This is a genomic window from Rhodoferax sp. GW821-FHT09E07 (assembly GCF_059416145.1).
In genome coordinates, this window is the sequence record NZ_JBWKOP010000004.1 from 168528 (window position 1) to 280510 (window position 111983).

The 111983-nt window shown below is 62.0% G+C and carries 108 protein-coding genes and 7 tRNA genes (2 of these 115 cut by a window edge); 58 read left to right on the forward strand and 57 right to left on the reverse strand.

Annotation, left to right across the window (positions count from 1 at the left end; translation table 11 throughout):
- Together AC07OE_RS09120 and AC07OE_RS09125 are read left to right on the forward strand one after the other, a co-directional pair.
- Positions 1-360, forward strand: partial view of an imelysin family protein gene (locus AC07OE_RS09120; RefSeq protein ID WP_495070254.1) — the 3' end only. Its footprint begins 666 nt before the window's first position; the window shows 360 of its 1026 coding nt (coding positions 667-1026); its start codon lies off the left edge, out of view; it ends in the stop codon at positions 358-360.
- A 4-nt stretch (positions 361-364) separates the two neighbouring features.
- Positions 365-1465 (forward strand): DUF1513 domain-containing protein, encoded by a 1101-nt coding sequence (locus AC07OE_RS09125; protein ID WP_495070255.1) that lies wholly within the window; start codon positions 365-367, stop codon positions 1463-1465.
- Between the two features lie 46 nt (positions 1466-1511).
- Here the strand turns inward: AC07OE_RS09125 and AC07OE_RS09130 are convergent, their stop codons facing one another.
- Positions 1512-2333, reverse strand: a complete 822-nt coding sequence (locus tag AC07OE_RS09130) for a substrate-binding periplasmic protein (protein WP_495070256.1) — start codon at positions 2331-2333, stop codon at positions 1512-1514.
- 188 nt (positions 2334-2521) lie between these two features.
- Between AC07OE_RS09130 and AC07OE_RS09135 the strand changes: the two genes are divergently transcribed.
- The 8 genes from AC07OE_RS09135 (at position 2522) to hemP (ending at position 8398) form a co-directional block, all read left to right on the forward strand.
- Entirely contained in the window at positions 2522-2737 is a 216-nt protein-coding gene (locus AC07OE_RS09135) for a (2Fe-2S)-binding protein (RefSeq protein ID WP_495070257.1), read from the forward strand.
- Between the two features lie 136 nt (positions 2738-2873).
- Positions 2874-5078 (forward strand): TonB-dependent receptor, encoded by a 2205-nt coding sequence (locus AC07OE_RS09140; protein WP_495070258.1) that lies wholly within the window; start codon positions 2874-2876, stop codon positions 5076-5078.
- A gap of 26 nt (positions 5079-5104) precedes the next feature.
- Positions 5105-5788 carry a Fe2+-dependent dioxygenase gene (locus AC07OE_RS09145; RefSeq protein ID WP_495070259.1) on the forward strand — a complete coding sequence of 228 codons (684 nt, stop codon included), beginning with the start codon at positions 5105-5107 and terminating at the stop codon, positions 5786-5788.
- A gap of 50 nt (positions 5789-5838) precedes the next feature.
- Positions 5839-6555, forward strand: a complete 717-nt coding sequence (locus tag AC07OE_RS09150) for an energy transducer TonB (protein WP_495070260.1) — start codon at positions 5839-5841, stop codon at positions 6553-6555.
- A gap of 29 nt (positions 6556-6584) precedes the next feature.
- The gene (locus AC07OE_RS09155; RefSeq protein ID WP_495070261.1) at positions 6585-7301 is read left to right on the forward strand and encodes a MotA/TolQ/ExbB proton channel family protein; all 717 of its coding nucleotides are present in this window, start codon (positions 6585-6587) and stop codon (positions 7299-7301) included.
- Between the two features lie 5 nt (positions 7302-7306).
- Complete coding sequence (locus AC07OE_RS09160; protein WP_495070262.1) at positions 7307-7729, forward strand: ExbD/TolR family protein; 423 nt, start codon at positions 7307-7309, stop codon at positions 7727-7729.
- A gap of 11 nt (positions 7730-7740) precedes the next feature.
- Positions 7741-8211 carry a hypothetical protein gene (locus tag AC07OE_RS09165; protein ID WP_495070263.1) on the forward strand — a complete coding sequence of 157 codons (471 nt, stop codon included), beginning with the start codon at positions 7741-7743 and terminating at the stop codon, positions 8209-8211.
- Positions 8204-8398, forward strand: coding sequence for a hemin uptake protein HemP (gene hemP, locus AC07OE_RS09170; protein ID WP_495070264.1), 195 nt, complete (start codon positions 8204-8206; stop codon positions 8396-8398). The genes AC07OE_RS09165 and hemP overlap by 8 nt, the downstream gene beginning before the upstream one ends.
- A gap of 70 nt (positions 8399-8468) precedes the next feature.
- On the opposite strand, the gene AC07OE_RS09175 is transcribed toward hemP, so the two are convergent.
- The gene (locus tag AC07OE_RS09175; protein WP_495070265.1) at positions 8469-8876 is read right to left on the reverse strand and encodes a GlcG/HbpS family heme-binding protein; all 408 of its coding nucleotides are present in this window, start codon (positions 8874-8876) and stop codon (positions 8469-8471) included.
- A gap of 185 nt (positions 8877-9061) precedes the next feature.
- Here AC07OE_RS09175 and AC07OE_RS09180 point away from each other — a divergent pair, with 185 nt between their 5' ends.
- Entirely contained in the window at positions 9062-9757 is a 696-nt protein-coding gene (locus AC07OE_RS09180) for a Bax inhibitor-1/YccA family protein (protein ID WP_495070266.1), read from the forward strand.
- 118 nt (positions 9758-9875) lie between these two features.
- A complete protein-coding gene (locus AC07OE_RS09185) occupies positions 9876-10265 on the forward strand; it encodes a hypothetical protein (protein ID WP_495070267.1) in 390 nt (129 codons plus the stop codon).
- 4 nt (positions 10266-10269) lie between these two features.
- Here the strand turns inward: AC07OE_RS09185 and rlmD are convergent, their stop codons facing one another.
- The 5 genes from rlmD to surE form a co-directional block, all read right to left on the reverse strand.
- Positions 10270-11793 carry a 23S rRNA (uracil(1939)-C(5))-methyltransferase RlmD gene (rlmD, locus tag AC07OE_RS09190; RefSeq protein WP_495070268.1) on the reverse strand — a complete coding sequence of 508 codons (1524 nt, stop codon included), beginning with the start codon at positions 11791-11793 and terminating at the stop codon, positions 10270-10272.
- Between the two features lie 61 nt (positions 11794-11854).
- Positions 11855-12880: a sigma-70 family RNA polymerase sigma factor gene (locus AC07OE_RS09195; RefSeq protein WP_495070269.1), complete on the reverse strand. Its 1026-nt coding sequence runs from the start codon at positions 12878-12880 to the stop codon at positions 11855-11857.
- A 9-nt stretch (positions 12881-12889) separates the two neighbouring features.
- Positions 12890-13780, reverse strand: a complete 891-nt coding sequence (locus AC07OE_RS09200) for a peptidoglycan DD-metalloendopeptidase family protein (protein WP_495070270.1) — start codon at positions 13778-13780, stop codon at positions 12890-12892.
- Positions 13781-13794: 14 nt separating this feature from the next.
- Positions 13795-14655, reverse strand: coding sequence for a protein-L-isoaspartate(D-aspartate) O-methyltransferase (locus AC07OE_RS09205; RefSeq protein WP_495070271.1), 861 nt, complete (start codon positions 14653-14655; stop codon positions 13795-13797).
- Positions 14652-15425 carry a 5'/3'-nucleotidase SurE gene (gene surE / locus AC07OE_RS09210; RefSeq protein ID WP_495070483.1) on the reverse strand — a complete coding sequence of 258 codons (774 nt, stop codon included), beginning with the start codon at positions 15423-15425 and terminating at the stop codon, positions 14652-14654. The genes AC07OE_RS09205 and surE overlap by 4 nt, the downstream gene beginning before the upstream one ends.
- A 115-nt stretch (positions 15426-15540) precedes the next feature.
- Between surE and AC07OE_RS09215 the strand changes: the two genes are divergently transcribed.
- The gene (locus tag AC07OE_RS09215; protein ID WP_495070272.1) at positions 15541-16515 is read left to right on the forward strand and encodes an NADPH:quinone oxidoreductase family protein; all 975 of its coding nucleotides are present in this window, start codon (positions 15541-15543) and stop codon (positions 16513-16515) included.
- Between the two features lie 20 nt (positions 16516-16535).
- Here the strand turns inward: AC07OE_RS09215 and AC07OE_RS09220 are convergent, their stop codons facing one another.
- From AC07OE_RS09220 to uvrC, 7 genes are all read right to left on the reverse strand, one after another.
- Positions 16536-16784 carry a hypothetical protein gene (locus AC07OE_RS09220; protein WP_495070273.1) on the reverse strand — a complete coding sequence of 83 codons (249 nt, stop codon included), beginning with the start codon at positions 16782-16784 and terminating at the stop codon, positions 16536-16538.
- 205 nt (positions 16785-16989) lie between these two features.
- Positions 16990-17065 (reverse strand) — tRNA-His (locus tag AC07OE_RS09225).
- A 33-nt stretch (positions 17066-17098) separates the two neighbouring features.
- Positions 17099-19027, reverse strand: coding sequence for a SurA N-terminal domain-containing protein (locus tag AC07OE_RS09230; protein ID WP_495070274.1), 1929 nt, complete (start codon positions 19025-19027; stop codon positions 17099-17101).
- 64 nt (positions 19028-19091) lie between these two features.
- Positions 19092-19167, reverse strand: a tRNA-Val gene (locus tag AC07OE_RS09235).
- Positions 19168-19183: 16 nt separating this feature from the next.
- A complete protein-coding gene (locus AC07OE_RS09240; RefSeq protein ID WP_066709320.1) occupies positions 19184-19456 on the reverse strand; it encodes an HU family DNA-binding protein in 273 nt (90 codons plus the stop codon).
- 334 nt (positions 19457-19790) lie between these two features.
- On the reverse strand, positions 19791-20366 hold the full coding sequence (pgsA, locus tag AC07OE_RS09245) for a CDP-diacylglycerol--glycerol-3-phosphate 3-phosphatidyltransferase (protein WP_495070275.1): 576 nt from the start codon (positions 20364-20366) through the stop codon (positions 19791-19793).
- An 18-nt stretch (positions 20367-20384) separates the two neighbouring features.
- On the reverse strand, positions 20385-22370 hold the full coding sequence (uvrC, locus tag AC07OE_RS09250) for an excinuclease ABC subunit UvrC (protein WP_495070276.1): 1986 nt from the start codon (positions 22368-22370) through the stop codon (positions 20385-20387).
- 57 nt (positions 22371-22427) lie between these two features.
- On the opposite strand from uvrC, the gene earP reads away from it, so the two are divergent.
- Both earP and efp read left to right on the forward strand, forming a co-directional pair.
- Positions 22428-23567: an elongation factor P maturation arginine rhamnosyltransferase EarP gene (gene earP / locus AC07OE_RS09255; RefSeq protein ID WP_495070277.1), complete on the forward strand. Its 1140-nt coding sequence runs from the start codon at positions 22428-22430 to the stop codon at positions 23565-23567.
- A 106-nt stretch (positions 23568-23673) separates the two neighbouring features.
- A complete protein-coding gene (efp, locus tag AC07OE_RS09260; protein WP_105260659.1) occupies positions 23674-24228 on the forward strand; it encodes an elongation factor P in 555 nt (184 codons plus the stop codon).
- An 88-nt stretch (positions 24229-24316) separates the two neighbouring features.
- Here efp and AC07OE_RS09265 read toward each other — a convergent pair whose 3' ends face one another.
- Complete coding sequence (locus AC07OE_RS09265) at positions 24317-25504, reverse strand: HPP family protein (protein WP_495070278.1); 1188 nt, start codon at positions 25502-25504, stop codon at positions 24317-24319.
- Between the two features lie 73 nt (positions 25505-25577).
- On the opposite strand from AC07OE_RS09265, the gene AC07OE_RS09270 reads away from it, so the two are divergent.
- Positions 25578-26447: an LOG family protein gene (locus AC07OE_RS09270; protein ID WP_495070279.1), complete on the forward strand. Its 870-nt coding sequence runs from the start codon at positions 25578-25580 to the stop codon at positions 26445-26447.
- Positions 26448-26457: 10 nt separating this feature from the next.
- On the opposite strand, the gene AC07OE_RS09275 is transcribed toward AC07OE_RS09270, so the two are convergent.
- From AC07OE_RS09275 to AC07OE_RS09305, 7 genes are all read right to left on the reverse strand, one after another.
- Entirely contained in the window at positions 26458-27675 is a 1218-nt protein-coding gene (locus tag AC07OE_RS09275) for an MFS transporter (RefSeq protein ID WP_495070280.1), read from the reverse strand.
- Entirely contained in the window at positions 27672-28988 is a 1317-nt protein-coding gene (locus tag AC07OE_RS09280; protein ID WP_495070484.1) for a DNA recombination protein RmuC, read from the reverse strand. Before AC07OE_RS09280 ends, AC07OE_RS09275 begins: the two co-directional genes overlap by 4 nt.
- Positions 28989-29140: 152 nt before the next feature.
- Complete coding sequence (locus tag AC07OE_RS09285) at positions 29141-32062, reverse strand: PAS domain-containing hybrid sensor histidine kinase/response regulator (protein ID WP_495070281.1); 2922 nt, start codon at positions 32060-32062, stop codon at positions 29141-29143.
- Entirely contained in the window at positions 32059-33051 is a 993-nt protein-coding gene (locus AC07OE_RS09290) for a 2-hydroxyacid dehydrogenase (RefSeq protein WP_495070282.1), read from the reverse strand. The genes AC07OE_RS09285 and AC07OE_RS09290 overlap by 4 nt, the downstream gene beginning before the upstream one ends.
- Before the next feature lie 44 nt (positions 33052-33095).
- Positions 33096-34304: a nicotinate phosphoribosyltransferase gene (gene pncB, locus AC07OE_RS09295; RefSeq protein ID WP_495070283.1), complete on the reverse strand. Its 1209-nt coding sequence runs from the start codon at positions 34302-34304 to the stop codon at positions 33096-33098.
- Positions 34305-34412: 108 nt separating this feature from the next.
- Positions 34413-35108 carry a nitroreductase gene (locus AC07OE_RS09300; protein ID WP_495070284.1) on the reverse strand — a complete coding sequence of 232 codons (696 nt, stop codon included), beginning with the start codon at positions 35106-35108 and terminating at the stop codon, positions 34413-34415.
- Positions 35105-35548 (reverse strand): acyl-CoA thioesterase, encoded by a 444-nt coding sequence (locus AC07OE_RS09305; protein ID WP_495070285.1) that lies wholly within the window; start codon positions 35546-35548, stop codon positions 35105-35107. The genes AC07OE_RS09300 and AC07OE_RS09305 overlap by 4 nt, the downstream gene beginning before the upstream one ends.
- 240 nt (positions 35549-35788) lie before the next feature.
- On the opposite strand from AC07OE_RS09305, the gene AC07OE_RS09310 reads away from it, so the two are divergent.
- Positions 35789-36331 carry a phasin family protein gene (locus AC07OE_RS09310; protein ID WP_495070286.1) on the forward strand — a complete coding sequence of 181 codons (543 nt, stop codon included), beginning with the start codon at positions 35789-35791 and terminating at the stop codon, positions 36329-36331.
- A 207-nt stretch (positions 36332-36538) separates the two neighbouring features.
- Here AC07OE_RS09310 and AC07OE_RS09315 read toward each other — a convergent pair whose 3' ends face one another.
- Complete coding sequence (locus tag AC07OE_RS09315) at positions 36539-37429, reverse strand: patatin-like phospholipase family protein (RefSeq protein WP_495070485.1); 891 nt, start codon at positions 37427-37429, stop codon at positions 36539-36541.
- A 237-nt stretch (positions 37430-37666) separates the two neighbouring features.
- Here AC07OE_RS09315 and AC07OE_RS09320 point away from each other — a divergent pair, with 237 nt between their 5' ends.
- A complete protein-coding gene (locus AC07OE_RS09320; RefSeq protein ID WP_495070287.1) occupies positions 37667-38155 on the forward strand; it encodes a DUF1499 domain-containing protein in 489 nt (162 codons plus the stop codon).
- 19 nt (positions 38156-38174) lie between these two features.
- Here AC07OE_RS09320 and clpA read toward each other — a convergent pair whose 3' ends face one another.
- The 3 genes from clpA to icd all read right to left on the reverse strand — a co-directional run bounded on the left by clpA (position 38175) and on the right by icd (position 42350).
- Positions 38175-40496 (reverse strand): ATP-dependent Clp protease ATP-binding subunit ClpA, encoded by a 2322-nt coding sequence (gene clpA / locus AC07OE_RS09325; protein WP_495070288.1) that lies wholly within the window; start codon positions 40494-40496, stop codon positions 38175-38177.
- A gap of 80 nt (positions 40497-40576) precedes the next feature.
- Positions 40577-40933, reverse strand: a complete 357-nt coding sequence (clpS, locus tag AC07OE_RS09330; protein ID WP_495070289.1) for an ATP-dependent Clp protease adapter ClpS — start codon at positions 40931-40933, stop codon at positions 40577-40579.
- A gap of 163 nt (positions 40934-41096) precedes the next feature.
- Positions 41097-42350: an NADP-dependent isocitrate dehydrogenase gene (gene icd, locus AC07OE_RS09335; RefSeq protein WP_495070290.1), complete on the reverse strand. Its 1254-nt coding sequence runs from the start codon at positions 42348-42350 to the stop codon at positions 41097-41099.
- Between the two features lie 154 nt (positions 42351-42504).
- On the opposite strand from icd, the gene AC07OE_RS09340 reads away from it, so the two are divergent.
- On the forward strand, positions 42505-42951 hold the full coding sequence (locus tag AC07OE_RS09340; RefSeq protein WP_495070291.1) for a DUF192 domain-containing protein: 447 nt from the start codon (positions 42505-42507) through the stop codon (positions 42949-42951).
- A 93-nt stretch (positions 42952-43044) separates the two neighbouring features.
- Here AC07OE_RS09340 and AC07OE_RS09345 read toward each other — a convergent pair whose 3' ends face one another.
- The 3 genes from AC07OE_RS09345 to xseA form a co-directional block, all read right to left on the reverse strand.
- Entirely contained in the window at positions 43045-45282 is a 2238-nt protein-coding gene (locus tag AC07OE_RS09345; protein ID WP_495070292.1) for an NADP-dependent isocitrate dehydrogenase, read from the reverse strand.
- Between the two features lie 243 nt (positions 45283-45525).
- A complete protein-coding gene (locus AC07OE_RS09350; protein WP_495070293.1) occupies positions 45526-46107 on the reverse strand; it encodes a superoxide dismutase in 582 nt (193 codons plus the stop codon).
- A gap of 45 nt (positions 46108-46152) precedes the next feature.
- Complete coding sequence (xseA, locus tag AC07OE_RS09355) at positions 46153-47460, reverse strand: exodeoxyribonuclease VII large subunit (protein WP_495070294.1); 1308 nt, start codon at positions 47458-47460, stop codon at positions 46153-46155.
- A gap of 287 nt (positions 47461-47747) precedes the next feature.
- On the opposite strand from xseA, the gene AC07OE_RS09360 reads away from it, so the two are divergent.
- The 6 genes from AC07OE_RS09360 (at position 47748) to adk (ending at position 51608) form a co-directional block, all read left to right on the forward strand.
- On the forward strand, positions 47748-48374 hold the full coding sequence (locus AC07OE_RS09360; RefSeq protein ID WP_495070295.1) for a MotA/TolQ/ExbB proton channel family protein: 627 nt from the start codon (positions 47748-47750) through the stop codon (positions 48372-48374).
- A gap of 25 nt (positions 48375-48399) precedes the next feature.
- The gene (locus AC07OE_RS09365; protein WP_495070296.1) at positions 48400-48828 is read left to right on the forward strand and encodes an ExbD/TolR family protein; all 429 of its coding nucleotides are present in this window, start codon (positions 48400-48402) and stop codon (positions 48826-48828) included.
- Between the two features lie 5 nt (positions 48829-48833).
- Positions 48834-49889, forward strand: a complete 1056-nt coding sequence (lpxK, locus tag AC07OE_RS09370) for a tetraacyldisaccharide 4'-kinase (protein WP_495070297.1) — start codon at positions 48834-48836, stop codon at positions 49887-49889.
- Positions 49870-50052 carry a Trm112 family protein gene (locus AC07OE_RS09375; protein WP_495070298.1) on the forward strand — a complete coding sequence of 61 codons (183 nt, stop codon included), beginning with the start codon at positions 49870-49872 and terminating at the stop codon, positions 50050-50052. Before lpxK ends, AC07OE_RS09375 begins: the two co-directional genes overlap by 20 nt.
- Positions 50053-50061: 9 nt before the next feature.
- Complete coding sequence (gene kdsB / locus AC07OE_RS09380; RefSeq protein WP_495070299.1) at positions 50062-50838, forward strand: 3-deoxy-manno-octulosonate cytidylyltransferase; 777 nt, start codon at positions 50062-50064, stop codon at positions 50836-50838.
- Positions 50839-50951: 113 nt separating this feature from the next.
- On the forward strand, positions 50952-51608 hold the full coding sequence (gene adk / locus AC07OE_RS09385; protein ID WP_495070300.1) for an adenylate kinase: 657 nt from the start codon (positions 50952-50954) through the stop codon (positions 51606-51608).
- A 45-nt stretch (positions 51609-51653) separates the two neighbouring features.
- Here the strand turns inward: adk and AC07OE_RS09390 are convergent, their stop codons facing one another.
- Positions 51654-52625 (reverse strand): asparaginase, encoded by a 972-nt coding sequence (locus AC07OE_RS09390; protein WP_495070301.1) that lies wholly within the window; start codon positions 52623-52625, stop codon positions 51654-51656.
- Between the two features lie 114 nt (positions 52626-52739).
- Here AC07OE_RS09390 and lexA point away from each other — a divergent pair, with 114 nt between their 5' ends.
- The 3 genes from lexA (at position 52740) to AC07OE_RS09405 (ending at position 54839) form a co-directional block, all read left to right on the forward strand.
- Positions 52740-53414 carry a transcriptional repressor LexA gene (lexA, locus tag AC07OE_RS09395; RefSeq protein ID WP_105260609.1) on the forward strand — a complete coding sequence of 225 codons (675 nt, stop codon included), beginning with the start codon at positions 52740-52742 and terminating at the stop codon, positions 53412-53414.
- 21 nt (positions 53415-53435) lie between these two features.
- The gene (locus AC07OE_RS09400) at positions 53436-53762 is read left to right on the forward strand and encodes a hypothetical protein (protein ID WP_495070302.1); all 327 of its coding nucleotides are present in this window, start codon (positions 53436-53438) and stop codon (positions 53760-53762) included.
- 69 nt (positions 53763-53831) lie between these two features.
- Positions 53832-54839, forward strand: coding sequence for a D-2-hydroxyacid dehydrogenase family protein (locus tag AC07OE_RS09405; RefSeq protein WP_495070303.1), 1008 nt, complete (start codon positions 53832-53834; stop codon positions 54837-54839).
- A gap of 31 nt (positions 54840-54870) precedes the next feature.
- Here the strand turns inward: AC07OE_RS09405 and AC07OE_RS09410 are convergent, their stop codons facing one another.
- The gene (locus AC07OE_RS09410) at positions 54871-56820 is read right to left on the reverse strand and encodes a hypothetical protein (protein ID WP_495070304.1); all 1950 of its coding nucleotides are present in this window, start codon (positions 56818-56820) and stop codon (positions 54871-54873) included.
- A gap of 118 nt (positions 56821-56938) precedes the next feature.
- On the opposite strand from AC07OE_RS09410, the gene AC07OE_RS09415 reads away from it, so the two are divergent.
- From AC07OE_RS09415 to AC07OE_RS09430, 4 genes are all read left to right on the forward strand, one after another.
- Entirely contained in the window at positions 56939-58459 is a 1521-nt protein-coding gene (locus AC07OE_RS09415; protein ID WP_495070305.1) for a 3-hydroxyacyl-CoA dehydrogenase, read from the forward strand.
- A gap of 105 nt (positions 58460-58564) precedes the next feature.
- Entirely contained in the window at positions 58565-59284 is a 720-nt protein-coding gene (locus tag AC07OE_RS09420; protein ID WP_495070306.1) for a Crp/Fnr family transcriptional regulator, read from the forward strand.
- 30 nt (positions 59285-59314) lie between these two features.
- Entirely contained in the window at positions 59315-60400 is a 1086-nt protein-coding gene (locus AC07OE_RS09425) for a phosphotransferase (protein ID WP_495070307.1), read from the forward strand.
- Between the two features lie 58 nt (positions 60401-60458).
- Complete coding sequence (locus tag AC07OE_RS09430) at positions 60459-61733, forward strand: acyl-CoA dehydrogenase family protein (protein WP_495070308.1); 1275 nt, start codon at positions 60459-60461, stop codon at positions 61731-61733.
- A 78-nt stretch (positions 61734-61811) separates the two neighbouring features.
- Here AC07OE_RS09430 and AC07OE_RS09435 read toward each other — a convergent pair whose 3' ends face one another.
- From AC07OE_RS09435 to AC07OE_RS09495, 13 genes are all read right to left on the reverse strand, one after another.
- A complete protein-coding gene (locus AC07OE_RS09435) occupies positions 61812-63050 on the reverse strand; it encodes a cyclic di-GMP phosphodiesterase (protein WP_495070309.1) in 1239 nt (412 codons plus the stop codon).
- 106 nt (positions 63051-63156) lie between these two features.
- Positions 63157-63786 (reverse strand): DUF6806 family protein, encoded by a 630-nt coding sequence (locus AC07OE_RS09440; RefSeq protein WP_495070310.1) that lies wholly within the window; start codon positions 63784-63786, stop codon positions 63157-63159.
- Between the two features lie 15 nt (positions 63787-63801).
- Positions 63802-63894, reverse strand: a tRNA-Leu gene (locus AC07OE_RS09445).
- Between the two features lie 69 nt (positions 63895-63963).
- A tRNA-Cys gene (locus AC07OE_RS09450) sits at positions 63964-64037 on the reverse strand.
- A gap of 43 nt (positions 64038-64080) precedes the next feature.
- Positions 64081-64156 (reverse strand) — tRNA-Gly (locus AC07OE_RS09455).
- Positions 64157-64199: 43 nt separating this feature from the next.
- Positions 64200-64275 (reverse strand) — tRNA-Gly (locus AC07OE_RS09460).
- Between the two features lie 68 nt (positions 64276-64343).
- A complete protein-coding gene (gene lon / locus AC07OE_RS09465; protein WP_495070311.1) occupies positions 64344-66785 on the reverse strand; it encodes an endopeptidase La in 2442 nt (813 codons plus the stop codon).
- Between the two features lie 143 nt (positions 66786-66928).
- Positions 66929-68194, reverse strand: coding sequence for an ATP-dependent Clp protease ATP-binding subunit ClpX (gene clpX, locus AC07OE_RS09470; protein WP_495070312.1), 1266 nt, complete (start codon positions 68192-68194; stop codon positions 66929-66931).
- A 101-nt stretch (positions 68195-68295) separates the two neighbouring features.
- Positions 68296-68925, reverse strand: coding sequence for an ATP-dependent Clp endopeptidase proteolytic subunit ClpP (gene clpP / locus AC07OE_RS09475; RefSeq protein ID WP_255413700.1), 630 nt, complete (start codon positions 68923-68925; stop codon positions 68296-68298).
- 137 nt (positions 68926-69062) lie between these two features.
- Positions 69063-70373: a trigger factor gene (gene tig / locus AC07OE_RS09480; protein ID WP_495070313.1), complete on the reverse strand. Its 1311-nt coding sequence runs from the start codon at positions 70371-70373 to the stop codon at positions 69063-69065.
- A gap of 70 nt (positions 70374-70443) precedes the next feature.
- Positions 70444-70530 (reverse strand) — tRNA-Leu (locus AC07OE_RS09485).
- Between the two features lie 113 nt (positions 70531-70643).
- The gene (locus AC07OE_RS09490) at positions 70644-73799 is read right to left on the reverse strand and encodes an efflux RND transporter permease subunit (protein ID WP_495070314.1); all 3156 of its coding nucleotides are present in this window, start codon (positions 73797-73799) and stop codon (positions 70644-70646) included.
- A 7-nt stretch (positions 73800-73806) separates the two neighbouring features.
- A complete protein-coding gene (locus AC07OE_RS09495) occupies positions 73807-74976 on the reverse strand; it encodes an efflux RND transporter periplasmic adaptor subunit (protein ID WP_495070315.1) in 1170 nt (389 codons plus the stop codon).
- A gap of 148 nt (positions 74977-75124) precedes the next feature.
- Here AC07OE_RS09495 and hpnC point away from each other — a divergent pair, with 148 nt between their 5' ends.
- The 9 genes from hpnC to AC07OE_RS09540 all read left to right on the forward strand — a co-directional run bounded on the left by hpnC (position 75125) and on the right by AC07OE_RS09540 (position 84686).
- Positions 75125-75982 (forward strand): squalene synthase HpnC, encoded by an 858-nt coding sequence (gene hpnC / locus AC07OE_RS09500; RefSeq protein ID WP_495070316.1) that lies wholly within the window; start codon positions 75125-75127, stop codon positions 75980-75982.
- 156 nt (positions 75983-76138) lie between these two features.
- Entirely contained in the window at positions 76139-77059 is a 921-nt protein-coding gene (locus tag AC07OE_RS09505) for a hypothetical protein (RefSeq protein WP_495070317.1), read from the forward strand.
- A gap of 30 nt (positions 77060-77089) precedes the next feature.
- On the forward strand, positions 77090-77929 hold the full coding sequence (hpnD, locus tag AC07OE_RS09510) for a presqualene diphosphate synthase HpnD (protein WP_495070318.1): 840 nt from the start codon (positions 77090-77092) through the stop codon (positions 77927-77929).
- On the forward strand, positions 77926-79221 hold the full coding sequence (hpnE, locus tag AC07OE_RS09515) for a hydroxysqualene dehydroxylase HpnE (RefSeq protein WP_495070319.1): 1296 nt from the start codon (positions 77926-77928) through the stop codon (positions 79219-79221). Before hpnD ends, hpnE begins: the two co-directional genes overlap by 4 nt.
- A 63-nt stretch (positions 79222-79284) precedes the next feature.
- Complete coding sequence (locus AC07OE_RS09520) at positions 79285-79659, forward strand: hypothetical protein (protein WP_495070320.1); 375 nt, start codon at positions 79285-79287, stop codon at positions 79657-79659.
- A 12-nt stretch (positions 79660-79671) separates the two neighbouring features.
- On the forward strand, positions 79672-80400 hold the full coding sequence (locus AC07OE_RS09525; RefSeq protein WP_495070321.1) for a TetR/AcrR family transcriptional regulator: 729 nt from the start codon (positions 79672-79674) through the stop codon (positions 80398-80400).
- A 4-nt stretch (positions 80401-80404) separates the two neighbouring features.
- A complete protein-coding gene (locus tag AC07OE_RS09530) occupies positions 80405-80950 on the forward strand; it encodes a DUF2867 domain-containing protein (protein ID WP_495070322.1) in 546 nt (181 codons plus the stop codon).
- Positions 80925-82250: an ABC1 kinase family protein gene (locus AC07OE_RS09535; RefSeq protein WP_495070323.1), complete on the forward strand. Its 1326-nt coding sequence runs from the start codon at positions 80925-80927 to the stop codon at positions 82248-82250. Before AC07OE_RS09530 ends, AC07OE_RS09535 begins: the two co-directional genes overlap by 26 nt.
- Before the next feature lie 36 nt (positions 82251-82286).
- Positions 82287-84686 (forward strand): penicillin acylase family protein, encoded by a 2400-nt coding sequence (locus AC07OE_RS09540; protein WP_495070324.1) that lies wholly within the window; start codon positions 82287-82289, stop codon positions 84684-84686.
- A 41-nt stretch (positions 84687-84727) separates the two neighbouring features.
- Here AC07OE_RS09540 and AC07OE_RS09545 read toward each other — a convergent pair whose 3' ends face one another.
- Positions 84728-85447 carry an HAD family hydrolase gene (locus tag AC07OE_RS09545; RefSeq protein WP_495070325.1) on the reverse strand — a complete coding sequence of 240 codons (720 nt, stop codon included), beginning with the start codon at positions 85445-85447 and terminating at the stop codon, positions 84728-84730.
- On the opposite strand from AC07OE_RS09545, the gene hemH reads away from it, so the two are divergent.
- From hemH to AC07OE_RS09580, 7 genes are all read left to right on the forward strand, one after another.
- Positions 85446-86549: a ferrochelatase gene (gene hemH / locus AC07OE_RS09550; protein WP_495070326.1), complete on the forward strand. Its 1104-nt coding sequence runs from the start codon at positions 85446-85448 to the stop codon at positions 86547-86549. The two genes, AC07OE_RS09545 and hemH, sit on opposite strands and share 2 nt — an antisense overlap.
- Positions 86550-86781: 232 nt before the next feature.
- Complete coding sequence (locus AC07OE_RS09555; RefSeq protein WP_495070327.1) at positions 86782-87156, forward strand: hypothetical protein; 375 nt, start codon at positions 86782-86784, stop codon at positions 87154-87156.
- 143 nt (positions 87157-87299) lie between these two features.
- Positions 87300-87572, forward strand: coding sequence for a chorismate mutase (locus AC07OE_RS09560; protein WP_495070328.1), 273 nt, complete (start codon positions 87300-87302; stop codon positions 87570-87572).
- 144 nt (positions 87573-87716) lie between these two features.
- A complete protein-coding gene (locus AC07OE_RS09565; protein ID WP_495070329.1) occupies positions 87717-87935 on the forward strand; it encodes a hypothetical protein in 219 nt (72 codons plus the stop codon).
- Positions 87936-88024: 89 nt separating this feature from the next.
- Positions 88025-88330 (forward strand): putative quinol monooxygenase, encoded by a 306-nt coding sequence (locus tag AC07OE_RS09570; RefSeq protein WP_495070330.1) that lies wholly within the window; start codon positions 88025-88027, stop codon positions 88328-88330.
- Between the two features lie 14 nt (positions 88331-88344).
- Positions 88345-88557, forward strand: a complete 213-nt coding sequence (locus AC07OE_RS09575) for a SlyX family protein (RefSeq protein WP_495070331.1) — start codon at positions 88345-88347, stop codon at positions 88555-88557.
- A gap of 23 nt (positions 88558-88580) precedes the next feature.
- A complete protein-coding gene (locus AC07OE_RS09580) occupies positions 88581-89216 on the forward strand; it encodes a LysE family translocator (protein ID WP_495070332.1) in 636 nt (211 codons plus the stop codon).
- A gap of 9 nt (positions 89217-89225) precedes the next feature.
- On the opposite strand, the gene AC07OE_RS09585 is transcribed toward AC07OE_RS09580, so the two are convergent.
- The 4 genes from AC07OE_RS09585 to modA all read right to left on the reverse strand — a co-directional run bounded on the left by AC07OE_RS09585 (position 89226) and on the right by modA (position 93521).
- Positions 89226-90854, reverse strand: a complete 1629-nt coding sequence (locus AC07OE_RS09585; RefSeq protein ID WP_495070333.1) for a GGDEF domain-containing protein — start codon at positions 90852-90854, stop codon at positions 89226-89228.
- A 105-nt stretch (positions 90855-90959) separates the two neighbouring features.
- Complete coding sequence (gene modC, locus AC07OE_RS09590) at positions 90960-92060, reverse strand: molybdenum ABC transporter ATP-binding protein (RefSeq protein ID WP_495070334.1); 1101 nt, start codon at positions 92058-92060, stop codon at positions 90960-90962.
- Positions 92057-92740, reverse strand: coding sequence for a molybdate ABC transporter permease subunit (modB, locus tag AC07OE_RS09595; RefSeq protein WP_495070335.1), 684 nt, complete (start codon positions 92738-92740; stop codon positions 92057-92059). Before modB ends, modC begins: the two co-directional genes overlap by 4 nt.
- A 22-nt stretch (positions 92741-92762) precedes the next feature.
- Positions 92763-93521, reverse strand: a complete 759-nt coding sequence (gene modA / locus AC07OE_RS09600; protein ID WP_495070336.1) for a molybdate ABC transporter substrate-binding protein — start codon at positions 93519-93521, stop codon at positions 92763-92765.
- A gap of 44 nt (positions 93522-93565) precedes the next feature.
- Between modA and AC07OE_RS09605 the strand changes: the two genes are divergently transcribed.
- On the forward strand, positions 93566-94351 hold the full coding sequence (locus AC07OE_RS09605; RefSeq protein ID WP_495070337.1) for a TOBE domain-containing protein: 786 nt from the start codon (positions 93566-93568) through the stop codon (positions 94349-94351).
- Between the two features lie 66 nt (positions 94352-94417).
- On the opposite strand, the gene AC07OE_RS09610 is transcribed toward AC07OE_RS09605, so the two are convergent.
- The 7 genes from AC07OE_RS09610 to AC07OE_RS09640 all read right to left on the reverse strand — a co-directional run bounded on the left by AC07OE_RS09610 (position 94418) and on the right by AC07OE_RS09640 (position 101785).
- Positions 94418-95311, reverse strand: a complete 894-nt coding sequence (locus tag AC07OE_RS09610) for an alpha/beta fold hydrolase (RefSeq protein ID WP_495070338.1) — start codon at positions 95309-95311, stop codon at positions 94418-94420.
- Positions 95308-96381: a branched-chain amino acid ABC transporter permease gene (locus tag AC07OE_RS09615; RefSeq protein WP_495070339.1), complete on the reverse strand. Its 1074-nt coding sequence runs from the start codon at positions 96379-96381 to the stop codon at positions 95308-95310. Before AC07OE_RS09615 ends, AC07OE_RS09610 begins: the two co-directional genes overlap by 4 nt.
- A 10-nt stretch (positions 96382-96391) precedes the next feature.
- Positions 96392-97375, reverse strand: coding sequence for a branched-chain amino acid ABC transporter permease (locus AC07OE_RS09620; RefSeq protein WP_495070340.1), 984 nt, complete (start codon positions 97373-97375; stop codon positions 96392-96394).
- The gene (locus tag AC07OE_RS09625) at positions 97372-98109 is read right to left on the reverse strand and encodes an ABC transporter ATP-binding protein (protein WP_495070341.1); all 738 of its coding nucleotides are present in this window, start codon (positions 98107-98109) and stop codon (positions 97372-97374) included. The genes AC07OE_RS09620 and AC07OE_RS09625 overlap by 4 nt, the downstream gene beginning before the upstream one ends.
- Positions 98106-98879: an ABC transporter ATP-binding protein gene (locus AC07OE_RS09630; RefSeq protein ID WP_495070342.1), complete on the reverse strand. Its 774-nt coding sequence runs from the start codon at positions 98877-98879 to the stop codon at positions 98106-98108. The genes AC07OE_RS09625 and AC07OE_RS09630 overlap by 4 nt, the downstream gene beginning before the upstream one ends.
- 57 nt (positions 98880-98936) lie before the next feature.
- Complete coding sequence (locus AC07OE_RS09635; protein WP_495070343.1) at positions 98937-100136, reverse strand: substrate-binding domain-containing protein; 1200 nt, start codon at positions 100134-100136, stop codon at positions 98937-98939.
- A gap of 149 nt (positions 100137-100285) precedes the next feature.
- Complete coding sequence (locus tag AC07OE_RS09640; RefSeq protein ID WP_495070344.1) at positions 100286-101785, reverse strand: sigma-54 interaction domain-containing protein; 1500 nt, start codon at positions 101783-101785, stop codon at positions 100286-100288.
- Between the two features lie 178 nt (positions 101786-101963).
- On the opposite strand from AC07OE_RS09640, the gene AC07OE_RS09645 reads away from it, so the two are divergent.
- The 8 genes from AC07OE_RS09645 (at position 101964) to tolA (ending at position 107946) form a co-directional block, all read left to right on the forward strand.
- Positions 101964-102368, forward strand: a complete 405-nt coding sequence (locus AC07OE_RS09645; protein WP_495070345.1) for an RNA-binding S4 domain-containing protein — start codon at positions 101964-101966, stop codon at positions 102366-102368.
- A 108-nt stretch (positions 102369-102476) separates the two neighbouring features.
- Positions 102477-103592, forward strand: coding sequence for a bifunctional 3,4-dihydroxy-2-butanone-4-phosphate synthase/GTP cyclohydrolase II (ribBA, locus tag AC07OE_RS09650; RefSeq protein ID WP_495070346.1), 1116 nt, complete (start codon positions 102477-102479; stop codon positions 103590-103592).
- A 12-nt stretch (positions 103593-103604) separates the two neighbouring features.
- Entirely contained in the window at positions 103605-104072 is a 468-nt protein-coding gene (ribH, locus tag AC07OE_RS09655; protein ID WP_495070347.1) for a 6,7-dimethyl-8-ribityllumazine synthase, read from the forward strand.
- Positions 104072-104614, forward strand: coding sequence for a transcription antitermination factor NusB (gene nusB, locus AC07OE_RS09660; protein ID WP_495070348.1), 543 nt, complete (start codon positions 104072-104074; stop codon positions 104612-104614). The genes ribH and nusB overlap by 1 nt, the downstream gene beginning before the upstream one ends.
- A gap of 16 nt (positions 104615-104630) precedes the next feature.
- Positions 104631-105812 (forward strand): pyridoxal phosphate-dependent aminotransferase, encoded by a 1182-nt coding sequence (locus tag AC07OE_RS09665; RefSeq protein WP_495070349.1) that lies wholly within the window; start codon positions 104631-104633, stop codon positions 105810-105812.
- Between the two features lie 20 nt (positions 105813-105832).
- Positions 105833-106525 carry a protein TolQ gene (gene tolQ / locus AC07OE_RS09670; protein ID WP_495070350.1) on the forward strand — a complete coding sequence of 231 codons (693 nt, stop codon included), beginning with the start codon at positions 105833-105835 and terminating at the stop codon, positions 106523-106525.
- 24 nt (positions 106526-106549) lie between these two features.
- Positions 106550-106984 carry an ExbD/TolR family protein gene (locus tag AC07OE_RS09675; protein ID WP_495070351.1) on the forward strand — a complete coding sequence of 145 codons (435 nt, stop codon included), beginning with the start codon at positions 106550-106552 and terminating at the stop codon, positions 106982-106984.
- A gap of 8 nt (positions 106985-106992) precedes the next feature.
- Positions 106993-107946 carry a cell envelope integrity protein TolA gene (gene tolA, locus AC07OE_RS09680; RefSeq protein WP_495070352.1) on the forward strand — a complete coding sequence of 318 codons (954 nt, stop codon included), beginning with the start codon at positions 106993-106995 and terminating at the stop codon, positions 107944-107946.
- Between the two features lie 72 nt (positions 107947-108018).
- On the opposite strand, the gene dnaE is transcribed toward tolA, so the two are convergent.
- Positions 108019-111588 (reverse strand): DNA polymerase III subunit alpha, encoded by a 3570-nt coding sequence (dnaE, locus tag AC07OE_RS09685; RefSeq protein WP_495070353.1) that lies wholly within the window; start codon positions 111586-111588, stop codon positions 108019-108021.
- 127 nt (positions 111589-111715) lie between these two features.
- Here dnaE and AC07OE_RS09690 point away from each other — a divergent pair, with 127 nt between their 5' ends.
- On the forward strand, positions 111716-111983 hold the 5' portion of the coding sequence (locus AC07OE_RS09690) for a hypothetical protein (RefSeq protein ID WP_495070354.1). 149 nt of this gene lie beyond the right edge of the window; only the first 268 of its 417 coding nucleotides appear in the window; it begins with the start codon at positions 111716-111718; its stop codon lies off the right edge, out of view.

Sequence of the window (111983 nt, forward strand, 5' to 3'; positions counted from 1 at the left end):
GAAGTGTCTGTGTGGGTACGCGGCGTCAGCGGGCAAACCACGGCTGCCTGGCAGGCCCAGCTTCAGGGCGTGCAGGCCTTTTTGGTCGGATCCGCCGCCGCACAGGCCGCCCGACCCGACTGGCCCGTAGCCGGCAGCTTGCAAGGCCTGCTGCTGGGCAACGACACACCCCAGCCCAGCCGCCAACTGCAACGCCTGATGCTCGCCGCCCTGCGCAGCGGTGCGCATGCGCGGCCCGACAACACCGCATCGCTGCGCACAGCGCAGCAGGCGCTGGCCCAGCTCTCGCAGTTCCTCAGCGGCCTGGCTGACACTGTGCTGCACATCAGCATGGGATTTACCGACGCCGATGGTGACTGAGCCCTTGCACCACCAACCCACACGCCGCAGCCTGCTGGCCCAGGCGGCTTTGCTGGGTCTGGGTGCCACAGCCTGGGACAGCCAGGCCGCCCCGGCAGCGCAGCCCCGCGTGCTCACGGCGTGGATGCGCGGTGAGCAGTCCTGGGCCGGCGTGTGGACGCCTGGCCAAGCGCCACGCGGCATCGCCCTGCCCGCGCGCGCGCACCAGTTGCTGCGGGTACCCGGTGACCGCAGCGCTGCGCAGCAGGCGCTAGTGCTGGCACGCCGTCCCGGCGAATACCTGATGCGCATGGACGTGCAGCATGGCCGGGCCCTGCAGTGGCACACCATGGAAGACGACCGCTACCTGGGCGGCCATGCCGCGCTGTCCGCCAGCGGCAAAACATTTTTCACCACCGAGACCGATGCTGAAAGCGGCCAGGGCCTGATTGCCGAGCGCGATCTGCAGAGCCTGGAAAAGCTGCGTGAATTTCACAGTGGCGGCATTGGCCCCCATGCCCTGCTGCTGGAGCCTGCCGGCACACTGCTGGTGGCCAATGGCGGCATCCTGAACCTGCCCGAAACCGGGCGACGCAAGCTCAACGTGGGCCGCATGGAGCCCAACCTCACGCGGCTGGATGCAACCACGGGCGCAGTGCTGGCGCAGTACCGGCTGGCGGACTCCTTTCTGAGCCTGCGCCACCTGGCCATGGCCCCCAATGGCACGGTGGCGGTGGCCGTGCAGGCCGAACATGCAGATCCCGCAGCGCGTACCCAAGCCCCGGCGCTGGCGCTGCTGGAAGGCGAGCAACTGCGCTCCGTCCCCTGGGATGCAGCCACCGGAGCACCTGTGGTTTGGGATGGCTATGCGGGCGACGTCTGCTACGCGGCTGACCGCTTCTGGGTCAGCGCGCCCCATGCGGGGTGGTTGGTGTCTTGGACCCACCAAGGCCGCGACCTGCAAAGGCAGGCACTGCCCGGCGCAGGGGCACTGGCCACCGACGCAGGACGTTGGGTGGTCGGCGGGGACCAGGCTGCCCTGTTGTACCGCGGCAGCGCACCCCAGCCGCAGCGCTACAGCCTGCACACGCCGTGGGACAACCACGCCACATTGCTACATTTTTAGTAGCTGCACGCGCAATGACAACGGGGGCCAAAGCCCCATTTCATTCTCAACGGTTTGAAGCCGCCGGCTTGGACGCGGGCAGGAGTTTGAACTCCGCCATGGCCTCCCTGCGGTATTGCTCCAGCAAGCCTTCGGCCTTCATTTTTCTCAGCGTGGCTTCAATCTGCGGCAGCAAAGCCGCATGTTTGCGCTGCAGATAAAAGTACAGCGGCAACGGCTCACCGATGCTGATTACCTTGAGTGGTGGTGGCAGGCCGCTTAACTCCGGGCTACTGGCGTCCGACAGCACGGCCAAGTCAATGCCGCAGTGAAGTTCGTTGCGCCCGTGGTGCAAGAGATTCAGGGCATTGATGGTGGTAGTGACATCCACGACACGGCTGGCGGGCAACAGGGTTTGCAGCAGCCGCTCGCATTCCACCACCCCGCGCGTAAAGTTCACCGACCAGCCGGTGTCTGCCAATTGGTCCAGCCGCTGCAAGGAGTACTTGGGATTGACCGCCCACAGCGCGAATCCGATGGAAAGGATCTGCTCATCCGCTCTCACCAAGCCTGGCTGGCTTTCGGCGAAGGCCAGCGGGCGCGCGAGGTCACCATCGATGCGGTCCGATGCCAGTTCCATGCTGAGACGCGCAGAAGGTGTGGTGCGAATTTCCAGCGGAACGCCCAGCCGGCTGAACAACTCCTGGTAGGTGCGGCGCAACAGGCGGCCCACATAACTGTTGTCAGGGCGTGAGGTTCCCAGGACCAGCCCGGTCTGCGCCTGGGCGTGTGCGGCGCTGGCAGCGATCAGCAGGACACATCCGGCCAACGAGGCCCCCAGCCAACGCCCGCCTTCGCCCCACGTCCCCCTTATAGCGGGCGGCTTCATGGTGACTCCAATGACATACAACGACTGTGCGCAGTATCACCCACTCCCACAGGCAATGGGGCCAGCTTGCCGTGGCCGATTTCACAGAAGCAAGAAAAAAAGTGACATATTTCTTTACACTGAATACAAATGCGATGGATTCTCATTTAGAATTCAACCATCGAAATTCAGCAACTGAGTGATTCACCATGATTGTTTGCGTGTGCCGCCGCGTGACAGAAAAAGAGATTGCTCTGCACGCCAGCGAGGGAAAAGGGTTTGACGACATCCAGTTTGAACTGGGCGTTGCCTCCCAGTGCGGACGCTGCGAAGACTGCGCCCGCGAGGTCATCGACCAGTGCCACGCCCAAGCCAGCTTGGCAACGCAGGCATGGATGCCTGTGACCTTGTCCATGCACCGGTAAGCAGTTTCTTTTTTTGACCGCAGACAGGAACGCTTCTTGTTTGCATCTTGTTAATTTTCCAGCAAGCCACATCAGGCCGCCTTCTTGGACGCACCTGACATAGCCAGCCAGCCCTCCACCCAGACGACTCAGCGCTATGCCACAACTTGCACCAACGACCCATCCCGACGCTATCCCGTCCGCCCCGCTACTGCCACTGGGCGCCATGCTGCTTGCAGGCTCCATGGGTGCCATGGCCCAGCAGGCCAACGACGCAGAAGTCAAAACCCTCAAACCCGTCACCATCACGGAAAAAGCCGAAGAAGCCCAAGGCAAAGATTCGGTACGCGCCACCACCACTTCCATCGGCAAGGGCAAGCAGGACCTGCGGGACATCCCCCAGTCCATCACCGTGGTGACCGAGAAACTGATTGATGACCGCAACCTGGACACCCTGAAAGACGTGCTGCACAACACCGCGGGCGTGACTTTTCAGGCAGCTGAAGGCGGTGAAGAAGACATTCGCTTACGCGGTTTTTCGCTGGCAACCACGGGGGACATCTTTGTAGACGGCATGCGAGACCCGGCTTTCTACGAGCGCGACACCTTCAACAGCGACCGTATCGAGGTGCTGCGTGGCTCCGCTTCCATGCTGTTCGGCCGGGGGTCTACCGGCGGCGCCATCAACCAGTCCAGCAAGCAGGCCCGGGCCATCGACGAGAACGAAGTCAGCACCACGTTGGGCAGCTACAACTACCGCCGCGTTACCGGTGATTTCAATATCAAGACCGGCGAAGATCAGGGCCTGCGCATCAACGCCATGGCCACCAAGGCGGACAGCAACGGCGCCGGCACCAAAATTGACAAAAAGGGGCTTGCCGCCAACTACCGTTTTGGCATCGGCACCGCCGACGAATTCTCCCTGGGGCTCTACACGCTGCGCAATGACAATGGCATCAACTACGGCATCCGATGGATCAAACCGACGGCTGCCGCGGCAACCTCCACCAGCACCATCAACGAACGTATCGCGCCCAATACCTACTACGGCATGGCCAGCGACTACAACAAGGGCACGGCCGACTATCTGACGGCCAGCCACACACACCGATTTGAAGACGACAGCGAACTGAAGACCTCAGTGCGCCGCGGTGTCTACACACGTGACCAACGCGCCACCCTAATCAACGGCGGCACAGCGGTGAACACCTTCTCCGATGCCAGCGTGCTGACCCGCGGAGCGCAAAACAAAATCCAGAATTTGGACGGCGTGTACGCGCAATCCGACTACACCAAAAAGTTTTCTGCGCTGGGCGTCAAGCACGAGCTGTTTGCAGGCGTGGACTTTGCGCAAGAAAACAAGGATGTGTTCGCCGCATCGGGCGGCCCCACACGTCCATCCACGTTGGTGGGTACGCCCAACGATGGCGCATGGATCGACGAAGGTGCACGCACCATTACCCGATCCAGTGGATTCCAGGCCGACAACCTGGGGCTGTATGGCATGGACCTGGTGCAAGTGGCCGAGTACTGGAAAGTTCTGGGGGGGCTGCGTTTTGACCGCATGCGGGGCAACTACGCAACCTACAACACCGCTGGGCGAATGACCAACCGGTATGAGCAAACTATCGGCGACTGGAGCCAACGCGTGGGCGTGCTGTACCAGCCCAACGAACTGAGCTCCTTCCATTTCTCATGGGGCACGTCGTTCAACACGTCGGCCGACACCTACTCCTACAGTGCCAACAGCGCCAATACGCCGCCTGAGCAAAGCCGCAACATTGAGATTGGCGCCAAACTGGACTCTGCAGACAAGCGCTACACCACCCGCCTGGCGATTTTCCAGAGCACCAAGTACAACGAGCGCAACACCGACCCGGATTCGGCGGCCACCGCCTTCTTGCTGTCCGGCAAGCGCCACACCAGCGGCCTGGAAATTGATGCGTCCGGCATGCTGACACCCAAGTGGGAGATTTATGGCTCCTACATGTGGATGCCCGATGCCATGATCGACATTGCAGCCCCCACCGCCACGGCGGGAGAGCGCGAGGGGGAACGCCCATCGCTGACCCCTATCCACAGCGGCACGGTGTGGACCACCTACCAATTCACGCCGGAGTTTCGCGCGGGCGCCGGTATCAACTTCCGCGGCGAACAGGCACCCAACCGCAATCCGGGTTTCATGGCACCTGCCTACGCCACTCTGGACCTGATGGGTGAATACAAATTCAGCGAGCGCTATGTGCTCAAGGTCAACGTGACCAATGCACTGGACAAGCTCTATGCCGACGCGCTGTACACCGCCTTCTATGTTCCCGGCGCGGGCCGCAACATCCAGGCAACGATGAACATCAAGTTCTAACCCTTTCACTTCAGCTAGCTGCCGCCATGCTCTTGCACCTGCCCAACATCCTGACACCCGAGGAAATTGCCCAAGCCCAAGCCCTGCTGGCCACCGCCCCGTGGGTGGATGGACGAGCGGGGGCTGGGGAACAGGCCAAGCAGGTGAAGAACAATGAACAGCTGGACCACGACTGCGAAGCGGCGCGCACCATCCGCGCGATGGTGTTGCGTGCGCTGGACCGCAGCCCCATGTTTTTCTCGGCCACCCTCCCCAAGAAAGTGTTCCCACCGCGCCTGAACCGCTATGGCGGAGAGAGCAACTTTTACGGCAACCACATTGATGGCTCCGTACGCTACACACCGGGCACTGGCGAGCGCGTGCGCACTGACGTGTCGTGCACGGTATTCCTCTCCAACCCGGAAGACTACGACGGGGGTGAGCTATGTATTGCCGACACCTACGGCGAACAATCGGTCAAGCTGCCTGCCGGCCATATCGTGCTGTACCCCAGTACCAGCCTGCACCAGGTGAAGCCGGTCACCCGCGGCTACCGCATGGCCTGTTTTTTCTGGATAGAAAGCATGGTGCGCAGCGACGAGCAACGGCGTACCCTGTACGAGCTGGACATGAACCTGCTCGGCCTGCGCCGGCGCCTGGGGGAGTCGGATGAGACCACGGCGCTGACGGGCGTGTACCACAACCTGCTGCGGATGTGGGCAGACACCTGAGTGGCATGCACCGTGACCGCCCCATTGCCGTTTTGACGCCTTCCCAAATAATGTCTACCTCTGCCCTGCGCTCTTCCAACACCGTGCCCGCCGTAAGCCGCAACACCACCATCGTCATCGGCGTGATCCTGTTTCACGTAGCCGTGCTGTGGGCCCTGCAGACCGGTCTGCTGCGCCGCGTGGCCGAGGCCGTCGTGCCCGCGGAAATTCTGGTGGAAATGATGTCGCCACCAGCCCCTGAGCAAAAGCCTCAGCCGCTGCAGCAGCCCAAAGCCCAGGTCAAAACGCCTACGCCCAAGCCGACATTGCCCACGCCTACGTCGGCGGTGGCACAGCAGCCTGCGACCACGCCTCTAGCGCTCGCCCCGTCGGCCAATGCGCCCGCGCCCTCTGAAGCAGCCCCTACTGCAGCGGCGGCGGCTCCGGCCAGCACCAACACGGGTAACAGCTCCAATGCGCCACCGTCGCCTCCTGCACCGCCCAAGGTGGAGCCGCCCTCCAGCGATGCGGACTACCTGAATAACCCCAAGCCGGCCTACCCGGCCATGAGCAAGCGCCTGCACGAAACAGGCAAGGTGGTGATCCGCGTGTTGATTGGCACCGACGGCCAAGCCTCTCAACCCACCATCAAAACGTCCAGCGGCTTTGACCGTCTGGACCAGGCCGCCCTGGCAACGGTCATGAAATGGCGCTACGTGCCTGGCAAACGCGGCGGCGTGGCCGAGGCCATGTGGTTTGACGTGCCCGTGAACTGGGTACTGCAGTAATTCAGAAATCATTTTTTGTGGAGTAATCAATGGAATCGCAACTCGGACTCATCACCCTCTGGACCCAAGGCGACTGGGTGACCAAATCGGTCGCCCTGCTCTTGCTGGTCATGTCTCTGTCATCCTGGATCGTGATCCTCATCAAGGCGCTGGACATCTTCAAGTACAAATCCTTGGGTCAGCGCACCGAAACCTTCTGGCATAGCGAAGACTTCAGCACCGGCATGAAGGCGCTGGGCCAGCAAGACGGCAACCCCTTTGTACAACTGGCGCAAGCGGGCCAGGAAGCCACCGCCCACCACCGCCATGCACAGACCCAACTGCATGACGCACTGGACATCAGCGACTGGATCAGCCGTGCCTTGCGCAACAGCATTGACGACAGCACTGCCCGCTTCCAGAGCGGCCTGGCCATCCTGGCGTCCGTCGGTTCCACCGCCCCGTTTGTGGGTTTGTTCGGTACCGTCTGGGGCATTTACCATGCGCTGATGGGCATTGGCGCTGCTGGTTCCGCCACCATTGACAAGGTGGCAGGCCCCATTGGCGAGGCGCTGATCATGACGGCACTGGGCCTGGCCGTGGCCATTCCCGCCGTGCTGGGCTACAACGCCCTGGTGCGCGGCAACAAGTCCATTCTCACCAAACTCAACCGCTTTGCGCATGACCTGCACGCCTACTTTGTGACCGGCGCCCGTGTGGGCACCAGCAATGTCGATGGCAAGGTCGTTGCCATGAAGAAAGCGTAAGCGCCATGGCCTTCGGAATGCAAGACGCGACCTCGGACGGTGATTCCGAGGTGATGAACGAAATCAACATGACGCCCCTGGTGGACGTGATGCTGGTGCTGCTCATCATCTTCATCATCACCGTGCCGGTGATGAAACACGCCGTGAATGTGGAATTACCCACGGCCACCAGCCAGCCGCAAACCACCAAGCCCGAAACCCTGCAACTCAGTGTGGATGCCCAGGGCAGCTACTTCCTGAACCAGAGCGCCGTGGCTGCCGACACCCTGCCCGCCGTGCTGCAGGCCGAGGCTGCCAAGGATCCCCAGCCCGAGCTGCACATCCGCGGCGACAAGGCCGTGCGCTACGAGTTTGTAGCCCAGGCCATGGCCGCGGCACAACAGGCCGGCCTGCGCAAGATCGGTTTCATCACCGAACCGAAGAACTGACGGCCACCGCCATGTTGCTCGTGCTGAAAACCCGGTTTGCCTGCTCCGCAGAGCGTTGTTTTGACGAGGTCAAGACCACGCGCCTGCTCATGCACATCGCCCAGCCGCTGGTGCACTTCACACCCGTGGACCCCGCCACTTTGCCGGCGCGGTGGGAGGAGCGCGAGTACAAGGTGGCGATGCACCTGCTGGGACTGGTTCCCATGGGCTACCAGATGGTGCGTATCTCGGGCCAGGACCATTCCGCCAACGCTGGCAAGTTTTCGGTGGAGCTGCGTGACAACGGCTCGGGCACGCTGATCCAGCGTTGGGACCACCGCATCTTCATCACGGCAGCCGAAGAGGGCTGCGACTACACCGACCAGGTGGAGATCCGTGCCGGCCTGCTCACACCCGTCGTCTGGTTGTTCGCTTGGTACTTTTACCGGCACCGCCAGTACCGCTGGCAGCAACTGATCCGCAGGAATTTCTCCTATGCCTGACGCCGCCCTGCCGCCTTCCTCCCCCAACCTGCCCAGCAGTGCACCGCAAACAGCCGCGCCGTCTCCACAGGGCGTGCTGCAATCCAGCGAGTTGCTGGGCACGCGCCAAGCCATCGAGATCGAGCACAACGGCCAGCGCTACCGCCTGCAAAGCACCAAGTCGGGCAAGCTCATTCTCACCAAATAGACATAAAAATAGCTGCCAGCCCCCCGTAAAACGGGCGCTGGCAGCTGTGGTTTTGGTAGCAATCGACGGATTACAGGCCGATGGCAGCAATACCGGCCTTGGCAATCTGCGCATCTTCGCTGGACTTCACCCCGCTCACGCCCACCGCGCCCAGGCACTGACCATCTTTCAGGATGGGCACGCCACCTTCGAGCATGCCGTCCAGATCCGGGGCGCTCAGGAAAGACACGCGGCCACCGTTGATCATGTCCTCATAGGCTTTGCTCTCCCGACGGCCCAGGGCAGCCGTGCGGGCCTTGGCGGGGGCAATATGGGCCGAGATGGGCGCGGCGCCGTCCAGGCGCTGGTACGACAGCAAATGGCCGCCATCGTCCACGATGGCAATGCTCACCGCCCAGTTGTTTTTCAGCGCTTCGGCCTCGGCCGCGGCAGCGATGGCTTTGATGTCGGCAAATTCCAGGACAGACTTGGTTTTCATGGTGTGCACTCTCTGCAGATGGGTGAAAACCCTGAGCATACCGTTTGCGCGGGCCGTTTTGAACGCGTGCAAGGCATAACAGCCCTGCATAAAACCCGGCCAATATGCGCCAAATCCAGGTGCTGGCCCTTGTTAAACCCTAGAATGACCGCATCTGCACATTGCAGTTTTTCTGGAGGATCTTTATGACCGATCGCACAACCACCATGGGCCAAAGCCTGGGCTATGGTGCAGCCAACGCACAGCGCAACAAAGTGCTGCGCAACACCTACTGGCTCCTGTCGCTGAGCCTGGTGCCCACCGTGCTGGGCGCCTGGATCGGCGTGGCCCTGAACCTTGCTCCCCTCTTCCAGGGCTTCCTGGGCCTGATCCTGTTCATGGCCGTGGCCTTCGGCTTCATTTTCGCCATTGAAAAGACCAAGAACTCCGCGGCCGGCGTGCCCGTGCTGCTGGGTTTCACCTTCTTCATGGGCATGATGATGTCGCCGCTGATCCAGCACACGCTGGGTTTCCGCAATGGCGCGCAACTGATCATGACGGCCTTTGGCGGCACCGCTGGCGTGTTTTTCTTCATGGCCAGCATGGCCACCGTCATCAAGCGTGACCTGTCCGGCATGGGCAAGTGGCTGTTTGTCGGCACCATCGTGTTGCTGGTGGGCGGCCTGATCAACGTGTTTGTCGGCTCCAGCGCCGGCATGATGGCCCTGTCCATGGCCGCCATCGGCATTTTCAGCGCCTGGATGCTGTACGACATCAAGCGCATCATCGACGGCGGCGAGACCAACTACATCAGCGCCACCCTGGCCCTGTACCTGGACATCATCAACGTGTTCCAGAACCTGTTGGCCCTGCTCGGCATCTTTGGTGGCGAACGCGACTAAGCGTCCGTTGCACCGGTAAAAAAGGCCCTTCGGGGCCTTTTTCTTTGGGAGTGGAGCCGACGAAGCTCAATACCCGCCAAAATCTGCCGATAAAAGACCCACACCATCTCCAGCCTTCATGACCCTACGTCCCCTGCTCCTGACCCTTGCCTTTCTCCTGTCGGGCTGCGATTTGGAGACCCTGCTGGCCGACCCGCGTGTGGCGCAGCGCGAGGCCGATGCCAAGGCCATAGGCGGCGCATGCCGGCATGGTCTGCGCAGTCTGGAAGACTGCTACGCCATGAACGAAAAAGCCTCCAAGGCCGCGGTATTTGCGGGCTGGAAGGACATGGACCAGTACATGCGGGACAACAAGATCGAAGGCGTCGTTCCCAAAGGAATCAAACCGGCCGGAACCGAGGAAGAGGTCATCACCGAGCCCAAGGATGACAAGTCTGCCGAGGACGGCAAGGCCAAGCCCAAGGCCAAGTCAGCAGCCAAAGCCACCGACAAGGCTGCGGCCCACTAGGCGTTCACGCTGCGGGCGCTTCCAGCTCAAACACAGCAATGCTCTCCACGTGCGCCGTGTGAGGGAACATGTTGACCACCCCACCCTTGGTGCAGCGGTAACCCGCTTCCTGCACCAGCACGCCCGCGTCACGCGCCAGCGTGGCAGGGTTGCAGCTCACGTAGACAATGCGCCGTGGCGGCGTCCAGCCCTTGCGCAGCTCGGGCTGTTGGTGCAAGGCGGCCAGCGCCTGCACCAGGGAGAACGCGCCTTCACGGGGTGGGTCTACCAGCCATTTATCAGCGGCGCCATCGCCAATCAATAGCTCCGGCGTCATTTCAAACAGGTTACGCGCTACAAATTTAGTAGCTGCAAGCGCAGGTTTGACGGGGGCTAGAGGCTCATTTTTCTCTGAAGCTGCCGCCATATTGAGCTTCAGGTTTTCGCGCGAGCGCGCCACCAGTGACTCGGCTCCCTCCACTCCCAGCACTTCACGCGCCTGCGTGGCCAACGGCAGCGTGAAGTTGCCCAGGCCGCAGAACCAGTCGATCACGCGCTCGGTCTTCTGCACCGCCAGCAGGCCCAGCGCGCGCGACACCAGCACGCGGTTGATGTGCGGGTTCACCTGGGTGAAATCGGTGGGGCGAAACGGCATCGTGATGCCAAAGTCGGGCAGTTGGTAGGCCAGTTGGCCCGTTTCGTGGCCAGGCAGCTCGTCCAGACGGTGGATGGTCTCTGGCCCCTTGGGCTGCAGCCACCATTGCAGGCCGGGATTGGCCGCTGCGAACTGGCGCAGGCGGTTCAGGTCAGCGTCCGAGAGCGGCTCCAGGTGGCGCAGCACCATCGCAATCACCTCGCCGGCGCCGCCATTGGCGCCCGCGGTGGGCGCCATATCGCCCATGGCCAGTTCGATCTGGGCCAGCGTCTCCACCGCGTCCATGGACTCGATCAGGCGGCGCAGCGGTACCAGCATGGCGCTCACATGCGGCGCCAGCACATGGCACTCTTTCATGTCGGCCACATAGCGGCTCTTGCGCTCATGGAAGCCAATCAGCACCTGGCCCTTTTTGCGCACATGGCGCACCGACAGGCGCGCGCGGTAGCGGTAGCCCCAGGCCGGGCCTTCGATGGGGCGCAGGATGTTGTCGGGCTTGACCTTGCCGATGTGCCAGAGGTTGTCCTCCAGCACGCGCTGCTTGACCGCCACCTGGGCGCTCACATGCAAATGCTGCATCTTGCAACCGCCACAGGCACCTTCGTGCAGGCCAAAGTGCGGACAGGCCGGGCGCACGCGCTGGGACGATTCCTGGTGGATTTCGGTCAGCGTGCCTTTTTCGAAGCTGCTTTTGCTGCGGTGGATCTGGGCGCTCACCACTTCGAAGGGCAGCGCACCATCAATGAACACCACCTTGCCATCGGGTCGGTGGGCCACGCCCTGGGCCTCCAGATCCAGGGATTTGACGCGCAGCCAGCCTTCGGGCAGCGCGGGTTCAGTAGGGGTGTCGGGGGAAAGGGGAGAATGGGTGTCCGGGGAAATTGCGTCGCTCATGCCCCAATTGTCTCAGGTCGGAGAAGGGACAATTTTTCGCCCGCCCCGCACGAGCCACAGGCTACATAAGAAATTCGCGCTTGATGCCGCGGCGTGCCAGGTGGCGTTTGAGCTTGAACAAGGCTTCATTCTGCACCTGGCGCACACGCTCGCGCGTCAGGCCCAGCCGGCTGCTGATCACGTCCAGCGTTTCGGGCTCGCGGTCATGCAGGCCAAAGCGGCCCTCCAGCACCTCGCGCTCGCGCGGCGAGAGCGTGGCAATCCAGCTCTCCAGCAACATGTCCACCTCATGCGCTTGGGCAGAATCCTCGGGGTCCAGCGCCAGTTCGTCCACCAGGCTGTCGCCCAGCGAATGCTCATCGCCCGACGGGTCCAGCTGGGCATCCAGCGAGCGCGGTGCCTCGGCCATGGCGAGCAAATCCACGATGTCGGAGGCCTCGCGCCCCAGCAGGGCAGCAATGTCTTCCGCGCGTATGCCCTCCGGCCGACTGGCCACCAGCGCAGCATCGTTCTCCAGCGCCCGGCGTGCGCGCAGCACCTGCTGCACCTCGCGCACCACGTTCACCGGCAGGCGCACGGCCCGGCCCTGGTACATCAGCGCACGGTCTACCGACTGGCGTATCCACCAGGTGGCGTAGGTGGAGAAGCGAAAGCCCCGCTCGGGCTCGAACTTGTCGATGGCGTGCATGAGCCCCAGGTTGCCCTCCTCGATCAGGTCCGACATGGGCACACCGCGCCCCGTGTAGCCCTTGGCGATGCTGACCACCAGGCGCAGGTTGTGCTCGATCATGCTTTGCCGCGCCGCAAAGTCACCCGCGCGGGCGCGGGTAGCGGTGGCAAATTCTTCTTCGGGGGTGAACAGCGTGGTGCGGCGCACGCCGCGCAGGTAAATGGCCAGCGCATCGGCCGACTCATCGCCGGGCTGCACCTCGCGAGCGAGGCGTTCCAGCTCTGCAGTCGCTATGATTTCAGGAGCTATTGGCGCAGCATCTATGGGGGATAGAGCCATATTCAACTCCAAACCCTGCCCCGCACTACGCTGACCGACCGTGCTGTCGATGGAGTGAGCGTTGAGGGGCTTTTTCATGGCAGCCTGCTATCTGGCGGGCAGGTACTTGGCCGGGTCCACCGGCTTACCTTGCCGGCGCACTTCAAAGTGCAGCTTCACGCGGTCGGCGTCGCTGTTGCCCATCTCGGCAATCTTCTGGCCCTTCTTCACCGTCTGGTCTTCCTTGACCAGCAGGGTCTGGTTGTGGGCATAGGCGGTGAGGTAGGTGTTGTTGTGCTTGAGGATGATCAGGTTGCCGTAGCCGCGCAGGCCAGCACCGGCGTACACCACCTTGCCTTCGCCAGCGGCCAGCACGGGGTCGCCTGCGTTGCCGCCAATGTCCAGGCCCTTGTTCTTCACTTCGTCAAATCCAGCCAGCACCGCGCCGCTGCCAGGCCAGATCCAGGCCACGTCATCGTCACCGCCCGAAGCGGGTGCGGGTGTGGGGGCCGCAGGCTTGGTTGCCGCAGCCGCAGAGGCGGCGGGTGCAGGCGCGGCGGACGAGGAGGCAGCCGCCGGCGCAGTGGCCGGTGTCGAGGCAGGCAGGGCCGTGGTCGTGGCGACAGGGGCGGCCACGGGTTTGGCAGTCGCTACGGCTGTCTCCCCCGCCACCGGTGGGACAACACGGATCACCTGGCCCACTTCGATCTTGTTGGGGTTCTCCAGCGCATTCCAGCGGGCGATGTCCTTGTGGCTCTGGCCGGTTTCCAGGCCAATGCGGATCAGCGTGTCGCCAGGCTTGATGGTGTAGTAGCCAGCCTTGCCCGCGTTCTCAAAGCCGGGAGGCTGCTTGACCGCAGGGGCAACGGCCACTGGCTTGGAACCCGCAGCATTGCGGTCTTCCACGGGCGCATGGTTCACGGCCGTAGAGCCGCATCCGGCCAACACCAGCACCGCGGTACCCACAGCCACAACACCCAAACAACGCACACCGAACATAATTTGATTTCCCTTTAGGCAACGCCTGATTTTAGAGGGACAAAATGCACGGCCTCCAACAGGGTTTGGCGTACGCCTTGTGGGGTCTTGTCCAACACAAGCAAGGCCTGCCCGCCGCCAGGGCCAGAGGCGACCACGGGGGCGACCAATCGGCCGCCAACCGCGAGCTGATCCACCCAGGCTTGGGGCACAGCTTCGCCGCCCGCCGCAGCGATGATGGCCGCATAGGGTGCGCCCTTGGCATACCCGGCCATGCCATCGCCAAACAGCAAATGCACATTGGGCAGACGCAGATGGCGCAGGTTTTCACGCGCCTTGTCGTGCAGGCCACGCAGACGCTCGATGCTGTAAACCTCGTCGGCGACCAGACTCAAGACAGCCGCCTGATAGCCACATCCCGTGCCAATCTCCAGCACCCGGCCCACACGGCCCGTGGCACCGTTGCGCAGCAGCTCGATCATGCGGGAGACCACGCCAGGCTTGGAAATCGTTTGCCCCAGGCCAATCGGCAGGCTGGTGTCTTCGTAGGCCTGGTTCACCAGTGCGCTGTCTACAAACCGGTGGCGCTCGATTGCACCCATGGCGCCCAGTACCAGCGGGTCGGTCACGCCCTGCCTCGCCAGCTTTTGCACCATGCGCTGGCGCACCGCCTGCGAATCCATGCCATGCCCTTGGGGCGCTGGTGGCATAGCGTTGGAAGCCTTGCCACGGGCGGAAGACAAGCCTGCGGACTTGTCCGGTGTGGCCTGGGCCACACCCTTTGACACCAGCTTGGCGGCGGGCACGGCGTTGACGGCCACCGCACCATGCGGGTTGGGCCGGGTCTTCGCCAGCGTGGCGTCCAGCCGGGCGGGAAACGAGGGCCGTTGCTTCATACGGTTGCAGGCTGGGTTGCCAGCCGGGAGGCCGTTTGCGCCCAGTAGCCCAAGTTGTCGTGGTCGGTGAGGTCCACCTTCAAGGGCGTGATGGCCACATGGCCTTGGGCCGTTGCATGGAAGTCGGTGCCTTCGGCGTCGTCTTTCACGGGACCGGCCGCACCAATCCAATACATGGTTTCACCACGCGGGCTTTGTTGCTGAATCACTTTTTCAGCTGCATGGCGCTTGCCCAGGCGGCACAGCTTCATGCTGCCGATCTCGTCAAACGGCAGGTTGGGAATGTTCACATTGAGCAGCCAGGGCGTGGACGTGATGAGCTGTTGCTGCTGCATGGAGAGCACCAGTTCGCGCGCTTTTTGGGCCGCGGAGGCCAAGTGCACCCAGTCCTTCTCGACCTGCGAGAAAGCAATGGCGGGTATGCCAAACAAGAAGCCTTCCATGGCGGCGCCCACGGTACCGGAGTAAATTGTGTCGTCCCCCATGTTGGCGCCATTGTTGATGCCCGAGACCACGAGATCTGGCCGGTAGTCCAGCAGGCCCGTCAGCGCGATGTGCACACAATCGGCAGGAGTGCCATTCACGTAGCGAAAACCATTAGCTGCGCGGTGCACATACAGTGGCGAATGCAGGGTCAACGCGTTGGACTTGGCGCTGTTGTTGTGCTCTGGGGCCACCACCTCCACCTGTGCGATGTCTTTGAGTGCGTCATACAGCGCCACGATGCCGGGGGCCTGGTAGCCGTCGTCGTTGGAAATCAGGATTTTCATATGCATGGGAAGTGTCTGGCCATTGTAGGTGGGGGGGGCAACCCTGGTCGCCCGAGAGACATTTTCCCCATGGGGCGAGGCCTATGATTTGCCCACTATTTTTGGAGACTCCCCCATGCACGCTTGGCTTTGCGAAAACCCCACCGGCATCGACGCCCTGACTTGGAAAGAACTGCCCACGCCGGAGCCCAAAGCCGGAGAGGTGCTACTGGAAATCAAGGCGGCCAGTCTGAATTTTCCTGACATCCTGATCGTGCAAAACAAGTACCAGATGAAGCCCGCCCTGCCCTTTGTACCGGGCTCCGAATACGCGGGCATCGTGCAGGCGGTAGGCGAAGGCGTCACGCATCTCAAGGTCGGCCAGCCCGTGGCCTGCCTGAGCGGCACTGGCGGCTTTGGCACCCACACCCTCGCCCCTGCAGCCCTGTGCATGCCGCTACCCCCCGGCGTCCCTATGGTGGATGCAGCAGCCTTCATCATGATTTACGCCACGTCCTATCACGCGCTGGTGGACCGTGCCCAGCTCAAGGCTGGAGAGACCGTGCTCGTGCTGGGCGCGGCGGGCGGCGTGGGCACATCGGCCATCCAGATCGCTAAAGCCATGGGCGCCAAGGTGATTGCGGCAGCCTCTACCCAAGAGAAATGCGACCTGTGCAAGAAGATTGGCGCCGATGCCACGATCAACTACTCCACCGAGAACCTGCGTGACGCGTTGAAGGCCCTGACCGATGGCAAAGGCCCGGACGTGATCTATGACCCCGTGGGTGGCGACTTTGCCGAGCCCGCCTTCCGCTCCATCGCGTGGCGTGGCCGCTACCTGGTGGTGGGCTTTGCGTCCGGCCCTATCCCCGCCCTGCCCTTCAACCTGGCGCTGCTCAAGGGCGCGTCCATCGTCGGCGTGTTCTGGGGTGATTTTGCGAAAAAGGAACCCAAGGCCAATGCCGCCATGATGGGCGAGCTGGCCCAGTGGTACGGCCAGGGCAAGATCAAGCCGGTCATCGACCGCACCATGCCTATGGCCGAGCTCAAGGCCGCTTACGCCCACATGGGCTCGCGCGGTGTGATGGGCAAGCTGGTGATGGTGAACTAGGCCACGACGGTCATGACGCGTCAAAGATTCCAGAGATTGGCGTCTTTGCGTGCCAGATGTGGGTAGATGGCGTCATGGTCATTCGACAACTCGTGAATGGCCATAAGCACGTCGGCGGGAAAGCCCGCACGCGGCCGCTCGCTGGTGTCGTGTTGAAGTTCGTGCATCAACGCCACAAACTCCGGGTGTCCCCAGAACAATTTGATCTTCTTTCCGATATTCGGAAATGCCGAATCAATCGTCTTGAAAAAGATGCTGTCTTCAACCATTTTTTTGCTCCGTCCAACGACCTGTTTCAGACCGGTGCGCGGATGCACGCTACCAGCCCAGGCTCAGTATAGGAACGGAAGGCCGGAACCAAAGTTCCATCAACCGGGGTAAGCACCCCGAAAATGAAGGGCTAAAGCGCACTGGATGCCCGCAACACGCATAAAAAAACCCTGCATTCTTTCGAATGCAGGGTTTTTTATATTTTGGGGTGGCTGATGGGGCTCGAACCCACGACAACAGGAATCACAATCCTGGACTCTACCAACTGAGCTACAGCCACCGTAAGCGCATGATTATAACCCGATAAAACGGCTTATTCCGCAATTGCGGACGCCAATCCGCTGCGTGCCGGGACAGGCACCTTGATCTGCACTTTGAATCGGTCTTTCAGGGTCTGGTAATAGGCCTGGCTTTCCGCATTGGCCATCCACTGGGCGTATTGATTGCGCTCTTGTTTGGTCACGGCCTCGGTCACGGGGTTTCGCGGCAGCACCTTGTTGACCTTGACCACCGCATAACCCTGGGCGCCCAGGTCCACGCCGACGATAGCAGGCAGCTTGGCTGGGTCCGCCCGCAGCGCCGCGTCCAGCAAGGTGCCCTGCACCGGCTGGCCCGGTTCCCGCGACACCGTCACCGCGGCAGGAAAGCTTGCGCTGGACGGTGCGGCCTGCCAAGCGGCCAATTTGTCAGCACCTTCTTTTTTAGCCAGTTCCTGGGAGCGGCTGGCGACCAAACGCTCGCGCACCTGGGCGCGCACTTCCGCCAACGGCAAAGTGCGTGCGGGGCTATAGCTCACCACACGGGCTGCGGTCAGTTGGCTGGAGCCGGTTTCAATGGCTTCGGTGTTGCGTTTCTTCTCCACGGAGTCGGGGCTGAAGATGGCGGCCAACAGTTTGGGATTCGCCAGCACCCCCTTAACGCCGGCAGCCGGCGCGCGCTGCACATTGTCCGCAGTCTTGACTTCCAGCTTCAGGCGCTCGGCGATGGGCTTCAAGCTATCCGACTGTTCGTACACCCCATTGGTGAAAGACTCGGCAACCTCCGCAAACTTGCGCTGCGCTTGCTGCACACGCAGCTCGCTCTCCAGATTGACACGCAATTCCTCAAAGCTGGGTTGCTTGGGCGCCTTCACGTCGGTGAGCTTGATGATGTGAAAGCCAAAGTCAGACTCCACCAGATCGCTGATGTCGCCCTTCTTCATGGTAAACACGGCCTCTTCAAAGGGCTTGACCATGGAGCCACGGGCAAAGAAATCCAGATCGCCACCGCGGGGGGCCGAGCCCGCATCTTGTGAGTTCTTCATGGCCAGGTCGGCAAACGTGGCGGGGGCCTTGCGCGCCTGCTCCAGCAGTGCCTGGGCCTTTTCCTTGGCCTTTTGACGCTCTGCCTCCGGCATGGACTTGGGTGCGTTGATCAGGATGTGGCTGGCGCGACGCTCTTCCTTACTGCTCAAGCGGCTGGCGTTTTGTTCATAGTAGGACTTCAGGTCGGCCTCGTTCACGGACACGGTCTTCTTGATGGCATCCACATCCAACACCACATACTCAATGTTGGCAGACTCAGTCGACTGGAACAAAGGCGCATTGGCCTGGTAGAAAGCCTCGATGTCGGCGTCTGACGGGTTGACCTTGCTGGCAAAGTCTGCGGGGACAAAGCGGGCAATCTGTACTTCACGGCGCTCGAAGAAAGCGTTGAGAGCCAGATCAGCCACCGCATTCGCGGAGAAAGCGGTGGACGAGATGCCGGACTCCACCTGCATCAGGGTCAGGTCACTGCGCACGCGGGCCTCCAGACCTTCGGGGGTCAAACCCTGGCTGGCGGCCAACTGGCGGTAGCGCTCAATATCCATCGTGCCATCCGGCTTGCGCAAACCGGCAATGGTGGGGTTCTGCTGCAGTTCCCGGGCCAGGCGGGCATCCGAGGTGGTGAAGTGGGCATCCTTGACAGCTGCAGCCATCACGCGCTCGCGTACCAGACGCTCAAGCGTGGCGTAACGGGCCTCTGGGGAATCCAGCAATTTGGGGTCCACATTGGGCACAGAGGCACGCAAACGGTCGACTTCATTCTTGTGGGCAAAGTCCCACTCTTCCTGGGTGACCTTGGCACTGCCAATGGTGGCCACCGTAGCCCCCCGGCTCATGCCTTTGTAACCATCCACACCCACCATGACAAACGCCAGGATGATGAGCAAGAACAAAGGTATGGCAATCACCTTGGTGTACTTGCGGACAAAATCGAACATGCGCTAACTCTCCATGAATACAACAAAAAAGGCGAACAATTGTGTTCGCCTTTGCTGGGTGTGGTGGTGGGTGATGACGGGCTCGAACCGCCGACATTCTGCGTGTAAGGCAGACGCTCTACCAACTGAGCTAATCACCCAAACATAAACCTAATTTTAGTTCAGGGCATCTTTCAATGCTTTGCCTGGACGGAACTTTGGAACTTTGGCAGCCTTGATTTTAATCGCAGCGCCGGTACGTGGATTGCGACCCGTGCGAGCAGCACGTTTGCCCACTGCAAAAGTACCAAAACCCACCAGGGAAACAGTGCCGCCTTTTTTCAAGGTGGTCTTCACTGCACCGATGGTGGACTCCAGCGCGCGCGTAGCAGCGGCCTTGGAGATATCGGCATGTTTTGCAATGTGCTCAATCAGTTCAGTTTTATTCACAAAGACCCCTTGTACGGAAGCGAGTTAATCGATTGTCTCTTCAAAATTTTGTTGTACCGCGTTCTATGGGTGGTGGCATGCAATGCAACACGACCCAAAACAAAACGGCCTTCAGCGGTAGCAGTAGTGACTGCCGCATTGCATTAAAGCCACGGGCCAATACCGTGTCAATATGCCGTGCAACATTGCGACAGCGCGGAGGCGAATTCTAGACGCAATTTTTTGAAAAACTGCCCGGCAACGGGAAGTTTTTTCTGCTGGGCTGGACTGTCGCAAATGCAACAGATTGTGGTGAATTCAGCGCACCGCTTCGGGGCGCAAGGTCTGTGTAAGGCTACTTGGTACGAGCACGAATCTCAGGTACGGCTTTTTGCAGGTAATACACCATGGACCACACCGTCAGCACCGCTGCAGCCCAGATCAGCCACACGCCCCACAGGTGGGTGTTGACGATCCCGAACAGCAGACCGTCGAACAAAAGGAAGGGGATGGCAACCATTTGCACCACCGTCTTGACCTTGCCAATCATGTGAACAGCCACGCTGCGCGATGCACCAATCTGTGCCATCCACTCGCGCAGGGCCGAGATGGCGATCTCGCGGCCAATGATGATGAGCGCCACAAACACGTCGGCCCGCTGCAGGTGCACCAGCACCAGTACACAGGCACACACCAGAAATTTGTCGGCCACCGGGTCCAGGAATGCGCCAAACGACGAGGTCTGGTTCAGCTTGCGCGCCAGGTAGCCATCCAACCAGTCAGTCAGCGCAAACACCACGAACATGATGGTGGCGACCAGATTTTTTTCGTAGACCGAAGCCATGGACTCGGGCAAATAGAAGACGCCCACGATGAGGGGAATCGCGAAGATTCGCGTCCAGGTCATGAGGGTGGGGATGGTCATAAACATGGCGGGATTGTGGCACGGCTAATGCAGCGCACGGTAGATTTCATCGGCCAGTTCTCGCGATATGCCATCCACCGTGGCAATGTCCTGCGCGCTGGCCAGGGCCACGCCGCGCACGCCGCCAAAGCGCTGCAGCAGTTTGGCGCGGCGCTTGGGGCCGATACCCGGAATTTCTTCGAGCTTGCCGCCGCCCGTGCGCACCTTGGCACGCGCGGCACGCATGCCGGTGATGGCAAAGCGGTGCGCCTCGTCGCGGATCTGCGCAACCAGCATGAGTGCGGCTGAGTCCGCACCCAGGTAGACCTTCTCGCGGCCATCGGCAAACACCAACTCCTCCAGTCCCACCTTGCGGCCCTCGCCCTTCTCCACGCCCACGATGAGCGACAGGTCCAGCCCCAGGCTCTCGAACACCTCGCGCGCCATGGCGACCTGGCCCTTGCCGCCGTCCACCAGCACCAAGTCGGGCAGACGTGCCGTGCCGCTGGGCGTCGTGCCCTGGTGCTTGGCTTCGCGCAGCGCCTCGGCCAGCTTGCTGTAGCGGCGCGTCAGCACCTGGCGCATGGCGGCGTAATCGTCACCACCGGTGATGCCATCAATATTGAAGCGGCGGTATTCGCTGTTCTGCATCTTGTGGTGCTGGAACACGACGCAGGACGCCTGCGTGGCCTCGCCCGCCGTGTGCGAGATGTCGAAGCATTCAATGCGCAGCGCATCCAGGTCATCCAGCGCCAGGTCCAGCGCATCAGCCAACGCACGCGTGCGGGCCTGTTGTGACCCTTCTTCGGCCAGCAGACGGGCCAGTTGCAGCGCGGCATTGGTCTGCGCCATGTCCAGCCAGGCGCGGCGTTGCTCGCGTGGCTGGTGCACGGCGGTGACCTTGATACCGGTTTGCTCTGACAGCGCCTGCAACAGGCCCTTGCTCACGGGCTCGCTGACCACCAGGGCGCCGGGCATGGGCACGTCGATATAGTGCTGCGCCAAAAACGCTTCCAGTACCTGGGCCTCTACAGACTTCTTCACCTCGGTGTCGTCGGCCTCGCCCATGACTGTGGCGTCTTCCACATGCACGGGGAAGTAGGGGCGATCGCCCAGATGGCGACCGCCACGCACCATGGCCAGATTCACGCAGGCCTTGCCACCCTGTACCTTCACGGCCAGGATGTCCACATCGCGGTCCGACACGTTGTCCACCGACTGCTGGTGCAACACATTGGACAGCGCCGCCACCTGGTTTCGCAGCTCGGCGGCTTGCTCGAATTCCAGTTTATCGGCGTGCGCCATCATGCGGGCCTCCAGGCCCCGCATCACGTCCTGCGCCTCGCCGCGCAAAAAGCGCTCGGCGTTGGCCACGTCCTGCGCATAGTCGCCCGGGCTGATGTGGCCCACACAGGGCGCGGAGCAGCGCTTGATCTGGTACAGCAAACAGGGTCGTGTGCGGTTGCTGAACACCGGGTCTTCGCAGGTGCGCAGGCGAAACACCTTCTGCATCAGCAGGATGGCTTCTTTCACCGCCCAGGCGCTGGGGTATGGGCCGAAGTAGCGGTGTTTCTTCTCCACGCCACCGCGGTAGTACGACACGCGGGCAAACTCCACGGGCTGCGGGGGCCGGGGCTTGGCGCCCGGCTCGGCGGGCGCCAGATTTTTCGGCACCGACGGCGTGCCGGTCATCTTCAGGTAGGGGTAGCTCTTGTCGTCCCGAAACAGAATGTTGTATTTCGGGTTCAACGTCTTGATGAGGTTGTTTTCTAGCAGCAACGCCTCGGCCTCGGAGCGCACCACCGTGGTCTCCATGCGCACAATCTTGCTGACCATGTGGCCGATGCGCGTGCCGCCATGGTCCTTCTGGAAATAGCTGCTGACCCGCTTCTTCAGGCTGATGGCCTTGCCCACATACAGCAGCTGGTCGTCCGCATCAAAGTAGCGGTACACCCCAGGCAATGACGGCAGGGCCGCCACTTCGCGCAGCAGCGCGTCGGAATGGGTTTCTGCGGAGGAGTCTTCAGACATGGGACGCTATTGTGCTTGCTCCTCGGGGGCTCGGGCCGCACATGGACAATAGCCGCCATGCAATGGGATATTTTCTGCAAAGTCATCGACAACTTTGGCGACATCGGCGTGTGCTGGCGCCTGTGCGCCGATCTGGCCCGCGGCGGCCACACGGTGCGCTTGTGGGTGGACGATGCCAGCGCCCTGGCCTGGATGGCGCCCGGCGCGTTGGAGGGCAACTGGCCCGGCGTGCAGGTGCGCGACTGGGCGGATGCGCAGAACCCCGCTGTGCTGCAAGAACTACCCCCCGCAGACGTGTGGATCGAAGGCTTTGGCTGCGAGATTGCTCCTGAATTCATAGCTGTTCGCGCAATGTATACGAGGGCTAACGGCCAAAATCTCCATAAACCTCCGGTGTGGATCAATCTGGAGTACCTGTCTGCCGAGGCCTATGTGGAACGCTGCCACGCCCTGCCCTCGCCCGTGACGCAGGGCCCGGCCAAAGGCTGGACCAAGCATTTTTACTACCCCGGCTTCACCGCCCGCACCGGCGGGCTGCTGCGTGAGACGGACTACCTGGCGCGCCAGGCTGCCTTTGACGCTGAGGCACGCCGGAACTGGCTGGCGCAGCACCGAATTGACTGGCAGGGTCAACGCCTGGTCTCGCTGTTTTGCTACGAGCCGCCCGCATTGGCGGCCCTGCTGCAAGGGCTGGCGCAGGGCGCCACGCCTACGCTGCTGCTGATCACCCCGGGCCGGGCCCAGCGTGCGGTGCAGGCGGCGCTGGCGAAATCGGGGCTGCCCGCCACGGTCACCGGATCGCTCACGCTGCACCCCTTGGAGCCGCTGACCCAGACCGAATTTGACGAACTGCTATGGACCTGTGACCTAAACCTGGTGCGCGGCGAAGACTCGCTGGTGCGCGCCATGTGGGCTGGCAAACCTTGGCTCTGGCAGATCTACCCGCAGGACGATGGCGCCCACGCAGAGAAACTGAACGCGCTGCTGGACTTGATGCAGGCGCCGGCCACTTTGCGGCACGCACACCAGGCCTGGAACGGCTTGGCGGACCCGGCAACGCCGAGCCAGCCCACGCCGGATTGGCGCGCCCTGCCCCTGGCGGAATGGCAGGCTACCGCTGGCGCTTGGCGCACCGGTCTGCTGCACATGGAAGACCTGACCACCCGGCTCACCAATTTCGTGCAGAAAAAAAGATAAAATCTCAGGCTTTGCTGAATTTGCCGCCTGAGTTTTGGGGCAAGTCATGCCCCGCCGCAGACTGCGGCCTACAGTCGCTCCACGCGACATTCGTTCCTGCAACCCTATGAAAATCGCTCAAGAAATCCGCGCCGGCAACGTGATCATGCACGGCAAAGACCCCATGGTCGTCCTGAAAACCGAATACAGCCGCGGCGGCCGCAACTCTGCCACCGTGCGCATGAAGCTCAAGAGCCTGATCGCCAACTTCGGTACCGAAGTCGTGTTCAAGGCCGACGACAAGATCGACCAGATCATTCTGGACAAGAAGGACTGCACCTATTCCTACTTCGCCGACCCCCTGTATGTCTGGATGGACGCGGACTACAACCAGTACGAAGTCGAATCCGAAAACATGGGCGACTCCCTGAACTACCTGGAAGACGGCATGACCGCCGAAGTGGTGTTCTACGAAGGCAAGGCCATCTCCGTGGAACTGCCTACCAGTGTGGAACGTGAAATCACCTGGACCGAACCCGCCGTCAAGGGCGACACCTCCGGCAAGGTTCTGAAGCCTGCCAAGATCGCCACCGGCTTCGAAATCGGCGTGCCAATCTTCGTGGCCCAAGGCGACAAGGTCGAAATCGACACCCGCACTGGTGAATACCGTAAACGCGTCTGACCAGCCGCGTTGCCGCAAGCGCGTCTAATCCACGCCGCTGATAAAAAAGGCTCCTTCGGGAGCCTTTTTTGTTGCTGCCAACGTAGTCCTAGCCGTTCACCCGCACCGCGCGGTACAAGGCGCGCACCAGGTCCGACTGCGTGATGATGCCGACCAGACGCGACTCGGCGTCGATGATGGGAATATGGTGGTGACCGCCCTCGGAGAACAGAGGCACCAGCTCTATCAGCGGACGGTGTGCGCTGGCCACACGCACCTGGCGGGTCATGATCTGGCCAACCGCCTCTGGCTTGTCGGCGCTCACCTTGCCCGAGGGGCGGATGAAGTCCCGCAGGCGCTGCCCCAAACCATCCGCCTGCGCCAGCCCCACATGCCGCATGAAGTCGGCCACGGTGACGATACCCACGATGCGCCGCACACGGTCCACCACCGGCAGGGCCTTGATGCCGTGCTGGTGAATCAGTGCCCAGGCCTCGTGCAGCGGCGTACCGAACTGCACAGCTACCGGGCTTGGGGACATCACATCGGCACACAGCAGGGCTCCCAGATTGCGCCGGTAGGCGGCCATCTCGGCATGCTGCAGCAGGTTTTCCAGATCGTCGCGGCTTACGTCCAGAATCTGGTTGTAGTGGGCCAGCGCGGCGTCCAAGTCACCGGCCGTGAAGCGGCCCTGTGCATCCGACGCCGGCCCCGGGGCACGCTGTTGCACGTGGGGATAGGGGCGACCGGTCCAGCTGTTGTAGGCCACGCCTGCAAGAATCATCACAGCGGCATTCACTGCCAGCGGCCCCCAAGCTACATTGACGCCTACCCAGTGGCTCAGCACCGCCGACAAGGCCATGGCGCCACCGGGCGGGTGCAGACAGCGCAGCCGCAGCATCATCAGGATGGCAAGGGGAACGGCCAGCGATGCGGCCAATACCGGAGGGTCGATCCAGCGGGCACAAGCGATGCCCACCAGTGCCGAAACGCCATTGCCACCCAGCACCGCCCAGGGCTGGGCTAAAGGACTGGCGGGTACCGCAAACACCAGCACCGCACTAGCCCCCATAGGTGCCAGCATCCAGATGCTCCCAGGCTGGCTTCCCAGCAGCCAGTGGCTGAGCAGGGCGGTGAGCCCTACCCCCACCAGCGCCCCCAGCACTGAGCGCCAGCGTTCGCGCGTGTCGATCATCACGGGCGCAGGCCAGAATGCCTGCAACCAATGGCGCAGGCGTTCTGCAGCAGACAAGGGGGCAGTCGGCGGTGGCGAAGGGTTCAAAGGTTCTGGTGGCATGGCGAACTTGCGCAAGACAAGCGACAAATTATCGGTGCGCCAAACCGCCCTGAATTCGGACGACAATGCGCCCATGGAAAATACCCAAAACCTCAATGTAGCCCGCCTGGCCAATGCCTGGTCTGACCTGCAGGCCCACGCCGACCTGGGCAATATGCTGGAGGCCGACGCCTACCGTCTGGCGTTTGCCGATCCCGAATTTCTGCTGCGCCGCGAGACCCGTGGCATGCGCATCCAGTTGGAGATGCTCAAACCCGACCTGGACCAAGCGGCGCAAGGCGTGGAGAACACCGTAGTGGTGTTTGGCAGTGCACGTTTTCCGGCCCCCGAAGATGCCCATGCGGCGCTGGAGGCCGCCAAGGCCAGTGGCGACAGCAAGCAGCTGGCCCTGGCCGAGCGCCATGTGCGCAATGCCAAGCACTACGACAACGCCCGCCTGTTTGCCCGCCTGGTCGCCGGCTACAGCGCGCGCAAGCCCCTCAAAGACCGCCTGTTCATCTGCACCGGTGGCGGCCCCGGCATCATGGAAGCGGCCAACCGCGGCGCGTTCGAGATGGGCGCCCCCACACCGGGCCTGAACATCGCCCTGCCCCACGAGCAAAAGGCGAACCCATATGTCACGCCGTCACTGAGCTTCAAGTTCCACTACTTCGCCACGCGCAAGATGCATTTCATGATGCGCGCCAAAGCGCTGGTGGCCTTTCCAGGTGGGTTTGGCACACTGGACGAGCTGTTCGAAGTCATCACCCTGGTGCAGACGCGCAAGGCCAAACCCGTACCTATCGTGCTGTTTGGCACCGACTACTGGAAGCGCCTGATCAACATGGACGTGCTGGTGGAAGAAGGCGCGATCTCACCCGAAGACCTGAACCTGTTCCATTACACCGACGACCCGCAGGAAGCCTGGGACATCATCCGCACGTTCTACGCACTGCCGCTGTAAGGGGCAAAGCTCAGGCGGGTCGCAACCGCCAGGCCGCGTGGGCACCCAGCCCCACCAGCGTGCCTACGGTCCAGAAGACCACCGACACGCCCACCACCACGCCCGCCGTGCCAAACAGCATGGGCATGAGGACGCTGGACAGGTTCAGGCTCATGAGCCGCAGTGCAATGGCCTGGCCGTGCAGCGCGTGGGGTGTGATCTGGTGCAGCGTGCTCATGATCATGGGCTGCACCGAGCCCAAGGTCAGCCCCAGCAACACCGAGCACAGGCCCATGGCCCAAGCCGTAGGCATGAAGGGGTAGACCCCGAACAACAGCGCCGTGACCACCATGGCTCCCGTGACCACCGCCCACTCGCGCAGGTGGGCCGCCAGCAGGGGCAGCAACACGCGCACTGATGCGGCAGCCACCGCAAATGCGCCCAGGATGGTACCGATGACCGAGGCACTGAACCCGCGCTCGTGGCCAATCACGGGAACAACGAAGGTGTGTACATCCCAGCAGCTCGAGAGCAGCCAGTTCACCAGCAGCAGGCGGCGCATCAGCGGCTCGCGCAATAGCGGCCACACACTGGGATGCCCACCCTCAGCCGTCGGCGCAGACGGCAATTCGGGCGTGTGGCGCACGCACAACCAGGCCAGGGCCGGCACCAGCGCCGTCAGAGCAAAGGCCGCCACAAAACCGTTGTGGTCAGCCGCCTGCCCGCCCATCCATACGCCCGCGTGGTCAATCAGCAAGCCCACGCACACCGGCCCCAAAAAGTTGGACACCGCAGGACCAATGGACAGCCAACTGAACACGCGGCGCAGATCTTCGGCCCCGCGTGCAGCGCGGCCTACGTGGCGCTGCAGTGCAATATTGGCCGTGCCAGTAGCCCCCCCCATGCACAACGCGGTGACACACAGCACGGCGAACTGCGGCATCAGCGCCGCCAGCGCCGCACCGGACATAGCCACCCCAATACCCAGCGCCACGGGACGGCGCAGGCCGTGCCGGTCCGCATAACGTCCCGCAGGCAGCGCCAGAAACACCTGGGTGAGGGAAAACAACGCCAGCAGAAAACCCACGGCCAGGGCGCCATAGCCTTGTTGCAGCGCCCACAGCGGGGCGGCCATGCGCATGCCGGCCATGCTGGCGTGCAGGCATACCTGGCCCGCCACCAGGCGCAGCAGGCCCCAGGCGCTTTCGCCCCTACCGGGTTCGCCAACATCCGCCGCAGCAGGACTCATAGGCCCCCGGTGTCCGCGTCGCGGTCAAAGTCGCGGTCAGCGGGCAGCAAGGCCTGGGCCTGCGATTCTGGCAAGGCATCCACTTTTTTCAGCGCACGGCCCATGGCGCGGCTGCGGGTCTCAGCGCTGTCCAGCGTATTGAGCACGGTCTGGGTCTGCGCCTTGACCTTGGCCAGCACATCGCCAAACTTGCCAAACTCTGTCTTGACGGCGCCCAGCACCTGCCACACCTCGCTGGAGCGCTTCTCCAGCGCCAGCGTGCGGAAGCCCATCTGCAGCGAGCTCAACATGGCCAGCAGTGTGGTGGGCCCGGCCAACGTGATGCGGTGGTCGCGCTGCAGACTTTCCATCAGGCCGGGACGGCGCAGCACCTCGGCATACAAGCCCTCGGTGGGCAAAAACAAAATGGCGAAGTCGGTGGTGTACGGCGGCTCCACGTACTTCTCGGCAATCGATTTGGCCTCCAGGCGGATGCGCATTTCCAGCGCCTTGCCGGCTACCTCGGTGCCCAGCACATCGGCACGGGCCTGGGCATCCAGCAGGCGCTCGTAGTCCTCATTGGGAAACTTGGCGTCGATCGGCAACCACAACGGCGTGCCGTCGTCCGATTTGCCCGGCAGCTTGATGGCGAAGTCGACCACGTTCTTGCTCCCCGGGCGCGTGGGCACTTGCACCGCGTACTGGTCGGGCACAAACACCTGCTCCAACAGGCTGGCCAGTTGGGCCTCGCCGAAGATGCCGCGGGTTTTCACGTTGGTCAGCAGGTGCTTGAGGTCGCCCACGCCCTGCGCCAAGGTTTGCATTTCGCCCAGCCCCTTGTGCACCTGCTCCAGGCGCTCGGCCACCTGCTTGAAGCTCTCGCCCAGGCGTGCCTGCAGCGTGGTCTGCAGCTTCTCGTCCACCGTGGCGCGCATCTCGTCGAGCTTGGCGGCGTTGGTGGTTTGCAGTTGCGCGAGTTGTTTCTCCAGCGTCTCGCGCACCTCGTTCATGCGCCGAGCGTTGGATTCACTCAGGCTGGACAGCTGGTTCGTCAGCGTGTCGGACAGCGTTTTTTGCAGCAAGGCCAGCTGCTGGCCAAAGGCGTCGATCTGGGTGTTCTGGGTGCGCGTGGCCTCCCCGCTTTGCTCCACCAACGCCTTCTGAAACAAGGCCAGGTTGTGCGACAGCTCTTGGCGTCCGTCGCGGGCTGACTCGGTCACCTCGCGGCGCAGCTCGCGCTCCAGCCGCTCGCTAGTGGCCTTGACCAGCGCCAGCAGCTCCTGGCGCTGGGCCTCCTGCTGCTGCGTGGGGGGCACCGGGCGCCCGCGCTGCATCAGCCCATAGGCCAGCAACCCCAGTTGCACCACCGCCAACCCCACCAACACCCACTCCGGCCCTTGCATCCCGCCCTCACTCTCCGTTATATACAAAAGAGGGCTCCAGCCCCCGTGGAATCTGCACAAGCAGCTCCTGAATTCGTAGCAAACTAACTGCCTTGCAGCAGCGGCTCCACCTCGGCAAACGCCTGCTGGATGGCGGCCACCTGCTCCAGCGCCTGCACCGTCTGCCCTTCGCGCGCCAGCGACTCCAGCGCCTGACACAGCGCGCCCAGCTGCATGGCGCCCACCGTGCGGGACGAGGATTTGAGCTTGTGCCCCAGCGCGCCCAACCCTTTCAGATCACCCGCAGCCCGCAGCACCTCCAGCTCGGCCATCTGCTCGGTGGTGGTGGTGAGGTAACGGTCCAACAGGCGGCGGTGCATGGTGGGGTTTTCGCCGACCATGCGGCTCAACGCCATGCCATCCCACTGGGGCAACTGCTCACCGGACATGCTGTCGCGCGGCAGCCACTTGAGCAGCATGGCGCCCAGCTCACTCAGGCGCAGGGGCTTGGTCAGATAGTCGTCCATGCCGCGCTCCAGGCAATGCTGCAGCTCGCCGTCCATGGCATTGGCTGTGACGGCCACGATGGGCATGTGTTCGTCCGGGTCTTCCGCCTGGCGGATCGCCTCGGTCAGTGCAAAGCCATCCATCTGCGGCATGTGGCAGTCGGTCAGCATCAGACCGTAGCGCCCGGCCACCCACATCTTCAGCGCGGTGGCGCCGTCGGGCGCGCATTCGGCCGCATAGCCCAGGATGCGCAGCTGCTCCAGCATCACATCGCGGTTGGTTTCGTTGTCTTCCACCAGCAGGATGAGGCGGCCCTCGTCACGCGCCTTCTGCACGGACGGCACGGTAACCGCCACCTTCTCGGTCAGCTCATGCACCGGCACCATGGCCGGCACGCTCAGGCGGCCGCAGGCCAAGGCCACACCGCGCCACAGTTCATTGACCTGCAGCGGCCGCGCGCACACGGTGACCGAGCGGCCCGGCACGCTGCTCTGGTTTTGTCGCACCAGCCGCACCACGCCGCGCCCGGTGGTGCTCTGGCTCCACAGGTCGCTCGACTCGTCCCAGGGCATGTCCACATCCAGCACCAGCACTGCGGGGCCTATCACCTTGGCTTGCCAAGCTTGTGCCTGTTGCGGGTTCAGTGCGGTCTGCACTACGGCGCCTGCCGCGCGCAAATGGCCGGGCAGCACCTGGGCGCAGTCCGTGTCGTCGGTCACCAACATCACTTGCACGCCCGCCAGACTCAGGGTGCGCGGGGGCGCATTTTCGGGCGTGGCCACGTAGAGCGGCAGCAGCACAGTGAAGATGGATCCTTCTCCCAAGGTGCTGTGCACCAAGATGCGCCCGTGCATCATCTCCACCAGCCGGCGGCTGATGGACAGGCCCAGGCCAGTCCCTCCGTACTGGCGTGCCGTGCCCACGTCAGCCTGCGTAAACGCCTCAAACAGGTGCTCCACCAGCTCGGGTCCCATGCCAATGCCGTTGTCCATCACGCTGAACTCCAGCGTGGACGGTCCCTGCGTCTGCTGCGCGGCGCGCACGTACAGGCGCACATTGCCCCGGCGCTCCGGACGCCCAGGGGTGAACTTGAGCGCGTTGCCGAGCAGGTTGTAGAGCACTTGGCGCATGCGCGTGGGGTCCACCCACACCCATTCGGGCAGGTCCGGGTCCACCAGTACCGACAGATCAATGTCCTTGCCCGCGGAGATGGTCACCATCAACTGGGCCACACCCTCTACCAACTCGCGCAGGTGGGTGGGCATCGCCTCCACTTCCAGCTTGTCGGCCTCGATCTTGGAGAAGTCCAGGATGTCGTTGAGGATCTGCAGCAGTGCGATGGACGAATCGTGGATGGTGCTGACCATGCGGCGCTGTTCGCGCGTGAGCTCGGTCGCGCGCAAGATGTCCACCATGCCCACCACGCCGTTCATGGGGGTACGGATTTCATGGCTCATATTGGCCAAAAACTCGGACTTCGCGCGGCTGGCCGCGTGGGCCGACTGCTCGGCTTGGCGCAGCTGGGTGATGTCGGTGCTCACGGTGATGTACTCGCGCGGCGTGCCGTCGCTGTTCATGAAGGCGGCCACCGTGGTGTCCAGCCAGTACAGCCTGCCGTCCTTGGCGCGGTTGCAGAGCTCCGAGCGCCACACTTTGCCCTGCGAGATGGTGTGAATCAGGTCCGCAAAAAAGCGCTCCCCGTGCTGCCCCGAATCCATCATGCGGTAGTGCTTGCCCAAAAACTCTTGAGGCACATAACCAGTGACTTCCACAAACTTCTGGTTGCCGTAGATCAGCAGGCCGTTGAGGTCCATGATGCTCACGATGGCATGCTGGTCAATCACATAGCGCTGGCGCTCCAACTCTGAAAGCGCCTTCAGCACACGGGCGTTGCTGGCCTCGCGCTCGTCCAGCAACATCTTTTGCGCCGCGTTGACGCGCTGCGAGGTGTCCAGCAAATGCCGCTTGATGAGCACCGCCATGCGGTAGGCCACCACAAAGCCCATGGACAAGATGACCCACTGCGCCGCGGGAATGGTGGGCGCCGAGGGCTTGAGCGTGCCATGCACCTGCGCCCAGGTGATCCACCCGCTGCCCACCGCCGACATCAGCAACAGCGCCAGCCCCGCGCGCTCCCCCAGAATCACCACGCAGTAAATCAGCGGAATTCCCGCCAGCGCGGCCTGCGCAATGTTGATGGTGCCAAAGCGCACCATGGACGAGAACACGCCCGTGAACAGCAGCAACAGCACCACCACCGAGCTGGACCGCACCCAGCCGCGTACCAGAAACACCTGCACCAGCGCCGCCATCACCACCAACACCGCCATGGTGACCAGGTTGGGCGCGTCCGAGAACAGGCCCAACACATAGGCCACCACCACCACCAGCCCGCAGGTCATGAAGATGGTCGCGTTGAAACCACGGGCCACGGCACCTATGCCGGCCATGCCTTGCGCATCGGGCGCAGCAGCTGCAGCGCCAGGCTCACCCAGCCAGAGGGCGCGCCAACTGCTCACGGTGCCACCACCGTACGAGGCACCGTGTTCACCGGCGTCAGGGGCGTGCCCTGCAATAGAAAGGCCACCAGGTTGTCTGCCGCCAGCTTGGCCATGGCGCGGCGTGTGCGCTCGGTGGCACTGGCAATGTGCGGGGTCAGCACCACGTTGGGCACGGTGAGCAAATCGGGATGCACGCTGGGCTCGCCTTCAAACACGTCCAGCCCCGCCGCGGCAATGCGCCGCTCGCGCAGGGCCACGGCCAGGGCGGCATCGTCCACGATGCCGCCACGCGCAATGTTGATCAGCGTGGCGGTAGGTTTCATCTGGGCCAGTTCCGCCGCGCCAATGGTGTGGTGCGAGGCCGCAGAGTACGGCACCACCAGCACCACGTGGTCGGCGGTCTGCAGCAGCGTGTCCTTGTCCACGTAGCGGGCACCACAGGCGGCCTCGGTGGCGGCTTCCAGGCGGCTGCGGTTGTGGTAAATCACCTGCATGCCAAAGCCCAGCGCACCACGGCGGGCGATGGCCTGGCCAATGCGGCCCATGCCAATGATGCCCATCGTGGAGCCATGGATGTCAGAGCCACAAAACATGTCGTAGCGCCAGCGCTGCCACTGGCCAGCGCGCAGGTAGTGTTCGCTCTCGGTCAGGCGGCGGGCTGTGGCCATCAGCAACGCAAAGCCAAAGTCTGCCGTGGTTTCGGTCAGCACATCGGGGGCGTTGGTGCCCTGCACGCCCGCAGCAGTCATGGCGGGAACGTCAAAGTTGTTGAAGCCCACGGCCATGTTGGCGCAGATCTTCAGCCCAGGGCACGCCGCCAACAAGGCCGTGTCAATGCGTTCACCGCCAGTGGTCAGCACTCCCACTTTGCCCTGCAGCTTGGCGATCAGCGTGGCGGCATCCCAAGCCTCGTCCGCCTGGTTGGATTCGACCTCGAAATGCTGGCTCAGGTGCGCCAGCACATCCGGGTAAATGGCGCGAGTGACAAGGATGCGGGGCAAGGTCATGGCGGTACGAAAGGTGGTTGCTACAGGCCTGTGGCAGTGGCCGCTCAGGCAGGCGTGGCGATCTGGAACACCTGGCGTAGATAGGCCAGGTACTTTTCATCATCACACATATTCTTGGAGGGAGTATCCGACAGCTTGGCCACGGGCTGGCCGTTGCAGCGCACCATCTTGATGACAATTTGCAAGGGCTCGTAACCCAGGTCATTGGTCAGGTTGGTGCCAATGCCAAACGCGAGCTGGCAACGTCCGCGGAATTGTTGGTACAGCGCAATGGTGCGCGGCACGGTCAGGCCGTCGCTGAAGATCAGCGTCTTGGTGCGCGGGTCCACGCGGTTGCGGCTGTAGTGCTCCAGCATGCGCTCACCCCAGGTGAAGGGGTCGCCGCTGTCGTGGCGGGCGCCGTCAAACAGCTTGCAGAAGTACATGTCAAAGTCGCGCAGGAAGGCGTCCATGCCATACACATCGCTGAGCGCAATGCCCAGGTCACCACGGTATTCGCGTGCCCACGATTCGAACGAAAAAATCTGGCTGTCGCGCAACCGGGGGCCCAGCGCCTGCGAGGCCTGCAGGTACTCGTGCGCCATGGTGCCCAATGGAATCAGCCCCAGCTTCATGGCAAAGAGCACATTGCTGGTGCCCGCCAGTTGCCCCGGCTGGCCCTTGGCTTGGCCCGGGCTTTGCAGGGTGCCCAGCTTGGCGGTCAGCACGCGCAGCACCTCGTCATGCCAGGCGCGCGAGAAGCGGCGGCGTGTGCCGTAGTCGGCAATCTTTAGCTCGGTCAGGCCGTCGGCCCGCAGCTCGGCAATCTTGGTGTCCAGTCGCTTGCGCCCTTCCACAAAATCCGGCACCTGCTGGGTGTTGCGGAAATACACCTCGTTGACGATGGCCAGCACCGGAATCTCAAACAGGATGGTGTGCAGCCAGGGGCCTTCGATCACGATCTCCAACTCGCCGGTAGGCAGCGGAGTGACGGTGATGTACTTCTCGTTGAGCTTGAACAGGCCCAGAAAGTCCACAAAGTCGCTTTTGATAAAGCGCAGTGAACGCAGGTATGCCAGCTCGCTGTCCTGGAAATGCAGACCGCACAACGAGCGAATTTCCTCGCGAATCTCCGCCGCGTGCACCGCCAGGTTGACGCCAGGGTTGCGGCATTTGAAGCGGTACTCCACCTGTGCACCGGGGAATTGGTGCAGCACCACCTGCATCATGGTGAACTTGTAGAGGTCCGTGTCCAGAAGGCTGGTGATGATCATGGTGTGACAGCGTCCCCTGGCAAGGGGCGGTGATTTGCTATGTTTTTAGGAGCTTGTCGCGCAGCATCTGCGGGGGACAGCGCCCATTTTCTTATAAATATGGGCCGTTTAGTCCAGCCAGTGGGTGAAATCCGCCACGGGTACCCGCGGGGTGTGGAAGTCGTTCACGGGCGAATCCGGGTCCGCATAGCCCAGCGACATGCCACACACCAGCATTTCCCCCTCGCCCGCGCCGATGTGCGGCAGGATGATCTTGGCAAAACCATTCCAGGCCGCCTGCGGACAGGTATGCAGCCCGCGCCCGCGCGCCGCCACCATGATGTTCTGCAAAAACGCCCCGTAGTCCACCAGCGAGCCACGCCCCATGGCCTTGTCCACGGTGAACATCAGGCCCACCGGCGCGTCAAAGAAGCGGAAGTTGCGCTGGTGCTGGGCGTGCATCTTGTCCTTGTCCGCCTTGCCTATGCCCAGCAAGCCATACAGGCCCCAGCCATTCTCCCGGCGGCGGTCAATATAGGGACTCACCCACTGCGCGGGGTAGTAGTCATAGGCTTCCTGGTAGTCCGCAGCCAAGGCAGGGTTGGCTCGGATGGAATCATGCGCGGCGCACACCTGCTCCACTAGCCCATCGCGGCTGGCCCCCTGCAACACATACACCTTCCAGGGCTGGCAATTGGTGCCACTGGGCGCACGGCTGGCTACCTGCAGAATGGCCTCAATGTCGGCCCGCGCCACTGGCTGGGCGGTAAAAGCCCGCACCGACATGCGCGAGGTAATGGCATGGTCCACCACAGCAGCGTTCATATAAGGGTCTCCAGTACTTTTTTGAGTTCGGTTGGCAGTGCCACGGGCTTGCGGGTCACCTGGTCTACATACACGTGGATGAAGTGGCCCTTGGCGGCGGTCAGCTCCCCATCGCCAAAGATACCCACCTCGTAGCGCACGCTCGACGTTCCCAGCTTGGCCACGCGAATGCCAGCGTGTACCGTTTGCGGAAACGCCAGCGAGGCAAAGTAGTTGCACTGCGTCTCTACCACCAGGCCTATGGTGCTGCCCCCATGGATGTTCAGCACACCCTGCTCGATCAGATAGGCATTCACCGTGGTGTCGAACCAGCTGTAGTACACGACGTTGTTCACGTGGCCATACACGTCGTTGTCAGACCAGCGGGTGGCAATAGTGCGAAAGGCCCTGTAGGCGCTGCGCGGCTCGGGTTGGGGTTTGGCGAGATTGGCGTGGTCCATGCAACCATTTTGCCAGCGCCAAGACCCCAGCTCGCGGACCTCGCATACCCGTGTGACACCCGCATGAATTGCTGCGCGTCTAGGCCTTTGCATCTAATTTGCTGCACTGCAACAAATAATGCTTGCATTGCAGTGCAGCATCGCTACAATTCACTCCATGCTGCACTGCAACATAAGCGAGCCTCAGGGCCAGGTTACGGAGCAGATAGTGATTTTTACCTTAACTACTGGAGAATGAACATGCTGACCGTTGAACAAGTAATCGCTTCCCACAAAGCCAACATCGAAACCCTGTTTGGTCTGACCAACAAGGCCTTCGAAGGCGTGGAAAAAATCGTTGAACTGAACCTGACTGCTTCCAAGGCCGCCCTGTCCGAAGTCGCTGGCCACACCCAGTCTATCCTGAGCGTGAAAGACGCCCAAGAACTGCTGGCTCTGCAATCCGGCCTGCTGCAGCCTCTGGCTGAAAAGACTGCTGCTTACAGCCGCCACCTGTACGACATCGCCTCCGGCGCCAGCGCCGAGCTGACCAAGACCGTGGAAAGCCAAGCTGCTGACGCACAAAAGAAATTTGCTGGCCTGGTTGACAGCGCTGCCAAGAACGCGCCTGCCGGTTCCGAAGCCGCCGTGGCAATTCTGAAGAGCTCGGTGGCTGCCGCCAACAACGCTCTCGAATCCGTTCAAAAGGCTGTGAAGCAAGCTACCGATGTGGCCGAAGCCAACTTCAATGCCGTGGCCGCTACCGCGACCAACGCCACCAAGGCTGCTGCCAAAAAGCGTTAATTCAGGCAAGGGCTCAAAGTTTTTTCAAAAATTTGAGTCTTTTCCCTAGCTACCAAGGGAAAACCCTGAGATAATTCAGTCAACGGAAACAAAGTTTGTTTCCACCGGTTGTCTCCTCGGGTCCTTTCGAAACCTTCAGGTTCAGGGATCCCTTCAAGGCCTCGTTGCAAGACGGGGCCTTTTTTTTGGCCCATCGCAAATTGCTTATCAGCGCATACGCGCTGCAATTGCCGCTTTCAAATCCGGCATGAGCCGCAGCATGGCCTGGCGCCCCGCCTCGATGGAGCGTTTTCGGGCACCAAAATCAGCGCTGCTGACGCCCATGAGTGCTGGGCGCACGACGATGTCGGCATCACGCAGTTCAAAGTTGTTGATGCTTTTGCCCATGATGGAAAAGGTCTGGAGCAGGATTTCCAGTGTCCCACCCGTAAGACTGCCCTCAGGCATGCTGGAGATATCCACGGCAATCACCAGTTCGGCCCCCATCTTGCGCGCCGCCCGCACTGGCACGGGCGACACCAGCCCGCCATCCACGTAGTCATGCCCCGAAATTCGGACTGGCTGGAATACGGCGGGTACGGCACTGGAGGCACGCACGGCCGTACCGGTATCACCGCGCTGAAACACCATGTCTTTGCCGGTATTCAGGTCGGTGGCCACGATACCCAGTGGCATAGGCAGATCCTCAATCAGGCGCGAACCCACCTGGCTATTCACATAACGGGCTAGCGCTTCGCCGCGCAACATGCCACGGCTGAAGATGGGCAAGGTCCAGTCGGTAATAGCGGCCTCCTCCATGGTTTCCGCCACACGTTGCAGCTGCGCACCCGTCTTGCCGCTGGCATAGATGGCCGCGACGAGACTGCCGGCGGATGTACCAGTTACCAGAACCGGGCGTATGCCGTTTTCTTCCAGCACCTGAATCACCCCCACATGGGCAAATCCACGGGCCGCACCACCGCCCAGAGCCAGGCCAATCCGCGGCGGCAACTTCGCCACCACCGGCGGAGCACCCTCAATCGGCGGCACACTGACTACGGGTACCGGACTCTTTTCCACCACAGGCGCAGAAGCACATCCCGCCAATAACAACCCCATGCCTGCAACGGCCAACCAACCCTGAACACTGTCCCACTTCACTATGAATACCCCTGTGTCGTTAAAAATGAATTTCGCTTGAACCACATGGGCTCAGACGAAGAAAGCTGGAAATTCTGGTCACCTGCAGACAACAGTACCGCGTGGTCAGCCAGCATTATCTTTCCGGTCCATGCGCACCGGGTGGGAGATGAGAAACCGATGGACTGCACGGGCTTCCAATACTAGGATGAAGCCATGAAAACTCTGCGTCTGCTTGCGATGACCGCATCTGTCCTGGCAGCCTCGCTGTTCGCTGCGGGGCAATTGGGCTTTTTGGCAGGTACGGCGCCAAATGATCTCGGGGTAAAAGCAGGCCGACTCAAACCACCGTCGCCAACGCCCAACAGCGTCAGCAGCCAGTCCAGCTTGTACCCCGGCCACCCGCAACTGGCTTACGCCAATATCGCGCCCTTGGCGTATGCAGGCGATGGCGCGGTGGCCATGCGCAAGCTTGCCAGCATTTTGAGAAACACGACGGGTACCGTCGTCGTCACGGAGTCAACGCAATATCTGTATGCGCAAAGCAGCACACGCTGGCTTGGATTTACTGATGACGTGGAGTTTTGGCTGGACGACACCGCGAAGGTGATACACGTTCGCTCTGCCAGCCGCATTGGACACGGCGATTGGGGCGTCAACCGCAATCGGGTGGAAACCATCCGGTCCCAGTTCATGCAGAACTGAGACCGGAGGCACGGCGGACTCAGCCCGCAGTCGCTTCCTCGGGCTTGGACTTGCCCTCTTTCTTGGGCAATGGCTGGATATCCAAAACCACTTCGGCCTTGCCGTCTTCCTGGTCGTCCAGATCCACCGTCAGGCGACCACCATCCACCAGACGACCAAACAGTAGTTCGTCCGCCAGAGCCCGGCGAATCGTGTCCTGGATCAGACGCTGCATGGGGCGTGCACCCATGAGAGGATCAAAGCCCTTCTTCGCCAAGTGTTTGCGCAGCTTGTCGGTAAAGGTGACGTCGACCTTCTTCTCGGCCAACTGGGTTTCCAACTGCAGCAAGAACTTGTCCACCACACGCAGGATCACCACTTCGTCCAGTGCCTTGAAGCCCACAATGGCGTCGAGGCGGTTGCGGAACTCGGGTGTGAACAGGCGTTTGATGTCCATCATTTCATCGCCCGCCTCACGCGGGTTGGTGAAACCGATGGTCGCCTTGTTCATGGTCTCGGCACCCGCGTTCGTCGTCATGATGATGATGATGTTGCGGAAGTCTGCCTTGCGGCCGTTGTTGTCCGTCAACGAGCCATGGTCCATAACCTGCAGCAGCACATTGAAAATGTCCGGATGGGCCTTTTCAATTTCGTCCAGCAGCAGCACCGCGTGCGGCTTCTTGGTCACCGCTTCGGTGAGCAGACCACCTTGGTCGAAACCCACATAACCGGGAGGCGCACCAATCAGGCGGCTCACCGCATGGCGCTCCATGTACTCGCTCATGTCAAAGCGGATCAGCTCAATGCCCATGATGTAGGCCAGCTGCTTGGCAGCCTCGGTCTTGCCCACGCCCGTGGGGCCGCTGAACAGGAACGAACCGATGGGCTTGTCGCCCTTGCCCAGGCCAGAACGCGCCATCTTGACCGCGGATGCCAATACATCCAGCGCCTTGTCTTGGCCAAACACTACGCTCTTGAGGTCTCGCTCCAGCGTTTTCAGCTTGCCGCGGTCGTCATTCGACACATTGGCCGGGGGAATCCGCGCAATCTTTGCCACGATGTCTTCCACCTCCGTTTTGGTGATGGTCTTCTTGCGCTTGCTCGGCGCCAGAATGCGTTGGGCCGCACCAGCCTCATCGATCACATCAATCGCCTTGTCGGGCAGGTGGCGGTCGTTGATGTACTTGGCGCTCAATTCCGCAGCTGCCTGCAAGGCCGCCACGGCGTACTTCACGTTGTGGTGCTCTTCAAAGCGCGACTTCAGACCCTTGAGAATTTCCACGGTCTGGTCGATGGTGGGCTCCACCACATCCACCTTCTGGAAGCGGCGAGAGAGCGCAGCATCTTTTTCGAAAATGCCACGGTACTCGGTGAACGTGGTCGCGCCAATGCACTTCAGCTGACCCGAACTCAGGCTGGGCTTGAGCAGGTTGGATGCATCCAACGTACCGCCCGAGGCAGCGCCCGCACCGATCAGCGTGTGGATTTCGTCGATGAACAACACCGCATTGGGCTTGTCCTTGAGCGCCTTGAGTACGCCCTTCAGGCGCTGCTCAAAGTCACCGCGGTATTTGGTACCAGCCAGCAGCGCGCCCATGTCCAGGGAATACACCACCGATTCAGCCAGAATTTCTGGCACGTCGTTTTGCGAGATGCGCCAAGCCAGGCCCTCCGCGATAGCCGTCTTTCCTACGCCGGCCTCACCCACCAGTAGTGGGTTGTTCTTGCGGCGGCGGCACAGGATCTGAATGACCCGTTCCACTTCGTATTCGCGACCTATCAGCGGATCAATCTTCCCATCCTTGGCCATCTGGTTCAGGTTTTGGGTGTACTGCTCCAGCGGAGAAGCCTTCTCGCTCTTTTCAGAACTACCTTCTTCCGCTTCCGCAGGGTTCTCGCTGGACTTGGTGGCTTCGGGTGGGTCGCTCTTCTTGATGCCATGGGCAATAAAGTTCACGACATCCAGGCGCGTTACACCCTGCTGGTGCAAGTAATAGACCGCGTGCGAATCCTTTTCGCCAAAAATCGCGACCAGCACGTTGGCGCCGGTGACTTCTTTTTTGCCACTGCCCGTGGACTGGACATGCATGATCGCCCGCTGGATCACACGTTGAAAGCCCAGCGTAGGTTGCGTGTCCACCTCATCGGTGCCCGCCACCTGTGGCGTGTTGTCCTTGATAAAGTTGCTGAGCGATTTGCGCAGGTCGTCAATATTGGCCGCGCAGGCACGCAGCACTTCAGCGGCACTGGGGTTGTCCAGCAGTGCCAGCAGCAAGTGCTCTACGGTGATGAACTCATGTCGCTGCTGCCGCGCTTCCACAAACGCCATGTGCAGGCTGACTTCCAATTCTTGGGCAATCATGTGAATTCCTTTTTCGCCTTGCTGTGTTGAATAACTGTAATCCGTTTTGGGCTGACGTTTGGTCTTAAAAGCCTATTACCCTAAAAATCGACTGGCTCGCACACGCATTGCAGCGGATGCCCCGCCTTGTGCGCAGCTTCCAGCACCTGATCCACCTTGGTCGCTGCAACGTCCTTGGAATAGACCCCGCAAACACCGCGCCCATCCAGATGGATCTTCAGCATGATTTGGGTGGCTGCCTCCAGGTCTTTGCTGAAAAACTCTTGAAGCACCACGACTACGAACTCCATAGGGGTGTAGTCGTCGTTGAGCATGACCACCTGGTACATCGAGGGCGGCTGCACGCGCTGCGTTAACCGCTCCAAAACCACAGAGCCTGCGCCGTCCGCGGGTGGTGGGGTTGAAATAACCGGTTTGGAAGGGTTGTTGGTAGCCATGCAAAAGATTCTATAGAGCACCAGACCGCCCTGCTCGATGAAGAGGACTTGGAGGCAGTTGCAGCAATTTCAAGCGTCAAAAGAAAAAACCGCCACAAGGCCAAAAGCGCCGCAGCGGTTCACGGGTTCAGGCGGGTCTGCGCGGGGACAGCCCGGTGCCTGTTTACATATTGTCGATCATGACCTGTCCGAAACCTGAGCAGCTCACCTGATTCGCGCCGTCCATCAATCTGGCAAAGTCATAGGTCACTTTTTTGCTGGCGATGGACTTCTCGATCGAACGAATGATCAGGTCTGCCGCTTCCTTCCAGCCCATGTGGCGCAACATCATTTCGGCCGACAGAATTTCGGAACCTGGGTTCACATAGTCCTTGCCGGCATATTTGGGGGCCGTACCGTGCGTGGCTTCGAACATGGCCACCGTATCAGACAGGTTAGCGCCAGGGGCAATACCAATTCCACCCACTTGGGCCGCCAACGCGTCGGAGATGTAATCACCATTGAGGTTCAGCGTGGCCACCACGCTGTACTCCACGGGACGCAGCAGGATTTGCTGCAAAAATGCATCCGCAATGCTGTCCTTGACGATGATGTCCTTGCCCGACTTCGGGTTTTTGAACCTGCACCAGGGGCCGCCATCGATCAACTCGGCACCAAATTCCTTTTGCGCCAACGCATAGGCCCAGTCGCGGAAGCCCCCCTCGGTAAACTTCATGATGTTGCCCTTATGGACAATGGTCACATTGGGCTTGTCGTTGTCGATGGCGTACTGGATGGCTTTGCGCACCAAGCGCTCGGTTCCCTCACGAGACACTGGCTTGATGCCGATACCTGAGGTATTGGGAAAGCGGATTTTCTTGACGCCGAACTCGTCTTGCAAGAACTTGATCAGCTTTTGGGCCTTGTCAGACTCCGCCTCAAATTCAATGCCCGCGTAAATATCCTCAGAGTTTTCACGGAAGATGACCATATTGGTCTTTTCGGGCTCCTTCAGCGGGCTGGGAACTCCCTTGAAATACTGGATGGGGCGCAGGCAAACATACAAGTCGAGTTCCTGGCGTAGCGCCACGTTCAGCGAGCGAATGCCCCCGCCCACGGGTGTGGTGAGAGGCCCCTTGATCGACACCACGTACTCACGCACCACGTCCAGTGTTTCTTTGGGCAACCACACATCGGGGCCGTAAATTCTGGTGGATTTTTCGCCCGCATACACCTCCATCCACTGGATTTTTCGCGTGCCACCGTAGGCCTTGGCCACTGCGGCATCCACCACCTTGAGCATCACGGGCGTGATATCCAGGCCCGTGCCGTCACCTTCGATATAGGGGATGATGGGCTGGTCCGGCACATTCAATGTCATATCGGCATTGAGAGTGATTTTTTGGCCTTCTGCAGGCACCTTGATGTGCTGGTACATGAAAACAGGACTCCGTATTCGGTGCGATGTAGGGGCTGCAGTCTCATGTTTGAAACTGGTCCGAAGAATTTTAGTTGTAAATTAAACAGCCCTTTACACGGATGGCAGACAATCCACGGGCTGTCTGGTCCCCCCAACCACAAACGAACACCGCATGAAACCCTTTGCAGCTCTTCTATTTCCCATCGCTCTCACGCTAGCAGGCCCGATCCTGGCGCAGGACAGCCCCCAACTCAATTTGCCGCGTGTTCAGATCACAGCTGGCATCTACCAGATTGATGCCCAGGTTGCCCAGGCGCCGGAACAGCGTACGACAGGCCTGATGTTTCGCAAGGAAATGCCCCAGCAGGAAGGCATGCTGTTTGTCTTTGAGCAACCGTCCGGCCTGTGCTTCTGGATGAAGAACACACTGCTACCGCTGACGGCCGCCTTTGTGGCTGACGACGGCACCATCGTCAACTTGGCGGACATGAAGCCGTTGACCACGGACACCCACTGCGCCATGAAGCCAGTGCGCTATGTGCTGGAGATGAACCAGGGCTGGTTTACCAAGCGTGGCATCAAAGCGGGTAGCAAGCTGGCGGGCGTTCCGTTCAAATAAGCCGCGTGTCCCAATGAAATAAGGGCGATCCAGACAGCTGTCTGGATCGCCCTTATGTTTTTACATTGCAGGCTTGATGCCTGCTCTGTGCCTTCAGGCTTTCACCGACGCGAGTGCCTTGTTCAGCGTGGCGCTGGGGCGCATGATGGCATCCAGCTTGGCAACGTCAGGCAGGTAGTAGCCACCGATGTCGGCTGGTTGGCCCTGCACAGCAGCCAATTCAGCCACGATGGTTTGCTCGTTGTCGGTCAATTGCTTGGCCAGGGGCGCGAATTGCTTGGCCAGGGCCACATCGTCGGTTTGCGCTGCCAATTCCTGAGCCCAGTAGAGCGCCAAGTAGAACTGGCTTCCACGGTTGTCGAGCTGACCCGTCTTGGGCGAAGGATTCTTGTTGTTGTCCAGCAGCTTGCCGGTTGCCAAGTCCAGCGTCTTCGCCAGCACTTTGGCCTTGGCGTTGCCAGTCTTCAAGCCTAGATCCTCCAGAGACACCGCCAGCGCCAGGAACTCGCCCAGGGAATCCCAGCGCAGATGGTTCTCCTCCACCAACTGCTGCACGTGCTTGGGTGCAGAACCGCCGGCACCGGTTTCGTACATGCCGCCACCGGCCATCAAGGGCACGATGGACAGCATCTTGGCCGAGGTACCAAGTTCCATGATGGGGAACAGGTCGGTCAGGTAGTCACGCAGGATGTTGCCGGTAGCGCTGATGGTGTCCTGGCCGCGGATCACGCGCTCCAGCGTGTAGCGCATGGCACGCACCTGACTCATGATCTGGATATCCAGACCCGTGGTGTCGTGTTCATGGAGGTACATCTTCACCTTGGTGATGAGCTGGGCTTCGTGAGGACGGTAGGCATCCAGCCAGAACACTACGGGCATGCCGGAGTTGCGGGCACGGTTGACGGCCAGCTTGACCCAGTCGCGGATCGCGGCATCCTTGACCTGGCACATGCGCCAGATATCACCCGCTTCCACGTTCTGGCTCAGCAGCACTTCGCCGGTGGCCAGGTCAGTGATGTTGGCGACGCCGTCTTCCGAGATCTCGAAGGTCTTGTCATGCGAGCCGTACTCCTCCGCCTGCTGGGCCATCAAACCCACGTTGGGCACGGTGCCCATGGTCTTGGGATCGAAGTTGCCGTGCCATTTGCAGAAGTTGATCATCTCCTGGTAAATGCGGGCAAAGGTGGATTCGGGCATCACGGCCTTCACGTCCTTCAGGCGGCCGTTGGCATCCCACATCTTGCCGCCGTTGCGGATCATGGCGGGCATGGACGCGTCTACGATGATGTCATTGGGCGAGTGGAAATTGGTGATGCCCTTGGCAGAGTCCACCATGGCCAGCTCGGGGCGGTGCTCGTGGCAGGCGTGCAGGTCGCGCTTGATCTCGTCTTGCTTGCTTTGCGGCAGCGTGGCAATCTTGGTGTAGAGGTCGGCCATGCCGTTGTTCACGTTCACGCCCAGCTCTTTGAACAAGGCGCCGTGTTTTTCAAATGCTTCCTTGTAGAAGATCTTGACGCAGTGGCCAAACACGATGGGGTGCGACACCTTCATCATGGTGGCCTTCACGTGCAGAGAGAACATCACGCCGGTCTTGCGCGCGTCTTCGATTTCCTTCTCGTAGAACTCCAGCAGCGCCTTCTTGCTCATGAACATGCTATCGATGACCTCACGGTCCAGCAGCGACACCTTGGGCTTGAGCACGATGGTCTGGCCGCTCTTGGTGATCAGTTCCATCTTGACGTCGCGGGCACGGTCCAGCGTGATGGACTTTTCGCCATGGTAGAAATCGCCGGCATGCATGTGCGACACGTGCGAACGCGAGGCCTGGCTCCACTCGGCCATGCTATGCGGATTCTTGCGGGCGTACTCCTTCACCGCCTTGGGGGCACGGCGGTCGGAGTTGCCTTCGCGCAGCACGGGGTTCACAGCCGAGCCAATGCAGCGGGCGTAGCGAGCGCGGATGGCCTTTTCTTCGTCGGTCTTGGGAGCTTCGGGGTAGTCCGGAATGGCGTAGCCCTTGGACTGCAGTTCCTTGATACAGGCCTGCAACTGACCCACCGAGGCGCTGATGTTGGGCAGCTTGATGATGTTGGCGTCGGCCTGCAATGTCTTTTTGCCGAGCTCGGCCAAGGTGTTGGGCAGCTTTTGGCTTTCTGTCAGGTTTTCAGGAAACTCGCCCAGAACACGCGCAGCCACCGAAATGTCGGCCTCCGCGAAGTTGATGCCGGCGGGCGCGGCAAAGGCGCGCACGATGGGCAAAAAGGACGCCGTGGCCAAGCGCGGGGCCTCGTCGGTCAGGGTATAGATGATCGTGGGTTGTTGGGTACTCATCTTTTGTCTCCAAAAATTGATAGGGCAATTGCCGCTGGCCTGCTGGGTTTGCAAACCTTACTCGTCGGATAGTGCGTGATTGTGCTTTCAGCGGTCTGACCCAAACCCGCTTTTTTTCCACAAAATTTCATTTTGTGAAATTTAAAACCATTGGAGGAAATTTTTTTTGCATCCTCCCGACCGGTAAACAAAAAGGGCCCGAAGGTTACCCTTCGAGCCCTTTGTGCAAAAAGCAAAACCGCCTCAGGCGAAATTGGCTTCGGCAAAGCCCCAGTTCACCAGCTTGTCCAGGAAGGTTTCCACGAACTTGGGGCGCAGGTTGCGGTAGTCGATGTAGTAGGCGTGTTCCCACACGTCCACCGTCAGCAGAGCCTTGTCGGCGGTGGTCAGCGGCGTGCCGGCGGCGCCGGTATTGACGATGTCCACGGAGCCATCGGGCTTCTTCACCAGCCAGGTCCAGCCGGAGCCAAAGTTGCCCACTGCAGACTTCACGAAAGCTTCCTTGAACGCAGCGTAGCTGCCCCATTTGGCATTGATGGCTGCAGCCAGGGCACCAGTGGGCTCACCGCCGCCGGCCGGCTTCATGCAGTTCCAGAAGAAGGTGTGGTTCCAGATCTGGGCCGAGTTGTTGTAGATACCGCCGCTGGACTTCTTGATGATTTCTTCCAGGGACATGCTTTCAAACTCGGTGCCCTTTTGCAGGTTGTTGAGGTTGACCACATAGGCGTTGTGATGCTTGCCGTGGTGGAATTCCAATGTTTCTTTGGAGTAGGCGGGAGCCAGTGCGTCAATCGCGTAGGGCAAGGCGGGCAAGGTATGTTCCATGAAATCCTCTTGGTTGGTTAGCGGGGTGAAAGTGAATTGTAGAAACTAATTGGGCGTCGAATCGACAACACTGAGATCAACCGTACCGTCGACAAGGGAAGCGCGCAGTGCATCTCCAGCCTGCGCCTGCGCAACCGAAGTTACCGCATTCCCCTTGGCGTCTTGCAACCAGGCATAACCACGGCGCAGCACCAACGTGGGGTCTAGCAGGCCCAGGCGCAAATCAGCCCGCGTGGTGCGCTCCTGCAGGGCGTGCAACGCACGCTGGGCTGTGGGCTGCCAATGCTGCTGGTGTTGCATCCACTGTGACTGTTTCCACTGCAAATCGCTGCGCATGGCTTGGCGCATGCGCTGGTGAGCCGCCACCAAGGCCGCCTGGCGCTGCGCGACCAAGGACGAGGGCCGCCCCAGACGCGAGGCCACCACATCCAGACGCTGTGCCTGGCGGTCGGCATAGCGCTCCAGCGCCGCCTGCATGCGGTCCTGCGCCTGATCCAGCAGACCTTCCAGGGCCTGCGTGGGCGGGCACACCAGTTCAGCCGCGGCTGTAGGTGTGGGTGCGCGCAGGTCGGCCACAAAGTCGGCAATGGTGAAGTCGGTTTCATGCCCCACCCCCACCACCACGGGCACCGGGCTACGTGCAATGGCGTGGGCCAGTTGTTCGTCGTTGAAGGACCAGAGGTCTTCAATGGCGCCTCCGCCACGCACCAGCAGAATCACATCCACGCCCTGCCCTCGGTCGTCCACATAGGCGTACAACGACTCTAGCGCGCGCACCAGCTCGGCAGGCGCTGCCGCGCCCTGCACCGCCGCCGGCGCCACCAGCACCGGCAGATGCGGCGCACGCCGTCGCAGCGCGGTCACCACATCGTGCAGCGCTGCGGCACCCAGAGAGGTGACTACACCCAGGCGCTGCGGCAGGGCGGGCAAGGGGCGCTTGCGGGCGGCGTCAAACAGACCTTGCGCGTCCAGCTGTGCCTTCAGCCGCATGAACTGCTCGAACAGATTGCCCTGCCCCTGGCGGCTCATGCTCTCCACAATCAATTGCAAATCGCCGCGCGGACCGTACACATCCAGCCGGCCTGTCACCTCCACCAACTCGCCCTCACGGGGCTGGAAGTCCAGCTGGCTGGCGGCGCGCTTGAACATGGCGCAGCGCAACTGCGCGTTCGGGTCTTTCAGCGAGAAATAGCAGTGGCCGCTGGTGGCCCGCGTGAAGCTGGCAATTTCGCCACTCACACGCACCGGGTTAAACCGCGCATTCAGCGTGTCTGCCAGCGCCTGGCACAGGGCTGCGACCTGCCAGACGCGCCGCCCGGGTGCCGCGGGGGCATGCGATGTGGTGTCAAGCATGGCGCACGCCCCAGGCGGCGCGCGCATAACTGCTCCACACCCCAGGGAGGGGAGCCACAAGCACGGCGCCCCCCTGTGAGAAGCACGGCGCTACGTTGTAAGCCATTGAATTCATTGGGTATTTTTCTGCTGCATTTGTCATCAATGTGTCAAAAACACGCATTGGCGCGGCTCGCAGCCACAGACAGGTGTGGTTTTACACAAAGTTATCCACAAGAATTGTGGGCGGTTGGTGTCTTGCGGTACGCCATAATCGGCCAGCTTTTCAACTGCGCGGAGTTCACCTTTTGTTTTCCATCATACAAGCCGCTGGTTGGCCCATTTGGCCGCTGATTGCATGCTCCATTCTGGCCCTGGCCATCGTCATTGAACGTTTCATCAGCCTCAAAGTTGCCAAGGTGGCGCCCCCGCGGCTGTTGGAAGAAGTGCTGAGCGTGACCCGCACAAGCCTGCCAGCGCCCGATGTGGTGACCCAGCTGGAAAAGAACTCCGCCTTGGGCGAGGTGTTGGCAAGCGGCCTGCGCGCCGTGAACAGCAACCCGCATTGCTCCGACGACGACCTGCGCGCCACCATGGAAGGCGCCGGCCGCGTAGTCACGCAGCGGCTGGAACATTACCTTGCCGCCTTGGCGACCATCGCCTCGGCCGCCCCGCTCATGGGCCTGTTTGGCACCGTGGTGGGCATGATCGAGATTTTCGGTTCGCAAGCCCCAGGCGGCGCAAGCGGCGGCAATCCCGCACAACTGGCACACGGCATTTCCATTGCGCTGTACAACACGGCGTTTGGTCTGATCGTGGCGATTCCGTCGCTGATTTTCTGGCGCTACTTCCGCGGCCGGGTCGATGCCTATCTGCTGACGCTGGAGTTGGCCGCCGAACACCTGGCGCGCCACCTGAAAGCCATGCGCAAGTAAGCGCGCCAACGCCAAGCCGACTGCCATGAACTTTCGCCCCCGCCGCCACGAAGAGCCGGAAATCAACCTGATCCCTTTCATTGACGTGCTGCTGGTGGTGCTCATCTTCCTGATGCTCTCCACCACCTACAGCAAGTTCACCGAACTGCAGCTCAAACTGCCCGTGGCCGACGCCGACGCCCAGCGCGACTACCCCAAGGAACTCATCGTGATGGTCAGCGCGGATGGTGCCTACACCGTCAACCGCAACCCACTGGCCGGCCGCAGCCTGGAAAGCCTGGCGATTGCGCTCACCGAGAACGCCAAGGCCGGCAAGGACACCGTGGTCATCATCAGCGCCGACGCCAGTGCCAAGCACCAAGCCGTCGTCACCGTCATGGAAGCAGCACGCCGCGCGGGCCTGAACCAGATCACTTTCGCCACCCAGTCCTCCGCCCAGGCGGGCGGCAAATAAGCCCCATGGGCGCAGGCCTGGAAAAAGCCCTGCTGCGGGCTTGGGCCGGCCGCGGCGCGTTGGCCTGCGCCCTCTTCCCGCTCTCCCTGCTGTACCGCAGCCTGGTGGCGCTGCGCTGGTGCTTCTACCACTGGGGCCTCAAAACCTCCCGGCGCCTGCCTGTGCCCGTGGTGGTCGTGGGCAACGCGATCACTGGTGGCGCCGGTAAAACCCCGACCGTGCTGGCCCTCGTCGCCCATTGGCAGGCCCAGGGCTTGGACGTGGGTGTGGTGTCGCGCGGCTATGGCCGCAGCTCCAACGCATGCCAGGAGGTGTTGCCCGACTCTGCGCCAGAGTCCGTGGGCGACGAGCCCCTGCTGCTGCGCCGCAAAACCGGCGTGCCCGTGTTTGTGGGACGTGACCGCCATGCTGCGGCATCTGCCCTGCTGGCCCGCCACCCGCACACCCAGCTCATCGTCTGTGACGACGGCTTGCAGCACTATGCGCTGTACAGGGATGTGGAGGTTTGCGTGTTCGACGCGCGTGGCACCGGCAATGGCTGGCTGCTGCCGGCCGGCCCGCTGCGCCAGCCCTGGCCGCGCCAGGCGTTGGCCGCCGTGGGGCAAGACAATGCGCGCCTGCTGGTGCTGAAAACAGGCCCTTCCAACCTGGCGGGCTGGCAGGCCCAGCGGGCACTAGCCGACCACGCGGTGAATGCCCGAAGCGAAGCGATGGCCCTCCAGACCCTCCGAGCGCCCGGCGCGGCACCTCTGATGGCCGTGGCCGGCATCGCACGCCCCGAAGTCTTCTTCGCGATGCTGCAAGCTGCAGGCCTGCCGATCGCCAAGACCTTGGCGCTGCCGGATCACTATGATTTTGATAGCTTCTCGCGCAATATCGACGGGGGCTACCAGCTGATTTGCACCGAAAAGGATGCCGTAAAGTTGTGGCAAAGCGCGCCAGACGCACTGGCTGTACCCCTGCTGCAAACCATGCCCGCCGACTTTTACACCCACCTGGACCAGTGTCTGCGGCCGCTGGTGCCGCCGCTATCATCACCCCATGGACACAAGACTTCTTGAATTGCTCGTTTGCCCCGTGACCAAGGGGCCACTGGACTATGACCGCGAAAAGCAGGAATTGATTTCGCGCAGCGCCCGTCTGGCTTACCCGGTACGCGACGGCATCCCCATCTTGCTGGAGAACGAAGCCCGTGTGCTCAGCGATTCCGAGCTGGGCCTGTAAGCGCTGCCCATGAGCTTTACTGTTCTGATTCCGGCCCGCCTGGCCTCCACCCGTCTGCCCAACAAGCCCTTGGCCGACCTGGGCGGCGTACCCATGGTGGTACGCGTTGCCCAGCGGGTCCGCGATGGCGTGCCCCAAGCCAGCCGCGTGGTCGTGGCTGCCGACAGCGAATCTATCCTGCAGGCCTGCGCCGCCCACGGCGTACAAGCCATCCTGACCCGAGAAGACCACCCTTCGGGCAGTGACCGCCTGGCCGAGGCCTGCGACATTTTGGGCCTGTCCGACGAAGACATTGTGGTGAATGTGCAGGGCGATGAACCCCTTATGGACCCCGACCTGGTGCAGGCCGTGGCAGCCCTGCTGCAAGCCACGCCACAGGCCAGCATGGGCACCGCCGCCCACGCGATCACCGAGGTGGCCGACTTTGCCAACCCCAATGTGGTGAAAGTGGTGCATGACGCCCATCACCTGGCGCTGTACTTCAGCCGTGCGCCCATCAGTTGGTGGCGCGACGGCTTTGCCAACGGCATCGCCAGCCTGCCCTCTCCTGCGCCCCTGCGCCACATCGGCATTTACTCGTATCGCGTGGGTTTCCTGCGCGAGTTCCCGCGCCTGCCGCAAGCCCCCATAGAGGTGGTGGAAGCGCTGGAGCAGCTGCGGGCACTGTGGCATGGCCACCGCATCGCGGTGCACGTGAGCGAACATGCACCCGGCCCCGGCGTGGATACGCCCGAAGACCTGGCGCGCGTACGCGCCATCCTCGCCGGGCTGGCCCCCAAGCTGTAAGTTAAGCGCGGGGCAGCCCGTGCTATTCTCCAGAGCTACACGCGCGCAAGAAAAAATGCACCAGCACGGTGCCAAACAAGCGCCAAAGGTTTTTGTTCTATCCGAGGTTATCCATGAGACTGATTCTGTTGGGCGCGCCTGGCGCTGGCAAAGGCACGCAAGCCACCTTCATTTGTCAAAAGTACGGAATTCCGCAGATTTCGACCGGCGACATGTTGCGCGCCGCCGTCAAGGCCGGCACGCCGCTGGGCTTGCAGGCCGATGCCGTCATGAAATCCGGCGGCCTGGTCAGTGACGACCTGATCATCAACCTGGTCAAGGAACGCATCGCCCAGCCCGATTGTGCCAAGGGCTTCCTGTTCGATGGCTTCCCCCGCACGATCCCCCAAGCCGATGCCATGAAGGCTGCCGGTGTGGCACTGGACTATGTGGTGGAAATCGATGTTCCGTTTGACGCCATCATCGAGCGCATGAGCGGCCGCCGCTCGCACCCCGCCTCGGGCCGCACGTACCACGTCAAGTTCAACCCACCCAAGGTGGAAGGCAAGGACGATGTGACCGGCGAGCCCCTGATCCAGCGCGACGACGACAAGGAAGAAACCGTGAAGAAGCGCTTGGATGTGTACAGCGCCCAGACCCGCCCCTTGGTGGAGTACTACTCCAGCTGGGCTGCCAAGGATCCTGCATCCGCCCCCAAGTACCGTGCCATCAGCGGCATGGGCGATGTGGATGCCATCACCAGCCGGGTGTTTGAGGCGCTGACCAAGTAAACGCTCTACTGGCACCGCCCCAAAAAGCCGCATCAGCGGCTTTTTTTACGCCATCAGCTCCAGCATCAATGCAATGCGCGCCTTCACGGCAGACAGGCCCTTCGAATGGGGCAAAGCTGCGGTGGCCTCGCCCGCGACCACCTGGCCACGTGCACAGCGGCTCGCGCGCACCACCTGCACGCCCTGGGCTTGCGCTTCCAGCAAGGCAGCCTCCAGGTCCACATGCAGCGTGCCATTGCCGGTACCTGCTACCACCAGACCACGCAGGGGCGGCAAGGCACCGTCAGGCTGGGCCAAGCTGCGCACCATGGCGCCAGAGGCGCCGGCGTAATTCATGATGATCTCCACCCGCGGCCAGACGGCTTGGGCCAAGGCCTGCAGATCCACCACGTGCAGCGCAGAGGCAGGGCTTGGCACCCCGAACCAGCGCACCCGCCCCTCTTCCACCACAGCCAAGGGCCCGGCGTCGCCGGAGTCAAAGGCATCCACGCGGTAGGTATGGCTCTTCTGCACCTGGCGCGCGCCGTGCACTGACCCCGCGCACACCACCAGCACACCTCGCGCCACGTTCTCCAGCGCCACGGCCACCGCATCCAGCACGTTCTGCGGTCCATCAGGCGTCAGGGCGGACGCGGGACGCATGGCACAGGTCATCACCAGCGGTTTGGCCTGCAACAAGGCGGGGGGCAGCACTTGCTCAAGAAAAAAAGCAGTCTCTTCCAGCGTGTCGGTGCCATGGGTAACCAGCACCGCCTCCACTTCCGAGTCCTGCAGATACTGGGCACAGCGCTGCGCCAGTACCGTCCACACCGCAAAGCCCATGTCCTTGCTGTCCACCTGCGCCACCTGCTCGGCTACCAGCACCCGTCCCTGCAAAGCATCCTGCAGCGGCGCAATGTCCTGCAGCAATGACTGCACGCCCACCTGACCAGCCTTGTAGCCCACATTGTCCGAGCCCCGTTCCGCGCGGCCCGCGATCGTGCCGCCAGTGCCCAAAACCACTACTTTTTTACCCATACATCACCACCCCACTTGCATTAATCAAAAAACTGGTTAAAAATACAGTTACTGGATGAGAAAACAGTGTGTACAGACACACAGCCAGCGCCGACCCAACATGAAGGAGTCAGTATGCTTGAAAGTCCCAAACTCACCGCCCGCCAACAGCAAATTCTGGATCTGATCCAAGGCGCCATTGCGCGCACCGGTGCCCCCCCTACCCGGGCGGAAATCGCCACCGAGCTGGGCTTCAAGTCTGCCAACGCCGCAGAAGAGCATTTGCAGGCCCTGGCCCGCAAAGGCGTGATCGAACTGGTCAGCGGTACCTCCCGCGGCATCCGCCTGAAAGGTGACGTGCTGCGCTCCATGCAAGAGTCGCGCATGAAGCAGTTCGCCCTGCCCCTGCCCGGCTTGGCCCAGCTGGCGCTTCCCCTGATTGGCCGTGTGGCCGCTGGCTCACCCATCCTGGCCCAGGAGCATGTGGACCAGACCTATTACGTGGAAAACAGCCTTTTTCAGCGCCAGCCCGACTACCTGCTCAAAGTGCGCGGCATGTCCATGCGCGACGCCGGCATCATGGACGGTGACCTGCTGGCTGTGCAAGCCACCAAGGACGCCAAGAACGGCCAGATTGTCGTGGCCCGCCTGGGTGAGGAAGTCACCGTCAAACGCTTTCGCCGCAACAAGCACCTGATCGAACTGCACCCCGAAAACCCGGACTACCAGACCATCGTGGTCGAACCCGGCGAGCCGTTCGAGATCGAAGGCCTGGCCGTTGGCCTGATTCGTAACACCATGTTGATGTAACGCAGACAGAAAGCACCCACCATGAACACCGCCCTCGTGATGAAACCCGACTTTCTGGCCACCTTGCGCCACCTCTTGGCCTGGTTGCTGCCTTCAGCCCCACACCAGTTGCCCAGCTACACAGTGCCGCGACCGGTCGAGCGCCGTGTTGCTCCTAATTTTGCAGTGCCTTGCGCAGGCTCCACGGGGGCTAGAGGCCTAAATGTGCACCACCCCAAGCCCTTGCGCGTGGTCCGCGTGATGGAAAGCGGACAGCCCCGTTCTGATGTGGGCCGCATGGTGATCTCGGGCCGGATGGCCGATGTGTGCGCCGAGCTGGACCGTCTGGCCGCCTGCGAAGCCGCCTGAACACCGCGCAGCGGTTTCCTGCGGGGTGGCGGGCCAAAACGCCCCTGCCGACGAGGCACAATGGGGCGCATGAATATTGTGATCTTGGACGACTATCAGGATGCCGTACGCAAACTTAATTGCTCGGCCAAATTGGAGGCGTACCCCGCCAAGGTCTACACCAACACCGTCAAAGGCATGGGCCAGCTCTCGATCCGGCTCAAGGACGCGGATGTCATCGTGCTGATCCGGGAACGCACCCATATCACGCGCTCACTGATCGAAAAACTCCCCAAACTCAAGCTGATCGCCCAGACCGGACGTGCGGGCTCCCACATTGATGTGCAGGCCTGTACCGAACGCGGCATTGCAGTGGCCGAAGGCATAGGTTCTCCCGTCGCGCCCGCCGAACTCACCTGGGCCCTCATCATGGCCGCCATGCGCCGGCTGCCCCAGTACATTGGCAACCTCAAGCATGGTGCCTGGCAACAGTCCGGACTCAAAGCTGGTTCCATGCCTGCCAACTTTGGCTTGGGCAATGTGCTGCAGGGCAAGACGCTGGGCATCTGGGGCTACGGCCGCATAGGGCAACTCATTGCCGGGTACGGCAAAGCTTTTGGCATGCAAGTCCTGGTCTGGGGCAGCGAGGCGTCGCGCGAGAAGGCGACACAGGATGGTTATGCCGCGGCGTCCGATCGCCAGGCTTTTTTCTCGGAGAGCGATGTACTCACGCTGCATCTGCGCCTGAGTGACAGTACACGCGGCTTGGTGACCACAGCCGACCTGGCCTGCATGAAGAGCACCTCGCTGCTGGTCAACACCTCGCGGGCCGAACTCATTGAGACTGACGCGCTCATTGGCGGCCTGAACCGGGGACGCCCTGGCATGGCGGCAATTGACGTGTTTGAAACCGAACCGATTTTGCAGGGTCACGCCCTGCTGCGCCTGGAAAACTGCATTTGCACCCCGCACATCGGTTATGTGGAACAAGACAGCTACGAGATGTACTTTGGTGCGGCGTTTGACAACGTGGTTAACTTCATCAAGGGCACGCCGTCCAACATCATCAACCCCGGCGCGCTGCAAGTGCGCCGCTAAAGCCAGATACGGCTGACGCCGGCTTGGCGCCTCAGGGGCGCGTGTCGGGAGCTGGGGGCGTCACCGATATGTCCGGCTTATCGAACTCAATCAGGTTATGGCTGGGTGCCTCAATACCGGATATCTCGAAATCCACCTCCATGGGTACCGCCGCAACAGGGGCCGCATCGGTTTCCGATGCTTCTGATGCGGCGGCCTTGACAGCGCTGAAGGGCGTCATGGCGCTCTCCGACGTTTCCGACAAACGTGTGAGCACTGCGTGCAGCAGCAGCAATTCGCGAAATGCTTCAAGGTCAAAATTGACCACCGCAGCCGTATTGGCCTCACGCACCATGCATTTCTCAATGAACTCCATGGCCGCCTTGCTGGGCCACAACGAAGCAATATGGCCACACAACTCCGGGTAGGCATCCAAGCCACGCCCTGGTTGGCTGAACTGGGCATACACAGGCACCTGGCCTGTAAACACAGCGTTGAACTCGTCGCGATAACGGTCAAAAGCCTCTTTGCGGCTCAGCGTGTGCAGCGCCTTCAGCAGATCCAGGTAGACCAGGGGGTTGGATTCGACACTGTCGTGGATGCTGTTTTCCAACAATGCAATAGCGTCGTCATACTGCCCCAGCGTCATGAAAAACTCAGCCTGCTGGCGCACGTCGAGTACTTCCTGGGTATTGATCGAACGCAAGCTGCCTGACATGCTGGAATGGAAATCGCGCAGACCCGCCATGCGGGAAGGTGTTCTGTCGTAAGCCGGTGTCCGCGACACGGAGCCCGAGCGGCTGATCGGTGCCGCGGCAGATGGCAACATATCGTCCAGGTGCAAATCAATATCGACCGAGGCCAGCGCCTGGACCGTGGGTGCCCGTGGCTGGGTGCGCAGTTCTGGCCGCTTCGGCGGCTCTTGCTGGGTCGCGGGCAAGGGTCCGGTGTCTACACTGACTGCCACAGACTCGTGGGCGGGCACAGGCTCCTGCGCTGTGGCTTCACCGCGCCACCACGGAGCGCCTGCATCGGCATCGCGCCAACGGCGCCAGCCCCATACCAGCAGACCGGCCAAAACGAACAAAGCCACCACAAGGCTGTACACCAAGGGATTGGCGTACTTTTGTGCGTCAGCCTTCTCCAGCCGCGCCAACAGCGTCTGCATCTGGCGTTGGTTTTGTGCCGTCAGGTCACTGAGTTTTTGCACGTTTTGTTCCAGCCCCTGCAACCGCGCAGCATCGCGCAGCACCTCTTCGGGTGTCAGGTTCAAGGAACGCCACAAGGCGACTGCGGCCATGCGTTTGTCGGCGTCTTCGGTGGGCGAACTGATGAGATCAGGCGATGTCTTGAGGTTGGGGTCCCAGTCTTGCGACAAATCCAGTGGGGCCAGTTTGAGGCGCGCACGCGAACTGCCGGATGATTTAGGGACAGCTGCCACTGCTGGCGCTGAAGTTGACTTGGTGACCTTGCCAGATCCGGTGGCAGCGCGCGGTGTCGAAGATGCTTTGCCAGGCTTGGCGGACAGGCCCGCGTCGGCCGATTTGCCATCCGGTGCAACAGCGGCCACGGGCGGCAAGGCGGCGGGCACACTGGGCCGCACGGGATTGGCTGCGGCCGCGGAAGCAGCCGGCTCCGATACCAGGTCGGCCAGCAGCACGTACTTTCGGGAGGCCTTCACGCCACAGACCGACCGCACATACAAAGTAACCACGGGCTCATCCACGGGCAGGCGCGAGGCAATGCGCAGCACCATGGGCTGCCCGTTGGCGGGCATATCATTGGCCACGGTCACCCGGCCGGATTCTTGCCGGTTTTCGCCGTAGTACACATCGGCTTCAAAACACAGGCCGGCACTGTCTTCATCCGCCGCGAGCTGCACCGGAACCGTGAGTTCCAGGGGCTGACCAAAAATGGCGGCCCCACGCGCGCGGCCCAGCGTCAGGGCGCTGCTACCCATGGCGGCGCACAGCAGCAACACTGCCGCAACGCTTGTTTTCACTTTAAAGACAGGCTTCATTGATAAGAACAATTCTCGCATATCCGATTCGAGGCCAAAGCTATCGTTTGGGTGACAACTTGGGGGTGTTTCCTCACGGCTGCAGCCAGATAATTGCTGCATGAACCCACACTTTCTTCATATCGGCATTGTTGGCGCAGGCGCCATGGGGCGCGGCATTGCGCAAATCGCGGCGCAAGCCGGCAGCACAGTGCTACTGTTTGACCTGAGCCCCGAAGCGGCCCAGGCCGCTTGGCAGCAATTGCACATGCAGTGGCAGGGCCTGGCGGCCAAACAGCGCATCCAACCCGAAGACGTAGACACGTTCACCGCACGCGTCCGAGTAGCGTCCGAGTTGCGCGACTTGGCGCATTGCGACCTGATTGTGGAAGCTGTGGTGGAGCGGTTGGACGCCAAGACCCAACTGCTGCAAGCGCTGGAGGCTTGCACTGCGCCGTCCACTGTGCTGGCCAGCAATACCTCGTCACTCTCCATCACCGCGTTGGCGGCTGGGCTGCAGCGGCCCGCGCAGTTGGCAGGTTTTCATTTCTTCAACCCAGTGCCGCTGATGAAAGTGGTGGAGGTCATTCCGGGCATCAAGACGGCCCCTGCCGTGGTGCAGGCCCTGCGGCAGTACGCCAAAGACCTGGGCCATACGCCCGTGCTGGCACAGGACACACCGGGCTTCATCGTCAATCACGCCGGCCGTGGCTACGGCACGGAGGCGCTGCGCATTGCGTCCGAGGGCGTGGCCGATTTCGCCACCATCGACCGCATCTTGCGCGACCAGGTGGGTTTTAAGCTCGGCCCGTTTGAGCTCATGGACCTGACCGGGCTGGACGTGTCGCATCCTGTGATGGAGTCCATCTATCACCAGTATTACGAGGAACCACGCTACCGCCCCAGCGTGATAACCGCACAACGCCTAGCTGGTGGCCTGACAGGCCGCAAGGCGGGTGAAGGCTTCTACCCTTACATGGACGGAAAAGCAGTCGTGCCCGACGAACCTCCGGTGCCCGTGGTCGCCGAGATGCCGCCCGTGTGGCTGTCGCCCCGCGCATCGCGCCGCATGGAGCTGCTCATGCTGCTGAAAAATCTGGGCGCGAAGATCGAAACCGGTCAATCGCCCTCGCCCATCGCACTGACGCTGGTCGCGCCGCTGGGCTTTGACATCACCACGGTAGCCGTGGTGGAGCGGCTGGACCCGGCGCGCACAGTGGGCATCGACATGCTGATGGACGACGCGGCAACCAAACGCCGCGTGCTGGCTACCAACCCGGCCACGCGCACCGACATGCGCGATGCCGCACACGCCCTGTTTGCACGCGATGGCAAGGCCGTGAGCGTGGTGCGTGACAGCGGCGGCTTTGTCACGCAGCGCGTGGTGGCCAACATCGTGAACATTGCCAGTGACATTTGCCAACAAGGCATCTGCAGCCCCAAGGATCTGGAGACCGCGGTCACGCTGGGCCTGGGTTACCCCACGGGCCCGCTGGCACTGGGCAATCTGTGCGGCCCCACCAATGTGCTCGAGGTGCTGTTCAACATGCAGACGGTGTATGGCGACACGCGCTACCGCCCCAGCCCTTGGTTGCGCCGCCGCGGCGCCATTGGCCTGAGCCTGCTGCACGAAGAAGAGTAGGCACTGCGCCAGACGCACTGGTGACAACCCCCGGTACTGCTCGCGGTCCCGGGGGTGACAATGTGAGCGCGATTTCCCTTCTGCAAGTCACACAAAAGACAGGCCATGGACGAACCCATTCTTACTATTGATGAACGTTCCGCAATCAATGCGGGGCGCTGGTTTTCATCCCTATCACCTTCCCTCAAACACGACATTCTTCGATGCGCCTACGTCAAACGTTACAAAGACGGCGAGCTGATTGCGGCGCGCGGCGAACCGCCCGAGGAATGGATTGCCTGCGCCCGCGGTGCGGTGCGTGTGAGCTCCACCTCCATTTCGGGCAAGCAGATCACGCTGACCTATGTGGAGCCGGGCATCTGGTTTGGCGATGTGGCGATCTTCGACGGGGACCGCCGCACCCACGACGCCTACGCACATGGGGACACGACGATTCTCTGCGTGGCCAAAGCCGACTTCCGCAAAATTCTGGCCAACCATGTGGAGCTGTACGAAGCCATGCTGCGCCTGCACGCGCGGCGCATTCGCCAACTCTACGGCTTGGTGGAAGACCTCAACACCCTGCCTCTGCGTGCCCGGTTGGCCAAGCAACTGCTGCACCTAGTGCGCAGTTACGGCGTGCCCTCGCTCAGCGATGGCAGCGAGGTGCGCATTGGCCTGCAGCTGGCACAAGAAGAACTGGCCCAGTTGCTGGGCGCATCGCGCCAGCGCGTGAACCAGGAACTCAAGGCCATGGAGCGGGAGGAAGTGATCCGCATCGAACCGGGTGGCCTGGTGATACGCGACCGCGCCGCGCTGATGCACATCATTGACGCCGACGTCTGATTCTTTTCATCTCACCCACACCACCACTGCATGAGCGACTTCGACCACTTTGTAGGCACCCGTTCGGTCTCGGGCCAGCACGCGTTTGACCTGGCCGCACTGGACAGGTGGCTGCAAGCCTACCTGCCGGGCTACGCCGGTCCACTGCAGGTGGAGATGTTCAAGGGTGGGCAATCTAACCCCACCTACAAACTCAACACACCAAGCAAGAGCTATGTGATGCGCGCCAAGCCCGGCCCTGTGGCCAAGCTGCTCCCCTCAGCCCATGCGGTGGAGCGTGAATTTGCGGTGATGCAGGGCCTGCACGGCACCGATGTGCCGGTGCCGCAAATGCACTGCCTGTGCGAAGACGAATCCATCATCGGCCGCGCCTTCTATGTCATGGAGTTCATGCAAGGCCGCGTGCTCTGGGACCAGTCCCTGCCCGGCATGAACCCGCAGGAGCGCGGTGCCATCTACAACGAGATGAACCGCGTGATATCGGCGCTGCACACTGTGAAGTTTGCCGAGCGCGGCCTGGCCGCCTATGGCAAGCCCGGCAACTACTTCGAGCGCCAAATCGGCCGCTGGAGCAAGCAGTACGTCGCCTCCATCACCCAACCCATCCCGGAGATGGACCAACTCATGGAATGGCTGCCGAAGAACATTCCTGCCATGGCGCGTGACGACAGCATGGTCAGTATCGTGCATGGCGATTACCGACTGGACAACCTGATGTTTGACAGCAGCGAACCCAAAGTGCGCGCGGTACTGGACTGGGAGCTTTCCACGCTGGGCCACCCGCTGGCCGACTTCAGCTACCACTGCATGGCCTGGCACATTCCCCCGGGCGCCTTCCGCGGCATTGGCGGGCTGGACTTTGCAGCGCTGGGCATTCCCAGTGAAGACGACTACATCCGCATGTACTGCGACCGCACCGGGCTAGCCGAGCCCGCCCAGCTGAAGGCGGATTGGAACTTCTACATGGCCTACAACATGTTCCGTATCGCGGCCATCCTGCAAGGCATTGCCAAGCGTGTGGAAGCCGGCACGGCATCCAGCGCCCAGGCAGTCAGCTCGGCCGCGGGTGCCCGCCCATTGGCCCAGATGGCTTGGAAGTTTGCTTGCCAGGCCTGATTGCGTCTCTTCTTACCCCCAATACGCCCTACCGCCCTCAATCCCCACCGGAGACTCCATGGATTTCGACTACTCCCCCAAGACCAAAGAACTGCAGGCGCGCTTGCTCAAGTTCATGGACGACCACATTTACCCCAATGAGGCTTCGTACCACGCGGAGATCACCGCCAACACGGCTGCCGGCAAACGCTGGACCCCGCTGCAAACCATCGAAAATCTCAAACCCAAGGCCCAGGCTGCCGGCCTGTGGAACCTGTTTTTGCCCGTGGACAGTGCTGAGGCTTCGGGCTATCACGGCGCTGGCCTGACCAATCAGGAATACGCGCCGCTGGCCGAAATCATGGGCCGCGTGATGTGGTCCAGCGAAGTCTTCAACTGCTCGGCCCCCGACACCGGCAACATGGAAACTATCGCCCGCTACGGCTCGGCTGAGAACAAAGCACGCTGGCTCAAGCCACTGCTCGAAGGCAAGATCCGCTCAGCCTTCGCCATGACCGAGCCCGATGTGGCCTCCAGCGATGCCACCAACATCGCCACCCGCATCGAGCGCCAAGGCGACGAGTACGTGATCAATGGCAGCAAGTGGTGGATTTCCGGTGCGGGTGACCCACGCTGCGCCGTCTACATCACCATGGGCAAAACCGATCCTGAAGCACCCCGCCACTCACAACAAAGCATGGTGCTGGTGCCGGCGGACACCAAAGGCATCACCGTGGTGCGCCCACTCACCGTGTTTGGCTATGACGACGCCCCCCACGGTCACATGGAAATGCGGTTCGAGAACGTGCGCGTGCCAATCGACAACATCCTGCTGGGTGAAGGCCGCGGCTTTGAGATCGCCCAAGGCCGCCTCGGCCCCGGGCGTATCCACCACTGCATGCGCCTCATCGGCCTGGCCGAGCGTGCGCTGGAGCTGATGTGCAAGCGCGCCTCCAGCCGCGTAGCATTCGGCAAACCCATTGCCGCGCAAACCGTGACGCAGGAGCGCATTGCCGAGGCCCGCTGCAAAATCGACATGGCCCGCCTGCTCACGCTCAAGGCGGCCTGGATGATGGACATTGCGGGCAACAAGTTTGCCAAAAACGAAATCGCCATGATCAAGGTGGTGGCACCGAGCATGGCCTGCCAGGTGATTGATTGGGCCATGCAGGTGCACGGCGGCGGCGGCATGTCCGACGACTTCCCGTTGGCCTACAGCTACACCCAGGCGCGCACGCTGCGTTTCGCCGACGGTCCGGACGAAGTGCACCGCAATGCGATTGCCAAACTGGAACTCGGCAAATACGCGCTGAATCCCAAACCTGTCGAGATGCCCATTACCCGAGGCTGCTAAAGCAAAAAAGAGCAAGTGCCATAAACACTTGCTCTTTTTTTGATAGCTGCTTGCTCAATAACTACGGGGGCTAGACGGCTACCAGGGCGCCTGTGGCAGGCCAGACCAAAGTTCGTTCAAATCTGCAAACCGCCATTTGGCGGGGTCTTCACGGCTGGCAATTTTTTCGGTGCTGCCGGGGCGCGACAAATCGACCAGCTCCGGCACGATACGCATGTTGGACTTGGTCGAGAAAAACACCTTCACGCAGGGCGTGGTGAGTGATTTGGCCGTCTGCTCTACCACCACACCCAAGCGTCCCGAGCTCAGTTGCACCAGCGAACCGATCGGGTAAATGCCCAAGCTCTTCACAAAGGCCTGGAACACTTTCGCATCAAAGTGGCCATTGGACCATTCCGCCATCTTTCGCAGCGACTCCGCAGGATCCCAACCCGTTTTGTAAGGCCGGTTGGAGGTGATGGCGTCATACACATCGCACACCGCGCCCATCTTGGCAAACAGGCTGATCTCGTCGCCCTTCAGCCCTTTGGGGTAACCCGAACCATCCGTCTTTTCATGGTGGTGCAGACATACATCCATCACCATAGGGTCCACGTCTTTGCCTCCTTGCAGCAGGCGATAGCCCTTTTCAGGATGGGTCTTGATGATGGAAAACTCGGCATCGGTCAATTTGCCCGGCTTGTTCAACACCTCCATGGGCATGGCTGCCTTGCCCAAATCATGCAGCAGGCCAGCCAAGCCCGCAGAGCGAGTTTGCGCCTCGTCCAGCCCCAGTTGCTTGGCCAGTGACACCATCATGGCGCAAACCGCTACCGAGTGCATGTAGGTGTAGTCGTCAGCGGTCTTGAGTCGCGCCAAGCTAATCAGGGCGCCAGGATTGCGGGTTACCGAGTCGGTAATCTCCTCAACCATCTGCTTGGCGCCGCCCGCGTCAACCGTCTTGCCCATGCGGGCTTCCTGGAACATGGAAATCACGGCTTGCTTGGACTGGTAACAGATCTTCGCAGCCCGCTGGATCTCGACCTCTACGGAGACCGGCGCCACCTCGCGCTGGGATGACACCGCTTGGCGCAACTCGGCGTCTACTTGCTCCTCCGATTCGGACTCGGTCACCACAGATTGACCCGCCGGCACATCCAGGCCCTTGCTGCTGTCAATCCAGACTTCCTTGATGCTGCTGGCCAGGATGGTCTTGATGTCTTTCGGATCGGTGATCACGAAGCCGGAGCGCCAGAAGGGATGTTCCATCCAGGAGCCACAGAACTCCTTGAGATGCATGCCAACAGTCAGCTGGTCAACGCCAATTTTTTTAAGCATGGAGGTCTGGAGAATCACCAACGATCATTGAGGCGAAATACAAGTGCGCCATACACGGAAACCAGTATAGGACACCCTTACACCAGACCACAGTATGGTTTGCCCTTTAATGCAAGTGGCGCGGTTTTCTACCACCACCGTGACCGCCCCCCAAACCGCCGCCAGAGCCACGCGGAGGCTTGCCTATCTCCAGTGAATTCACCAGATCATCGAAACGCTGCGCAAACAGCTTGTCCACTTCCGCCACCACACCGCCGAGTTCGGCGCCATCGAAATGGCGCTCCATGAGGTTGATGACGTCCTGCACCAGCAGGTCACGTTGCACCTGCATGATGGCCGCGGGATTGGGGCCCACAAACAGCATTACAAAATCATCGCGCGACTGGGACCCGGTCGGTCCCTCTTCCTCATCAAACTCGGTGTCGTAAAACGTGATTTCAATCGCAGCGCCCGCGTTGGCCAGTTCGTTGAGGTTCATGCAGACCTCATCCAGCGTCTGGCGAAAGTCCTCATCGCCCGGCACGGTCCAGCACATTTGCAGCACGTGATCGTGCGCATCGAGCTGGATACCGGGTTCGTCTTCGTAGCTGCTCTTGGCACCATCGGCCAAGGACTTCGCACCCGCATATTTCCACAGGGGCTTGAGCGCGTCCTGCAGGTTCGCAAATGTCACATCGTCTCGCAACAGCACCTGGCCGTGCACGTGAATTTCGAAGGGGGCGTTGTAATTGGACATAGGTATATGTTGAATTGGTGCCCGAGACCGGAATCGAACCGGTACGCCCGTTATTCACGAAGCGGCGGATTTTAAGTCCGATGTGTCTACCTATTTCACCACTCGGGCACGTAAGCCTATTGTCAAACAAAACGCCCCGGCAACTGACGTTGACGAGGCGTTTGAACCAGATAAATCTGGAGGCGCGGTCCGGAGTCGAACCGGACTAACCGGATTTGCAATCCGGGGCATAACCGCTTTGCTACCGCGCCACTTGAATAAAAAAATGGAAGTCAAGACTTCCATTTTTTAAACTGGAGCGGGAAAAGAGTCTCGAACTCTCGACCTCAACCTTGGCAAGGTTGCGCTCTACCAACTGAGCTATTCCCGCATGAACTGGCAATGCACTGAAAACGATGCTCCAGCACGAATTTTGGAGCGGGAAAAGAGTCTCGAACTCTCGACCTCAACCTTGGCAAGGTTGCGCTCTACCAACTGAGCTATTCCCGCGTTTCAAGCCTCAAATTATAGCCTACTTTTCGGGCCCAAGTCCAGTTGAACCCAAAAAGTATCAACACTCAATGTTTGACCGGGTCATCCATCTGAGCCGCAGGCGCGATGCTTGCAACAGCTGCCGTAGGCAACGCATCTTCTTCGCTCAGAGGCACAGGATGACTCTCCAGCGCAAGCTCCAGCACCTGATCAATCCAGCGCACAGGCACGATCTCCAGACCGTTTTTGACGTTCTCTGGAATGTCCTGCAGGTCCTTGGCATTTTGCTCAGGAATGAGTACGGTCTTGATACCACCGCGCAACGCGGCCAGCAGCTTCTCTTTAAGCCCGCCAATTTCCGTGATCTCACCACGCAGGGTAATTTCACCGGTCATCGCCACGTCACCGCGCACGGGAATGCCGGTCAACGCGGAAACAAAAGCTGTTGCCATAGCTGCACCGGCACTCGGACCGTCTTTGGGCGTTGCACCATCAGGCACGTGGATGTGAATGTCCTTCTTCTCGAACACCTCGTCTCTAATACCCAGGCGACGCGAACGGCTGCGCACTACAGTGCGAGCAGCTTCCACGGACTCCTTCATCACATCGCCCAGCGAACCGGTGCGCGTGATGATGCCCTTACCAGGCGTGAGTGCAGCTTCGATGGTCAACAGATCGCCACCCACCTCGGTCCAGGCCAGACCAACCACTTGGCCGACCTGATTCTGCTCTTCTGCACGGCCATAGGTGTACTTGCGCACGCCCAGGAATTCATTGAGGTTGTCCACGGTAACCTGTACCTGGCCTTGCATTTTCTTGAGCAACAGCCCCTTCACCACCTTGCGGCAGATTTTGGACAGTTCACGCTCCAGCGAACGCACACCGGCCTCGCGGGTGTAGTAGCGCACGATATCGCGCACAGCACCTTCGGAAATAGACAACTCAGTGGCCTTCACGCCATTGTTCTTCATCTGCTTGGGTAGCAGGTAGGTGATGGCGATATTGGTTTTTTCGTCTTCGGTGTAACCCGAGAGGCGAATCACTTCCATACGGTCCAGCAGTGCGGGCGGAATGTTCATCGAATTGCTAGTGGCCACGAACATCACGTCGCTCAGGTCGTAGTCCACCTCCACATAGTGGTCGCCAAACTTGTGGTTCTGCTCGGGGTCCAACACCTCCAGCAGCGCACTGCTGGGGTCGCCGCGGAAATCCGTTCCAAGCTTGTCGATTTCATCCAGCAGGAACAACGGATTGCGGGTACCAACCTTGGACAGGCTTTGCAGCACCTTCCCAGGCATGGCACCGATGTAGGTACGGCGATGACCACGAATCTCGGCCTCGTCACGCATGCCACCCAAGGCCATGCGCACGTACTTGCGCCCCGTCGCTTTCGCAATGGATTGACCCAACGAGGTCTTGCCCACACCAGGGGGGCCTACCAGGCAGAGAATGGGCGCCTTCACCTTGTCTACGCGCTGCTGCACAGCAAGATATTCCAAGATACGGTCCTTGACCTTGTCTAGGCCGTAGTGGTCTTCGTTGAGCACATTTTCGGCATTCACAAGGTTGTGCTTGATCTTGGTCTTGGCAGTCCAGGGCAAGCCGGTCAACACTTCGATATAGTTGCGCACCACGGTAGCTTCGGCCGACATGGGGGACATGAGCTTGAGCTTCTTGAGTTCGGCCTCGGCCTTCTTCAAGGCCTCCTTGGGCATCTTGGCGGCCTTTATCTTTTTCTCGATCTCTTCGATATCGGCGCCGTCTTCACCCTCACCCAGTTCTTTCTGGATGGCCTTGACCTGCTCGTTCAAATAGAAGTCGCGCTGGTTCTTTTCCATTTGACGCTTTACACGGCCACGGATTTTCTTGTCCACATTCAGGATGTCGACTTCGCGTTCGATTTGCTCGAACAGGTTTTCCAGGCGGTCCTTGACCTCAGGAAGGCTCAGCACGGCCTGCTTGCTGTCGAGTTTCAACGGCAGGTGGGCCGCGATAGTATCGGCCAGGCGGCCAGCATCGTCGATGCTGGAAATCGAAGTCAGAATTTCCGGTGGGATCTTCTTGTTGAGTTTGACGTACTGGTCAAACTGCTGCATCACCGCGCGGCGCAGGGCCTCCACTTCGCTGGCGATCTTGCGGGCCTTGTCGCTGCTGTCGTCAGGAATTTCGATGGGCGTGACATTGGCCGTGAAATGCTGCTCGCCCTCCACGATCTCGTTCACGCGCGCACGCTGGTGGCCTTCCACCAACACCTTCACGGTGCCATCGGGCAGCTTGAGCATTTGTAGGATAGTGGACACGCAACCCACGTCGAACATGTCGGAGACCACCGGATCATCCTTGGCGGCAGCCTTTTGGGCCACAAGCATGATGCGACGCTCGGCCTCCATGGCGGCTTCAAGCGCCTTAATGCTCTTGGGGCGGCCCACAAAGAGCGGGATCACCATGTGGGGAAAAACCACCACGTCACGCAGGGGCAACAGTGGCAAATCAAGGGGGGTAGCAGGCAGGGGTGTGTGGCCAGACATGGGGAACCTTTTTGTTACCTGTTGAATATGGACCGGGATGCCCGAAATTCAAGCGCACTGCCATTATCGGCAGCAGATTGGGACAGAAGTTCCGTTGAACCCACCCAAAAACCGTGTAAATCTGGTCATTGGGCGGGTGGCAATCAGGCCTTCTTGGCTGATTCGCGGTAAACCAGCAAAGGAGGCTTGTTTTCTTCAATGGTGGACTCATCAACCACCACCTTCTCGACGTTGACCGCATTGGGCAACTCGTACATGGTGTCGATCAGGGACTGCTCCAGAATGGAGCGCAATCCCCGTGCACCAGTCTTGCGAACCAGCGCCCGCTTGGCGATGGCTTTCAGGGCGGCTGGGCGAATCTCCAGTTCGGCACCTTCCATCGCCAACAACTTGGCGTACTGCTTGACCAGTGCGTTCTTGGGTTCGGTCAGGATCTGCACCAGGGCGTCTTCCGTCAGCTCTGCCAACGTCGCCACCACGGGCATTCGACCCACAAGTTCAGGAATCAGACCGAACTTGATCAGGTCTTCAGGCTCTACTTCCTTGAACACCTCGGTCAGCGCGCGCTGCTGCTTGCTCTTGACCGCAGCACCAAAGCCAATGCCTGAAGACTCGGTACGGCTCTCGATGACCTTTTCCAGTCCTGCAAAAGCGCCACCGCAGATGAACAGGATGTTGGTCGTGTCGATCTGCACAAAGTCTTGGTTGGGATGCTTGCGCCCACCTTGCGGTGGCACGCTGGCCATGGTGCCTTCGATGAGCTTGAGCAACGCCTGTTGTACGCCCTCACCCGACACGTCGCGTGTGATGGAAGGGTTGTCAGACTTGCGGGAAATCTTGTCGATTTCGTCGATGTAAACAATGCCACGCTGGGCGCGGTCCACATCGTAGTTGCAGCTTTGCAGCAGCTTCAGGACGATGTTTTCCACGTCTTCACCCACATAGCCGGCCTCGGTCAGCGTCGTGGCATCGGCCATCACAAACGGCACGTCGAGCATGCGCGCCAGCGTCTGCGCCAGCAAGGTCTTGCCTGAACCCGTGGGACCGATGAGCAGGATATTGCTCTTGGCCAGTTCCACATCGTCCTTCTTCGCCTTTTCCTTGTGCTTGAGGCGCTTGTAGTGGTTGTAGACCGCCACGGCCAAGGTGCGTTTGGCTGGCTCTTGTCCGATGACGTAGTTGTCCAGATTGGCCTTGATGTCGGACGGCGTAGGCAGGTCGCTGCGACCGTCCTTGTTCTCGGTGGTCGCTGGCAGCTCGTCGCGAATGATTTCGTTGCAGAGTTCGATGCACTCGTCGCACACAAACACCGACGGGCCAGCGATCAGCTTCTTGACCTCGTGCTGACTCTTGCCGCAGAAAGAGCAATACAAGGTTTTTTCGCTGGTTGAGCCTTTTTTCTCGGCCATGTGAAGTCTGCCTTTTCCGCTAAGTTAACCAATGATAACCAAATAAAAACGGTGCCTTTCCATCAGAAAGACACCGTTGGAGGACGCTTTCGGAAGTCCGTTCAGGGGCGCTTGGCAATCACCTGATCCACCAAGCCGTACTCTTTGGCTTCGTCAGCAGACAGGTAATAGTCACGCTCGGTGTCGCGCTCGATCTTTTCCAGCGGCTGGCCGGTGCGCTCGGCCAAGATTTTGTTCAACTGTTCGCGGGTCTTCAAAATCTCACGGGCGTGGATCTCGATTTCCGTAGCCTGCCCTTGGGTACCACCCAAAGGCTGGTGAATCATGACCTTGGAATTGGGCAGCGAGAAGCGCTTGCCCTTGGCACCAGCAGCCAACAAGAATGCCCCCATGCTGGCCGCCATGCCGGTGCACAGTGTGGACACGTCGGGCTTGATGAAGTTCATGGTGTCATAAATCGCCATGCCTGCGCTCACCGAGCCGCCGGGCGAGTTGATATAGAACGAAATGTCCTTGTCGGGGTTTTCGCTCTCCAGAAACAACAGCTGTGCCACCACCAGGTTGGCCGTCTGGTCGTTGACCGGACCGACAAGGAAGATCACGCGCTCTTTGAGCAGGCGCGAGTAAATGTCGTAGGAGCGCTCACCGCGGCCCGACTGCTCGATGACCATAGGAACCATGCCCAGGGCCTGGGTTTCCATTGCGCCGGACATTCCATATTTCACGTTCATAAGCTCTCCAAATTGAAGGGGTAACTGTACCGAAAAACCGTAGCCTCCATGCAAATGGGGCTTGACCGCTGGACTGCAAGTCCTGCGCAAGCCCCATTTCTGTACCGGCGTGCCAAGCACCCCGGGTGCGCAGGTGCTTAGTTCTGGCCCATCAGCTCGTCAAACGAGATGGATTTGTCAGACACCTTGGCCTTGGCCAAAACGAAGTCGGTTACGTTGTTTTCGATCACGATGGCTTCCACTTCGGCCATGCGGCGGTTGTCGCCGAAGTACCAGCGAACCACGTCAGCAGGCTTTTCGTAGCTGGCAGCCAGCTCGTCGACGTGAGCCTTGATCTGTTCGGGCTTGGCAGCCAGATCATTGGCGCGCACCAGCTCAGCCACCACCAGGCCCAGACGCACGCGGCGCTCGGCTTGGGGACGGAAGATGTCGTCAGGAATGGGGGCCTTGTCAGCGTCCTTGATGCCGCGTTGCTTCAGGTCCGCACGGGCGTTTTCGATCATGCGGTCCAGTTCAGCTTGAACACTTGACTTGGGCAGGTCGAGTTCGGCCTTGGCCACCAAGGCGTCCATGGCGGCTTGCTTGTTGCGGGCCAGCAGGCGGTGCTTGACTTCACGTTCCAGGTTCTTGCGGATGTCGGCGCGCAGGGCTTCCACGGTACCTTCGGCAATGCCCAGGGACTTGGCCAGTTCGCCATCCACAGCCGGCAGATTGGCGGCTTCGAGCTTCTTCAGGGTCACCAGGAAGTCGGCGGTCTTGCCGGCCACGTCCTTGCCGTGGTAGTCGGCGGGGAAGGCCAAGGGGAAGGTCTTGCTTTCGCCAGTCTTCATGCCACGGGTGGCATCTTCGAATTCCTTCAGCATCTGGCCATCGCCCAGGATGAACTGGAAGTCGTCGGCCTTGCCGCCGGAGAACACTTCACCGTCGATCTTGCCTTCAAAGTCCACGGTCACGCGGTCGTTGTCTTGTGCAGCGGTGCCTTGCGCACGCTGGGCGAAGGTGCGACGCTGCTTGCGCAGGATTTCGATGGTCTTGTCGATGGCTTCGTCGGTCACTTCGGCAGACAGCTTTTCCACTTCAGCAGTGGCCAGGTCGGCAATCTTGACTTCAGGGAACACTTCGAAAATGGCGTCAAAGGCCATTTGACCTTCGGGAGCGGTTTCGCTCTCGGTAATCTTGGGTTGGCCAGCCACGCGCAGCTTGGCTTCGTTGGCGGCGGTGGCGAAGGCCTCGCCCACCTTGTCGTTCATCACTTCGTAGTGCACGGAGTAACCGTAGCGCTGTGTCACCACGTTCATGGGCACTTTGCCGGGACGGAAACCGTCCATCTTCACGGAACGGGCCAGCTTGCGCAGACGGCTGTCCACTTCAGTCTGGATGACACCCACGGGCAGGGTCAACGTGATCTTGCGCTCCAGCTTTTCCAGAGTTTCTACAGTAACGGCCATGGCTAACTCCTAATTGTGGTTTTGGCAGGACTTTCACCTGCGGCATCCCTCAAAGATGCCTGTTAAAGGTTGGTGCGCGGGGGGGGACTCGAACCCCCACACTGTTGCCAGCGTCAGGACCTAAACCTGGTGCGTCTACCAATTTCGCCACCCGCGCAAAAAACAACAATGGGAGGCCGGGAGTACCTGCTGGCTCACACCGCAAGACCCTGACCCCCCATTTGAAATCGGTCAACCCGCTATTTTAACCTGCGGAAAGACCGTCTTCCGTCAGACCGGCGTTGCCGGCTCGCGTTTGACCCTGAACCAAGCCGCGTACATGGCCGGCAAAGCCAGCAAAGTCAGCACGGTGGCCACGATCAGCCCGCCCATGATGGCCACGGCCATGGGGCCCCAGAACACCGAGCGTGACAGCGGAATCATGGCCAGCACAGCGGCCGCAGCGGTCAGCACGATGGGGCGCAGGCGCCGCACGGCCGACTCCACAATCGCGTCCCAGGCCGGGATGCCATTGGCACGGTCCTGCTCGATCTGGTCGATCAGGATCACCGAGTTGCGCTGGATCATGCCCATGAGGGCGATCACACCTAGCAAGGCCACGAAACCAAACGGACGACCCAGCACCAACAGCGCACCCGCCACACCGGCAATACCCAGCGGCCCGGTGATAAACACCAGCACCGCGCGGCTGAAGCTTTGCAACTGCAGCATGAGCAGCGTGAAGGTCAGGAACAACATGACCGGCACGCCCGCCACGATGGACGAGGAGCCCTTGGAACTCTCTTCCACCGCACCGGCCACCTGGATGGCGTAGCCCTGGTAACCCGCTTTTTGCCACTGGGTTTCCAGTGCCTTGAGCTTGGGCAGCAGTTCGGCCGTCACGGTGGCGCCTTGCAGGCCTTCCACAATGTCGCCCTGCACGGTGATGGCGTAGTCGCGATTCTCGCGCCACATCACACCGGGCTCCCAGGTGAACACGGGCTTGGCGATCTGTGTGAGCGGAATCGACTTGCCGCTGGCCGTGGGCAGGTAGGCGTTGGCAATGTCGGTAATCGCGTTGCGCTCGTCCAGCGGCTGGCGCAGCACGATGTCGATGAGCTTGTCACCCTCGCGGTACTGACCTACGGTGGTACCGGCCAGCACGGTCTTGGACGCTTGGGCGATGGACTGGCTGGTCACGCCCAGGGCGCGGGCCTTGGCCTGGTCCACTTCCAGGCGCAGCACCTTGACGGACTCGTTCCAGTTGTCGTTCACGCCACGCGTGTTGGGGCTGGCACGCATCACGGCCTTCACCTCGTCGGCGCGCTCACGCAGCGCCAGGGGATCGGCCCCGACCACACGGAACTGAACGGGATACGGCACCGGGGGGCCGTTAGGCAGCAGCTTCACGCGGCCACGCACCTCGGGAAACTCGGTGGCCAAGAGCGCCGGCAGCTTCACGCGCAACGATTCGCGCACCTTCAAATCCTTCGGAATAATGATGAGCTGCGACACGTTGGTCTGCGGGAACACCTGGTCCAGCGGCAGGTAGAAGCGCGGCACGCCGGAACCAATCCAGGTGCTGACGGTATTGACGCCCTCTTCCTGCATCAGGCGCTTTTCCACGCGCTGGGTTACTTCCTGGTTGGCCGCGAAAGACGTGCCTTCGGGGAACCAGATGTCCACCAGCACCTCGGGGCGGCTGGAGTCCGGGAAGAACTGCTGCTGCACCTTGCCCATGCCGACAATGCCCAGCGCAAACACCAGGATGGTGGCGCCAATAGTCAGCCAGCGGTGCTGCACGCACCAGTTCACGGTCTTGCGGAAGATGTTGTAGAACGGCGTGTCAAAGTGCTCGGTGTGGACGGACTCCTCACCCGCATGGTGCTTGTGCTCCTTGAGCAACAAGGTCCCCAGGTAGGGCACAAAGTACACCGACACAAACCAGCTCAGGATCAGCGCCAGCACCGTCACCGCGAAGATGGCAAAGGTGTATTCACCCGTGGTGGACTTGGCCAGGCCGATGGGCAGGAAGCCCACGGCCGTGATCAAGGTGCCCGTCAACATGGGCATGGCAGTCACTTCATACGCAAACGTGGCGGCACGTACCTTGTCGTAGCCCTCCTCCATCTTGCGCACCATCATTTCCACCGCAATGATGGCGTCGTCCACCAGCAGGCCCAGTGCAATGATGAGTGAGCCCAGCGAAATCTTGTGCAGGCCAATGCCCCAGTAATACATACCCAGGAAGGTCACGGCCAGCACCAGCGGGATGGTGATACCCACCACCAGGCCGGGGCGGATGTCCAGAATCCAGCGCTTCCACAGCGGGTTGTTGCCGGGGCGCTTGTGCAAACCCAGCGCGATAAAGCTCACGGCCAGCACGATGACCACGGCCTCGACCAGCACATGCACAAACTCGCCCACCGAGGTGGTCACCGACTTGGGCTGGTCCTGCAGTTGCACCAGCTTGATGCCGGCGGGCAGGTCTTTTTCAATCCCCGTGAACACCGACTCCAGCGAATGGCCCAGCGCAATGATGTCGCCGCCCTTGGTCATGGACACGCCCAGCGCAATCACTTCCTTGCCCTGGTGGTGCACCTTCACCGACGGCGGATCCACATAGCCCTTGCTGATGGTGGCAATGTCCTTCAGGCGCAGCTGGTTGCCGGATGCGCCGCGGATCGGCATGGCTTCCAGCTCTTCCACGCGGTTGAACTGGCCACCCACACGTACCTGCACCACGTCCAGCGGGGTTTGCACCGCACCGGCGGATTCCACCGCGTTTTGCTGCCCCAGCTGGGCCAACACCTGGTTCAGGTCCAGCCCCAGCTGGGCCAGGCGCTTTTGCGAGATTTCGATGTACAGCTTCTCGTCCTGCGCACCGAACAGCTCCACCTTGGCCACATCGGGCACGCGCAGCAGGCGCTGGCGCACGTCGTCGGCAAAGGTCTTGAGCTCGGCGTAGTTGAAGCCATCGGCCTCCAGCGCATAGATCACGCCATACACATCACCGAAGTCGTCGTTGAAGAACGGGCCCTGTATGCCACCGGGCAAGGTGCCGCGGATGTCGCCCACCTTCTTGCGCACGCTGTACCAGACGTTGGGCACATCCGCGGGTTTGCTGGAGTCCTTGATCTGGAAAATGATCTGCGACTCACCGGGCTTGGAATAGCTACGGATCTTGTCGGCGTAGGGCACCTCTTGCAGCGTGCGCTCAATCTTGTCCGTGACCTGCTCGGCCACCTGCTGCGCCGTGGCGCCGGGCCAGTAGGTGCGGACCACCATGGCGCGGAACGTGAAGGGCGGGTCTTCGTCCTGCCCCAGCTGGAAGTAGGAGGCCACGCCCAGCAACAGCAGCACGATCATCAGGTAGCGCGTGAGCGCCGCGTGGTCCAGCGCCCACTTGGAAAGGTTGAAACCTTTTTTGGGTTCGTCGAGGTTCATGGGCAGCTCACTTGGCGACAGGTGCGCTGGCTGCCGGGTTGGCAGTTGCTACAGATTCAGGAGCTGCAGGCGCAGAAGCTACGGGGGCCACAGCACCTTTTTCCTTGTAAAGCGAAACTTTCTGGCCAGGCGACAGCACGTGCACGCCTGCCACGACCACCTGGGTGCCGGGCTGCAGGCCGTCGGCCACCACCACCTCGTTGCCATCGGCCGTGGCCACGGTGATGGTTTGCAGCTTCACGGTCATGCTGGCTGTGTCCAGCACCCACACTGCGGTGGATTTGCCACTTTGGTAGAGCGCACTGGTGGGCAGCTTGACCACTTGCACGCCGCTGCGGTCAAACGCCTGCGGCACGACGGATACCGTGGTGCCCAGCGTCAGCGAATCCTTGGCGTCCAGCCCCACCTTTACGGTGAACGTGCGCGTCACCGGGTCGGCACTGGCCGCCACTTCGCGCACCAAGCCCTTGACGGTCGTCTTGCTGGCCCACACCCGCACGTCGACGGAGGAGCCGGCCTTGATCAGTGCCACTTTGTCTTCCGGCACCGCGAACACCACGTCGCGCGGGCCGTCCTGGGCAATTTGCACCACCGGCGTGCCGGCGGTCACCACCTGGCCGGGTTCGGCGGAAATGGCAGTCACCACGCCCGACACGTCTGCCACCAGCGTGGTGTATGCGGCCTGGTTGCCCTGGCTGTTCAACTGGGCCTGGGCCTGGTCGAGCTGGGCCTGGGCGGCTTTCAGCGTGGTTTCGCGGCGCTCCAGTTCGGCACCGCTGATGAAGTTCTGGTCGCGCAGTTCCTTGTAGCGCTTGAAGTCGGCCGCCGCCAGATCGCGGTTGGTCGCGGCAGCGGCCACTTGGGCGCGGGCGGCTTCGGTGGCCAGCTTGTAGTCTTGGGGGTCCAGCTGGGCCAGCACCTGGCCGGCCTTCACCGTTTGACCCAGCTCTACGGGGCGGCGCACCAGCTTGCCGGCGACGCGGAATCCCAGGCGGGATTCGATGCGGGGCCGTACCTCGCCCGAGAACTCAGCGCCGGACTGGATGCTGTCCAAGCCCACCGTGACCACCTTGACCGCGCGGATCGGCTCTTCAGAGGGCGCGGGCTTGGAGCACGCGGTTAAAACCAGCGCCGCTGCGATGAGCGAGGCCCCGGTGGCAAAGGATTTGAGTTGCATGGTGGCAGGTGGGGAGAGGAATGAAAAAAGGCAGCTGAAACCAGGCTCAACCACCAACTAATGACCGACTGGTTAGTAATTTAGGGTAACTACTGAGCTTTGTCAAGCCGGCGTAAAGCAAAAAGCGCTACGGGCACAATCGCCCCCTATGCCTACCGCCCCTGCCGCCCCGCCAATCGCCCATTACGAGAACTTTCCCGTGGCGTCCTGGCTGTGCCCGCCCCATGTGCGGGCGCCGATCACGGCGATTTACCACTTCGCCCGCACGGCGGACGACATTGCCGACGAGGGCGACGCCAGCCCCGCCCAGCGCCTGGCCAGCCTGCAGGCCTACCGCCAGGCGCTGCAGCAGGCGGCCGACGACGGCAGCGCCTTTGCCGACTGGCCCCGCGTGTTTGGCCCGCTGCAAGGGGCGATCCGCTCACACGCGCTGCCCGTGCAACTGCTGCACGACCTGCTGGACGCGTTTGTACAAGACATTGAAAAGACCCGCGACCGCACGGGCTACGCCGACGAGGCCGAGCTGCTGGACTACTGCCGCCGCTCCGCTAACCCCGTGGGCCGGTTGCTGCTGCATCTGTATGGCGTGCATGACGCGCAAGCCCTGGCGCAGAGCGATGCCATCTGCACCGCGCTGCAGCTCATCAACTTCTGGCAAGACCTGAGCGTCGACATTCCCCGCGGCCGCTACTACCTGAGCGACGCCGCACGCGCGCAGTTTGGCGTGCCGCAGTCCGATGTGCTGGCACAGCGCCAGACCGATGCCGCTACGAAACTGATAGCTGCCAGCGCAGACGCTGCGAGGGCTACCATGCTGCAGGGTGCGCCGCTGGTGCACCGCCTACCGGGCCGCGCGGGCTGGGAGCTGCGCCTGGTGGTGCAAGGCGGGCTGCGCATTCTGGACAAGATCGCGGCGCTGGACTACCGCACGCTGGGTCAGCGCCCGGTGCTGCGCGCGTGGGACTTTCCGCTGATGCTGTGGCGCGCGTGGCGAATGGGTCGCTAGCAAATTCATAGCTGCAACTGCAGAACCGACGGGGGCTAGAGCCCATTTTTTCAAAATTGCAGTTGACCAAATGGTCCACTTCCTGGTGGCCAAACGCGGGCTTTCCCCTAGAAGTTTTGCGGGGTTTCGGGCCGCTGCCATGGTCCAATAAGGGACATGTCTGCGTCGGTCAATAAAAAAGAGATTTCGTCAGTTCGTTGGACCCGCCGCTCCCTGCTGCACCTTGCCGGTGCTGGCTTGGCGCTGGGCGGTGCCAGCGCCGTGCGTGCGCAGTCGCCTGTAGCCGTGGTCTACCCCAACCTCAACGCCAATGGCACCGACAACCTGGGTTACCGCGTGCTGGACCTGGCGCTGCAGCGCTGCGGCAAGCCTTATTCCCTGAGCCTGCACCCGATTGCGGTCAACGACGAACGCGCCCGCGCCATGCTGCGCCGCGGTGAGGTCAATGTGGCGGACTTCGGCTCGGGCGCCGAGTTTGAAAAAACCTTCAACGCGGTCTACTTCCCGATTGACCGCGGCCTCTTGGGCTACCGGCTCAGCCTGATCCACTACAGCCTGGAAAACGAGTTTGCGCGCATCGCCAACCTCACGCAGCTGCGCCGGTACCGCGCTGGCCAGGGCCTGGGCTGGTCCAACAACGCCATCATGCAGGCCGCCGGCATCCCGGTGGTGACAGGGCCCACGCTGGAATCCCTGTTTCCCATGCTGGAGGCCAAGCGCTTTGACTTTTTGCCCCTGGGCCTGAACGAGGTGTATGGCTTCTCGGAGCAGTACGGCGACTTTGCCCCCTCCATGGTGGTGGATCCACATGTGCTGCTGGTCTACCGCTTTGCGCGCCTGTTCTACCTGCGGTCCGACGGTGACGAACTGCACGCGATGATTCTGTCCGGCCTCAAACGGGCTTTTGCCGAAGGTGCGTTCCAGAAGCTGCTGGCCAGCGACCCGTCGGTGCGCCGCGCCCTGCAACGCGCCAAGCTGGCCCAGCGCGCCACCATCACCATCGACAACCCGCTGCTCACCGATGCCTTCATGAGCATCCCCGACGAGTACTACTTCAAACCCTCGGAGTTCCGGTAAGGGGCGTGGCGGGATGTAACAATCCCCGCCATGACCCCAGAGCAATACGTCCAGGACAAAGCCGCCGCCAGCGGCAGTAGCTTTTATTACGCCTTCCTGTTTCTGCCCGCACCGCGGCGCGCCGCCATCACCGCGTTCTATGCGTTTTGCCGCGAGGTGGACGACGTGGTGGACGAGATGGTGGACGCCGGCGTGGCCGCGACCAAGCTGGCCTGGTGGCAGACCGAGGTGGCCCAGTCGTTTGGCGGCAACCCCGTGCATCCGGTGATGAAAGCGTTGATGCCGCACACCGCCGCCTACGGCATTGAGGCGCGCCACCTGCTGGGCGTCATCGAGGGCTGCCAGATGGACCTGGAGCAGACCCGCTACCTGGACTACCCCAACCTGCAGCGCTACTGCCACCTGGTGGCGGGCGTGGTGGGCGAGGTGGCGGCGCGCATCTTCGGCCAGACCGACCCGCAAACCACCGCCTACGCCCACAAGCTGGGCCAGGCCCTGCAGCTCACCAACATCATCCGTGACGTGGGCGAAGACGCCATGCGCGGGCGCATCTACCTGCCGGTCAACGAGCTGCAACAGTTCGATGTGAAGGCGCACGAGATCTTGAAGCGCAGCTACTCCGACCGCTTCACTGCGCTGATGAAATTCCAGGCCCAGCGCGCCCAAGGCCTGTACGACGAAGCACTGGCCCTGCTGCCTGCGGCCGACCGCCGTACGCAAAAGCCCGGCCTGATGATGGCCAGCATCTACCGCGCCCTGCTGCGCGAGATCGAGGCGGATAACTTCCAGGTGCTGCACCAGCGCATCGCACTCACACCGCTGCGCAAGCTGTGGCTGGCGTGGAAAGTTCAAGCCTTGGGCAGGTTGTGAAGGTCGCGGTTGTAGGCGCCGGCTGGGCCGGCATGGCCGCAGCGGTCACTGCCACCCAAGCCGGCCACCACGCTACCGTTTTTGAAGCAGCCCGCGCAGTCGGCGGGCGGGCCAGAGCCCTGAATGGCACCTTGCCCGACGGTACACCCGTGGTGCTGGACAACGGCCAGCACATCCTGATTGGCGCCTACAGCGAAACCCTGAAGCTCATGCGCACCGTGGGGGTGGACCCAGAGGCCACGCTCTTGCGCCTGCCGCTCACCCTGCTGTTCCCCGATGGTGACGGTCTGGCCCTGCCCGACTGGCCCAGCCCGCTGGATGCGCTGGCCGGCATTGCAACAGCCAAGGGCTGGACCTGGGCCGACAAGTGGAGCCTGCTGCGTGCCGCCACCGGCTGGCAGCTGGGCGGCTTTGCCTGCGCCCCGCAGACCAGCGTAGCCGACCTGTGCCGCACGCTGACACCCACCGTGCTGGCCACCATGATCGACCCGCTGTGCGTGTCCGCACTCAACACGCCTGCCGACCGAGCCAGCGGCCAGGTCTTCCTCACCGTGCTACGCGACTCGCTGTTTGGCGGGCGCGGCAGTTCCAACCTGCTGCTGCCGCGTGCCGACCTGGGCGCCCTCTTCCCTCAGGCCGCGGCCGACTGGCTCCAAGCAAAAGGCGGCGTGGTGCAACTGGGCACGCGCGTGGCGCAGCTAACGCCCCAATCAGCAGGTACGGGCTGGCTGGTGAACGGCCAGCCCTTTGACGCCGTCTTCTGGGCCACTTCATCATCCAATGCCGCCTTAGCCCTCATGGAATCTGCGCAAGCAGCTCCTGAAACCATAGCAAGTGCCATGCGGTCCCGGGCCACCACAACGCAGGCGCTGCAGTTTGAAGCCATTGCCACCGTCTACGCCCACGCCCCGCAAGCGCGCCTGAGCCAGCCCATGCTGGCGCTGCGCAGCGACGCGGCGAACCCCGCGCAGTTTGTGTTCGACCGCGGCCTGCTCGGCGGCCCCCAGGGCTTGCTGGCCTTTGTGGTCAGCGCCAGCGAGGGCGAACGCGATGTGCTGCAGGCCCAGGTGCTGGCCCAGGCGCAAACCCAATTGGGCCTGGCGCTCACGCCAATGCAAACCGTGGTGGAAAAACGCGCCACCTTCGCCTGCACACCGGGCTTGGTGCGCCCACCGCTGGCCATCGCGCCAGGCCTGTGGGCCTGCGGCGACTATGTAGACGGCCCCTACCCCGCCACACTGGAAGGTGCGGTACGCAGCGGCATGGCTGCCGCAACGCTTTTAAGAAACTAACTATCTTTAAATTTCGGTAAATGCTATATTTATGAAAAGTTAGTTTTCATAAAGGCATTCACCATGTCCAGCTCCGCCTTCAGCGCCAAGGTCTTCGCCGTCTACCTGTTCCTCGCCGGTGCGGTGCTCATCACCGTACCCAACCTGCTGCTATCCCTGCTGCAGATACCGCCCACACCCGAGGTGTGGATTCGCGTGGTGGGGCTGGTGGCCTTCATGATTGGCGTGTACGCCTGGGTGGCGGCCAGCCATGAGTTCAAGCCGTTTCTGGTCGCCTCCGTCTACACGCGCTTTGTCGTCTTCCTGGCATTCACCGCCTTTGCCCTTTCCGGCCTGGGCAGCCCCATGATCCTGCTGTTTGGCCTGGCCGACCTGGCCGGCGGCATCTGGACCTACTCTGCCCTGCGTGCCGATGCGCGCTGGGACGGCACTGCCTGAAAGCCCCCCACCATGCGCACCTCCAAAGCCCAACAAGCCCAGAACCACCGCCTGCTAATCCGCACGGCCGTGGACCTGATGACCCAGCACGGGTTTGACGGCACCACCATGAAGCAGATCGCCCGCGCGGCCGACGTGGGCGATGCCACCATCTACAAGTACTTCCCCAGCAAAGAGAAACTGGTGCTGGCCTACTTTGAGCAGGCCGTGGGCGATGCCCTGGCCCGCATGCACAAGACCAAGGGGCTGGACAAATTCTCCTTGCAGGAGCGCATGCAGCTGCTGGTGGACCACCTGCTGGAAACGCTGCTGCCCGACCGCGAGTTTGTGGCCCTGGCCCATCAGCTGCTGAACAAGACGCCCCTGGCCCTGCTGAGCGGCTCCTTGCCCGGCAAGGCGCTGCTGCAGGCCGCGTTTGCCGAGATGCTGGAGGCCGCGCAGACCAGCGGCGAGATGCCGCCCTGCGGCTTTCAGGGCAGCCTCTCCAGTCTGATGGCGGACTATGTGTACGCGGTGGTGGGCTTCTGGCTGCGCGACACCTCGGACGGCTTTGCCGACACCACGCGCATGACCGACCTGAGCCTGGGCGTGCTGACGCTGGCCCTGCGCAGCGGCCTGGTGGACCGGCTGCTCGAACTAGGCGGCTTCATGCTGCGCAGCCAGCTGGCGCGCCTGATGCAACCCGGCGGCGGCTGGCTGGACCTGATGCAGCGCGCGCGCCAAACCCTGCAAACGCCCTAACACCATGACCACCACGATCACCGAAACTCCGCTGCCCGCGCACAGCCAGATCGCCCAGCGCACCGCGGGCGCCGACTTTGCCGACTGCTACACCTTTGCCGACCCACAGCCCGCCAGCAGCGCCATGGAAACCTACCTGGCCGTGATGGGCCGCACGCCGGGCTGGATGGACTTTTTGATGTCGGTGCGCAACCAGGCCGTGCGTCTGGTGGGACTCAAGCACCTGGGCCGCATGCAGGTCAAGCTGCAGGCCCAGGACAGCAAGCCCGCCGCCCACTACGCCGTGGGCGACCGCACGGGCATCTTCAGCCTGTGCTACCTGTCGGCGCCCGAAGTCATCCTCTTCGATGACGACAAACACCTGCGCGTGGAGCTGTCGGTCTGCAAGCACCAACAGGATGGGCAGCCCGTGGTGTCCATCAGCACCGTGGTGCACAACCACAACGCGCTGGGCCGGGCCTATATGGCCGTGGTGGGGCCGGTCCACCGCATCATCGTGCCGCGCATGCTGCGCCAGTCTTTGCATGCCGCAAGCGCCGCGCACCAGTAAGCTCGCGCGCGGCGCTATTGTGGGTGCCGCCGCCGCACAGGCCGGCGCCACGCAGCTGGCGCGCTCGGCAACCAAGCTGGTGCAGCGCAGTGCCAGCGCGGCCGACCAGGAGGCCGCGCGCGTGGAGCACGAGGCCAAGATGGGCCGCATTGCCTTCACCGCACTCAACCAGCTCAAGGGCACAGCGCTGAAGGCATCGCAGCTGCTGAGCATGGAGCTGGGCCTGTTGCCCGAAGGCGTGCGCCAGCAACTGGCGCGCGCCCACTACCAGGTCACGCCCCTGAACCGCGCGCTGGTGCTCAAGCTGCTGCGCCAGGAACTGGGCGACAGCCCCGAGGCCCTGTTTGCGGAGTTTGACCTGCAAGCCTTTGCCGCCGCCAGCCTGGGCCAGGTGCATGCCGCCACGCTGCACAGCGGCGAGGCCGTGGCCGTGAAGCTGCAATACCCCGGCATGGCCGCTACTATCCAGAGCGACCTGGCCATGCTGCGCCTGCTGCTCAAGGGCATCAGCCTGGGGCCCGAGGCGCTGCCGAACGCCGACATCCAGGCCCGCGTGATGGACAACATCGCCCAGACGCTGACACAGGAGCTGGACTATCTGCATGAGGCCGGCCAACTGAAATGGTTTGCCCAGCACTTGCAGCACCCCCACCTCGTGGTGCCACAGCCGGTCATGGCGCGCACCACCCCGCGGTTGCTGACCATGCAGCGCCTGCACGGCCTGCACCTGGCCGAGTGGTTGGCCACCCAGCCCAGCCAGGCCCAGCGCGACCACTATGGCCAGCTGCTGTTTGACACCTTCATGCAATGCGCCTGGGGCCTGCAGCGCCTGCAGGCCGACCCACACGCGGGCAACTACCTGTTTCTGGACGACGGCCGGCTGGGCCTGCTGGACTTTGGCTGCACGCGCACGCTGTCGCCACGGTTTTGCGATCAGGCTGCCATCGCCTGGAAGGCCGCACTGCGTGCGCCTAAGGACACGGTGGCGCTGCGCGAGGCTTATCTGGCGCTGGACCTGATTGACCCTGCGCTGGACCAGCAGCGCTTTGAGACCGAGCTGCTGCCCGCCCTCGCGGGCTGGCAGGACTGGCAATGCCTGCCACTGCAAAGCACGGTGTACGACTTTGGCCAGTTGCCGCCACCGCCCCAGCCCAATGCCGCCGCACGGCGCGCCGCCACGCTCCACATGCACGCCCTGCCCCCGGACCTGCTGCACTTTGACCGCGCCCACATGGGGCTGACTGAGATGCTGCGCAGCCTGGGCGCCCGGGTGCGAACGGCAAACCCCTGGATTTTTTAAGGCGCTGCGGGCCAATTTAATGGCACCATAGCTGCCATGAAGTTCATCCTGAAAATCGTGGGCGGCTTGTTCGCCCTGCTCCTGATCGCAGCGTTGGCCCTGGGCAGCTGGTACCTCTACAAAAAACAGCCCGTGCGCAGCGGCACGCTGATGCTGGACCACCTAAGCGCCAAGGTGACGGTGCGCTACGACGAACGCGGTGTGCCCCATATCGAAGCCGCCAACCAGACCGACCTGTACCGCGCGCTGGGCTATGTGCACGCGCAAGACCGGCTGTTCCAAATGGAGATGGTGCGCCGCCTGGCCAAGGGCGAGCTGGCCGAGATCCTGGGCCCCAAGCTGCTGGATACCGACAAGCTCTTCCGCACCCTGGGCATACGCCAGCGTGCCAAGACCCAGGCCGCGGCCATGGACATGAGCACCCCGGCCAACAAGGCCCTGCTGGCCTACCTGGACGGCGTCAACCAGTACCAGGACCATAACCGCTCGCCCGTGGAATTCGACATTCTGGGCATTCCGCATACGCCCTTCACGCCCGAGGACACGCTGGCCGTGTCGGGCTACCTGGCTTACAGCTTTGCCACCGCGTTTCGCACCGAGCCGGCCATGACCTTCATCCGCGACAAGCTGGGGCCGGACTACCTGCGCGTGTTTGACATCGACTGGCATCCGGAAGGCGTATTGGCCCCCGTTGCGGCCCTGAAAGACAACGACTGGAAAGGCCTGAACCGCATCGCCCAGGTCAGCCAAGAGGCCATGGAACTGGCCAGCATGCCACTGATGGAAGGCAGCAACGCCTGGGCCATTTCGGGTAAGCGCACCGCCAGCGGCAAGCCCCTGTTGGCCGGCGACCCGCACATTGCGTTTTCCACCCCCAGCGTCTGGTACGAGGCGCAGCTGAGTACGCCTGACTTGGAGCTGTACGGCCACTTCCAGGCCCTGAGCCCGGCCGCCCTGCTGGGCCATAACATGGACTTTGGCTGGAGCCTGACCATGTTCCAGAACGACGACATGGACCTGATCGCCGAGAAGGTGAACCCCGACAACCCCCAGCAGGTCTGGCACAACAACCAGTGGGTGAACTTGGAAACGCGCACGGAGACCATCACGGTCAAAGGGGCGGCCCCAGTGACGCTCACCCTGCGCCATTCGCCCCACGGCCCCATCATCAACGACGCCTTCAAGGACAGCCTGGGCGACACCCCGGTGGCCATGTGGTGGGCGTATCTGGAAACCGAAAACCCCATCCTCCAGGCCTTCTACGAGCTGAACCGCGCCGACACGCGCGACAAGGCGCGCGAGGCGGTCAGCAAAATCCATGCGCCGGGTCTGAACATTGTCTGGGCCAACGCCAAAGGCGACATTGGTTGGTGGGCCGCGGCCAAGCTACCACAGCGCCCCGTGGGCGTGAACCCCACCTTCATCCTGGACGCCGCCAAGGGCGAGGCCGAGAAGCCCGGCTTCTACGCCTTCACCTTCAACCCGCAGGAAGAAAATCCGGCGCGCGGCTACATCGTGTCCGCCAACCACCAGCCCAAACCCAGCAGCGGTGTGCCCGTGCCCGGCTACTACAACCTGGCCGACCGCGCCCAGCGCCTGGATGCCGCGCTGAGCAATCCCAAAACGCGCTGGGACACCAAGGCCGCAGAGGCGCTGCAACTGGATGTGGGCAACGGCTACGGGCCGCGTATCCTCAAGGACCTGCTGCCGGTATTGCAAGCCGTGGTGACCGACCCCAACGACAAGGCGTTTCTGGAACCGCTGACCAAGTGGGATGGCAACTACACCGTTGACAGCATTGCGCCCACGCTGTTTACGCAGCTGATGTACGAAGTGGCCAAGGCCGCCATGGAAGACGAGATGGGCGAAGTGCAGTTCAAGAACCTGCTGAAAACCCGGGCGCTGGATACCGCCCTGCCGCTGCTGATCGCCGATGCCAACTCCCCCTGGTGGGACAACATCAATACCAAAGCCCACGAGAGCCGATTTGAGACGGTGCGCATTGCCTGGGCCAACACGCTCAAGCACCTGCAAGGGCTCTACGGCACCAGCCTGCTGGACTGGCGCTGGGGTGCCACCCACACGCTGACCCATAACCACCCGCTAGGCCGGCAAAAGCCGTTGGACTGGCTGTTCAATGTAGGGCCGTTCCCGGTGCCTGGTGGGCGCGAAACGCCCAACAACCTGTCCAACCCCATTGGCCCTGCGCCGTGGGCCGTGAGCTACGGGCCGTCCACACGCCGCGTGATCGACTTTGCGGATGCCAGCCAGTCCGTAGGCATCAACCCGGTGGGGCAGAGCGGCGTGCGGTTTGACAAACACTACGCCGACCAAGCCGAACGCTATGCCGCCGGCGTCTATGTGCCACAGCATCTGGACGAAGACGACGTCAAGGCGCACACCGAGAGCACACTGACGCTGAAACCCGGGCGCTGAGGCGCGACTCAACCCTGTCTATCGCAGTTGCCGGCCCCGGCTTAGCCGCTGGTCAGCAGGTCGCGCAACTCCGTGAGGCTGGCCACCGTGGCATGGGGATGCTGGGCGTGGCTCCACAGGTGCTCGGCACGGTTCACCCACACGGCCTGCATGCCCACGCCCAAGGCACCCAGCACGTCCAGCGCGGCGTCATCCCCCACATGCAGGATGGCTTCGGTTGGCAGGTCCAGCGCCTTGGCAGCCGCATGAAAAATGCGCGGATCGGGCTTGCCCACCCCAACATCGCGCGCGCTCACACTGCCCTTGAAATACGCGCCAATACCCACGGCATGCACGTCGGCATTGCCGTTGGACACGGCGTAAATGGGCCACCGCGCAGACATCCACTCCAACGTAGCAATCGCGTCGTCAAACAGCTCAACGCGCATGCGCTCGGCAAAGAACAGGTCGAACGCGGGGTCGGCCAAATCCGTATCGTCGCCAGCACGGTCCAGCGCCAGGCGGATGGATTCGCGGCGCAGCACGCTCAGGTCATGCGCCTGAGCGGCCCACTGCATCTCGGTGGCCTCGCGGATGGAGCGGCGTTCGTGCGGATCGGCATACAGCGTGGCGGTGGCCGGCGCGTACTGCACAAGCCAGGCATGCAAGACCTTTTCCGCACGTTCTATGCAGGGCCAGATCGGCCACAAAGTGTCGTCCAGATCGAGGGTGATTGCGCGTATGGAAGAAAGTGCCAGCATAGGTGCGGGAGAATACCGCATGCTTCTATCCTCCCCCTTTCAGCCCGAGCCTCCCTATACCCATGGCCAGGTGCCACGCACCGCCGTGCTCTTGTGCAACCTGGGCACACCCGATGCGCCCACACCGCAGGCTGTACGCCGCTACCTGGCCGAGTTTCTGGGCGACCCGCGCGTGGTGGAAATTCCCCGCCTGCTGTGGCTGCTGATCCTGCACGGCATCATCCTGCGCACGCGCCCCGCCAAGTCGGCCGCCAAATACGCCAGCGTATGGACGAAAGAAGGCTCACCGCTCAAGGTGTGGACCGAAAAACAAGCCAAATTGCTGCAAGGCTGGCTGGGCCAGCGCAACCACCAGGTCAAGGTGCGCTGGGCCATGCGGTATGGCAGCACCTCGATTGCCTCGCAACTGGACGCCATGAAGGCCGAGGGCGTGACCCGCGTGCTGGTGGTGCCAGCCTACCCGCAGTACAGCGCCACCACCACGGCCAGCCTGTGCGACGCGGTCTACGCTTGGGCTGCCAAAACGCGTGCGATCCCCGAGTTCCGCTTCATCAACCGTTACCACGACGATGCGGGCTATATCGCCGCGCTGGCCAGCAGCATCCAGCGCCACTGGAAGGTGAACGGCAGGCCCGACAAATTACTCATGAGCTTCCACGGTGTGCCCGAACGCACGCTGCAGCTAGGCGATATGTACCACTGCGAATGCCACAAGACCGCGCGCCTGCTGGCCGAAGCACTGAACCTGGACAAGAACCAGTACCAGGTCAGCTTCCAGTCCCGCCTGGGTCGCGCCAAATGGCTGGAGCCCTACACCGAGCCCACACTCATCGCGATGGGCAAAGCCGGCGTGAAACGCGTGGACGTAGTCTGCCCCGGCTTCAGCAGCGATTGCCTGGAGACGCTGGAAGAAATCAACATGGAAGGCCGCGAAGCATTCATGCACGCCGGCGGCAAGGAGTTTCACTACATTCCCTGCCTGAACGACGACCCGGAGTGGATTACGGCGCTGTGCAACCTGACGCAAAAGCACTTGCAGGGTTGGCCAACGCTTGAGGTGCCAGATGCGGCTGCGCTGCAGGCGTCCAAGGAAGCGGCGTTGAAGATGGGTGCGAAGCAATAAGACCTCTAGTCCGCGTGGGATATATGCAATTTGCTATTAAATTTTTAGCAAATGCACTAAAAACACAAGGCAAATAGTGGGCTGATTTTTAAATCATGGCGAGTGCTCTGAATGGGTTTGGACGGCAGATATGCGGCGGAAGCCGACGTTCAAATATTCACCCAAACGGGTGATTCCCAAGTCTGATTAAGCCGTCGAAGGCAGTTTAGAGAGCTAGCTTACATTTGACCTCATGAAGCTCGACTACATAGTTCTCGTCGCCTTTCTCGCATTGGCCCCATCGGCGCTCCTGCTGTTTATCACGCGCCGGAAGTACCCGCGAGTGAGTCGCTATGCATCAACTGCGATGACAATCTCTTTTGGAGTAATAAGCCTCTGGTTCGCCATCACACTAATCTCCAAAGGCGTCTCAGAAGCCGTACCGCAATCACGGATTTTTAAAACCACTGTTCGGCAAGCGGACGAGCCGATCGCTTTTGGCCTTCGTGTAGCTCTCTTTGGTATACCCGGATTGTTGTTGCTTGGAGCTCCACTTGTTGACGTTTTACAAAACCTTATTTCACAGCGCAGGTCTCGTAAAGCGAAACAGGTTTATGGGAAAAAATGAAACCTAGTCCCAACACTTAGGCGGGTTATTGGGCATCCACTAGCGACTTAGCTTCGACGATAGAACTGCATGTTGAAAGACCTCATCCAGTCTATTGATGCCAGAACAAAAAATCCCGGCCAACCAAGAAAATCCCCACTCATATGACTAGTCTAGAACTCCAATCGCTTAGGGCCGAAGTAGACGACATTGATGCAAAAATTGTCCAATTATTGGCAAGCCGATTTCATGTCACGTCAAAGATCGGCAAGTTGAAAGCACTTCACACACTAGATGCCGTTGATCCACAGCGCGAGGCAGCACAGCAAATTCGATTTCGGCAGCTGGCACAACACAGCGGTCTCAATGCTGATCTCGTCGTTCGCATATTCCGGAACATCATCGATGAAGTCGTTAGCAATCATCGAAGGGCTTAATCCTTCCGTAAAACTGCATGCCCACAATGAAGTGCTGCAAAAGTCGGCTATCAGTCTGTAGACGCCTGAACTATGCCGCTGAAGCGGACGTTCCTTGCAGCCGTTCCATTGATCTAAACCATAAGATTAGAGAATACAGGAGCTATGCCTCGCGCTACAGTTGTTGTCTCGCTTGATGAAGCTACTGAAGTCGCGGCCATTGATGCTTGGTTCGACCGCTGGCAGCACAAGCTTGCGCATCGTTCAGAAAATCATGGTTGCGGTTGCTGCGTGGACATTTGGGAAATTGAGGGTCCGCAGGAGGCTATCGATCAACTTCCTGAAGCGACTTACGCCGGAGAGCAGTGGAGCAATGGCGGCTAGTTTCCCTCTGCTGCAGGGCTTGCCACCACGCCACCAAAATCAAGCTGAACTAGGATCTAGCCCATCCATCCCTACTGGAGGAATACCCCGTGATCATCGTACTTGGCAGCGTGAACATATTGAATGGCAATCTCGACGAGGCCCTGAGCGTGAGTCGGGCGCATGTTGCGCGATCTCGCACAGAGGCCGGATGTATCGAGCACGGTGTAAGCATCAGCGCGGAGTCTCCCAATCGATTGGTTTTCGTAGAGCGGTGGGCAAGCTGGGAATCACTCCAGGCGCATTTTTTGGTTCCCGCTTCGCGGGAATTTGCCACTGCACTAGCCAAGCTTGCCAGCACGCCGCCAGAAATGGCTGTCTATGAATCCACAGAAATCAGGCTTGGGAAAGACTAGTGTCCAATACTCCCATGGATACCTCAGAACGCACCGAGCAGCGCATCACCGAACTGGAAATCAAGGCCAGCTTTGCCGAAGATGCGCTGGACCAGTTCGACAAAATCATTGTTCGCCAACAGGAACAGATCGACCTGCTGATCCGCGAGCTCACGCACCTGCGCCATCAGACCAGCGAACCAGCCGCGGCGCGCAACTTGCGCGATGACTTGCCACCCCACTACTGACTTACTTTGAAACGGAGCGCCCTATGAGCCTGCAAACCTGGTGGCTGTTTGTGATGATGACCTTTGTGGTGTCTGCTACACCAGGCCCCAATATGCTGTTGGTGATGAGCACCAGTGCGCGCCAGGGGCTGCGCACGGCCGTCGTGAGCATGGCGGGTTGCATGACGTCGCTGATGCTGATGCTGGGCCTCTCTGCCGCAGGTCTGGGAGCGCTGCTACAGGCATTCCCCGCCGTGTTTGATGCGCTGCGCCTGGTGGGGGCCGCGTATTTGGCGTATCTGGGGGTGCAGGTCTGGCGTGCGCCGGTGCAAGAGGCTGCCGAAACTTCCACCGAGGTTGCAGAATCTTCCGCCCCCCCCGCCAACGCTTGGGCGCTGTACCGCCAGGGCGCGTTGGTTGCGGCCAGCAATCCCAAAGCCATTTTGTTCGCGGCAGCATTTTTCCCGCAGTTCATTCACCCCGAGCAGCCGAAACTGCTGCAATTTGGCATTCTGCTGGCCACCTTTGCCGTGGTGGAGGTGAGCTGGTATTTTGTGTACGCGGCCAGCGGCAAGCAGTTGGCCCACTACCTGCGCCGTGCCAGTGTGATGAAGGTTTTCAACCGGGTCACCGGTGGCGTATTTGTCGGCTTTGCGGCGCTGATGGCAGGAACGCGCTGACCGCTGGCGTCAGGCCAGTCCCTGGCGACGGGAGTCTTTTTCCTGGTACATGCACAGGTCGCAGCGGTGCAGCCAGGTGTCCAGCGTATCGTCCGCCTCCGCTACAGCTACACCCACGCTGGCGGTCACCTCCAGGCCTGGGTGCAAGGCATCCCAGTCGAAGCTGCGCACGGCTTCGTGGATGCGCTGGGCCAGGCCTTCGGCGTCGCGCGCGTCCACATGCGCAAACGCCACCACAAACTCATCGCCACCCAGACGCACGGGTACATCGCCCTCGCGCACAAAGCTGCACAAGATATTCGCCAATGACTTGAGCACCACATCGCCCACGCGGTGCGAGAAGTTGTCATTGATCTGCTTGAAGTGGTCCACATCCACAAAGGCCATGGCTGGCGACAGGCCACGCTCCTGGCCCTTGCGCAAGACCTCGGGCACCATGTCCTCCAGATGGCGGCGGTTGAACAGGCCGGTCAAAGCATCTTCCAACACAAGCTGCTGCAGGCGCTGGGTTTCCTCTGCCAACCTGCGCGCATTGGCGTGGTTGGCCCGTGCCCTGAGTTGCCATTCGATGCGCTCTTCGCGGCTGCGCATGGCCTCCAAGCGCAAGTTGTTCTCTCGCAGTTTGAGGGCCCGCAAAAAGGCCTGGGCCATGCGGTCTTTGCCCTGGGCTGACAGCACCTGGGCACACAGGAGGTAGGCAATGCCCACCATATGCTCGTTGTCGATCTGGTTGGCCATCTCCAACATGCGCTGGGCCTGGGACTCGGCCAAGGCCCAGTCTTCGCGCGCCCAAGCAATTTCGGCGCGCAACCAGATTTCCATCAACGTCACCGAGGGGTTGCTGTCACCACGTGCCTGAGCACTCTGGGCAAAGTCGGCGTTTTGCTGGGCCAGGTCCCACTGGCCCAGCCAGCAGGCTTCGAAGCCATCGGCCAGCCCCAGCATGACCTGGGTTTTCACAAAAGCGCCTTGCAGCACCAGCAGATTGCTGGGCACGCGGGCTGCTCGCGCATGCGCATGGCGCAGATCGGCCAACCGCTGCAGTGAACGGAATTCGCCGTGGTAGTAGCGGTCAAAAAAGCAGCGCGTGATTTCCATGGCACGCTGGTTGATGCGCGGCAGGTAGGACTCCATCCACAGCCCATGGCTGTCCAGCAAATCGATGGCGTGCTGCAGCGCAGCGTCGGCTTTGTCAAAGCTCCAGGCGCAGGCATAGGCCACCCCCAGGTAGTTGTAGGACATGGCCACCGATAACGGTGTTCCGCCCTCGTTGAGCTTGGCGGCGAGGAGAGCAGCATCCACCCCCTCTTCGCTGTGCCCCATCAAACTCAGGGTGTGGGCAACGGCAGACAGCGCCTCGGCCTCACCCGCCACATCGCCCACCATTTCAAACAAGGCGGCGGCCCGCTGGGCTGTTTCCTGAGCCCGGCGAAAGCGCGACACCATGCGGTCCCCATGCGCCAGACACAACATGGCCTGGGCTTGGGCCTGCAGATCCAGGGTGTCTTGCGCATGCTGCAGCGCGGCCTTGGACAACGACTGACTCTGGGCCACGTCCCCGCGGTCCAATGCGCGCTGGGCCTGGAGCAACAGCGAGAGCACGGGCACCGTCTCGGGGGGCAGGTTGGACGCAGACATAAGCACGATGGTTGGGGCACTGGGCCTTGAAAAAGGGATAACGCAGGGTAATCCCCTACACCCGAGCCTGTCACTCCCCCAAACGGGTGAATTTGCAACCGTTGTTTACGAACCGACCAGTGCCAAGGCCTTCACCTGAGCCCACACAGGCTGGCCTGCTTGCAGCCCCAAACTGTGCACCGCCCGCCGCGTAACCCGCGCCAACAGGGGCGTTGCGCCACATGACAGTTGCACGACAGCTCGCGAGGGGTGGGTGTCCGGCGCAATTGTGACAACTACACATGGCAACACATTTTGTATGCTGGTCGGACCCGGCGGCTCGGTGGCGAGGCTCACATCCCGTGCCAGGACACGCAAGCGCACGCGGTGACCCTGTGGCAGGCCCGGATCACTGATCCATACGCTGCCACCCTCGAAGGCAACTCGGGCCAGGTTCCATGGGGAGTCAATGGCCACTACATGGCCATCCAACAGCGCGGCAGCATCCTCCCCGACACGCACCGGCGCGTCCACCTGGGCCAACACCCGCACCGTGGGGCCGCTGGCCTGCACCCGGCCCTGCTCCAACACCACCAGCGTGTCTGCCAGGCGAGTGACCTCCTCCATGGCATGGGTCACATAGAGCATGGGAATGTGCAACTCGTCACGCAACCGCTCCAGCCAAGGCAGAACGTCCCGACGGCGCGCGGGGTCCAGCGAGGCCAAGGGCTCGTCCAGCAGCAGCAGTTCTGGCTCGGTCGCCAGCGCGCGGGCAATGGCCACGCGCTGGCGCTCGCCGCCTGACAGCGCCTGGGTACGGCGGTGCAGCAGCGGCTCCAGCCCCAGCAAAGTAATGGCCTTATCCAGCGCCAGCAGCGACGGGCCTTGCCCTGCGCTGCGGCGTGCACGTTTTTGGGCATACGCCAGATTCGCCCGCACATCCAGGTGGTCGAACAGGCTTGACTCCTGGAACACATAGCCCACGGGACGGCACCAGGCGGGCAGCGCAATGCCTTGGGCATCGTCCTGCCACACCCGGCCACGGATGTTGATATGGGCTTGGGCCCCCTGCTCCAGCCCGGCCACGCAGCGCAGCACCGTAGTCTTGCCCGAGCCGGAGGCACCAAACAGAACCGTGATGCCGTGCGCAGGCAATTCCAAATCCACATCCAGCGTGAAGCCGGGACGCGGCAGGTGCAACCGGATGTGGTGGGGTGCCGTGCTCATGCGCGCACCCTGCTGCCGCGCGGGTTAAGCCAGCCCAGAACCAGCAGCACTACAAACGAAAACAGCACCATACCCGCGGAGAGCCAGTGTGCCTGCGTGTACTGCAGCGCCTCCACATGGCCGTAGATCTGGGTGGAGACCACGCGGGTCTTGTCGGGAATATTGCCGCCCAGCATCAGCACCACACCAAACTCGCCCACGGTGTGCGCAAAGCTCAGCACGGCGGCGGTGACAAAGCCCGGGCGCGCCAAGGGAACGGCCACCGTAAAGAAAGCATCGAGCGGGCTAGCACGTAGCGTCGCTGCGACTTCCATGGGACGGTTGCCCATGGACTCGAACGCGTGCTGCAGCGGCTGCACCGCAAACGGCAGCGAATACACCACCGAGCCCAGCACCAGGCCCGCAAAGGTAAAGGGTAGCAGGCCCAGTCCCATCGCCTGCGTGAGCTGACCCAACGGACCTTGCGGCCCCAGAGTCACTAGCAAGTAGAAGCCCAGCACTGTGGGCGGCAGCACCAGCGGCAGCGCCACCATGGCCCCCACCGGCCCGCGCCAGCGCGACGGCGTGCGCGCCAGCCACCAGGCCAAGGGCGTGGCCAGCAGCAGAAGCAGGCAGGTACTCAGCGTGGCCAGACGCAAGGTCAGGCCAATGGCACCCAGATCGTCGGGGCTTAGAGGCATGCGGGCAAGCGTAGCGGAAAACTCAGACCTCGTAGCCGAAGCTGCGGATCACCGCCTTGGCCGCATCGCTGCGCAGAAAAGCCATGAACGCGACGACAGCAGCGCTATCTTTGCCCGCGTTGAGCACGATGGCGTCCTGGCGCAGCGGGCTGTGAAGGCTGGTGGGTACCACCCAGGCCGAGACTTCGCCGACCTTACCGTCCACCATCACTTGGGACAGCGCCACAAAGCCCAACGCGGCATTGCCGGTGGACACAAACTGGAAGGCTTGTCCGATGCTTTCACCCTGCACCAACTTCGGCTGCAAGCTGGCGGCTACACCCAGCTTGGTCATCACCTCCACGGCCGCTGCGCCATAGGGCGCGAGCTTGGGGTCGGCAAGGGCCAGGTGCTCAAAGCGGCCGCTGCGCAGCACCTCGCCCTTGTCGTCCACCAGGCCAGCCTGGCGGCTCCACAGCACCAGGCGGCCGGTGGCGTAGGTGAACTGCGAAGCTGCCACACCCGCGCCCTCTTTGGCCAGGCGCGTGGGCGTTTCATCGTCGGCCGACAGCAGCACCTGGAACGGCGCACCGTTTTTGATCTGCGCATACAGCTTGCCGGTGGAGCCCACCACCACGGTGGCCTTGTGGCCAGTAGCGGCGGCAAAGGCCGTGGCAATCTTTTGCACCGGGGCACTGAAATTGGCAGCCACCGCCACAGTCACTTCTTCGGCATGCAGGGCGCTGCTGGTCAACAGGGCCAACACACCGACCCAACGCAGGAGGGATGTCATCGAGGTCATGGAAGTCTCGCTATTCCAAAAAGGGATAGCGTAGCATAGCCACTATGACAATCCCCTCCCCTTTGACTGGCTCCGCATTAGCCGGCGCGTTGGGCCACGAGGTCGCCGACAAGCGGCTGGACATCCTGCGCCGTATTGGCCAGGTGGGCTCCATCTCGGAGGCCGCGCGCGGCGCCGACGTGAGCTACAAGGCCGCATGGCAGGCCATCGACACCCTGACTAACCTGGCCGGTGCTCCGCTGGTGGAACGTACCGTAGGCGGCAGTGGTGGCGGTGGTGCGCAGCTCACCGCCACGGGCCGGCAATTGCTGGAGGCGGCCGACACCTTGGCGGCGCTGCGCCAGCAAGCGCTGGACCAGGTGGCGCAGCGCAGCGACGCGCACACCGGCGTGGCACCGCGCCTGGCCGGACTGGGCCTGCGCACCAGCATGCGCAACCAGTTGCCCAGCCAGGTCTTGGCACTGCAGCGGGCCGGGCGAGCCGTGCAGGTGCGTCTGGGCCTGAGCGACGGCAGCACGCTGCGCTCCCGCATCACGCGTGAGAGCGCGGAGTTGCTGGGCTTGACGGTTGGCAGCGAGGTGCTGGCGCTGGCCAAGGCCACCGCAGTGGCCGTGGTGGCCGCACCCGCCAAGGCAACCACCCTGCCAAACCAACTGCATGGCACCGTGGCGCGGCTGGCGCGCTCTACAGCCGGGGACGAGGTGGTCCTGACACTGGCCTGCGGCCTGCAGATGGTGGGCTTTGCCGCGCCGGGCCTGCAGCTCAAGGTGGGCCAGGCCGCCGTGGTGGTGTTTGACGATGCGGCGGTGGTGCTGGCGGTGGGCGGCTAGCGCCGGGATGCTCCTGTTTCAGGAGCAGCTTTTCCAATAATGACGGGGGCTAGCGCCCTATTTTTCTTAAATTCCGGCGGCTGCCGCCTGCGCTGCGTCGATGAAATCCGTCACCAGCGACAGCTGCGCAGGCACATTCAGCGCCGGCGCATGGCCGCAGCCCGGCACCTCCACCAGCTGCAGGCACCCTGCACGGCCCGGCCCCCGCGTGGCCATGGCCTGCACGGTTTCTGGCAACACCAGATCGGACTCGGCACCGCGCAAGCACAGCACGGGCAGCTGCAGCTGGTCGTAGTGGTCCCAGATGCGGTAGTCGTCGGGGTGCACGGTGAACTGCTGCACCATGGCCGGGTCGTAGTGCGGCGTCACACGGCCATCGGGCAGGCGGCGCACGGAAGTCTCGGTCAGTCGGCGCCACTGCGCATCGCTGAGCCAGCCATAGGGCTTGTAGACCTGGCGGAAAAACGCTTCCAGCGCCTGCACCGTGTCAAACGCCGGGGGGTTGCCCGCGTAGGCGCGGATGCGGTCGATGGCAGCCTTGGCCAGCTCGGGCGCGTTGTCGTTGAGCGTGAGGCTCAGGATGCGCCCCTGCAGCTGCGGCTCAAACAGGCCGCTGGCGCACACGGTGCCGATGGCCCCGCCCATGGAGGTGCCCACCCAATGCGCCTGGTCGATCTTCAACGCGTCAAACAAATCCGCAGCGATGCGCGCGTAAAACTCCAGGCGGTACTCCTGCGCCGGGTTGCGACTCCATTGGCTCAGGCCACGGCCCAGCGTGTCGGGGCAGATGACGCGGTAGCGTGGGCTCAGGTGTTGGGCCAGCTCGTCCATGTCGCGGCCCGTGCGCGCCAAGCCGTGCCAGGCAATGACTACGGGGGCATCGGCCGCGCCCCACTCCGTAGTGTGGATTTCATAGCCTGCACACTGCAGGTAGCGGGAGATGGGCGTGGCGGTGCTCATGCCTGGCTCCTCTGGCTGGCAGACCGCAGTCGCCCCACCACGCCGGTCGGAAAGTAATAGACCGACAACACAAACAACACGCCCAACCACAACAGCCAGCGGTCGGGCGACAGCAGCGCCGAGAGCCAGGGCAGACTGACTGCTGCCTCGCTGCCCACACGCAGCAGGTCCTGCAAATAGCTTTGCGCCACGAGGAACAGCACGGCGCCGACGATGGAGCCATAGAGAGTGCCCATGCCGCCAATAACAACAATGAGCAGCACGTCCATCATGATCTCGAAGGACAGCGAGGTGTCCGGCCCGTTGTAGCGCAGCCAGAGCGCCAGCATGGCACCGGCCAGCGTGGCGAACAGAGCGGACAGGATGCTGGAGATGGTGCGGTACACCACCACGCGGTAGCCAATCGCCTCAGCGCGAAACTCGTTCTCGCGGATGGCCTGCAGCACGCGGCCAAACGGGGAGTTCACAATGCGCAGCAGCGCGAGGAACAGCACCACGGCGACCACGAACAGCAGGTAGTAGCACAGCAGCCGGCCGTCGAGCGAGGCGCCAAGGAAGGGTGTCTCGCTGAACTCGAAACTGGGCGACAGCAGCTCGGGCACCTTGAAGGTCAGTCCATCCTCACCGCCCGTGAACTCGTGCAGCTGCGAGGCCAGCGTGAGAAAGGCCGAGGCCACGGCGAGCGTGATCATGGCAAAGAAGATGGCGCGCACGCGCAGCGAAAACAGGCCGATGAGCCAAGCCAGCAGCAGCGAGACGGCCAGTGCGCCCCCAACTCCCACGCCCAGCGCACCCCAGGTAGCGCCCAGGCGCGTGGTGGCAATGGCAACGCCGTAGGCACCAATGCCAAAGAACATGGTGTGCGCAAAGCTGACGATGCCCGTGTAGCCCAAGAGCAGGTCAAAGCTGGCCACCAGCACGATGAAGACCAACACCTTGGCCGCCACGTTCAGCGCCTTGACGCCGGGAAAGAGAAAGGGTGTGAGCGCGAGTGCCAGAACCAGCGCGGCCAGGATCAGCGCGAGCCAGCGGCTGCGCGGCAGGTCGTTGGAAAGAATGCGTATGAACATGTCGGTTCCCTCAGCGATTCGCGACGGGGTACACGCCCTGCGGGCGCCAGAGCAGAATGCCCACCATGAGTGCGATGTTGGAAAACAGCGCCACCTTTGGGGCAAGGAATCCGGTGTAGTTGGCCATCAACCCCACCAGCAAGGCGCCAATGAGCGCGCCGCCCGTGGAGCCCAGGCCGCCAATGATGATGACGATGAAAATCAGCACGTTGACCTGCGCGCCCATCTGCGGCGTCACGGTCTGCTGGTACAGGCCCCACATCACACCCCCCAGACCGGCCAGCGCACTGCCCACCACAAACACGCCAATGAAAAGGCGCTTGATGCGGTAGCCTAGGCTTTCCACCATCTCCCGGTCCTGCACACCGGCGCGGATCAGCAGGCCGATTTTGGTGCGGCCCAGCACCCAGGCCAGCGCGGCAAACACCAGCAACCCGACGACCACGGCCATGAGGCGGTATTTCTCGATGGCCGCATCGCCCAGCAACACCGCGCCGCGCATGCCCTCGGGCAGCGGCAACGCGATCTGTGCCGGACCCCAGACCACCTTGATGAGCTCTTCACCAATGATCATGCCGCCCATGGTGATGAGGATTTGCTTCAGGTGCTGGCCATACACCGGCCGCACGATGAAACGCTCAAACGCCAGGCCCAGCGCGCCCGCCACCGCCATGGCCACCAGCATGGCCGGGAACACGGCCACCAGATTGCGCCAGAGGTCGGCAGAACCGGTCCAGTCGCCCATGGCCCCCATGACCGTGGTGGCCACAAAGGCACCCAGCGCGATGAACACGCCATGGCCAAAGTTCAGCACGTCCATGAGGCCAAACACCAGCGTGAGGCCCGAGGCGATGATGAACACGATCATGCCCATGGCCAGGCCCGCCACGGTCAACGTGAGCCAGGTGCTGGGTGAGCCGATGAGCGGCAAGGCCAGCACGGCGAGCAACGGCACCAGGGCCAGCGGCTTCCAGTCAAAGTCCAGTTTTTTCATAGCGACAACCCCAGCAGCGTGCGCTGCAGCGCTTCATCTTCGGCCAGCGCCTGCATGGCACCGGCATGCACCACGCGGCCATCGTCCATCACGGCCACATGGTCGCCCAGGCGCTTGGCGAAGCTGATGTTTTGTTCGACCAGCAAGATCGTGGTGCCGGTCTGCTTGAGTTGGGCGAACGCGTCGATCATGTTGTTGATGATGGCCGGCGCCAGGCCCTTGCTGGGCTCGTCCACGATGAGCAGCTGGCGCGGTTCCACAATCGCGCGGGCCACCGCCAGCATCTGCTTCTGCCCGCCAGACAACTTGCCGGCGGGGTGGTTCCAGAACTTCTCCACCGCGGGGAACAGCGAGAAGATCCACTTCAGCCGCTCCGCATCGATGTGCTGTGCACGCTTGGCTTTGCGCGCGGCCAGCAGCATGTTTTCCTGCACCGTCAGGTCGGCAAAGATGCCCATGTTTTCGGGCACATAGGCAATGTCCAGGCCCGCGATCTGCGGCGTCTCGGTGGCGGTGATGTCTTGGCCGTCAAACACCACACGGCCCTGGCTGGCATGCCACAGGCCCATGATGGTGCGCAGCGTGGTGGTCTTGCCCGCACCGTTGCGGCCCAGCAGCATGGTGAGCTGGCCGCGCGGCACCTGCAGGTCCACGCCATGCAGGATGTGGTACGCGCCAATGTGGGTGTGCACGCCTTCGAGGGTGAGCAGATTATTTGTGGCTGGGGCGCTCATGCAGCCTCCTTGTCGGCAGGGGCTACGCCCAGGTAGGCCTGTTGCACCACGGGCGAAGCAATGACTTCTGTCGGGTCGCCATCGGCCACCAGCGTGCCGTTGTGCAACACGATGATGCGGTCCGCGAGTTCGCGCACCACGTCCATCTTGTGCTCCACCAGCAAAATGATCTTGGTCGGGTCCTGCTTGAGCGCGCGGATCAGGTTCAGGATCACGGGCGCCTCATCAGCACTCATGCCAGCCGTGGGCTCGTCGAACATATACACATCGGGGTCCAGCGCCATCAGCAGTGCCACTTCCAGCTTGCGCTGGTCGCCATGCGGCAGGCTGGCCACGGTGGCTTCCTGTTTGTCGCGCAGGGACACACTCTGCAGGATCTGTTGCGCACGCTCGGTCAAGGCGCGGTGGTCGCTCCAGATGCTCCACAAGTTGAGCCCGCGCAGGTGCTTGCCATCCTTCGCGGCCTGCACCGCCAGGCGCACGTTCTCCAGCACACTGAGGCTGGGAAACAGGTTGGTGAGCTGAAACGCCCGCCCCAGCCCGGCCCGCGTGCGGGCCGAGGGGCTGAGGGACGACAGGTTGATGCCGTGCAGATACACCCTGCCCTGCGTGGCCTGCAGCTGGCCCGAGATCAGGTTGAAGTACGTGGTCTTGCCCGCACCATTGGGGCCGACGATGGCGGTCAGCGTGCCAGGCAAGAAATTGCAGCTGACAGCATTCACCGCCACGTGGCCGCCAAAACGGATCGTGAGGTCTTTGGTTTCAAGCATGGTGTCCCCGCAGGTCGGGGTAAAGGGAGGCGGCACCGCAGCGGTGCCGCCGGAACATCAACGTTGGTTGCGGATGGGGACGTTCATCTCGTCCGCCTTGATTTCGCGGATCAGCTCGGGCACGCCCCAGGCAAAGGCCGGGTCCACCTTGATCTTGAAGTGGTACATGCTCTGCATGGCTTGGTGGTCTTCCTTGCGGAAGGTCATCTTGCCCTTGGGCGTGTCAAAGCTCATGCCTTCCATGGTTTTGATCAGCGTATTGGCGCTGGTGTCGCCGTTGCTGGCTTTCAGCGCGGTGACCACGGCCATGGCGGCGGAGAACCCACCGGCGGTGAAGAAGTCGGGCGGTGCCTTGAACTGGCTGTAGTGGCGCGCCACCATGGCTTCGTTCACAGGGTTCTTGGGCATGCCAAAGTAGTAGTAGGCCGCGCCTTCCATACCGGGGAACTGCTTGTAGGCCACCATGGCTGGCAGGATGTTGCCGCCGGTCGCAATCTCGATGCCGTAGCGCTTCAAGTCCATGTCGGCAATCTTGAAGGGGTTGCCACCGGCCCAGATGATGAAGATCACCTTGCGGCCGGGTTGGTCCTTGAGCTTGTCGATGAGGCGCTGGCCGCCAGCCGTGAAGTCGGTGGTGGCCGGCGGCAGGTATTCCTCATGCACCAACTTGGCCTTCTTGATGGCTTCCTTGAAGGCCTTTACGCCATCGCGGCCAAAGGCGCTGTCCTGCGCCATCGTAGCAATCGTCACGCCGGCCTTGTCCAGCGCAACGGCGTTGGCAATCGCGTCCTGGCTGCTGTTGCGCCCGGTGCGAAAAATGTATTTGTTCCACTTGTCGCCGGTGATGGAGTCGGCCACGGCGGGCTCCACCAGCAGAATCTTTTTGTATTCCTCGGCCACGGGCAGCATGGCCAGCGCCACGGGGGACGCGGTGGGGCCTACGGCCAGGTCCACCTTGTCGTCCCCATAGGCTGCGGCCAGCAGGCTCTTGCCCTGGTCGGGTTTGCCTTGGTCGTCCTTTTCAATCACGGTGATCTTTTTGCCCGCCACCGTCATGGTGCCGCCTGTGGCGTAGTCCAGACCCATCATGAAACCGGTTTGGGTCTGCTTGCCGTAGGCCTCCAGCGGGCCGGTCTTGCTGTAAATGTGGGCGATCTTGATTTCTTTGGACTGCGCAAAGGCAGCACCAGAAACCAGGCCGAGGCACAGGCTGGCGGCAATGAGCGTGGCTCGGGCGGCCCAACGGGGTTGGTGCATGTCTGTCTCCTGTTGTTGTGGTTTGACAGAACGCTAATTGCACGTTGCGTGCCATTTAGCAAGTGCTTGATTTCATTGAGAAATCAAACAAATATCGATTCTCGGAGTCATCAAATGTCTGAAATTCATGCAAATAAATTGCATTAATTTTAGACAAAAGACTGTTTTTCAGACAACTCAAGACGTGCGTACAAAGTAGCCCGCGAAATTCCCAAGGCCTTGGCCACGGCCACTTTGTTGCCACCTAGCGCCTGCATCGCATCGCGAATGGCCTGGGCTTCCAGCGCCGCAATTTGCTCGGCCAGTGGCCGCACGGGGGCCAGGCTGGCGGCCGGCACAGCTGCAACTTCTTGACGCACGGGCGCCGCCTGCAGCGGCTGCACGCCGGATTCACTGAGCACCAGCGAAAACACGTCGGCCTCCACCCGGACCGACTCGCTGCGCATCACGGCCTGCTCCAGCACATTGCGCAGCTCACGGATGTTGCCGCGCCAGGGCTGGGCTTCCAGCAGCGCCAGCGCTTCTGGGCTGAGTTCTGGTGGCGGCAGGCCGCTGCGCAGCGCCACGTCTTCGCCCAGCACTTCCAGCAGCGCGGCAATGTCGGCCCGCCGCTCGCGCATTGGCGGCACGCGGATGGGCAATACATTGAGGCGGTAAAACAAGTCCTCGCGGAAGGTGCCCGCGCGCACCAATCCCGCCAAATCGCGCGAGGTGGCGGCAATCACGCGCACGTTCACAGGCAGCAGCTTGTTGGAGCCCAAGGGTTCAATCTCACCCTCTTGCAGCGCACGCAACAGCTTGCTTTGCAGGGCCTGGGGCATGTCGCCGATTTCGTCCAGGAACAGCGTGCCGCCGTCGGCCAGGCGGAATTTGCCGTCGCGCCCCTTGCGGTCGGCCCCCGTGAAGGCGCCGGGCGCGTAACCAAAGAACTCTGCTTCCAGCAACGTCTCCGGCACCGCTGCAATGTTGACGCTGATAAAGGGGCCTCGCGCGCGGCTGGATGCGGCGTGGATCGCATGGGCCAGGAGCTCTTTGCCGGTACCGGTTTCGCCCAGCAGCAGTACCGGGCTGCTGGAGAGCGCAGCACGGCGTGCGTGGCGTTTGACCTCCACCGCCGCAGGGCTCTGGCCCACAAAGCTGGCAAAGGTGTATTTGGACTGGCGCTGGCCCGGGGCCTGCAGGCGCTGGGTAGCGAGTTCGCGCCGAGCATCGTCCAGGTCGCGCTGCAAGAGCGAGAACTTGTCAATCAGCGGCTGCAGCGTGGTTTCGGCATGGTCAAACAACACGATGCCCAAGGCGCCAATCACCTGCCCCGCCGCGTCGCGCAGCGGAATGCGGCTGACTACGAAGGTGCCGGCGCGGTTGGTCAGCAAATCAATGAGGATGGGCTTGCCAGTCTCCAGCACCTGGTGCATCTGCGTGTTGTGCACGACCATGGAGACCGGGTGGCCCACAAAGTCTTCTTCCCGTTCGAACCCCAGGGCTGGCAGGAAGCGCTTGTACTGCTCGTTGATCCAGACGACGCGCGCCTGCCGGTCCACCAGCATCATGCCCTCGCTGGCGCTGGAGAACAGCGCAAACATGGAGCGCGCTGCGAGCTCCAGGATGCTCTGGGCGTCACGCGGCAAGGAGTCGTCGGGGGTGGCCATACGGCTATGTTAACCGTGGCAGGCCGTCACCAAGTAGCTATTAAAAAAGGAGCATAAACTACATAATCGACGGGAGCTAAAGCGCTTTTTTGACATAGAAGACCGGGCATCAAGCCCGTCCCGCAATGGCGATGCCGGCGAAGGCGTACAGTGGCAACTTTTGCCCTCCAGACAACGCATGGAATCCACCCGCATCGACAAATGGCTTTGGGCCGCACGCTTCTTCAAAACCCGCTCGCTGGCCACCGACGAGGTCAACAAGGGCCATGTGCAGATGGAGCAGCGTGACATCAAGCCATCCAAGGAAATCCGTGCGGGCGATGTGTTGACCATCTGGCAAGCCAAGATTCCGCGCACCGTGATGGTCAGGGGCGTGAGTGAGCAGCGCGGCCCAGCCCCGGTGGCGCAGCTGCTTTACGAAGAAACGGCCGAGAGCGTGGCCAAGCGCTCCGAGATGGCCGAACGCAACCGGCTGGCAGCGGAACCGGCCCACGCCATCGAACACGGCCGGCCCACCAAAAAAGACCGGCGCGAGCTGCAAAAGGGCTGGGATTCGCGCTGGAGCGCCTCCATCGACTCCTGACCCTGGCGACACGCCGGCCTATGCTATGGATTGCGGCGATAATTGCGTTCCGCCGAACCTGGCCTGGCCCAGCGTGCTGGCAGCACACACCATGAAAGCTGTTTTTCCATGAGCGCCCTCTCCCCTGTTTCCATTTCACCGGTTGAAGACATCGTTGCCGACATGCGCGCGGGCCGCATGGTGATCCTGGTGGACGAAGAAGACCGTGAAAACGAAGGCGACCTGGTCCTGGCGGCCGACCATGTCACGCCCGAAGCCATCAATTTCATGGCCAAGTTTGGCCGTGGCCTCATTTGCCTCACACTGACCCGCGAACGCTGCGAGCTACTCAAGCTGCCCCCCATGGCCACGCGCAATGGCACCAAACACAGCACTGCGTTCACCGTCTCCATTGAAGCGGCCGAAGGTGTAACCACCGGCATCTCCGCCGCCGACCGTGCCCGCACTGTGCAGGCCGCCGTGGCAAAAAATGCCGTGGCCAACGACCTGGTGCAGCCGGGCCACATTTTTCCGCTGCAAGCGGTGGATGGCGGCGTGCTCATGCGCGCGGGCCATACCGAAGCCGGTTGCGATCTGTCGGCCATGGCCGGCTGCACGCCCGCGGCCGTGATCTGCGAAATCATGAAGGACGACGGCACCATGGCCCGCCTGCCCGACCTGCAGCTGTTTGCGGCCGAACACGGCCTCAAGATCGGCACCATTGCCGACCTCATCGAACACCGCAGCCGCACCGAATCACTGATTGAAAAGCTGGGCGTGCGCGCCATGCAAACCGCCTATGGCGAATTCACGGCTCACGCCTTCCGCGACACCACCGGCCAGGGCGTGCACCTGGCGCTGGTCAAGGGCAGCTGGACGGCCGACACCGTGGTGCCAGCCCGCGTGCACGAACCCCTGTCGGTACTGGACGCGCTGGAAATCAACCGCTCCATGCACAGCTGGAGCCTGGACACGGCGCTAGCCCACATTGCCAAGGAGGGCAAGGGTGTGCTGGTACTGCTGAACTGCGGTGAAACCGGCGAACAGCTGCTGGCCCAGTTTGAAGGCACGGCCAGGGCATCACAAGCGCCCGAACGCGGCCGCATCGACCTGCGCACCTACGGTATCGGCGCCCAGATCCTGCTGCAATGCGGCGTGCACAAGGTACAACTCATGGGCAGCCCCCGCCGCATGCCCAGCGTGACCGGCTACGGCCTGGAAATCACGGGTTACATCTGTAAGTAAAGGACTCTGACTATGTTTGGCGCAGACAAAGGCACTACTGCCGAAGACCGTTTGAACGGCAAAAAACTCTCCATCGGCATCGTGCAGGCGCGCTTCAATGCCAGCGTCACCGATGCACTGGCCGCCGCCTGCAAGGCCGAGCTGGTCGCCCTGGGCGTCTCCGACAAGGACATTGACCACGTCACCGTGCCTGGCGCGCTGGAAGTGCCAGTGGCCCTGCAAGCCTTGGCCGAAAAAGGCAAATACGACGCCCTGGTGGCCCTGGGCTGCATCATCCGCGGTGAGACCTACCACTTTGAGCTGGTGGCCAATGAGTCCGGCTCGGCCGTGACGCGCCTGGCACTGGACTACCAGTTGCCCATTGCCAATGCGATTCTGACCACCGAAGACATGCCCCAGGCCATTGCCCGCCAGGACGAAAAAGGCCGTGACGCTGCCCGCGTGGCGGTTGAAATGGCCAACCTGCTGGAAAGCATTTGATGAGCGACATCCCTTCTTCCTCCGCAGCCTCCAAGCGCCCTCCCCGCCAGTCCCGCACCGGGCTCACAGCCACGGGGGCCCGCAAGGCTGCCGCCAAGTCCAACCGCACCCGTGCGCGCGAATTTGCGTTGCAGGGCCTGTACCAAAGCCTGGTGGGCCGCAACACGGTGGAGGAGATTGACCCGTTCACGCGCGACCTGGCCGGTTTCAGCAAGGCCGACGCGGCCCACTTTGACGCGTTGCTGCACGGCTGTATAGAACAAGCCGAGCAACTCGACGCGCTGATTGTTCCCCTGCTGGACCGCCCGCTGGCCGAGATCTCGCCCGTGGAACGCGCTGTGCTGTGGATTGGCGTGTATGAGTTCCAGCACTGCCTGGACGTGCCATGGCGCGTGGTGCTCAACGAGTGTGTGGAGCTGGCCAAGGAGTTTGGTGGCACCGATGGCCACAAGTATGTGAACGGCGTGCTGAACGGGCTGGCCCCCAGCCTGCGCGCGCTGGAAGTGGAAGCCGACAAGGCCAAGAAACCCCGCAAGGCCTAGTGGGCGGCCCGCACCCATGCAGATATCGTCCCGCGCGCAGAACATTGAGCCGTTTTATGTGATGGAGGTGGCCAAGGCCGCTTCCGCCTTGGCCGCACAGGTGGCGCACACCGAGGCGCCCATGGTCTTCCTCAACATCGGTGAGCCCGACTTCACGGCTCCGCCCCTGGTACAGGAAGCCGCCCAGCGCGCGGTGCACCACGGCCACTCCCAGTACACCGCCGCCACCGGCCTGCCTCAGCTGCGCGAGCGCATCAGTGTCTGGTATGCCAGTCGCTTTGGCGTGGATGTGCCCGCCAGCCGCATTGTGGTCACCGCCGGTGCTTCGGCGGCATTGCACCTGGCCTGCATGGCGCTCATCGAGTCGGGCGATGAAATCCTGATGCCCGACCCCAGCTACCCCTGCAACCGCCACTTTGTGAGTGCCGCGGAGGGCAAGGCGGTGCTCATTCCCACCACGGCGGAAGAACGCTTCCAGCTCAGCGCCGCCAAGGTAGAGGCCGCCTGGGGCCCACGCACGCGCGGCGTGCTGCTGGCATCACCGTCCAACCCCACCGGCACCTCCATCCATCCCGACGAACTGCGTCGCATCCACCAAGTGGTGCAGGCGCGAGGTGGCATCACGCTGATCGATGAGATCTACCTGGCGCTGAGCCATGACGCGCAGTTCGGCCAGACTGCGCTGGCGCTGGACGACCAGATCATCAGCATCAACAGCTTCAGCAAATACTTCAACATGACCGGCTGGCGCCTGGGCTGGATGGTGGTGCCCGAGGCCTTGGTGAGTGTGGTGGAGCGGCTCGCGCAAAACCTGTTCATCTGCCCCAGCACCATTGCGCAGCATGCTGCGCTGGCCTGCTTTGAGGACGCCAGCATTGCGCTGTACGAACAGCGCCGCGCCGAGTTCAAGGCCCGGCGCGACTACTTCATCCCCCAGCTCAATGCCTTAGGCCTCACGGTGCCGGTGATGCCTGACGGTGCGTTCTATGCGTGGGCCGATTGCTCGGAACTTTGCAAAAAACTGGGACTCAAGGACAGTTGGGACTTTGCCTTTGAAGTGATGAACCGTGCCCATGTGGCCACCACCCCGGGGCGGGACTTTGGCACTGCGCAAACAGCACAGTTCGTGCGCTTCTCCACCGCCAGCTCCATGAAACAATTGGAAACAGCGATTGCCCGCATCCGTGCGATGCTTTGACCCTTACGCCGCGACCACCGATGAACCAAGACCTTTCCATCCTCCATCTGGTTTTGAATGCCAGCATCGTGGTGCAAGCCGTGATGCTGTTGCTGATGCTGGTGTCCATCACCAGCTGGGCCGCCATCTTCCGCAAGCTCTTTGCGCTGAACCGCGTGAAGGCCCAGAACGAAGCCTTTGAGCGCGACTTCTGGTCCGGCTCCAGCCTGAACGACCTGTTCACCGCGGCCAGCCGCAATGCCCAGTCCTGCGGCCCCATGGAACGCATTTTTGCCAGCGGCATGCGCGAATTCCAGAAACTGCGCGAACGCCGCATCACCGATGTGGGCACGCTGATGGACGGCGCCCGCCGCGCCATGCGCGCAAGCTTCCAACGTGAAATGGACGAGGTGGAAAGCAACCTGTCTTTCCTGGCTTCCGTCGGTTCGGTCTCTCCGTACGTGGGCCTGTTTGGCACCGTGTGGGGCATCATGCACGCCTTTACCGGCCTGGCCTCGCTGCAGCAAGTCACGCTCTCCACCGTAGCCCCGGGTATTGCCGAGGCCTTGGTGGCCACGGCCATTGGTCTGTTTGCGGCCATCCCTGCTGTGGTGGCTTACAACCGCTTTGCGCGCGACCTGGACCGCATCGCCATCCACCAGGAAACCTTCATCGAAGAGTTTTCCAACATCCTGCAGCGCAATGTCAGCGCCCAGGGTAGTGCCCCCCGCTGAACCCACGCCCAGGAGCACATTCCCATGCCCGCTGTAGCCGGTCGCGGTCGAGGCCGCCGCACCATCAACGAGATCAACATGGTGCCCTTCATCGATGTGATGCTGGTGCTACTGATCATCTTCATGGTGACCGCGCCATTGATCACGCCAAGCATGATTGACCTGCCCAGCGTAGGCAAGGCGTCGCGCCAGCCGGACCAGATCATCCAGATCGTCATTGGCAAGAACGACGGGCTGGAGATGAAGGTCAAAGAACAATCCACGCCGTTGGTGCTCAAGGACCTGGCCGCCGCGGTGAAACGCGCCCAGGGCGCCAAGGACAGCGTGGCAGCGGCCAACTCCGCCGTGGTCATCAGCGCAGACAAGACCGTGAAGTACGAGAGCGTGGTGCAGGTCATGGACACGCTGCAGCGCGCAGGCATTCAGCGCGTGGGCCTCTCGGTGCAGTTGGCCAACTGACGCCCGCCATGCCAGCCAACCGCCAGCACCTGGAATTCGCGCCACCCCACACGCCAGGCATGCTGCGTGCGCTGGCATTGGCCATTCTGGCCCACCTCGTGCTGGTGTTCATTCTGGCAGTGGGTGTTGCCTGGAAACGTGAAACACCCCCCACCACCGTCGAAGCCGAGCTGTGGGCCAGTATTCCGGTGGAAGCGGCGCCACCGCCCCCAGAACCTCAGCCGGAGCCGGATCCCGAACCGGCAGCACAGCCCCCCGTCCCCCCCACGCCCCGCCCCGCCCCGCCGCCAGACACGCCCAGCCAGGCCGACATCGCCCTGGCCAAGGAAAAGGCGCGCGTGCTGAAGGAAAAGGAACAACAGAAGCTGGAACTGGAGCGCAAGCTGCAGGAGAAGCAGCAAAAAGAGAAGCTTGAAAAAGACAAGCTGGAGAAGGACAAACTCCAGAAGGCCAAGGACGCCAAAGAGAAGGAAGCCAAGGACAAGCTGGCACGCGACAAGGCCGAGAAAGAGAAGGCGGACAAAGCCAAGACTGCGGACGCTGCCAAGCAAAAGACCGCCCAAGCCAAGGCAGAAGCGCAGAAGCTGGAAGACCTGCGCCAGCAAAACCTCAAGCGCATGGCAGGACTCGCCGGCAGCGGCGACAACAACGCGGCAGGCTCTGCAGCCAAGAGTGCGGGGCCTGGAGCAAGCTACTTCGGGCGGGTGGCGGCGCGCATCAAACCCAATGTCACTTACACCGACATCATCAACGGCAACCCTGTGACCGAAATCGAAGTGACGCTCAGCGCCGGAGGCGACATTTTGAGCAAGCATATCGTCAAGAAGAGCGGCAATACCGCCTGGGACAACGCAGCCCTGAATGCCATCGATAAGACGGAGAGGCTGCCCTTGGACAACGGCAAGGTCTGGTCGCCCATGACCATCGTGCTGTCACCCCAGACGCTGTTGGGCGGTCCCTGACGGCTGCGCAGCCGCTACTTTTTTAGTAGCGGCCTACCCATATTCCACGGGGGCTAGCGCCCCAATTTCCCCTTACTCATACGCGATGGCCGCCTTGCCCTGAAAGGCTTGGGCGCGCCAGCTGGCCAACGCAGCGTCGCTGGGGAAGAACTTGGCGGCTTCGCCCAGGTGCAGTTCGGCTTGCGAACCGGCAATGTCCTCTCCATCAGTCGCCGCACAGTGCACTTGCAGACGCACGGCCAGGCCACGCACCAATTCTCCCTGCTCTGACATCTCCCGCTCGGCAGGAAACTCGCGCAGCATGGCAGGTACGTCGGGCGCACGCTGCTTTCCATCCAATTGCACGGACACCCGCAGGTACTTGCCAAAGCGGCAGCGCGCCTGCTCCAGGCTCCAGACCTGCTGCACCACAAAGCGGGCTGCAAAGCCGTTGCGTCCCGGTTGCAGGCGGCCGCTGACGATGACCAGCATGTCGTCCTGCAGCAGGTTGCGGTAGGTGGTCAGCATGGCTTCATCGGCCGTGGCCTCAATGGCCGCAGACTTGTCGTCCAGCGTAAAAATGCCCACCTTGCCGCGGTTGCCATTGATGACGCGAAAGCCACTGATGATGCCGGCCAGCACCTGCGGCTCGCGGGTTTCCAGCACCTCTTCAATCGGCCGTTTGGCAAAACGGCGCACTTCCAGCGCCACTTCGTCAAACAGGTGGCCCGAGAGGTAAAAGCCCACCGCGGTTTTTTCCTGCGTGAGCTGCTCGCGCACGCCCCAGGGCATCACGTCCACCAAGTCCGGCTCTTGCGTGCTCGATCCATGGTCGTCTTCACCGCCCATGTCGAACAGGCCGTGCTGGTTGGCGTTGGCCGCGCTGGCCGCCGCAAAGTCGAAGGCGCGGTCGATGCTTTCCACCAGGGACGCGCGGTTGAGCTGCAGTGTGTCAAACGCACCGGCTTTGATCAGCGCCTCCACGCAGCGCTTGTTCAGGCGGCTGCGGTCCACACGTCGCGCAAAGTCAAACAGGCTCTTGAAGGGGCCGGCTTCTTCGGTGGGGCCGCGCCCTTCGCGTGCCGCCACGATGGCTTCGATCGCCTGCTGGCCCGTCCCCTTGACGGCACCGAGGCCGTAGCGAATTTCCTTGTTGGAGATGGGCTCAAACCGGTAGACACCGCGGTTGATGTTGGGCGGCTCAAACGAGAGGCCCATCTTCTCCGCATCCTCGAACAGCACCTTGAGCTTGTCGGTGTCGTCCATTTCCACGGTCATGTTGGCGCAGAAGAACTCCGCCGTGTAGTGCACCTTGATCCAGGCCGTGTGGTACGCCAGCAGGGAGTAGGCAGCGGCGTGCGACTTGTTGAAGCCGTAGCCCGCGAACTTCTCCATCAGGTCGAACACTTCGTCGGCCTTCTCCTGGGAAATTCCGTGGGTCTTGAGCGCACCGGCGCGGAAGATGTCCCGGTGTTGGTCCATCTCCTCTTTTTTCTTCTTGCCCATGGCACGGCGCAGCAAGTCGGCGCCGCCCAGCGAGTAGCCGCCCAGGATCTGTGCGGTCTGCATCACCTGTTCCTGGTAGACCATGATGCCGTAGGTCTCGGACAGCATCTCAGCCACGGCGGGGTGCGGGTACTCCACCTCTTCCTTGCCGTGCTTGCGCGCCACGAAGCTGGGGATCAGGTCCATGGGGCCAGGGCGGTACAGCGCGTTCAGCGCAATCAGGTCTTCCAGGCGGCTGGGCTTGGCGTCCACCAGCATGCGCTGCATGCCCACGCTTTCAAACTGGAACACGGCTTCGGTCTTGCCTTCGCTGAACAGGCGGTAGACGCGGGCATCGTCCAGCGGCAAGTTCTCGTAGGCAAACTTTTCCTGACCCGGGTGGCGCTTCATGATGAACTCGCGCGCGATCTCCAGGATGGTGAGCGTGGCCAGCCCCAAGAAGTCGAACTTCACCAGGCCAATGGCCTCCACATCGTCCTTGTCGTACTGGCTGACGGCAGAGTCGCTGCCGGGCTGCTGGTACAGCGGGCAAAAGTCGGTCAGTTTGCCCGGGGCAATCAGCACGCCCCCGGCGTGCATGCCGATGTTGCGCGTCATGCCCTCCAGCTTGCGCGCCATCTCCAGCAGCGTCTTGACGTCTTCCTCTTTCGCCTCACGCTCGGCCAGGATGGGCTCGGCCTCGCTGGCGTAGATGTATTTGTCGTTCTTCTTGCCATCGGTGGGCGGCAGTTGCAGCGTGACGTTGGTACCGGGCTTGTTGGGGATGAGCTTGCTGATGCCGTCGCAAAAGGTGTAGCTCATGTCCAGCACGCGACCCACATCGCGGATCACGCCGCGCGCAGCCATGGTGCCGAAGGTGGCAATCTGGCTCACGGCGTCCTTGCCGTATTTGTCCTTCACATAGTCAATCACCAGGTTGCGGTTGGTCTGGCAAAAGTCGATGTCGAAGTCGGGCATGGAGACCCGCTCGGGGTTCAAAAAGCGCTCGAACAGCAACTTGTAGCGGATCGGGTCCAGGTCGGTGATCTTGAGCGCATAGGCTACGAGAGAACCGGCACCAGAGCCGCGCCCTGGCCCCACCGGGCAGCCATTGTTCTTGGCCCAGTTGATGAAGTCCCCCACGATCAAGAAGTAGCCGGGGAAACCCATCTTCAGAATCGTGTTCAGCTCGAACTCCAGCCGCTCCACGTACTGCGGCATCTGCTTTTCGCGCTCGGCCACATCGGGGTAGAGGTGCACCATGCGCTCCTTCAGCCCCTCGTACGACGCGTAACGGAAATAGTCCTCCGGCGTCATGCGCTCACCATTGACGAGCGGTGTGGGGAACTCCGGCAGGTAGTTCTTGCCCAGTACCAGCGTCAGGCTGCAGCGCTTGGCAATCTCGACCGTGTTGGCAATCGCCGAGGGGATGTCGGCAAACAGGGCCTCCATCTGCTCCGCCGTTTTGAAATACTGTTCGCGTGTGAAACGGCGCACCCGTTTGGGGTTGCTGAGGATCTCACCATCGGCAATGCAGACGCGTGCCTCGTGCGCCTCAAAGTCGTCTGGCTCGGTGAACTGGATTGGGTGGGTCGCCACCACGGGCAGCATCATGCGCGCGGCCAGTTGCACCGCAGCAACCACGTGGGCCTCGTCGTCGGTGCGGCCCGCGCGCTGCAGCTCCAGGTAAAAGCGGTGCGGGAACACGTTGGCCAGCTGCATGGCGGCTTCGTAGGCGCGGGCGGTGTCGCCCTGCACCAGCGCCTGACCCACGGGGCCAGCCTGTGCACCGGCCAAACAAATCAGGCCCTCGTGCAATTCCTTGAGCCAGGCCATCTTCACCACGGCCTGGTTTTTCACCACGTTTTGCGTGAAGGCGCGCGCGATCAGCTCCGAGATATTCAGGTAGCCCTGCTTGTTCTGCACCAACAAGATGACGCGCGAGACTGCGGTGGCGTCCGTGCCCAGGCCTTCCAGGATGACTTCTGCCCCGATCAGGGGTTTGACGCCCTTGCCACGCGCGCCCTTGTAAAACTTGATCGCGCCAAACAGGTTGTTCAGGTCGGTGATGGCCAGAGCAGGTTGGTTGTCCTTGGCGGCCACCTTGACCACATCGTCGATACGGTTGGTGGAGTCGACGACGGAGAACTCGGTGTGAAGGCGCAGGTGGATAAACATGGCTTCATTGTAGTTTTGGTGACCCTGACGCTGAGGGTACAAGCCCCTCTTGCATTCATAATGCGGAACAGGAGACCTCAAATAAATGCGAACCAGAGCTGCTGTTTTCTGTTATCCGAGTGTGTGAATGGCCGCCCCCCTCTTCAGGCCCCATGGATCCGCGCATGTGGAGGTGGCCGACGCCATCCTGACTGTGCACATGCGGGGCGACTGGAATGCAGAAATGCGCAGCCAGACCGCCAAGCTGATGCTGCAGCATGTTCCCGCCCTCAACGCCGCGGGTCCCTGGGGCATCGTCAACCACCTGCACGACACGCTGGTCTACAGTGAGGCGGTGTATGCCCAGACCCGGCAAGACTATGAAAGCCGTCCTCCGCAGTCAAAGCTGCGGGCCG

Excerpts from the sequence above, each read along its gene's own strand:
- AC07OE_RS09585 (WP_495070333.1), bottom strand. The coding sequence starts at position 90,854 with ATGTCTGCGTCCAACCTGCCCCCCGAGACGGTGCCCGTGCTCTCGCTG.
- ribH (WP_495070347.1), top strand. The coding sequence starts at position 103,605 with ATGTTTGGCGCAGACAAAGGCACTACTGCCGAAGACCGTTTGAACGGC.
- AC07OE_RS09675 (WP_495070351.1), top strand. The coding sequence starts at position 106,550 with ATGCCCGCTGTAGCCGGTCGCGGTCGAGGCCGCCGCACCATCAACGAG.
- AC07OE_RS09135 (WP_495070257.1), top strand. The coding sequence starts at position 2,522 with ATGATTGTTTGCGTGTGCCGCCGCGTGACAGAAAAAGAGATTGCTCTG.
- AC07OE_RS09405 (WP_495070303.1), top strand. The coding sequence starts at position 53,832 with ATGAATATTGTGATCTTGGACGACTATCAGGATGCCGTACGCAAACTT.
- AC07OE_RS09265 (WP_495070278.1), bottom strand. The coding sequence starts at position 25,504 with ATGCCACCAGAACCTTTGAACCCTTCGCCACCGCCGACTGCCCCCTTG.
- AC07OE_RS09195 (WP_495070269.1), bottom strand. The coding sequence starts at position 12,880 with ATGAAAAAGCCCCTCAACGCTCACTCCATCGACAGCACGGTCGGTCAG.
- AC07OE_RS09145 (WP_495070259.1), top strand. The coding sequence starts at position 5,105 with ATGCTCTTGCACCTGCCCAACATCCTGACACCCGAGGAAATTGCCCAA.
- AC07OE_RS09315 (WP_495070485.1), bottom strand. The coding sequence starts at position 37,429 with ATGGGGTTGTTATTGGCGGGATGTGCTTCTGCGCCTGTGGTGGAAAAG.
- AC07OE_RS09230 (WP_495070274.1), bottom strand. The coding sequence starts at position 19,027 with ATGTTCGATTTTGTCCGCAAGTACACCAAGGTGATTGCCATACCTTTG.
- AC07OE_RS09270 (WP_495070279.1), top strand. The coding sequence starts at position 25,578 with ATGGAAAATACCCAAAACCTCAATGTAGCCCGCCTGGCCAATGCCTGG.
- AC07OE_RS09220 (WP_495070273.1), bottom strand. The coding sequence starts at position 16,784 with ATGGTTGAAGACAGCATCTTTTTCAAGACGATTGATTCGGCATTTCCG.
- AC07OE_RS09555 (WP_495070327.1), top strand. The coding sequence starts at position 86,782 with ATGAAGCTCGACTACATAGTTCTCGTCGCCTTTCTCGCATTGGCCCCA.
- AC07OE_RS09215 (WP_495070272.1), top strand. The coding sequence starts at position 15,541 with ATGCACGCTTGGCTTTGCGAAAACCCCACCGGCATCGACGCCCTGACT.
- AC07OE_RS09350 (WP_495070293.1), bottom strand. The coding sequence starts at position 46,107 with ATGGAACATACCTTGCCCGCCTTGCCCTACGCGATTGACGCACTGGCT.
- kdsB (WP_495070299.1), top strand. The coding sequence starts at position 50,062 with ATGAGCTTTACTGTTCTGATTCCGGCCCGCCTGGCCTCCACCCGTCTG.
- lexA (WP_105260609.1), top strand. The coding sequence starts at position 52,740 with ATGCTTGAAAGTCCCAAACTCACCGCCCGCCAACAGCAAATTCTGGAT.
- lon (WP_495070311.1), bottom strand. The coding sequence starts at position 66,785 with ATGTCTGGCCACACACCCCTGCCTGCTACCCCCCTTGATTTGCCACTG.
- AC07OE_RS09160 (WP_495070262.1), top strand. The coding sequence starts at position 7,307 with ATGGCCTTCGGAATGCAAGACGCGACCTCGGACGGTGATTCCGAGGTG.
- hemP (WP_495070264.1), top strand. The coding sequence starts at position 8,204 with ATGCCTGACGCCGCCCTGCCGCCTTCCTCCCCCAACCTGCCCAGCAGT.
- tolQ (WP_495070350.1), top strand. The coding sequence starts at position 105,833 with ATGAACCAAGACCTTTCCATCCTCCATCTGGTTTTGAATGCCAGCATC.
- efp (WP_105260659.1), top strand. The coding sequence starts at position 23,674 with ATGAAAATCGCTCAAGAAATCCGCGCCGGCAACGTGATCATGCACGGC.
- earP (WP_495070277.1), top strand. The coding sequence starts at position 22,428 with ATGCAATGGGATATTTTCTGCAAAGTCATCGACAACTTTGGCGACATC.
- AC07OE_RS09165 (WP_495070263.1), top strand. The coding sequence starts at position 7,741 with ATGTTGCTCGTGCTGAAAACCCGGTTTGCCTGCTCCGCAGAGCGTTGT.
- AC07OE_RS09345 (WP_495070292.1), bottom strand. The coding sequence starts at position 45,282 with ATGAGTACCCAACAACCCACGATCATCTATACCCTGACCGACGAGGCC.
- AC07OE_RS09340 (WP_495070291.1), top strand. The coding sequence starts at position 42,505 with ATGAAACCCTTTGCAGCTCTTCTATTTCCCATCGCTCTCACGCTAGCA.
- AC07OE_RS09290 (WP_495070282.1), bottom strand. The coding sequence starts at position 33,051 with ATGACCTTGCCCCGCATCCTTGTCACTCGCGCCATTTACCCGGATGTG.
- AC07OE_RS09605 (WP_495070337.1), top strand. The coding sequence starts at position 93,566 with ATGACAATCCCCTCCCCTTTGACTGGCTCCGCATTAGCCGGCGCGTTG.
- icd (WP_495070290.1), bottom strand. The coding sequence starts at position 42,350 with ATGTACCAGCACATCAAGGTGCCTGCAGAAGGCCAAAAAATCACTCTC.
- AC07OE_RS09175 (WP_495070265.1), bottom strand. The coding sequence starts at position 8,876 with ATGAAAACCAAGTCTGTCCTGGAATTTGCCGACATCAAAGCCATCGCT.
- pgsA (WP_495070275.1), bottom strand. The coding sequence starts at position 20,366 with ATGTTTATGACCATCCCCACCCTCATGACCTGGACGCGAATCTTCGCG.
- AC07OE_RS09610 (WP_495070338.1), bottom strand. The coding sequence starts at position 95,311 with ATGAGCACCGCCACGCCCATCTCCCGCTACCTGCAGTGTGCAGGCTAT.
- AC07OE_RS09180 (WP_495070266.1), top strand. The coding sequence starts at position 9,062 with ATGACCGATCGCACAACCACCATGGGCCAAAGCCTGGGCTATGGTGCA.
- AC07OE_RS09630 (WP_495070342.1), bottom strand. The coding sequence starts at position 98,879 with ATGCTTGAAACCAAAGACCTCACGATCCGTTTTGGCGGCCACGTGGCG.
- AC07OE_RS09205 (WP_495070271.1), bottom strand. The coding sequence starts at position 14,655 with ATGAAGCAACGGCCCTCGTTTCCCGCCCGGCTGGACGCCACGCTGGCG.
- AC07OE_RS09430 (WP_495070308.1), top strand. The coding sequence starts at position 60,459 with ATGGATTTCGACTACTCCCCCAAGACCAAAGAACTGCAGGCGCGCTTG.
- hemH (WP_495070326.1), top strand. The coding sequence starts at position 85,446 with ATGCTTCTATCCTCCCCCTTTCAGCCCGAGCCTCCCTATACCCATGGC.
- AC07OE_RS09535 (WP_495070323.1), top strand. The coding sequence starts at position 80,925 with ATGCCGCAAGCGCCGCGCACCAGTAAGCTCGCGCGCGGCGCTATTGTG.
- tolA (WP_495070352.1), top strand. The coding sequence starts at position 106,993 with ATGCCAGCCAACCGCCAGCACCTGGAATTCGCGCCACCCCACACGCCA.
- modA (WP_495070336.1), bottom strand. The coding sequence starts at position 93,521 with ATGACCTCGATGACATCCCTCCTGCGTTGGGTCGGTGTGTTGGCCCTG.
- AC07OE_RS09525 (WP_495070321.1), top strand. The coding sequence starts at position 79,672 with ATGCGCACCTCCAAAGCCCAACAAGCCCAGAACCACCGCCTGCTAATC.
- AC07OE_RS09320 (WP_495070287.1), top strand. The coding sequence starts at position 37,667 with ATGAAAACTCTGCGTCTGCTTGCGATGACCGCATCTGTCCTGGCAGCC.
- AC07OE_RS09155 (WP_495070261.1), top strand. The coding sequence starts at position 6,585 with ATGGAATCGCAACTCGGACTCATCACCCTCTGGACCCAAGGCGACTGG.
- AC07OE_RS09530 (WP_495070322.1), top strand. The coding sequence starts at position 80,405 with ATGACCACCACGATCACCGAAACTCCGCTGCCCGCGCACAGCCAGATC.
- AC07OE_RS09580 (WP_495070332.1), top strand. The coding sequence starts at position 88,581 with ATGAGCCTGCAAACCTGGTGGCTGTTTGTGATGATGACCTTTGTGGTG.
- pncB (WP_495070283.1), bottom strand. The coding sequence starts at position 34,304 with ATGATCATCACCAGCCTTCTGGACACGGACCTCTACAAGTTCACCATG.
- AC07OE_RS09560 (WP_495070328.1), top strand. The coding sequence starts at position 87,300 with ATGACTAGTCTAGAACTCCAATCGCTTAGGGCCGAAGTAGACGACATT.
- AC07OE_RS09495 (WP_495070315.1), bottom strand. The coding sequence starts at position 74,976 with ATGCAACTCAAATCCTTTGCCACCGGGGCCTCGCTCATCGCAGCGGCG.
- AC07OE_RS09425 (WP_495070307.1), top strand. The coding sequence starts at position 59,315 with ATGAGCGACTTCGACCACTTTGTAGGCACCCGTTCGGTCTCGGGCCAG.
- AC07OE_RS09520 (WP_495070320.1), top strand. The coding sequence starts at position 79,285 with ATGTCCAGCTCCGCCTTCAGCGCCAAGGTCTTCGCCGTCTACCTGTTC.
- surE (WP_495070483.1), bottom strand. The coding sequence starts at position 15,425 with ATGAAAATCCTGATTTCCAACGACGACGGCTACCAGGCCCCCGGCATC.
- clpX (WP_495070312.1), bottom strand. The coding sequence starts at position 68,194 with ATGGCCGAGAAAAAAGGCTCAACCAGCGAAAAAACCTTGTATTGCTCT.
- AC07OE_RS09420 (WP_495070306.1), top strand. The coding sequence starts at position 58,565 with ATGGACGAACCCATTCTTACTATTGATGAACGTTCCGCAATCAATGCG.
- clpS (WP_495070289.1), bottom strand. The coding sequence starts at position 40,933 with ATGGCTACCAACAACCCTTCCAAACCGGTTATTTCAACCCCACCACCC.
- AC07OE_RS09665 (WP_495070349.1), top strand. The coding sequence starts at position 104,631 with ATGCAGATATCGTCCCGCGCGCAGAACATTGAGCCGTTTTATGTGATG.
- AC07OE_RS09620 (WP_495070340.1), bottom strand. The coding sequence starts at position 97,375 with ATGAAAAAACTGGACTTTGACTGGAAGCCGCTGGCCCTGGTGCCGTTG.
- AC07OE_RS09280 (WP_495070484.1), bottom strand. The coding sequence starts at position 28,988 with ATGCAGCGCGGGCGCCCGGTGCCCCCCACGCAGCAGCAGGAGGCCCAG.
- modC (WP_495070334.1), bottom strand. The coding sequence starts at position 92,060 with ATGAGCACGGCACCCCACCACATCCGGTTGCACCTGCCGCGTCCCGGC.
- AC07OE_RS09490 (WP_495070314.1), bottom strand. The coding sequence starts at position 73,799 with ATGAACCTCGACGAACCCAAAAAAGGTTTCAACCTTTCCAAGTGGGCG.
- AC07OE_RS09505 (WP_495070317.1), top strand. The coding sequence starts at position 76,139 with ATGTCTGCGTCGGTCAATAAAAAAGAGATTTCGTCAGTTCGTTGGACC.
- AC07OE_RS09200 (WP_495070270.1), bottom strand. The coding sequence starts at position 13,780 with ATGTTCGGTGTGCGTTGTTTGGGTGTTGTGGCTGTGGGTACCGCGGTG.
- AC07OE_RS09565 (WP_495070329.1), top strand. The coding sequence starts at position 87,717 with ATGCCTCGCGCTACAGTTGTTGTCTCGCTTGATGAAGCTACTGAAGTC.
- lpxK (WP_495070297.1), top strand. The coding sequence starts at position 48,834 with ATGGGCGCAGGCCTGGAAAAAGCCCTGCTGCGGGCTTGGGCCGGCCGC.
- adk (WP_495070300.1), top strand. The coding sequence starts at position 50,952 with ATGAGACTGATTCTGTTGGGCGCGCCTGGCGCTGGCAAAGGCACGCAA.
- AC07OE_RS09140 (WP_495070258.1), top strand. The coding sequence starts at position 2,874 with ATGCCACAACTTGCACCAACGACCCATCCCGACGCTATCCCGTCCGCC.
- AC07OE_RS09540 (WP_495070324.1), top strand. The coding sequence starts at position 82,287 with ATGAAGTTCATCCTGAAAATCGTGGGCGGCTTGTTCGCCCTGCTCCTG.
- AC07OE_RS09150 (WP_495070260.1), top strand. The coding sequence starts at position 5,839 with ATGTCTACCTCTGCCCTGCGCTCTTCCAACACCGTGCCCGCCGTAAGC.
- AC07OE_RS09625 (WP_495070341.1), bottom strand. The coding sequence starts at position 98,109 with ATGAGCGCCCCAGCCACAAATAATCTGCTCACCCTCGAAGGCGTGCAC.
- AC07OE_RS09440 (WP_495070310.1), bottom strand. The coding sequence starts at position 63,786 with ATGTCCAATTACAACGCCCCCTTCGAAATTCACGTGCACGGCCAGGTG.
- AC07OE_RS09310 (WP_495070286.1), top strand. The coding sequence starts at position 35,789 with ATGCTGACCGTTGAACAAGTAATCGCTTCCCACAAAGCCAACATCGAA.
- AC07OE_RS09275 (WP_495070280.1), bottom strand. The coding sequence starts at position 27,675 with ATGAGTCCTGCTGCGGCGGATGTTGGCGAACCCGGTAGGGGCGAAAGC.
- nusB (WP_495070348.1), top strand. The coding sequence starts at position 104,072 with ATGAGCGACATCCCTTCTTCCTCCGCAGCCTCCAAGCGCCCTCCCCGC.
- AC07OE_RS09435 (WP_495070309.1), bottom strand. The coding sequence starts at position 63,050 with ATGCTTAAAAAAATTGGCGTTGACCAGCTGACTGTTGGCATGCATCTC.
- AC07OE_RS09615 (WP_495070339.1), bottom strand. The coding sequence starts at position 96,381 with ATGTTCATACGCATTCTTTCCAACGACCTGCCGCGCAGCCGCTGGCTC.
- AC07OE_RS09185 (WP_495070267.1), top strand. The coding sequence starts at position 9,876 with ATGACCCTACGTCCCCTGCTCCTGACCCTTGCCTTTCTCCTGTCGGGC.
- AC07OE_RS09365 (WP_495070296.1), top strand. The coding sequence starts at position 48,400 with ATGAACTTTCGCCCCCGCCGCCACGAAGAGCCGGAAATCAACCTGATC.
- AC07OE_RS09415 (WP_495070305.1), top strand. The coding sequence starts at position 56,939 with ATGAACCCACACTTTCTTCATATCGGCATTGTTGGCGCAGGCGCCATG.
- clpP (WP_255413700.1), bottom strand. The coding sequence starts at position 68,925 with ATGAACGTGAAATATGGAATGTCCGGCGCAATGGAAACCCAGGCCCTG.
- AC07OE_RS09640 (WP_495070344.1), bottom strand. The coding sequence starts at position 101,785 with ATGGCCACCCCCGACGACTCCTTGCCGCGTGACGCCCAGAGCATCCTG.
- modB (WP_495070335.1), bottom strand. The coding sequence starts at position 92,740 with ATGCCTCTAAGCCCCGACGATCTGGGTGCCATTGGCCTGACCTTGCGT.
- AC07OE_RS09300 (WP_495070284.1), bottom strand. The coding sequence starts at position 35,108 with ATGAACGCTGCTGTGGTGGACCATGCCATTACCTCGCGCATGTCGGTG.
- hpnD (WP_495070318.1), top strand. The coding sequence starts at position 77,090 with ATGACCCCAGAGCAATACGTCCAGGACAAAGCCGCCGCCAGCGGCAGT.
- AC07OE_RS09375 (WP_495070298.1), top strand. The coding sequence starts at position 49,870 with ATGGACACAAGACTTCTTGAATTGCTCGTTTGCCCCGTGACCAAGGGG.
- xseA (WP_495070294.1), bottom strand. The coding sequence starts at position 47,460 with ATGCTTGACACCACATCGCATGCCCCCGCGGCACCCGGGCGGCGCGTC.
- hpnC (WP_495070316.1), top strand. The coding sequence starts at position 75,125 with ATGCCTACCGCCCCTGCCGCCCCGCCAATCGCCCATTACGAGAACTTT.
- AC07OE_RS09575 (WP_495070331.1), top strand. The coding sequence starts at position 88,345 with ATGGATACCTCAGAACGCACCGAGCAGCGCATCACCGAACTGGAAATC.
- AC07OE_RS09635 (WP_495070343.1), bottom strand. The coding sequence starts at position 100,136 with ATGCACCAACCCCGTTGGGCCGCCCGAGCCACGCTCATTGCCGCCAGC.
- AC07OE_RS09645 (WP_495070345.1), top strand. The coding sequence starts at position 101,964 with ATGGAATCCACCCGCATCGACAAATGGCTTTGGGCCGCACGCTTCTTC.
- tig (WP_495070313.1), bottom strand. The coding sequence starts at position 70,373 with ATGGCCGTTACTGTAGAAACTCTGGAAAAGCTGGAGCGCAAGATCACG.
- ribBA (WP_495070346.1), top strand. The coding sequence starts at position 102,477 with ATGAGCGCCCTCTCCCCTGTTTCCATTTCACCGGTTGAAGACATCGTT.
- AC07OE_RS09390 (WP_495070301.1), bottom strand. The coding sequence starts at position 52,625 with ATGGGTAAAAAAGTAGTGGTTTTGGGCACTGGCGGCACGATCGCGGGC.
- clpA (WP_495070288.1), bottom strand. The coding sequence starts at position 40,496 with ATGATTGCCCAAGAATTGGAAGTCAGCCTGCACATGGCGTTTGTGGAA.
- AC07OE_RS09545 (WP_495070325.1), bottom strand. The coding sequence starts at position 85,447 with ATGCGGTATTCTCCCGCACCTATGCTGGCACTTTCTTCCATACGCGCA.
- AC07OE_RS09305 (WP_495070285.1), bottom strand. The coding sequence starts at position 35,548 with ATGGACCACGCCAATCTCGCCAAACCCCAACCCGAGCCGCGCAGCGCC.
- uvrC (WP_495070276.1), bottom strand. The coding sequence starts at position 22,370 with ATGTCTGAAGACTCCTCCGCAGAAACCCATTCCGACGCGCTGCTGCGC.
- AC07OE_RS09130 (WP_495070256.1), bottom strand. The coding sequence starts at position 2,333 with ATGAAGCCGCCCGCTATAAGGGGGACGTGGGGCGAAGGCGGGCGTTGG.
- rlmD (WP_495070268.1), bottom strand. The coding sequence starts at position 11,793 with ATGAGCGACGCAATTTCCCCGGACACCCATTCTCCCCTTTCCCCCGAC.
- AC07OE_RS09400 (WP_495070302.1), top strand. The coding sequence starts at position 53,436 with ATGAACACCGCCCTCGTGATGAAACCCGACTTTCTGGCCACCTTGCGC.
- dnaE (WP_495070353.1), bottom strand. The coding sequence starts at position 111,588 with ATGTTTATCCACCTGCGCCTTCACACCGAGTTCTCCGTCGTCGACTCC.